The 113,414-nt window shown below is 73.0% G+C and carries 97 protein-coding genes, 1 tRNA gene and 3 pseudogenes (2 of these 101 only partly in view); 46 read left to right on the top strand and 55 right to left on the bottom strand.

All coding sequences use genetic code 11. From position 1 onward, the window contains the following. The 5 genes from ACIRNI_RS16000 to ACIRNI_RS15980 all read left to right on the top strand — a co-directional run. Positions 1 to 949 carry the final stretch of an SDR family NAD(P)-dependent oxidoreductase gene (locus ACIRNI_RS16000; protein WP_403552013.1) on the top strand. 5,492 nt of this gene lie to the left of the window's left edge, so only the last 949 of its 6,441 coding nucleotides appear in the window; its start codon lies off the left edge, out of view; the stop codon is at positions 947 to 949. Positions 950 to 980: 31 nt separating this feature from the next. Then, on the top strand, positions 981 to 2,819 hold the full coding sequence (locus tag ACIRNI_RS15995; RefSeq protein WP_403552011.1) for a beta-ketoacyl synthase N-terminal-like domain-containing protein: 1,839 nt from the start codon (positions 981 to 983) through the stop codon (positions 2,817 to 2,819). 49 nt (positions 2,820 to 2,868) lie between these two features. Further along, complete coding sequence (locus ACIRNI_RS15990) at positions 2,869 to 4,443, top strand: fatty acid--CoA ligase (protein ID WP_403552009.1); 1,575 nt, start codon at positions 2,869 to 2,871, stop codon at positions 4,441 to 4,443. A 90-nt stretch (positions 4,444 to 4,533) separates the two neighbouring features. Further along, positions 4,534 to 5,862: a 6-phospho-beta-glucosidase gene (locus ACIRNI_RS15985; protein WP_403552007.1), complete on the top strand. Its 1,329-nt coding sequence runs from the start codon at positions 4,534 to 4,536 to the stop codon at positions 5,860 to 5,862. A 60-nt stretch (positions 5,863 to 5,922) separates the two neighbouring features. Further along, positions 5,923 to 7,842 (top strand): M64 family metallopeptidase, encoded by a 1,920-nt coding sequence (locus ACIRNI_RS15980; protein ID WP_403552005.1) that lies wholly within the window; start codon positions 5,923 to 5,925, stop codon positions 7,840 to 7,842. 33 nt (positions 7,843 to 7,875) lie between these two features. Here the strand turns inward: ACIRNI_RS15980 and ACIRNI_RS15975 are convergent, their stop codons facing one another. From ACIRNI_RS15975 to ACIRNI_RS15965, 3 genes are read right to left on the bottom strand one after another with little or no spacing between them, the layout of a single operon-like run. Then, entirely contained in the window at positions 7,876 to 8,703 is an 828-nt protein-coding gene (locus tag ACIRNI_RS15975) for an SAM-dependent methyltransferase (RefSeq protein ID WP_403552003.1), read from the bottom strand. Between the two features lie 59 nt (positions 8,704 to 8,762). Continuing rightward, positions 8,763 to 9,005, bottom strand: coding sequence for a DUF397 domain-containing protein (locus ACIRNI_RS15970; RefSeq protein WP_355357486.1), 243 nt, complete (start codon positions 9,003 to 9,005; stop codon positions 8,763 to 8,765). Continuing rightward, positions 9,006 to 9,869 (bottom strand): helix-turn-helix domain-containing protein, encoded by an 864-nt coding sequence (locus ACIRNI_RS15965; protein WP_403552002.1) that lies wholly within the window; start codon positions 9,867 to 9,869, stop codon positions 9,006 to 9,008. Positions 9,870 to 10,104: 235 nt separating this feature from the next. Here ACIRNI_RS15965 and ACIRNI_RS15960 point away from each other — a divergent pair, with 235 nt between their 5' ends. The 3 genes from ACIRNI_RS15960 (at position 10,105) to ACIRNI_RS15950 (ending at position 14,572) form a co-directional block, all read left to right on the top strand. Continuing rightward, positions 10,105 to 10,632: an ATP-binding protein gene (locus ACIRNI_RS15960; protein WP_403552000.1), complete on the top strand. Its 528-nt coding sequence runs from the start codon at positions 10,105 to 10,107 to the stop codon at positions 10,630 to 10,632. After that, on the top strand, positions 10,626 to 11,051 hold the full coding sequence (locus ACIRNI_RS15955; RefSeq protein WP_403551998.1) for a hypothetical protein: 426 nt from the start codon (positions 10,626 to 10,628) through the stop codon (positions 11,049 to 11,051). The genes ACIRNI_RS15960 and ACIRNI_RS15955 overlap by 7 nt, the downstream gene beginning before the upstream one ends. A 95-nt stretch (positions 11,052 to 11,146) precedes the next feature. After that, the gene (locus ACIRNI_RS15950; RefSeq protein WP_403551996.1) at positions 11,147 to 14,572 is read left to right on the top strand and encodes a DUF4132 domain-containing protein; all 3,426 of its coding nucleotides are present in this window, start codon (positions 11,147 to 11,149) and stop codon (positions 14,570 to 14,572) included. 19 nt (positions 14,573 to 14,591) lie between these two features. Here ACIRNI_RS15950 and ACIRNI_RS15945 read toward each other — a convergent pair whose 3' ends face one another. Continuing rightward, positions 14,592 to 14,969 (bottom strand): hypothetical protein, encoded by a 378-nt coding sequence (locus ACIRNI_RS15945; RefSeq protein ID WP_403551994.1) that lies wholly within the window; start codon positions 14,967 to 14,969, stop codon positions 14,592 to 14,594. 516 nt (positions 14,970 to 15,485) lie between these two features. On the opposite strand from ACIRNI_RS15945, the gene ACIRNI_RS15940 reads away from it, so the two are divergent. Next, on the top strand, positions 15,486 to 17,291 hold the full coding sequence (locus tag ACIRNI_RS15940; RefSeq protein ID WP_403551992.1) for a S8 family serine peptidase: 1,806 nt from the start codon (positions 15,486 to 15,488) through the stop codon (positions 17,289 to 17,291). A gap of 281 nt (positions 17,292 to 17,572) precedes the next feature. Beyond that, positions 17,573 to 20,350, top strand: coding sequence for an AAA family ATPase (locus ACIRNI_RS15935; RefSeq protein ID WP_403552205.1), 2,778 nt, complete (start codon positions 17,573 to 17,575; stop codon positions 20,348 to 20,350). 117 nt (positions 20,351 to 20,467) lie between these two features. On the opposite strand, the gene ACIRNI_RS15930 is transcribed toward ACIRNI_RS15935, so the two are convergent. Further along, positions 20,468 to 20,671, bottom strand: a complete 204-nt coding sequence (locus tag ACIRNI_RS15930) for a cold-shock protein (RefSeq protein ID WP_190203608.1) — start codon at positions 20,669 to 20,671, stop codon at positions 20,468 to 20,470. Positions 20,672 to 20,921: 250 nt separating this feature from the next. Between ACIRNI_RS15930 and ACIRNI_RS15925 the strand changes: the two genes are divergently transcribed. Beyond that, a complete protein-coding gene (locus ACIRNI_RS15925) occupies positions 20,922 to 21,440 on the top strand; it encodes a hypothetical protein (protein ID WP_403551990.1) in 519 nt (172 codons plus the stop codon). 16 nt (positions 21,441 to 21,456) lie between these two features. Here ACIRNI_RS15925 and ACIRNI_RS15920 read toward each other — a convergent pair whose 3' ends face one another. After that, a complete protein-coding gene (locus tag ACIRNI_RS15920; protein ID WP_403551988.1) occupies positions 21,457 to 22,521 on the bottom strand; it encodes a rhamnogalacturonan acetylesterase in 1,065 nt (354 codons plus the stop codon). A 14-nt stretch (positions 22,522 to 22,535) separates the two neighbouring features. Continuing rightward, a complete protein-coding gene (locus ACIRNI_RS15915) occupies positions 22,536 to 23,636 on the bottom strand; it encodes a family 43 glycosylhydrolase (protein ID WP_403551986.1) in 1,101 nt (366 codons plus the stop codon). A gap of 183 nt (positions 23,637 to 23,819) precedes the next feature. Between ACIRNI_RS15915 and mmuM the strand changes: the two genes are divergently transcribed. Next, positions 23,820 to 24,746 carry a homocysteine S-methyltransferase gene (mmuM, locus tag ACIRNI_RS15910; protein WP_403551984.1) on the top strand — a complete coding sequence of 309 codons (927 nt, stop codon included), beginning with the start codon at positions 23,820 to 23,822 and terminating at the stop codon, positions 24,744 to 24,746. Between the two features lie 105 nt (positions 24,747 to 24,851). Next, positions 24,852 to 26,783 (top strand): DUF2264 domain-containing protein, encoded by a 1,932-nt coding sequence (locus ACIRNI_RS15905; RefSeq protein ID WP_403551982.1) that lies wholly within the window; start codon positions 24,852 to 24,854, stop codon positions 26,781 to 26,783. Positions 26,784 to 26,795: 12 nt separating this feature from the next. On the opposite strand, the gene ACIRNI_RS15900 is transcribed toward ACIRNI_RS15905, so the two are convergent. Beyond that, positions 26,796 to 27,437 carry an NAD(P)-dependent oxidoreductase gene (locus ACIRNI_RS15900; protein ID WP_403551980.1) on the bottom strand — a complete coding sequence of 214 codons (642 nt, stop codon included), beginning with the start codon at positions 27,435 to 27,437 and terminating at the stop codon, positions 26,796 to 26,798. After that, on the bottom strand, positions 27,434 to 28,342 hold the full coding sequence (locus ACIRNI_RS15895; RefSeq protein ID WP_403552204.1) for an EamA family transporter: 909 nt from the start codon (positions 28,340 to 28,342) through the stop codon (positions 27,434 to 27,436). Before ACIRNI_RS15895 ends, ACIRNI_RS15900 begins: the two co-directional genes overlap by 4 nt. Before the next feature lie 171 nt (positions 28,343 to 28,513). Between ACIRNI_RS15895 and ACIRNI_RS15890 the strand changes: the two genes are divergently transcribed. After that, positions 28,514 to 29,404, top strand: a complete 891-nt coding sequence (locus ACIRNI_RS15890; protein WP_403551978.1) for a LysR family transcriptional regulator — start codon at positions 28,514 to 28,516, stop codon at positions 29,402 to 29,404. Between the two features lie 70 nt (positions 29,405 to 29,474). Here ACIRNI_RS15890 and ACIRNI_RS15885 read toward each other — a convergent pair whose 3' ends face one another. From ACIRNI_RS15885 to ACIRNI_RS15855, 7 genes are all read right to left on the bottom strand, one after another. Then, a complete protein-coding gene (locus ACIRNI_RS15885; RefSeq protein ID WP_403551976.1) occupies positions 29,475 to 29,759 on the bottom strand; it encodes a hypothetical protein in 285 nt (94 codons plus the stop codon). Between the two features lie 84 nt (positions 29,760 to 29,843). Continuing rightward, positions 29,844 to 32,576, bottom strand: coding sequence for a Tat pathway signal sequence domain protein (locus ACIRNI_RS15880; protein ID WP_403551974.1), 2,733 nt, complete (start codon positions 32,574 to 32,576; stop codon positions 29,844 to 29,846). A gap of 20 nt (positions 32,577 to 32,596) precedes the next feature. Next, on the bottom strand, positions 32,597 to 33,178 hold the full coding sequence (locus ACIRNI_RS15875) for a hypothetical protein (protein WP_403551972.1): 582 nt from the start codon (positions 33,176 to 33,178) through the stop codon (positions 32,597 to 32,599). Positions 33,179 to 33,181: 3 nt separating this feature from the next. Continuing rightward, entirely contained in the window at positions 33,182 to 34,039 is an 858-nt protein-coding gene (locus ACIRNI_RS15870; protein ID WP_403551970.1) for a carbohydrate ABC transporter permease, read from the bottom strand. Next, positions 34,036 to 35,037, bottom strand: a complete 1,002-nt coding sequence (locus ACIRNI_RS15865) for a carbohydrate ABC transporter permease (RefSeq protein ID WP_403551968.1) — start codon at positions 35,035 to 35,037, stop codon at positions 34,036 to 34,038. Before ACIRNI_RS15865 ends, ACIRNI_RS15870 begins: the two co-directional genes overlap by 4 nt. Beyond that, complete coding sequence (locus tag ACIRNI_RS15860; protein ID WP_403551966.1) at positions 35,037 to 36,323, bottom strand: ABC transporter substrate-binding protein; 1,287 nt, start codon at positions 36,321 to 36,323, stop codon at positions 35,037 to 35,039. The genes ACIRNI_RS15865 and ACIRNI_RS15860 overlap by 1 nt, the downstream gene beginning before the upstream one ends. Positions 36,324 to 36,515: 192 nt before the next feature. Next, on the bottom strand, positions 36,516 to 37,532 hold the full coding sequence (locus ACIRNI_RS15855) for a LacI family DNA-binding transcriptional regulator (protein ID WP_403552203.1): 1,017 nt from the start codon (positions 37,530 to 37,532) through the stop codon (positions 36,516 to 36,518). A 156-nt stretch (positions 37,533 to 37,688) separates the two neighbouring features. On the opposite strand from ACIRNI_RS15855, the gene ACIRNI_RS15850 reads away from it, so the two are divergent. Next, a complete protein-coding gene (locus ACIRNI_RS15850) occupies positions 37,689 to 38,888 on the top strand; it encodes an ABC transporter substrate-binding protein (protein ID WP_403551964.1) in 1,200 nt (399 codons plus the stop codon). A gap of 238 nt (positions 38,889 to 39,126) precedes the next feature. Here the strand turns inward: ACIRNI_RS15850 and ACIRNI_RS15845 are convergent, their stop codons facing one another. Beyond that, the gene (locus tag ACIRNI_RS15845; RefSeq protein ID WP_403551962.1) at positions 39,127 to 40,065 is read right to left on the bottom strand and encodes a GlxA family transcriptional regulator; all 939 of its coding nucleotides are present in this window, start codon (positions 40,063 to 40,065) and stop codon (positions 39,127 to 39,129) included. 201 nt (positions 40,066 to 40,266) lie between these two features. Between ACIRNI_RS15845 and ACIRNI_RS15840 the strand changes: the two are divergent. Next, positions 40,267 to 40,545, top strand: a pseudogene (locus ACIRNI_RS15840) (DJ-1/PfpI family protein); the annotation flags it as partial. Between the two features lie 132 nt (positions 40,546 to 40,677). Continuing rightward, the gene (locus tag ACIRNI_RS15835; RefSeq protein WP_403551960.1) at positions 40,678 to 41,118 is read left to right on the top strand and encodes a DUF6010 family protein; all 441 of its coding nucleotides are present in this window, start codon (positions 40,678 to 40,680) and stop codon (positions 41,116 to 41,118) included. Between the two features lie 30 nt (positions 41,119 to 41,148). Here ACIRNI_RS15835 and ACIRNI_RS15830 read toward each other — a convergent pair. Further along, positions 41,149 to 41,291 (bottom strand): annotated as a pseudogene (locus tag ACIRNI_RS15830) (IS5/IS1182 family transposase); the annotation flags it as partial. A 160-nt stretch (positions 41,292 to 41,451) separates the two neighbouring features. On the opposite strand from ACIRNI_RS15830, the gene ACIRNI_RS15825 reads away from it, so the two are divergent. Then, positions 41,452 to 42,000, top strand: a complete 549-nt coding sequence (locus ACIRNI_RS15825; protein ID WP_403551958.1) for a hypothetical protein — start codon at positions 41,452 to 41,454, stop codon at positions 41,998 to 42,000. Between the two features lie 321 nt (positions 42,001 to 42,321). Here ACIRNI_RS15825 and ACIRNI_RS15820 read toward each other — a convergent pair whose 3' ends face one another. The 7 genes and pseudogenes from ACIRNI_RS15820 to ACIRNI_RS15790 form a co-directional block, all read right to left on the bottom strand. Next, complete coding sequence (locus ACIRNI_RS15820; RefSeq protein WP_403551956.1) at positions 42,322 to 42,783, bottom strand: SRPBCC family protein; 462 nt, start codon at positions 42,781 to 42,783, stop codon at positions 42,322 to 42,324. 102 nt (positions 42,784 to 42,885) lie between these two features. Further along, positions 42,886 to 43,650, bottom strand: a pseudogene (locus ACIRNI_RS15815) (alpha/beta fold hydrolase); the annotation flags it as partial. Positions 43,651 to 43,664: 14 nt separating this feature from the next. Continuing rightward, positions 43,665 to 44,939 carry a 3-carboxy-cis,cis-muconate cycloisomerase gene (gene pcaB, locus ACIRNI_RS15810; protein ID WP_403551954.1) on the bottom strand — a complete coding sequence of 425 codons (1,275 nt, stop codon included), beginning with the start codon at positions 44,937 to 44,939 and terminating at the stop codon, positions 43,665 to 43,667. Next, the gene (gene pcaG, locus ACIRNI_RS15805) at positions 44,936 to 45,547 is read right to left on the bottom strand and encodes a protocatechuate 3,4-dioxygenase subunit alpha (protein WP_403551952.1); all 612 of its coding nucleotides are present in this window, start codon (positions 45,545 to 45,547) and stop codon (positions 44,936 to 44,938) included. Before pcaG ends, pcaB begins: the two co-directional genes overlap by 4 nt. Further along, entirely contained in the window at positions 45,544 to 46,317 is a 774-nt protein-coding gene (pcaH, locus tag ACIRNI_RS15800; protein ID WP_403551950.1) for a protocatechuate 3,4-dioxygenase subunit beta, read from the bottom strand. Before pcaH ends, pcaG begins: the two co-directional genes overlap by 4 nt. A gap of 46 nt (positions 46,318 to 46,363) precedes the next feature. Further along, positions 46,364 to 46,999 (bottom strand): CoA transferase subunit B, encoded by a 636-nt coding sequence (locus ACIRNI_RS15795; protein WP_403551948.1) that lies wholly within the window; start codon positions 46,997 to 46,999, stop codon positions 46,364 to 46,366. Beyond that, positions 46,999 to 47,763: a CoA transferase subunit A gene (locus ACIRNI_RS15790; protein WP_355357412.1), complete on the bottom strand. Its 765-nt coding sequence runs from the start codon at positions 47,761 to 47,763 to the stop codon at positions 46,999 to 47,001. The genes ACIRNI_RS15795 and ACIRNI_RS15790 overlap by 1 nt, the downstream gene beginning before the upstream one ends. 212 nt (positions 47,764 to 47,975) lie before the next feature. Here ACIRNI_RS15790 and ACIRNI_RS15785 point away from each other — a divergent pair, with 212 nt between their 5' ends. The 3 genes from ACIRNI_RS15785 to ACIRNI_RS15775 all read left to right on the top strand — a co-directional run bounded on the left by ACIRNI_RS15785 (position 47,976) and on the right by ACIRNI_RS15775 (position 53,757). Beyond that, positions 47,976 to 48,455, top strand: a complete 480-nt coding sequence (locus tag ACIRNI_RS15785) for a MarR family winged helix-turn-helix transcriptional regulator (RefSeq protein WP_403551946.1) — start codon at positions 47,976 to 47,978, stop codon at positions 48,453 to 48,455. Between the two features lie 290 nt (positions 48,456 to 48,745). After that, the gene (locus tag ACIRNI_RS15780; protein WP_403551944.1) at positions 48,746 to 50,659 is read left to right on the top strand and encodes an HSP90 family protein; all 1,914 of its coding nucleotides are present in this window, start codon (positions 48,746 to 48,748) and stop codon (positions 50,657 to 50,659) included. Further along, positions 50,656 to 53,757, top strand: a complete 3,102-nt coding sequence (locus ACIRNI_RS15775; protein WP_403551942.1) for a tetratricopeptide repeat protein — start codon at positions 50,656 to 50,658, stop codon at positions 53,755 to 53,757. Before ACIRNI_RS15780 ends, ACIRNI_RS15775 begins: the two co-directional genes overlap by 4 nt. Positions 53,758 to 53,775: 18 nt before the next feature. Here ACIRNI_RS15775 and ACIRNI_RS15770 read toward each other — a convergent pair whose 3' ends face one another. Continuing rightward, on the bottom strand, positions 53,776 to 54,096 hold the full coding sequence (locus ACIRNI_RS15770; RefSeq protein ID WP_403551941.1) for an L-rhamnose mutarotase: 321 nt from the start codon (positions 54,094 to 54,096) through the stop codon (positions 53,776 to 53,778). Positions 54,097 to 54,466: 370 nt separating this feature from the next. On the opposite strand from ACIRNI_RS15770, the gene ACIRNI_RS15765 reads away from it, so the two are divergent. From ACIRNI_RS15765 to ACIRNI_RS15720, 10 genes are all read left to right on the top strand, one after another. After that, positions 54,467 to 55,177 carry a (Fe-S)-binding protein gene (locus ACIRNI_RS15765; RefSeq protein ID WP_403551939.1) on the top strand — a complete coding sequence of 237 codons (711 nt, stop codon included), beginning with the start codon at positions 54,467 to 54,469 and terminating at the stop codon, positions 55,175 to 55,177. Then, the gene (locus tag ACIRNI_RS15760; RefSeq protein ID WP_403551937.1) at positions 55,174 to 56,598 is read left to right on the top strand and encodes a LutB/LldF family L-lactate oxidation iron-sulfur protein; all 1,425 of its coding nucleotides are present in this window, start codon (positions 55,174 to 55,176) and stop codon (positions 56,596 to 56,598) included. The genes ACIRNI_RS15765 and ACIRNI_RS15760 overlap by 4 nt, the downstream gene beginning before the upstream one ends. Further along, positions 56,595 to 57,353, top strand: coding sequence for a lactate utilization protein C (locus ACIRNI_RS15755; protein WP_403551935.1), 759 nt, complete (start codon positions 56,595 to 56,597; stop codon positions 57,351 to 57,353). The genes ACIRNI_RS15760 and ACIRNI_RS15755 overlap by 4 nt, the downstream gene beginning before the upstream one ends. 240 nt (positions 57,354 to 57,593) lie before the next feature. Then, entirely contained in the window at positions 57,594 to 59,024 is a 1,431-nt protein-coding gene (locus tag ACIRNI_RS15750) for a family 2B encapsulin nanocompartment shell protein (protein ID WP_403551933.1), read from the top strand. Then, a complete protein-coding gene (locus ACIRNI_RS15745; protein ID WP_403551931.1) occupies positions 59,017 to 59,868 on the top strand; it encodes a geranyl diphosphate 2-C-methyltransferase in 852 nt (283 codons plus the stop codon). The genes ACIRNI_RS15750 and ACIRNI_RS15745 overlap by 8 nt, the downstream gene beginning before the upstream one ends. Positions 59,869 to 60,340: 472 nt before the next feature. Continuing rightward, entirely contained in the window at positions 60,341 to 60,562 is a 222-nt protein-coding gene (locus tag ACIRNI_RS15740) for a type A2 lantipeptide (RefSeq protein ID WP_355357386.1), read from the top strand. A 101-nt stretch (positions 60,563 to 60,663) separates the two neighbouring features. Then, positions 60,664 to 61,470, top strand: a complete 807-nt coding sequence (locus ACIRNI_RS15735) for an HlyD family efflux transporter periplasmic adaptor subunit (RefSeq protein ID WP_403551929.1) — start codon at positions 60,664 to 60,666, stop codon at positions 61,468 to 61,470. A gap of 101 nt (positions 61,471 to 61,571) precedes the next feature. Further along, entirely contained in the window at positions 61,572 to 63,701 is a 2,130-nt protein-coding gene (locus ACIRNI_RS15730; protein WP_403552202.1) for an NHLP family bacteriocin export ABC transporter peptidase/permease/ATPase subunit, read from the top strand. 1 nt (position 63,702) lies between these two features. Beyond that, on the top strand, positions 63,703 to 66,555 hold the full coding sequence (locus ACIRNI_RS15725; RefSeq protein WP_403551927.1) for an NHLP bacteriocin export ABC transporter permease/ATPase subunit: 2,853 nt from the start codon (positions 63,703 to 63,705) through the stop codon (positions 66,553 to 66,555). A gap of 127 nt (positions 66,556 to 66,682) precedes the next feature. Then, the gene (locus ACIRNI_RS15720; protein ID WP_403551926.1) at positions 66,683 to 66,919 is read left to right on the top strand and encodes a hypothetical protein; all 237 of its coding nucleotides are present in this window, start codon (positions 66,683 to 66,685) and stop codon (positions 66,917 to 66,919) included. A 124-nt stretch (positions 66,920 to 67,043) separates the two neighbouring features. On the opposite strand, the gene ACIRNI_RS15715 is transcribed toward ACIRNI_RS15720, so the two are convergent. Further along, positions 67,044 to 67,131, bottom strand: a tRNA-Leu gene (locus ACIRNI_RS15715). Positions 67,132 to 67,326: 195 nt separating this feature from the next. Here ACIRNI_RS15715 and ACIRNI_RS15710 point away from each other — a divergent pair. After that, positions 67,327 to 68,625, top strand: a complete 1,299-nt coding sequence (locus ACIRNI_RS15710) for a DUF2254 domain-containing protein (RefSeq protein WP_403552201.1) — start codon at positions 67,327 to 67,329, stop codon at positions 68,623 to 68,625. Between the two features lie 13 nt (positions 68,626 to 68,638). On the opposite strand, the gene ACIRNI_RS15705 is transcribed toward ACIRNI_RS15710, so the two are convergent. From ACIRNI_RS15705 to ACIRNI_RS15630, 16 genes are all read right to left on the bottom strand, one after another. Further along, positions 68,639 to 69,688, bottom strand: coding sequence for a sugar phosphate isomerase/epimerase family protein (locus ACIRNI_RS15705; protein ID WP_403551924.1), 1,050 nt, complete (start codon positions 69,686 to 69,688; stop codon positions 68,639 to 68,641). A gap of 47 nt (positions 69,689 to 69,735) precedes the next feature. After that, a complete protein-coding gene (locus ACIRNI_RS15700; protein ID WP_403551922.1) occupies positions 69,736 to 71,115 on the bottom strand; it encodes a nucleotide pyrophosphatase/phosphodiesterase family protein in 1,380 nt (459 codons plus the stop codon). Continuing rightward, positions 71,112 to 72,281 carry a metabolite traffic protein EboE gene (gene eboE, locus ACIRNI_RS15695; RefSeq protein WP_403551920.1) on the bottom strand — a complete coding sequence of 390 codons (1,170 nt, stop codon included), beginning with the start codon at positions 72,279 to 72,281 and terminating at the stop codon, positions 71,112 to 71,114. The genes ACIRNI_RS15700 and eboE overlap by 4 nt, the downstream gene beginning before the upstream one ends. Positions 72,282 to 72,293: 12 nt before the next feature. After that, positions 72,294 to 73,142 carry a TatD family hydrolase gene (locus ACIRNI_RS15690; RefSeq protein ID WP_403551918.1) on the bottom strand — a complete coding sequence of 283 codons (849 nt, stop codon included), beginning with the start codon at positions 73,140 to 73,142 and terminating at the stop codon, positions 72,294 to 72,296. Continuing rightward, complete coding sequence (locus ACIRNI_RS15685; RefSeq protein WP_403551916.1) at positions 73,142 to 73,765, bottom strand: EboA domain-containing protein; 624 nt, start codon at positions 73,763 to 73,765, stop codon at positions 73,142 to 73,144. The genes ACIRNI_RS15690 and ACIRNI_RS15685 overlap by 1 nt, the downstream gene beginning before the upstream one ends. Further along, positions 73,762 to 74,634 carry a sugar phosphate isomerase/epimerase family protein gene (locus ACIRNI_RS15680; protein WP_403551913.1) on the bottom strand — a complete coding sequence of 291 codons (873 nt, stop codon included), beginning with the start codon at positions 74,632 to 74,634 and terminating at the stop codon, positions 73,762 to 73,764. Before ACIRNI_RS15680 ends, ACIRNI_RS15685 begins: the two co-directional genes overlap by 4 nt. Continuing rightward, positions 74,631 to 75,557 carry an SCO3242 family prenyltransferase gene (locus tag ACIRNI_RS15675; protein ID WP_403552200.1) on the bottom strand — a complete coding sequence of 309 codons (927 nt, stop codon included), beginning with the start codon at positions 75,555 to 75,557 and terminating at the stop codon, positions 74,631 to 74,633. The genes ACIRNI_RS15680 and ACIRNI_RS15675 overlap by 4 nt, the downstream gene beginning before the upstream one ends. 38 nt (positions 75,558 to 75,595) lie before the next feature. Next, entirely contained in the window at positions 75,596 to 76,711 is a 1,116-nt protein-coding gene (locus ACIRNI_RS15670) for an inositol-3-phosphate synthase (RefSeq protein WP_403551911.1), read from the bottom strand. A 73-nt stretch (positions 76,712 to 76,784) separates the two neighbouring features. Beyond that, positions 76,785 to 80,489 carry a ThuA domain-containing protein gene (locus tag ACIRNI_RS15665; protein WP_403551909.1) on the bottom strand — a complete coding sequence of 1,235 codons (3,705 nt, stop codon included), beginning with the start codon at positions 80,487 to 80,489 and terminating at the stop codon, positions 76,785 to 76,787. Positions 80,490 to 80,768: 279 nt separating this feature from the next. Then, entirely contained in the window at positions 80,769 to 81,773 is a 1,005-nt protein-coding gene (locus tag ACIRNI_RS15660) for a sugar phosphate isomerase/epimerase family protein (protein WP_403551907.1), read from the bottom strand. A gap of 10 nt (positions 81,774 to 81,783) precedes the next feature. Next, positions 81,784 to 82,977, bottom strand: a complete 1,194-nt coding sequence (locus ACIRNI_RS15655; protein ID WP_403551905.1) for a Gfo/Idh/MocA family protein — start codon at positions 82,975 to 82,977, stop codon at positions 81,784 to 81,786. Positions 82,978 to 83,026: 49 nt separating this feature from the next. Further along, on the bottom strand, positions 83,027 to 84,064 hold the full coding sequence (locus ACIRNI_RS15650; protein ID WP_403551903.1) for a substrate-binding domain-containing protein: 1,038 nt from the start codon (positions 84,062 to 84,064) through the stop codon (positions 83,027 to 83,029). A 60-nt stretch (positions 84,065 to 84,124) separates the two neighbouring features. Further along, a complete protein-coding gene (locus ACIRNI_RS15645; RefSeq protein ID WP_403551901.1) occupies positions 84,125 to 85,138 on the bottom strand; it encodes an ABC transporter permease in 1,014 nt (337 codons plus the stop codon). A 19-nt stretch (positions 85,139 to 85,157) separates the two neighbouring features. Further along, positions 85,158 to 86,672 (bottom strand): sugar ABC transporter ATP-binding protein, encoded by a 1,515-nt coding sequence (locus tag ACIRNI_RS15640; RefSeq protein ID WP_403551899.1) that lies wholly within the window; start codon positions 86,670 to 86,672, stop codon positions 85,158 to 85,160. 135 nt (positions 86,673 to 86,807) lie between these two features. After that, positions 86,808 to 87,989: an ROK family transcriptional regulator gene (locus tag ACIRNI_RS15635; RefSeq protein WP_355357340.1), complete on the bottom strand. Its 1,182-nt coding sequence runs from the start codon at positions 87,987 to 87,989 to the stop codon at positions 86,808 to 86,810. Positions 87,990 to 88,131: 142 nt separating this feature from the next. After that, complete coding sequence (locus ACIRNI_RS15630; protein ID WP_403551896.1) at positions 88,132 to 89,070, bottom strand: beta-ketoacyl-ACP synthase III; 939 nt, start codon at positions 89,068 to 89,070, stop codon at positions 88,132 to 88,134. A 234-nt stretch (positions 89,071 to 89,304) separates the two neighbouring features. Between ACIRNI_RS15630 and fdhD the strand changes: the two genes are divergently transcribed. After that, on the top strand, positions 89,305 to 90,153 hold the full coding sequence (gene fdhD / locus ACIRNI_RS15625) for a formate dehydrogenase accessory sulfurtransferase FdhD (protein ID WP_403551893.1): 849 nt from the start codon (positions 89,305 to 89,307) through the stop codon (positions 90,151 to 90,153). Between the two features lie 20 nt (positions 90,154 to 90,173). Here fdhD and ACIRNI_RS15620 read toward each other — a convergent pair whose 3' ends face one another. Both ACIRNI_RS15620 and ACIRNI_RS15615 read right to left on the bottom strand, forming a co-directional pair. Beyond that, positions 90,174 to 90,575: a (2Fe-2S) ferredoxin domain-containing protein gene (locus ACIRNI_RS15620; protein ID WP_403551891.1), complete on the bottom strand. Its 402-nt coding sequence runs from the start codon at positions 90,573 to 90,575 to the stop codon at positions 90,174 to 90,176. Between the two features lie 28 nt (positions 90,576 to 90,603). Then, on the bottom strand, positions 90,604 to 91,050 hold the full coding sequence (locus ACIRNI_RS15615) for a MarR family winged helix-turn-helix transcriptional regulator (RefSeq protein ID WP_403551889.1): 447 nt from the start codon (positions 91,048 to 91,050) through the stop codon (positions 90,604 to 90,606). Between the two features lie 91 nt (positions 91,051 to 91,141). Here ACIRNI_RS15615 and ACIRNI_RS15610 point away from each other — a divergent pair, with 91 nt between their 5' ends. Next, on the top strand, positions 91,142 to 92,065 hold the full coding sequence (locus ACIRNI_RS15610) for a zinc-binding alcohol dehydrogenase family protein (protein ID WP_403551886.1): 924 nt from the start codon (positions 91,142 to 91,144) through the stop codon (positions 92,063 to 92,065). 10 nt (positions 92,066 to 92,075) lie between these two features. On the opposite strand, the gene ACIRNI_RS15605 is transcribed toward ACIRNI_RS15610, so the two are convergent. Continuing rightward, complete coding sequence (locus ACIRNI_RS15605; RefSeq protein ID WP_403551884.1) at positions 92,076 to 93,104, bottom strand: bile acid:sodium symporter family protein; 1,029 nt, start codon at positions 93,102 to 93,104, stop codon at positions 92,076 to 92,078. A 154-nt stretch (positions 93,105 to 93,258) separates the two neighbouring features. Between ACIRNI_RS15605 and ACIRNI_RS15600 the strand changes: the two genes are divergently transcribed. The 3 genes from ACIRNI_RS15600 (at position 93,259) to ACIRNI_RS15590 (ending at position 97,115) form a co-directional block, all read left to right on the top strand. Continuing rightward, the gene (locus ACIRNI_RS15600; protein ID WP_403551882.1) at positions 93,259 to 94,131 is read left to right on the top strand and encodes a LysR substrate-binding domain-containing protein; all 873 of its coding nucleotides are present in this window, start codon (positions 93,259 to 93,261) and stop codon (positions 94,129 to 94,131) included. A 262-nt stretch (positions 94,132 to 94,393) separates the two neighbouring features. After that, positions 94,394 to 96,193, top strand: a complete 1,800-nt coding sequence (locus tag ACIRNI_RS15595) for an AMP-dependent synthetase/ligase (protein ID WP_403551880.1) — start codon at positions 94,394 to 94,396, stop codon at positions 96,191 to 96,193. 88 nt (positions 96,194 to 96,281) lie between these two features. Beyond that, positions 96,282 to 97,115: an aldo/keto reductase gene (locus ACIRNI_RS15590; RefSeq protein ID WP_403551878.1), complete on the top strand. Its 834-nt coding sequence runs from the start codon at positions 96,282 to 96,284 to the stop codon at positions 97,113 to 97,115. Positions 97,116 to 97,168: 53 nt separating this feature from the next. Here the strand turns inward: ACIRNI_RS15590 and ACIRNI_RS15585 are convergent, their stop codons facing one another. Together ACIRNI_RS15585 and ACIRNI_RS15580 are read right to left on the bottom strand one after the other, a co-directional pair. Further along, complete coding sequence (locus ACIRNI_RS15585; RefSeq protein WP_403551875.1) at positions 97,169 to 97,654, bottom strand: hypothetical protein; 486 nt, start codon at positions 97,652 to 97,654, stop codon at positions 97,169 to 97,171. A gap of 11 nt (positions 97,655 to 97,665) precedes the next feature. Further along, positions 97,666 to 98,208 carry a hypothetical protein gene (locus ACIRNI_RS15580; RefSeq protein WP_403551873.1) on the bottom strand — a complete coding sequence of 181 codons (543 nt, stop codon included), beginning with the start codon at positions 98,206 to 98,208 and terminating at the stop codon, positions 97,666 to 97,668. A 114-nt stretch (positions 98,209 to 98,322) separates the two neighbouring features. On the opposite strand from ACIRNI_RS15580, the gene ACIRNI_RS15575 reads away from it, so the two are divergent. Next, entirely contained in the window at positions 98,323 to 99,357 is a 1,035-nt protein-coding gene (locus ACIRNI_RS15575) for a permease (protein WP_403551870.1), read from the top strand. Then, positions 99,354 to 100,121 carry a TIGR03943 family putative permease subunit gene (locus ACIRNI_RS15570; RefSeq protein ID WP_403551868.1) on the top strand — a complete coding sequence of 256 codons (768 nt, stop codon included), beginning with the start codon at positions 99,354 to 99,356 and terminating at the stop codon, positions 100,119 to 100,121. Before ACIRNI_RS15575 ends, ACIRNI_RS15570 begins: the two co-directional genes overlap by 4 nt. A 26-nt stretch (positions 100,122 to 100,147) precedes the next feature. Here ACIRNI_RS15570 and ACIRNI_RS15565 read toward each other — a convergent pair whose 3' ends face one another. Continuing rightward, positions 100,148 to 101,026, bottom strand: a complete 879-nt coding sequence (locus ACIRNI_RS15565; protein ID WP_403551866.1) for a class I SAM-dependent methyltransferase — start codon at positions 101,024 to 101,026, stop codon at positions 100,148 to 100,150. A 105-nt stretch (positions 101,027 to 101,131) separates the two neighbouring features. Then, positions 101,132 to 101,437 (bottom strand): 4a-hydroxytetrahydrobiopterin dehydratase, encoded by a 306-nt coding sequence (locus tag ACIRNI_RS15560; RefSeq protein WP_355357306.1) that lies wholly within the window; start codon positions 101,435 to 101,437, stop codon positions 101,132 to 101,134. A gap of 114 nt (positions 101,438 to 101,551) precedes the next feature. Here ACIRNI_RS15560 and ACIRNI_RS15555 point away from each other — a divergent pair, with 114 nt between their 5' ends. After that, positions 101,552 to 102,355: a helix-turn-helix domain-containing protein gene (locus tag ACIRNI_RS15555; RefSeq protein WP_403551864.1), complete on the top strand. Its 804-nt coding sequence runs from the start codon at positions 101,552 to 101,554 to the stop codon at positions 102,353 to 102,355. Here the strand turns inward: ACIRNI_RS15555 and ACIRNI_RS15550 are convergent. Next, complete coding sequence (locus ACIRNI_RS15550; RefSeq protein WP_403551862.1) at positions 102,352 to 102,768, bottom strand: hypothetical protein; 417 nt, start codon at positions 102,766 to 102,768, stop codon at positions 102,352 to 102,354. The two genes, ACIRNI_RS15555 and ACIRNI_RS15550, sit on opposite strands and share 4 nt — an antisense overlap. A gap of 369 nt (positions 102,769 to 103,137) precedes the next feature. Between ACIRNI_RS15550 and ACIRNI_RS15545 the strand changes: the two genes are divergently transcribed. Both ACIRNI_RS15545 and ACIRNI_RS15540 read left to right on the top strand, forming a co-directional pair. Continuing rightward, positions 103,138 to 104,916: an HNH endonuclease gene (locus ACIRNI_RS15545; RefSeq protein WP_403551859.1), complete on the top strand. Its 1,779-nt coding sequence runs from the start codon at positions 103,138 to 103,140 to the stop codon at positions 104,914 to 104,916. A gap of 123 nt (positions 104,917 to 105,039) precedes the next feature. After that, positions 105,040 to 105,648 carry a hypothetical protein gene (locus ACIRNI_RS15540; protein ID WP_403551857.1) on the top strand — a complete coding sequence of 203 codons (609 nt, stop codon included), beginning with the start codon at positions 105,040 to 105,042 and terminating at the stop codon, positions 105,646 to 105,648. A 44-nt stretch (positions 105,649 to 105,692) separates the two neighbouring features. On the opposite strand, the gene abc-f is transcribed toward ACIRNI_RS15540, so the two are convergent. Next, complete coding sequence (abc-f, locus tag ACIRNI_RS15535; protein WP_403551855.1) at positions 105,693 to 107,339, bottom strand: ribosomal protection-like ABC-F family protein; 1,647 nt, start codon at positions 107,337 to 107,339, stop codon at positions 105,693 to 105,695. Positions 107,340 to 107,538: 199 nt separating this feature from the next. Beyond that, positions 107,539 to 108,162 carry a histone deacetylase gene (locus ACIRNI_RS15530; protein WP_403551853.1) on the bottom strand — a complete coding sequence of 208 codons (624 nt, stop codon included), beginning with the start codon at positions 108,160 to 108,162 and terminating at the stop codon, positions 107,539 to 107,541. 151 nt (positions 108,163 to 108,313) lie between these two features. On the opposite strand from ACIRNI_RS15530, the gene tdh reads away from it, so the two are divergent. Genes tdh through ACIRNI_RS15510 form a run of 4 tightly spaced genes read left to right on the top strand, consistent with a single transcriptional unit; the run spans position 108,314 to position 111,620 of the window. Then, positions 108,314 to 109,342: an L-threonine 3-dehydrogenase gene (gene tdh, locus ACIRNI_RS15525; protein ID WP_403551851.1), complete on the top strand. Its 1,029-nt coding sequence runs from the start codon at positions 108,314 to 108,316 to the stop codon at positions 109,340 to 109,342. Positions 109,343 to 109,367: 25 nt separating this feature from the next. Continuing rightward, on the top strand, positions 109,368 to 110,549 hold the full coding sequence (locus ACIRNI_RS15520) for a glycine C-acetyltransferase (RefSeq protein ID WP_403551849.1): 1,182 nt from the start codon (positions 109,368 to 109,370) through the stop codon (positions 110,547 to 110,549). After that, positions 110,546 to 111,466 carry a LysR substrate-binding domain-containing protein gene (locus ACIRNI_RS15515; protein ID WP_403551846.1) on the top strand — a complete coding sequence of 307 codons (921 nt, stop codon included), beginning with the start codon at positions 110,546 to 110,548 and terminating at the stop codon, positions 111,464 to 111,466. Before ACIRNI_RS15520 ends, ACIRNI_RS15515 begins: the two co-directional genes overlap by 4 nt. 16 nt (positions 111,467 to 111,482) lie before the next feature. Next, a complete protein-coding gene (locus tag ACIRNI_RS15510; RefSeq protein ID WP_403551844.1) occupies positions 111,483 to 111,620 on the top strand; it encodes a hypothetical protein in 138 nt (45 codons plus the stop codon). Between the two features lie 18 nt (positions 111,621 to 111,638). Here ACIRNI_RS15510 and ACIRNI_RS15505 read toward each other — a convergent pair whose 3' ends face one another. Continuing rightward, positions 111,639 to 113,057 (bottom strand): amino acid permease, encoded by a 1,419-nt coding sequence (locus ACIRNI_RS15505; protein WP_403551842.1) that lies wholly within the window; start codon positions 113,055 to 113,057, stop codon positions 111,639 to 111,641. 69 nt (positions 113,058 to 113,126) lie between these two features. Then, positions 113,127 to 113,414, bottom strand: partial view of a phage holin family protein gene (locus ACIRNI_RS15500; RefSeq protein ID WP_403551840.1) — the 3' portion only. Its footprint extends 1,839 nt past the window's final position; only the last 288 of its 2,127 coding nucleotides appear in the window; its start codon lies off the right edge, out of view; the stop codon is at positions 113,127 to 113,129.

The following is a 113,414-nucleotide window of genomic DNA, read 5'->3' as shown; positions in this document are numbered from 1 at the left end:
CGCCGCGGGCGACGCCCCGCTGGGCGGCGTGCTGCACGCGGCGGGCGTCCTCGCCGACGCGCCGATCGCGGCCCAGACGTGGGAGAGCGTGGACGCCGTGCTGCGGGCGAAGGTCCACGGCACGTACCTGCTGCACCGGGCCCTCGCGGACCTCCCCGGCGTCCGCTTCTTCGTCGGCTACTCGTCGATCGCCTCCGTCCTCGGGGCCGCCGGACAGGCCAACTACGCCGCCGCGAACGCCTACATGGACGTCCTCATGCAGTGGCGGGCGGCGGCCGGGCTGCCCGGCCTCAGCGTCAACTGGGGTCCGTGGGCCGAGATCGGCATGGCCGCCTCCCTCACGGAGCGGCAGATCGACGGCATCGAGGCCAAGGGCCTGAAGTTCGTCAAGCCCGGCGCCGCGCTGCGCGCGCTGTTCGCCGCGCTCGCCCGGCCGTACGCCCAGACCGTCGTCGGCGCGTTCGACTGGGACGCCTACACCGCCGCCCAGCCCCTCGCCCACGCCCTCTTCAAGGAGGTGCGTTCGGGTGACGGTACGCAGCCCGCGCCGACCGCACTCGATCTGGACGCGCTCCTCGCCCTGCCGAAGGCCGACCGGGAAGCCGCGCTGCGCGAGCTGCTGCGCGCCCGGATCGCCGACGTGCTGCGGTACGACACCCCCGAGGACGTCGACCTCGACGCCCGGTTCGTGGACCTCGGGCTCGACTCCCTCGGCTCGGTGGAGCTCAAGAACGCCCTGGAGGCGGCGCTCGGCATCCCGCTGCCGGCCTCCACGCTCTTCGACCACCCCGAGGTCCGGTCCCTGGCCGCGTTCATCGACGAGCAGCTCGTCCCGGACCAGGGAGCGGCCACCGGACCGGCCGTGCGGGTCACCGGCGACGGCGTCGGCGAGCTCAGCGACGACGAGGCCGACGAGGAACTCGCGGCACTGCGCGAGCTGCTCGGATGAACGGGGGCGGACGACCGGACAGGGGCACAGGATGACGAGCTACGTCGACCAGCTGGAAGCGCTGTCGAAGAAGCAGCTCATGGTGATGCTGGCACGCCAACACCACGAGCAGACCCAGCCCATCGCCGTGGTCGGCATGGGCTGCCGGCTGCCCGGCGGGCTCGACGACCCGGGGATGCTGTGGACCGCGCTCCGCGAGGGGCGGGTCCTCGCCACCGAGGACGCCGGCGTACCCGTCGACAGCCTCGGGCGGCCCCGCTGGAACGTCGCCGCCCCGGACCTGGCGCCGCTGGCCGGCCGGTTGCGCCAGGGCGCGTACCTGGCGGACGTGGACCTGTTCGACGCCGAGTACTTCGGCATCCCCGAGCAGGAGGCCCGGCACATGGACCCGCAGCAGCGGCTCCTGCTGGAGGTCGCGGCGCAGGCCCTCGCCGACGCCAACCTGTCCCGGGAGCGGCTGCGCGGGCGCGACGTGGGCGTCTTCGCGGTCGGCGGTCCCGTCGAGTACCCGTACGCCTGGCTGCGCGGCGGGGTGCCGGAGACGGGCCTGTCGGCGCACATGAGCACCGGCAGTTCGCCGAGCGCGTTCTCCGGCCGGATCGCCCTGTCCCTCGGGCTGAACGGGCCCGCGATCACCGTCGACACCGCGTCCTCCTCGATGCTGACCGCGCTGCATCTGGCGGTGCGGGCGCTGCGGGCGCGCGAGTGCGACGTCGCGCTCGTCGGGACCTGCAACCTGCTGCTGTCGCCGTTCAGTACCGGCATCCTCGACCGGGCCGGGATGCTCTCCCCGACGGGCCGCAGCCGCCCCTTCACCGCGCGGGCCGACGGGCACGTGCGCGGCGAGGGCTGCGGGGTGGTGGTGCTGGAGCGGTACGCGGACGCGGTCGCCGCGGGCGACCTGCCGTACGCGCTGGTCCGCGGCAGCGCCGTCCACGCGCAGGGGGACCGGCCCGGCCTGTCGGTGGCCTCCGCGCGCGGCCAGAAGGCGGTCGTCGAACGGGCGCTGCGCGACGCGGACGTGGATCCGGCCGACGTCCAGTACGTGGAGGCCCAGGCCAACGGCTCCCGGTTGGGCGGCCAGATCGAGGCGGAGTCGCTGGCCGAGGCGTACCGGCGCGACTCCCCCGACGCGCCGCCGCTGCACATCGGTTCGTGCAAGGCCAACATCGGCTACCTGGAGACCGCGTCGGGCGCACCGGGCCTGATGAAGACGGTGCTCGCGCTCGCCCACGCGGAGATCCAACCGCAGCCGGGCGAGGACGAGGCCGACCCGGCGATCCCGTGGGGGCGCACCGCCCTGAGGCTCGCCGCCAAGCCGCTGCCCTGGCCCTCGGTGGGCCGGCGGCGGGCGGGCGTGAGCGGCTTCGGGTTCTCCGGGACGAACGCGCACGTGATCCTGGAGAGCGTCCCGGAGCGGCCCGCCGCCCACCCTGACCACGGCCGGGGCGACGGTCCGGCGGAGGGCCCCGGCCCCTGGCTGCTCCTGGTGTCCGCGCACAACCCGGCGGCGCTCGCCGGCACGGCCGCCCGCCTCCACCGGCGCCTGCGGGACACCGGGGAGTGGACCCCGGCCGCCGTCTGCCGCACCCTCGCCGAGGGGCGCGACCACCGCGCGGTCCGGTACGCCTCCGTGGTCCACGACCGCGCGAGACTGCTCGCCGCCCTGGCCCAGGCGGCCGACGGCGAAGCCGCCGCACCGGCCCGCGGCGCCGGCCTGCTCGCCGCCGCCGCACGGTACCTCGCCGGTGAGGCGCCCGACCTCGCCGCGCTGTGGCCGCCGGACGCGCCGCGCCCGCCCCTGCTCCGGCTGCCCGGCCCGTACCTGACCGGCCGTCGCCACTGGCCCGACCACCACGCCTGGGACTGACCCCCAAGGCCGCCCAAGACCCAAGGTCCCCCAAGGATTGGACACGCGCATGCACTATCCGCACCTCAGGACCGCCGCCGACACGGTGGCGTTCCACGCCGCCCGCCATCCGGAGCGCGTCGCCCTGATCTGCGAGGGGCGGGAGGTCACGTACGAACGGCTGCACCGCGAGAGCAACCGGTCGGCCCGCGCGCTGCTCGACGCCGGCGCCGGCCCGGGCTCGCGCGTCGCGTACCTCGGCAAGGAGTCCGAGGACTACTACGAGGTCTTCTTCGCCTGCGCCAAGACGGGCGCCGTGCTCGTCCCGATCAACTGGCGGCTCACCGCCCCCGAGGTCGAGCACATCCTGCGCGACTCGGGCGCCGGGCTGCTCTTCGTGGAGCGCGAGTACGCGGACGCGGCCGACCGGATCAGCGGCGACCTGCCCGCCCGACCCACCCTGGTGGCCCTCGACGGGCCCGAGGAGCGCGGCGCCGGCTTCCGCGCGTGGAAGGCCGGGCGGCCGGAGGACGACCTGGACGCCCACACCGCCACCCCGGACGACCCGATCGCGCAGATCTACACCAGCGGCACCACCGGGCTGCCGAAGGGCGTCGTCCTCGCCCACCGCAGTTTCTTCGCCATCCGCGACCTGCTCGCCGAGCACGGTCTCGACTGGATCGACTGGCGGCCCGACGACGTCAGCCTGATCAGCATCCCCGGCTTCCACGTCGCCGGCATCTGGTGGGCCATGCAGGCCTTCAACGCCGGCGTGACGAGCGTGGCCATGCGGATGTTCGCCGCGCACGACGCCGTACGCCTGATCCGCGAACACGGCGTCACCACCACGTGCGCCGTCCCCGCCATGCTCCAGATGATGCTGTCCGAAGCGGGCGTCGGACCCGCCGACTTCGCCTCGCTGCGCAAGGTCACCTACGGCGGCTCGCCGATCTCCGAGACGCTGATGCTCCAGTGCGTCGAAGTCTTCCGCTGCGAGGTCGGCCAGTTGTACGGGCTCACCGAGAGCGGCAACACCGCCCTGTGCCTGCCGCCCGCCGACCATGTGCCCGGCAGCACCCGGCTGCGTTCGGCCGGGCGCCCGTACCCGGGCGTCGAGGTGATGATCGCCGGCGAGGGCGGGGCCGCGCTGGGACCCGGCGAGATCGGCGAGATATGCCTGAGGACGCCCGCCGTGATGGTCGGGTACTGGGGCATGAAGGAGGCGACCGACGAGACCCTCGCCGGCGGCTGGTTGCACACCGGTGACGCCGGTTACGTCGACGACGACGGGTACGTCTACGTCTGCGACCGCATCAAGGACACCGTCATCGTCGCCGGGGAGAACGTCTACCCGGCGGAGGTGGAGAACGCGCTCTGCACGCACCCGGCGGTGGCCGAGGCGGCCGTCATCGGCGTCCCGGACGAGCGCTGGGGCGAGGCCGTCCGCGCCTTCGTCGTGCTGCGCCCGGGAAGGGCGGCGAAGCCCCGGGAGCTGAAACTCCACCTCCAGGGGCTGATCGCCGATTACAAGTCCCCGAGCGGATACGAGTTCATCGACCGTGTGCCGCGCAACCCCAGCGGCAAGATCCTCCGCCGGGAGCTCCGCGAGCGCTTCTGGGCCGGTCACGACCGGCAGGTGAACTGACCGGCTCCCGCCCGGACGCTCCGGCGCTCGGCCCGCCCGCTCATGCGCCGACCCGTGGGGCAAACCACCGCTCCGAGTAGCGTGACGGTCATGAAGCTGACGATTCTGGGCGGTGGCGGTTTCCGGGTGCCCCTGGTGTACCGGGCGCTTCTCGGCGACCACGGGCCGGGGCGGGTCACGCGCGTCACGCTGTACGACGTGGACGCGGGCCGGCTCGCGGCGATCGGCGGGGTGCTGGCCGAGCAGGCGGCGGGAGCCCCGGACGCGCCCGTGGTGAGCACCACCACGGATCTCGACGAGGCCCTGCGCGGCGCCGACTTCGTGTTCTCGGCGATCCGCGTGGGCGGCCTCGCGGGCCGGGCGGCCGACGAGCGGGTGGCCCTGGCCGAGGGCGTGCTGGGCCAGGAGACGGTGGGCGCGGGCGGCATCGCGTACGGGCTGCGCACGGTGCCGGTCGCGACGGCGATCGCGCGGCGTGTCGCGGCGGTCGCCCCGGACGCGTGGGTCATCAACTTCACCAACCCGGCGGGGCTCGTGACGGAGGCCATGGCGCGGGTGCTCGGCGACCGGGTGATCGGCATCTGCGACTCGCCCGTGGGCCTGGGGCGGCGCGTGGCGCGGCTGCTGGGCGCCGACCCGGCGGAGGCGTGGTTCGACTACGTGGGCCTCAACCACCTGGGGTGGCTGCGCGGCGTACGCGTCGGCGGCCGGGACGAGCTGCCGCGGCTGCTCGCGGACGCGGAGGCGCTGGGTTCCTTCGAGGAGGGCCGGCTCTTCGGTGCCGAGTGGCTGCGCTCGCTGGGCGCGATCCCGAACGAGTACCTGCACTACTACTACTTCAACCGGGAGGCGGTCGGGGCCTACCGGGACGCCGAGCGGACCCGGGGCGCGTACCTGCGCGAGCAGCAGGCGGGGTTCTACGCCTCCCCCTCCCTGGGCTCGTGGCACGCGACCCTCGCCGAGCGGGAGGCGACGTACATGGCGGCCAACCGGGCCGCCGCGGGCGCCGGGGAGCGGGCCGCGGAGGACCTGGAGCCGGGCGGCTACGAGCAGGTGGCGCTGGCGCTGATGCGGGCCATCGCGCGGGACGAACGCGCCACCCTCATCCTGAACGTCCGCAACCGTACGACGCTGTCGGTGCTCGACGCGGACGCCGTGGTGGAGGTGCCCTGTCTCGTCGACGCGAACGGCGCCCATCCGGTGGCGGTGTCGCCGCTTCCGTACCACGCCGTCGGCCTGGTGACCGCGGTGAAGGCGGTGGAGCGCGAGGTGATGGCGGCGGCGGAGAGCGGGTCGCGGGAGGCGGCGGTGAAGGCGTTCGCCCTGCACCCGCTGGTCGACTCGGTGGCGGTGGCGCGGCGGCTGCTCGACGCGTACGCGGCGGAGCACGCGGGCCTGGCGTATCTGGCCGGAACATAGGCCTCCGGCGCAACGGGGCTGTCTTTACGGAGGGTTGGGCACACCGTACGCTCCGTCCCCATGGTTTCCCCACGCCTCGGACGGGCCGCCGCGCTGACCGGCGCGGCCGCCCTTCTCGCCACCGCGCTGGTGGGCGCCGGACCGGCCACCGCCGGAGAGCGCCCGCCCGTCAGCCCGCCCGTCACCGAAGCCGCCACCGTCGTGCCCGTGCAGACCACGGGTCCGGCCGACAAGCGGTTCAACCTGGTCCTGCTCGGTGACGGCTACACCGCCGAGCAGCTTCCCGAGTTCCGGGCGGACGTCGACGAGCACCTGAGGGTGCTGTGGAGCTTCGAGCCGTTCGCGTCGTACCGCTCGTACGTCAATGTGTGGGCGGTGGAGGTCCCCTCGCGCGAGTCGGGCGTGGACTGCGATCCGGGGCTGGACGCGCCGCGCCGCGACACGCCGCTGGGGATGGGCTTCTGGGGCGGCTGTGACGCGAACAGCGTGCAGCGGCTGCTCACCGTGGACGGCGAAGCGGCGAACGCCCTCGCCGGCCTCGTCCCCGGGACGACCGCCGCCAACCGGCAGATCGTGGCGCTCGCCAACAGCGACACCTACGGCGGCGCGGGCGGCACGTACGCCACCGCGTCCGGCGGCAACGCCCTGTCCGCCCTGATCACCCCGCACGAGATCGGCCACTCGCTGGGCAGGCTCCAGGACGAGTACGACTACTACGCGCGGGGCGTCCCCGGCGGTGCGTACGGGGGCGGGGAGCCGGCGTCCGCGCACCACACGGTGCTGACCGAGGCGGAGATGAGGGACCGGCGGGCCAAGTGGTGGCGCTGGCTGGGCGAGGAGAGCGAGTCGGGCGGTGTCATCGGCCGCCATGAGGGCGGGCTGTACAGCACCAGGGGTGTGGGGCGGCCGAGCGCGCACTCGATGATGAAGACCCTGGGGTACGCCTTCGACCAGGTGGGTCGCGAGGTGATGGTCCAGGCCATCGCGTCCAAGGTGAACCTGGTGCAGGGGCACACCCCGAACACGGCGCCGCTCGGCGCGGACCGGACGGTCTGGGTCGAGACGCTGCATCCGGACGGCGGCGAGCTGGACGTGGCCTGGCGGCTGGACGGACGCCCGCTGCGGGGCCTGGAGGGTGTCCGTACCGTCGATCTGCGGCGCCTTGGCCTGGCCCGTGGCACGCACACGCTGACGGCGACGGTGACGGACCCGACGCCGTTCGTGCGGGATCCGGCAGTGCGGGGTTCGTCCGCCCTGACCCGTACGGTCGCGTGGACGGTGGACACGTCGGTGGTCACGCGGCCGGAGGCGGTGGCGCCGCGCTTCACCGGCCATACGGCGACCGACGCGCCCGTCGGCGCCTGGTCGGTGGTGTACGCCGACACCACCCGTCCCGACGACCGGACGCTCGCGGTCCGGTGGTCGCTGGACGGGCGGCCCGTGGCGAACCCGGGCAACGACCGGGACCTGGACCTGTCGGCGCTGCGGCTGCGGCCCGGTACGCACACGCTGACGGCCCGGATCGCGGGCACCTCGGGCCCGGAGGGCGAGCTGCGCTGGACGGTGGACGCGACACCGGCGACGGCGTCGTACGAGCTCTCGGAGCCGCTGCGTACGGTGCACCGGCCGGGGCGGCCCACCGAGTACGTTTACGACGGGCCGTTCACGATGCGGCTGTCCGCGCGCGACGACCAGGAGGGCTACGTCGTACGCCAGTTCCGGGTGGACGGCGACGGTTGGTACACCTACTACGGGTGGCCGTCGGACGCGGACGCGCCGTTCCGCTTCACTCCGGGCGGGACCGAGATCGACGGCCTGGTGTACGGGAAGCTGGGGCGCGCGCGGGTGGTGCCGTGGGACGACGCCACGCCGGAGTACGGCACGCACACCGTGGAGTACCGGACGGTGGACGCGGCCGGGAACACCGGCGCGGCGGAGAGGTTCCTCGTCACGCTGGTGCCCCCGGCGGCCTCCCGATAGGGCCTACGGCTACCGCGCCGCGTACGGCTACGGCTAGGGCTTGCGGGCGACGCCCGCGTAGCCCGGGATCGGCTCGTCGCCGGCGACCGGGATCGCTTCGCCGAGCTCCGGGTGCCACTCCGCCGTGAGCGAGACCCCGGGCTCGACGAGCTCCAGCCCGTCGAAGAACCGCGCGAACTCCTCGCGCGTGCGCGGCCGCAGGGTGAGGCCCCGCGCCTGGTACAGGGCGCGGGCCTTGGCGGCGCCCTCCGGGTCGAACTCGCTGGTGACGTGGGACAGAACCAGGTAGCTGCCGGACGGGAGCTGCTCGACGAGCCGGTGCACCAGTTCGTACGCACCGTCCTCGTCGTCCACGAAGTGCAGGAGGGCCAGCATCGACAGCGCGATGGGACGGCCGAAGTCGAGGACCTTGCCCGCCCGCTCCAGGATCACCTCGGGCTCGCGCGCGTCCGCCTGGATGTACTCGGTGGCGCCCTCGGGGGTGGAGCGCAGCAGCGCCTCGGCGTGCGCGAGGACGATGGGGTCGTTGTCGCAGTAGACGATCCGCGACTCGGGAGCGGCCTCCTGGGCGATCTGGTGGAGGTTGGGCTCGGTCGGGATGCCGGTGCCGATGTCCAGGTACTGGCGTACGCCCTGGGCGGCGAGCCACCGGGTGGCGCGGTGCATGTAGGCGCGGTTGACCCGGGCCATGTCCCTGCCACGCGCGTCGACGGTGAGGAGCTGCTTGGCCATCTCCTCGTCGACCGGGTAGTTGTCCTTGCCGCCCAGGAACCAGTCGTACATACGGGCCGGGTGGGGCTTGCTCGTGTCGATGCGCACGGCGGCGGCAGGCGGTACGGCGGCGGGTTCTTGCCCGGTCATCTGGCGCTCCAGTGGTCGGCTGGTTCTCGGCGGTCTGCGGGTGCTGAGGTGGATGCTGGTCAGGTGAGCAGGAAGTCGGCCTGCCCGGCCTTGGCTCCCTGGATGAACGCGGCGATCTCGCCGTGGGTGTAGATGAGTGCGGGGCCGTCCGGATCGGCGGACTGGCGTACGGCGACCCTGCCGTCGGCCAGCTTCATGGCCTCGACGCAGTTGCCGCCGTTGCCGCCGCTCCACGGCTTGTGCCACCCCTCGGCCCCGAGCTCGGCGGCGGGCATGCCGTTGTATATGCGGTCGCGGTCCATTCACAGCTCCTTGCGGAGGTCCCGGAGGATCTCCTTCGTACGTTGTGCGGTGGCGGCCTGCGCCGCCATGCGGTCCATGACCTCCAGGTGCGAGGCCACCTCGGTGCGCGCGTCGAGGTAGACCGCGCCGGTCAAGTACTCGCTGTAGACCATGTCGGGCAGTTCCGGCATGGCGAATCGGAAGAGGACGAACGGTCCGTACGTGCCCGGGTGGTGCCCGGTGGCGAACTCGGCGATCTGGAGGGTGACGTTGGGGAGCGCGGTGGCCTCCAGGAGGCGGTCGATCTGCGCGCGCATGAGGGCGGGGCTGCCGCCGACGGGCCGGCGCAGCACCGTCTCGTCCATGATCACCCAGAACTTCGGCGCGTCCTGCCGGGTGAGCAGCGACTGCCGTGCCATGCGCAGGGCCACATGGCGTTCGATGTCGTCCGGCCTGACCTGTCCGACGGCTCCGCCGCGCAGGATGGCCCGGGCGTAGTCCTCGGTCTGGAGAAGACCGGGGATGAACTGCGGCTCGTAGGCCCGGATGAGGCTGGCGGCGCCCTCCAGGCTGACGTACATGCTGAACCAGCTGGGCAGGACGTCGTGGAAACGCTGCCACCAGCCCGGCCTGTTGGCCTCCTCGGCCAGCCGGACGAAACCGTCGGCCTCGTCCTGGGGGACTCCGTACTCCCGCAGCAGGAGCTGGACGTACGGGATCTTCAGCGAGACCTCCGCCGTCTCCATGCGGCGGATCGTCGCCGGGGCCACGCGGAGCACCTTGGCGGCTTCCTCGCGCTTGAGCCCCGCGCGCTCCCGCAGTTCCTGCAGGCGCTTGCCGAGAACGACCTGTCCCACGGTGGGGGCGGACCGCGGCTCGCTCACTTCAGACCTCCCCACGCGCTGTTTCGACGAGTGTGCCATGTGACGGACAGACAGAACAGCTCACTCTGCAATTTTCAGAGTGCCACTTGCCAAGTGTCGGAGTCGGGAGGAAAGTATTCCGGTGAACCAGTTCACGCGGCAGCCCGCACTCCGCTCCGGGAGAGGCAACGTGCGCACTGCCGCCCCACGTGAGGAAGCGGTCGTGGTCCCTGGTAATGCGCCGATGCCCCCTGTCATGGCCGCTCCGCGACCGTGGACCGCGCCCGCCGGACCGCGACCCGTTGCCGATTCCCCTTCCTCCTCCCCTTCCGATACCGGTTCCGACGTCCGTCGCTTCAGCTTCGAACTGCCCGCGCGCGCCGAGTCGGTGGCCAGGGCGAGACGCCTCGCCGACGACCGGCTCGAGCGGTGGCTCGTCGGGCGGGAGGTGCGCGACACGGTCGCGCTCGTCGTCTCGGAGCTCTTCACCAACGCCGTGGTGCACACGGCGAGCGGCCGGGTCGTGTGCGAACTGCGCGACCGGCACGACCGGTTGCGCATAGCGGTCCAGGACGAGGGCTGTCCGGCCGCCGAACCGCGGCTGCGGCACGTCGACGCCGAGGAGCGGGGGCGGGGGCTGCTTCTCGTGGAGGCGGTGTGCGGCGCGTGGGGCGCGCACGACGCCCGGCACGGCGCCGGGCGCGTGGTGTGGGCGGAGCTGGCCCTCGACCGCCCCGAGGCTCTGGGTGCGGCCGGGGCGTTCGGCATGGCGGGGCCATGCTGAGGTCGATGGCCACGCTGCTCGCCGCGCGTGGCCGCCCCAGCCGGCCGGACGCGTCCCGTGACCAGGTGCGGCTGACCCTGCCGCCGTCGCTGCCGGCCACACTGGGCTGCGACGCGGTGGGCGTACCGGCGCGGCACGGCTTCCGGCTGCTGTCCCGGCTGCCCGGCAACGGCTGCGTGTTCGCGGACACCGACTGGTGGTGGTGGATCGTCCCGGCCGGCTCGGACGCGGAGCTGCGGTGGCCGCTGCCCGCCTGTTACGCCGCCGACGCCTGTGTCCCGGACCGCCGGCCCCGGCTGATCCACCGGCCGGACAGCACCTCGCCGTACACGCCGCCGATCCCGCTGTACCTGATGGTCTGCCAGCTCACCGGCATCGCGCCGTCGTGGGCGGGGCCGGGAGTCGGGTCCCGGCTCTGAAACGCCTGGTCGGGGGCGTTGTCAGTGGTGCGCGCTACGGTCGTTTCCAGTGATCGACGCGGTGGAAAGCCGCGGAGGGGAAACGGGGAGGGCCTGTGCGCCGTGACGCGTTGCCGGACCTGGCGGCCGGGGAGTCGGAGCAGTCGTTCGAGCTGCCGGCGGCGTGGCGGCGGAAGCTGCATCCGAGGCGCGGCGGCGTACGGAGAGCGCCGGGCCGGCCGGACAAGGACGCGGCGGCGCTGCTCGAGACGCGCCTCGCGCAGGACAAGGACTGGATCGAGGAGTTCCTGGCGGCCCCCGGCAGCGACGTGCGGCTGGTGGCGGCGGCGCGGGCGCAGCTGGACGGCAGCGGGCCCTCGCCGCTCGGCGCGGCCGCCGTGGCCGCGATGGTCGCGGTGCCGCCGCCGACGGCCGCCGCGTGGGCGGACGTCTGGGCCGCGGCGCACGGGCTGCCGTTCGCGGCCCGGGCCGCGGTGGAGCTGTTCGACATCGAGGCGGTGTGGTTGCAGTCGGGCGGCACGCGGTCGGATCCGGCCGTCACCGCGCTGGATCCCGCGACGCGCATCCCCTACCTCACCGAGCAGCGCCGGCCGCTCGCCGACCGCGTCAGGGCCCTGCTGGCGGCGGCCGACGAGGAGACCTACCGGGCGGCGGTGGCCGCCCTGGCGGACGCGCGGGACGGTGAGCGGCGGCGGATCGCGGTCTCGTACCTCGTGCCGTCCGAAACCGGCTGGGTCGCCGCATGCTGTGCCGAGCCCGGTGCGCTCGTCTTCCGCGACCAGTACCTGCGGTCGATGCTCTTCTGCTCGCTGCACGCGCCGGAGCAGGCCGACCGGCTGGGCGGGAAGGCGGACATCGACTGGCCTCTCTCCACGATCGCGACCGTGGCCGAGGGTCTGGGCCCGGCCGCGGCCCCGCTGATCGCGGAGGTCTTCGACCGTGTGTACACCTCCGCCGCGAGTGTGAGGGCGGCCGCGGCCGCGCTGGTCGAGCTGCCGGGTGACGCGGCGCTGCGGGCGCTGCTGTCCCGGGCCGGCGACAAGCGCGTACGGCCCTCGCTGCTGCGGGCGATGGAGCGCCGGCCGGTGACGGCGCTGCGCGTGCTGGCCGAGGCGTCGCGGGGCGCGGGTGGGGGCGCCGAGGAGGCGCGACGGCTGCTGGGCGATCACGTCGGTGCCCATCGGGAGCTCGCGACGGCTGCTCTGCCCACGTTCGACGAGGCGGACGCGGCGGCCGTCCGGCCGTTCCTGGAGCGGCCGGACCAGGTGCCCGAGGCACCGGCCGAGGAGTTGCCCAAGCTGCTGACGAGCCCGCCGTGGCTGACCCGGCCGGGGGCGGACGCGCAGGCCGACACGGCTGCGGCTTCGGCTGCTGTTGTGGCCAAGGTGGTCACCGGGCTGAGCGCTGACGCCGCACCGGTCGTGGAGTGGCTTCCGGGTGAGCGGGAGGCGTGGGCGGCCGCCCGGTCGCCGTACCTCCACCCCACGGACGCCGGCTCCGAAGGGATGGCTGTCGACGTGGAGGCGCTGCGCCGCTACGGGTTGGAGGACCTGTCCTCGGCGCAGCTCTTCCTCCGGGGTCCGGAGGAAGAGCTGCGTCCGCTGCTCGCCGCGTGGGCGCCGGACGACTACTGGGAGGGTGAGAACACCCTGCGCCCGGTCGCCGCGCGGTACGGGACGGACGCGCTGCCGGTGCTGACGCGGGCAGCCGTGCGCCACCCGGCCACGCTGGGGGCGCTGCTGCTGCCGTTCCGCGACGCCGGGACGGCCCGGCTGATGGCCGAGTGGACGGTGCGGCTCAAGAAGGCGGGCGAGGTGGCGCGTGCGTGGTTCGCGCGGCACGGCCTGGCGGCGGTCCCCCTGCTGGTGCCGGACGCGGTGGGAGCTCCGGGGCCCGTGCGGCGCCATGCCGCGTACGCCCTGCGGCTCATCGGGTCCGCGCACGGGGTCGAGCCGGTGTGCGGCGCGGCGGCCGAGCGGTACGGCGAGGAGGTCGCGGAGGTCGTCCGGGCCGACCTGGCGCCGGTCGCCGATCCGCTGCGGGCCGCCCTGCCCGCCACGCTGCCCGTGCTCCCCGAGTGGGCCGATCCCGTCGGGCTGCCGCAGGTCCTGCTGCGCGGCGGAGGCAGCGCGCTGCCCGCCGAGTCGGTGCGGCACGCGCTGACCATGCTGGCGATGTCCCGGCCGGGCGAGGCCTACCCGGGGGTGCCGGTGGTGCGGGAGGTGTGCGACCGCGGCTCGCTCGCCGCCTTCGGGTGGGAACTGTTCGAGCGGTGGCGGTCGGCGGGGATGCCCGCCAAGGACGGTTGGGCGCTGCACGCCCTGGGGCTGCTGGGGGACGACGAGACCGTGCGGCGGCTGGCTCCGGTGGTGCGGGCCTGGCCGGGTGAGGGAGCGCACCACCGTGCGGTGGAAGGGCTCGACGTGCTGGCCGCGATCGGTACCGACGAGGCGCTGACACAGCTTCACCGCATCGCGCAGCGCGTACGGTTCAAGGCGCTGAAAGAGCGGGCGCAGGAGAGGATCGCGGCGGTGGCACGGGGGCTCGGGCTCACCGCCGAGCAGCTGGGCGACCGGCTGGTGCCCGACGCGGGGCTGGACGCGACGGGCGGCACGGTCGTGGACTACGGCGCGCGGCGCTTCACGGTCGGCTTCGACGAGCGGTTGCGGCCGTACGTACTGGACGGGACCGGCAAGCGGCTGAAGGACCTGCCGAAGCCGGGCCAAGAGGACGACCCGGAACGGGCGTCGGTGGAGCGCGCGCGGTTCACGGCCCTGAGGAAGGAGGTGCGGACCGTCGCCGCGGACCAGGTGCGGCGGCTGGAGGCGGCCATGGTGGCGGGCCGGACCTGGTCGGCGGAGGAGTTCCGTGGCCTGATCCTCGGTCACCCGCTCCTCCGCCACCTGGCGCGGGGGCTGGTGTGGCTCGCCGAGCACGGGGACGCGGTGTGGTCGTTCCGGGTGTCCGCGGGCGGGGACCGGGCGTGCACGGACGTGACCGGCGTGCGGCGCGAGCTGCCCGCAGGCGCCTCCGTACGGCCGGCCCATCCACTGGAGGTGGAGGGTGAACTGGCGGCGTGGCGTGCGGTGTTCGCCGGGCACGGGACCCTTCAGCCGTTCCCGCAGCTGGAGCGGCCGGTGTACCGCCTCACCGAGGAGGAGGCGGCGGGGTGGCGGCTGCCCCGCTTCGAGGGCATCACCGTGCCCACCGGCGGCCTGCTGGGCCTGGAGCGGCGCGGCTGGCGGCGCGGGGAGCCCCGGGACGCCGGGGTGGAGTGCTGGCTCACCAAGGAAGTCGGCCCGGACCGGTATCTGGTCGTCAACCCCCGTGACGGGATAGCCGTCGGCGCCGTCGACGTCTTCCCCGAGCAGCCGCTCGACGCCGTCTGGCTTCACGACCGCCCCGGGGACTTCTCGCCCCCGCGGGACAGTCGGCTGCGCCTGGGCGAGCTCTCCCCCGTCCTCGCCTCCGAGGCGCTGGCCGACCTGACCGCGCTGACGGCAGGGGCGGCCACGCCCTGAGCGGACCGCCCGTCCCCCGCTACCGCCCGGGCGGTGTGGGGACCTTGGCGGCGTCGAAGGCGACGTACTCGATCACCGCGCCGCCGGGGTGCAGCACGGTCAGGTTCCGCCCGGTCGGCACCTCGTTGGGCCCGTCGAGTATCCGGCTGTCTTCGTCCGCGACCAGTGCCAGGATCTCGTCGAGGTCCTCGACGATGGTGGTGGCCTGCACATCGCGGAACGGAGCCAGCTCCTCCGCCGTGCCCGCCACGAGCAGGTAGCCGCCGACGGCCGCCAACTCGACGCCCCGGTACGCGAAGCGCAGCTCCGGCTCGGTGCCGGTCAGGGCTTGGAAGGTCGGCAGTGCCGTGTCGAGGTCGTCGACGTACACGCGGGCATAGGTGGCGATGACCGACATAGGACCACTCCTGAACTTCGTGAACGGCAACCGACCGCGCGGAGCGGTCACGGGCATGCGGCGAACCTTACCGGAGGCATTCTCCGCTTTCCGTGCGGCAGGGGCAGACGGGGCGGGCAAGCCGCTCGCGGCCACCCGAGCGCGGGCGGCGGGGGCGGCGTCCGGAGTCCCGGCGCGAGGGGCCCGGGGAGGGCTCCCCCTACCCCCGGCGGGGAGGACAAGGGTTTCCCCCATATCGGGTTCACCTCGGGTTTCCCTACTGTCTGCCTCACCGGCGGTTCTCATTCCCTGACCTCGTCTGTCAGGTGCATGTAACCCCTGAGCACCACCGGTCGCGCCGGCGGCGGCGCATGGGCCCACCCAGCCCGGGACCACGGAGCACTGCCCCCATGGTGCACCGCGGACCCACAGCGCCGCCCGCCCGCGCGCTCTGCACCGTCAGCTGCTCCGGGAGTCGCCGGAGCCGCCCTGAAAGGGAACACCTTGAACGGTTCCAGGCGGAGACTCATATCCGTCGTGGCCGCGAGCGCCACGATCATCGGCGTGGCCGCCACCTCGTCGGTGGCACTCGCCGCAGAGGCCACCCCCCAGCCCGCCCCCCGGCCCGCCGCCGGGGTCACGCTGCCCAGCGCGCCGGTCGAGAAGGTCATCGTGACCTACAAGTCCCGCACCGCCGAGGCCACGTCCAACAGCGCCGCCAAGGGCGACGCCGCCGAGAAGGCGGCCAAGACCGGCGAGGACCTCTCCTTCGAGCGCCGCCTCGCGAGCGGCGCCGCGCTCGTCGACCTCGGCAAGGAGGCGGCGTCCAAGCAAGACGTCTCCGAGGTCATGGCCGCCTTCCGCGCCGACCCGGCCGTCGCGTCCGTCGAGCCCGACATCCGCGCCTACGCGATGGCGGTCACCCCCAACGACACCGAGTACGCCAAGCAGTGGGACCTCTTCGAGCCCACCGGCGGCATGAACGTACCCGGCGCCTGGGACACCACCACCGGCAGCGGCGTCACCGTCGCCGTCATCGACACCGGCTACGCCGCGCACAGCGACCTCAGCGCGAACACCATCGCCGGCTACGACTTCATCTCCAGCTCCGCCGACGCCCGCGACGGCAACGGCCGCGACAGCGACGCCAAGGACGAGGGCGACTGGAACGCGACCGACGGCGAGTGCGGCACCGGTTCCCGCGCGAGCAGCTCCTCCTGGCACGGCACCCACGTGGCGGGCACCATCGCGGCGACCACCCACAACGCCAAGGGCGTCGCGGGCATCGCGTACGGGGCGAAGGTCCAGCACGTGCGCGTGCTCGGCAAGTGCGGCGGCTCCTCCTCGGACATCGCCGACGCGATCACCTGGGCCTCCGGCGGCACCGTCCCGGGCGTCCCGGTGAACCCGACCCCGGCCAAGGTCATCAACATGAGCCTCGGCGGCGCCAGCTCGACCTGCCCGACCGTGTACAAGAACGCCATCGACGGCGCGGTCGCGCGGGGGGCGACCGTCGTCGTCGCGGCGGGCAACAGCAACGCCAACACGTCCGGCTTCACGCCCGCCAACTGCGCGAACGTCATCACCGTGGCGTCCACCAGCCGCGAGGGCAACCGTTCGTACTACTCGAACTACGGCACCACCGTCGACGTGTCGGCCCCGGGCGGCGAGACCCGCCGCGCCACCGACACGCCGGGCACCATCACCACGCCCGAGAACGGCATCCTCTCCACGCTGAACTCCGGCACCACCACGCAGTCGCTGGAGAACTACAAGCCCTACCAGGGCACCTCGATGGCGGCCCCGCACATCGCCGGTCTCGCCGCGCTGCTCAAGTCGGCCAAGTCGTCCCTGACCCCGGCCGAGATCGAGACCGCGATCAAGAGCAACGCCCGCCCGCTGCCCGGCACCTGCTCCGGCGGTTGCGGCACCGGCATCGCCGACGCCGCGAAGACCGTCCAGGCCGTGACCGGCGGCACGGGCACCACCCCGGGCACCGGCAAGAACTTCACCAACGCCACCAACGTGACGATCTCGGACAACGCCACCGTGACGTCCTCGATCTCCGTCACCGGCCTGACCGGCAACGCCCCCGCCGCCCTCAAGGTGGACGTGGACGTCAAGCACACCTGGCGCGGTGACCTGGTCATCGACCTGGTCGCCCCGGACGGCAGCGCGTACCGCCTGAAGAGCTCCAGCAGCAACGACTCGGCCGACAACGTCCTCGCGTCGTACACCGTGGACGCCTCGTCCGAGGCCGCGAACGGTGTCTGGAAACTGCGTGTCCAGGACGTGGCCTCGGGTGACACCGGCTACATCGACTCCTGGGGTCTCACCTTCTGATTCACCGGCATGACCCGCTCCACCGCTGGTCAGGGGCGTGTTCGCGGCACTTCGCCGCGGGCACGCCCCGCCGCGCGTCCCCGTCCCGCCGTCCACATGCCGGACACGACACCTGGACGTGGGTGGCCGGGTTCGTATTCTCTGCTCCCAAGCGGGACGGAGGGGCGGTGAGGGTCGTGGCGCAGGCGAGGTCGACGCCGTACCGGACGACGTCGCGCGAGCGCACGGCACCGCGCGAGCCCGCCGTCCCCCTCGCACGGGGCGCGTCCGCCCCGGCCGCCGTGCCCGGGTCCGCCGCGCCCGTCGGCCGGGCGGACCTGCTGACCCGCCTGGACCAGGTCCTGCGCACCCGCGGCCGGGCGCTGCTCATCGGCCCCGCCGGCATCGGCAAGACCGAGGTCGCCCAGGCGGCCGCCGACCAGGCCGCCCGCTGCCGTGGTGAAACGGTCCTGTGGCTCGCCCCGCAGCCCGCCGACCGGGACATGGCCGGCGCGGCGGCCGCCGCCCTCATCGCCTCCGTGCCCCCCGCCGCACTCGACGGGCTGCCCGAGCCGCAGCGTGCCGCCGTCGCCGTCCTGTGCCGCGAGGCCACGGCGCCCGAGACCGGCTGGGACCCCGTCGCGCTGCGCCTGGGCGTCGCCCGGATCCTGCGCGCCCTGGCCGAGCGCGGACCGGTCCTCCTCGTCGTCGACGACGTCCAGCGCATCGACGCGGAGAGCGCCGACCTGCTGCGCTTCGCCCTCCACCTCGCCCCGGCCGCGCTGCGCGTCCTCGCGGTCGAGACGCCGGACCCGTACGCCGACGGCGCCTCCTGCACCCTGTGGGTGCCCTCGGAGGCCGACGTCCTGCTCGTACCGCCCCTCCAGGCCGACGAAATCGCCGAACTCCTCGTCCACCACCGGCTGCCGTCCCGGATGGCCGGGCGCATCCACCGCACCAGCGGCGGCAACCCGCGTCTCGCGCTCGCCGTCGGCCGGTCGCTGGCCGACGCGCGGACGCCCGTGCACCACGCCGAGGCGCTGCCGCTGTCCGGCCGGGCCCGCGACCTCGCACGCCGCATGCTCTCCCCCGCCACGCCCGACGTGCGCGCCACGCTGCTGCTCGCCGCGCTCGCGCTGCGCCCGACGGCGGCGCTGATCCGCCGCGCCGGCCGTCCCACTGCCGAGGCGGAGCTGGCCGCGGCCGAGCGCGCCGGGCTGATCTCGGTGACCGAGGACGGCACGGTCGCCTTCACGGCGGGCCTGCTGCCCTCCACCCTGGTCCACGACACCTGCTGGACCGAGCGCAGCAGCGGGCACGCGGCGCTCGCGCGCGTGGTGGACGACCCGGTCGAGGAGGTACGGCACCGGGCGCTCGCCACGGACGTGCCCGACGAGGACCTCGCCGCCGAGGTGACCGCCGCCGCGGAGACGGCCCGCCGCCGCGGCAACAGCGCGCTCGCCGCGGAACTGGCGCTGCTCGCCGCGGAGTCGACACCGGTACGCCTCGGGGAGCGCCGCATCGCCCGGCTGGTGGACGCCGCCGAGGAGGCCGCCCGCGCCGCCCGCGCCGACCTCGCGATGCGCGCCGCCGCCGACCTGCTGGCCCGCGACGCGGCGCCCGCGGACCGGGTGCGTGCCCGGCTCGCCGTACTCGACACGGCCGGGCAGGGGCTGACGGACCTCGACGAGCTGTACGTGCACGCGATGGAGGACTCCGACGGCGATCCGCGGCTCCGGGCGGGTGTGCTGCTGCGGCTGGCGGTCAAATACGTGCTGGCGGACGGCGATCCGGTGCGGTCGCGGGCGGCCGCCGTCGAGTCGGCCGCGCTCGCCGCGTCGGTGGACGACCGGCACACGGCCGCGAAGGCCCTGACCGTCCAGGCCCGGATGGACAGGGCGCTCGGCTCGCCGGACGCCGAGCGGACCCTGGCCGAGGCGCGGGCCCTGGAGATGACCGACCGGCCGCTGGGTGTGCGCAACGCCGCCCAGATCCTGACGATCCGGCACGCGCTCTTCGACGACCGGCTGACCGAGGCCCGCGACCAGCTCAACGCCCTGCTCCCGCTGGTCGAGCGGCGCGGCCCGGTCGAGGACGCCATCGAGCTGCTGAACACCCTCTCGCAGGTGGAGGCCCGGCGCGGGCAGTGCGCGGCGGCCCTCGCGCACGCCGGCCGGTCACTCGCGCTGACCCTGGAGGCGGGCCTGTCACCGGGCCCCGCCTGGTACCACCTGGCCCTCGCGGAGACGGCGGGCGGCAGCTTCGCACGGGCCGCCGGATACGCCCGGCGCAGCGTGCGGGCGTCGGAGGAGGAGGGCGACCACGTCTTCCTCTCGCGCAGCCTGTACGCCCTCGGCCGCGTGCAGCTGGTCACGGGGGACGTGGCGGGCGCCCTGGAGACGCTGCGCCGTGTGCAGGAGGCGGAGAACGCCCAGTGCGCCGTGGACCCGTCGATGCTGCGCTGGCACGAGGAGCTGGCGGAGGCGCTGCTCGCCAACGACGCCCGCGAGGAGGCGGAGGCGCTCCTCGCAGACGTGGGCCCGGTCGCCGAACGCCTGGGCCGTACGACGGTGTTGCTCGGCTTCGACCGGGCGTACGCGCTGTGCCTGGCGGCGGGCGGCAAGACCGACGAGGCGGTGGCGCTGCTGGCGGAGACGGCCGACCGCTTCGCCGCACACGGTCTGGTCCTGGAGCAGGGGCGCTGCCTGATCGCGCTGTCGCGGGTGGAGCGCCGGCGGCGCAGGCGGTCGGCCGCGCAGCAGGCGCTGCACGCGGCGGCGGCCGTCTTCGAGCGGGCGGGCGCGGTGCCGTGGCTGGGCCTGACCGCCGAGAACCCGTCGTACGCCGAGCCGGCGCCCGGCACGGCACCGGCGGGGAACGCGGCCCTGTCCCGGCTCACGGAGGCGGAGCAGAACCTGGCGCGGCTCGTGGGCGAGGGGGCGAGCAACCAGGAGGCGGCGGCCCGGCTGTATCTGAGCGTGAAGACCGTCGAGGCGCGGTTGACCCGCATCTACCAGAAGCTCGACGTCCGTTCGCGGGCGCAGCTGGCGACGGTGCTGAACCACGGCGCCGGATCCTGACGGGTCCTAAGTCCTGCGGAGCTCCTGCCCGACCGCCGCGGGTCCGGTCAGGGGATCGCGAAGGCCCCCGGAAGCACCGGCTTCCGGGGGCCCTGGACGCGCGTCGCGTCAGCGCGGTCAGGCGGGGGTGATGTTCTCCGCCTGCGGGCCCTTCTGGCCCTGCGTGATGTCGAAGGTCACGGCCTGGCCTTCCTGGAGCTCACGGTAGCCGTTGCCGTTGATGTTGGAGTAGTGCGCGAAGACGTCCGGACCGCCGCCGTCCTGCGCGATGAAGCCGAAGCCCTTTTCGGAGTTGAACCACTTCACGGTTCCGCTGGCCATGCTGGTGCCTCTCAGTCGATGACGGGCCCGCACCGCGCGGACCCGGAGGTGATCGCCCTGGTCCTGCACTGCACAGCAAGAAGCCCACGCCTCCGCGTGGGCAGGAACTGCGAACCACGACATCTGGTATCGACGCTACACCGTGAAGGGGCTCATCACCAGAGAGCAACTTCCCGCCATTCAGGGGGCGGCGGCCGAGAAGGCGGACCTCGGCCGCTCACCTTCGTCTTCCTCCCGGTAGCCTCTCTGGGTGATCGATGAAGTTACTCGCTGGTACCGGTTCGCCGGCCTGCTGCCCGAGCCCGCGGCCACCGAGGTCAGGGACTACTGGGCCATCGGGGAACAGGAGGCCGGTCTCGACCGGCTGGTGGCCGGCCTCCAGGCGCACGGGGTGGTGGTGAGCGAGGCCACCGTCGCCGAGATCGCGGTGGTGGCCCGGGAGTGGGGCATGGGCGAGGCGCTCACGCCCCGGCTCCTGCGCTGCGCCGCGGTCCGGCCGGGCGCGGAGGAGGCGTCGCTCCGGCTGATCGAGCACCCGGACGCCCGGCCGCTGCCGGCCCCGGCCGCGGGCCAGGCCGTCGTGCCGTGGATCGGCTGTGGTCGCTGCGGCGAGGTACTGGCCCGCGTGCACACCGTCGAACCGTGGGGCGACCTGTCGCTCACACCGCTGCACTACGCCCTGCTGACGCCCGGCGCGGCGGCGCGGCCCCGCCTCTTCGCCGCGGGCTCCGCGTGGTCGGCCCTGGCGGCGCTCGGCGCCTGCGCCTGAGCGGGCGTCACCGGCCTCACCGCCGCTGCCAGGAGCCGATCAGCCCCCGGGCCACCAGCTCGTCGGCGACGAGCCCGGCGTACTCGGTGGCGCCGCGCACCGAGGTGTGGGTGTTGTCGCGCTTCTCGTTGGTCAGATACAGGGCCTTCGACGCCTCCGTACCGAGCGCCTCCACCCGCGCCTTGGTGAGGGCCGTCAGGTCGATCAGCGGCGTGCCGAGGCGGGCCGCCAGGGCGCGGATCTCCGCCGGGTGGTCGACGCCGAGGCCGTTGACGAGCAGGGCCGTGTCGTTGTCGAGCGTGCCGTCGGGGTTGAACCAGCGGCGCACGATGGGCGTGACGAGCACCGGCAGCCCGCCCCGCGCGCGTACGCCGTCGACGAGCGCGGTGAGGTTCGCGCGGTAGGTCGGGGCGTCGGTCCGCTTGTCGTTGTGGGCGAGCTGGACGAGCGCCAGGTCTCCGGGGCGGATGCGCTGTTGCGCGGCCGGGAAGAGGGCGGGGTCGGCCAGGAAGGTGACGGTGCTCTCGCCGGAGTCGGCGTGGTTGGCGACGGAGAGCCCGCGCCCGAGGAGGCCGGGCAGCCGCTGCCCCCAGCCCGCGTACGGCTCACCGGGCTGGTCGCACACCGTAGAGTCGCCGATGAGCAGGATCCGGCGGGTCGCGTACGGCGCCGGGGTGACGCGGACGGCGGCCGGCGCGGGCGCCGGGCCCCCGAAGGCCAGCTGCAGCCCCGGCGTCCCGGCGGGCCCGGTGGGCTCGCCCTCGGGGGTGCGTACGTCGACGGTGAAGGTGCGGCGGACCCGCTCACCGGCCGCGGTGGCGGTCTCGGCGAGCATCGCGCGCCGCGTCTCGGCGGTGACGGAGGTGGCGCCCGCGGCCTCCCCGCCGAGCGTGACGGTGACGTCGTACGTGCCGGGCGGGACGTCGAAGTGGCAGACGACGGGCGCGGTGCCGGTGCAGTGGTCCAGGCCCTGCCCGTACGGCGCCGGCGAGGGGGCGGCGTGCGCGGGAAGGGCGGGCAGGACGGGCAGGATCATGGCCGCCGCCGCGACCACCAGGGCGGAACGTCTCTCGCGTTTCATGGCACCAAGAAACATCAGGTTCCCTCCCTCGGCAGCGCGGCCGGGCGGGCGGGCCCGTCCGCGACCGGGACGCCGAAGTCCGGGGTGCCGTCGGGCTTCCAGCCGAGCCGCTGGATACGCGTGTGGCGGTTGGGGTCGTGCAGCGGGTCGCCGCTGATCTCCTTGTACGGACGGGCGTGGTAGACGAGGACGTCGGTGCGGCCGTCCTCGGCGACGGTGAAGGAGTTGTGGCCGGGGCCGTACTGCCCGGTGGTGTCGTCGCTGGTGAAGACGGGCCGGGGCGACTTGGTCCAGGACGCGGGGTCCATCAGGTCGCTGCGGGAGTCGGCGGTGAGCAGGCCCAGGCAGTAGTTGCTGTCGGTGGCGCTGGCGGAGTACGTCAGGAAGACGCGGCCGTTGCGCTCGATGACGGAGGCGCCCTCGTTCACCTTGAAGCCCACGCACTCCCAGTCGTACTCGGGTGTGGTGAGCCGCACCTGAGGGCCGCTCAGGGTCACCGGGTCGGCCATCCGGGACAGGAAGATCGCGGTGTTGTTGTCCGTGCCGGGCTCGTGCTGCGCCCAGGCGAGGTAGCGGCTGCCCCGGTGGGCAAAGGTGGTGGCGTCGAGCGAGAAGGTGTCCCAGGCGGTGACGATCCGGCCCTTCTCGGTCCAGGTGCCCCGGAAGGGGTCCTTGCTCGGGTTCTCCAGCACCCACATGCGGATCTTCCACACGTCGTCGGCGGGCGCGGCGGCGAAGTAGACGTACCAGCGTCCGTCGATGTGGTGGATCTCCGGCGCCCAGATGTGCGCGGCCATGTCACCGCTGGTGTGCCGTCTCCAGATCACCGACTCCTCGGCCCCGGCCAGTCCGCGCAGGGTGCGGGCGCGGCGCAGGACGATCCGGTCGTACTCGGGGACGGTGGCGGTGAAGTAGTACCGGCCGTCGGTGTGGCGGTGGATGTGCGGGTCGGCGCGGTTGCGGACGAGGGGGTTGGCGTACGGGGCGGCCGCCGTCGGGCGGCCCGGCGCGGCGGCCAGGGCGGCGCCGGGGACGGCCGCGAGCGCACCGGTGGCGAGGGTGGCGCCCATGAGGACGGTTCTGCGGCTGGGGAGGGGTATGTCACTGCGGCTCATGCGGTACGGCGCCCTTCGGGATGCGGACTGATGACCGGCTCGATATCCGATATATCGAACATCATTTGTCATACCGAACGGCGAAACCGTAGAGGGAGCCGGGGACGAGGTCAACGGCCAGGCCCGGATCGACCTTTGGCCCGCGCTACGCCGCACGGCGCGCGGTCCGCTAGCTTCGGCCCCATGAGCAGCGCCGTCGCCCCTCCCCCGTTCACCGACGCCCTCGCCGGTGGCCCCGCCCTCGTCCTGGACGGCGGCCTCTCCAACCAGCTGGAGGCCGCCGGGTACGACCTCTCCGACGATCTGTGGTCGGCGCGGTTGCTCGCCGAGCGGCCCGAGGCGATCGTCGAGGCGCATCTGGCGTACTACGCGGCGGGCGCGAGCGTCGTGATCACCTCTAGCTACCAGGCGACCTTCGAGGGGTTCGCGCGGCACGGCACCGGCCACGACCGGGCGGCCGGACTGCTGGCGCTCAGCGTGGAGCTGGGGCGGGAGGCCGCGCGCCGCGCGGAAGCCAGGAGCCCCGGCCGGGCACTGTGGGTGGCCGCGTCCGCCGGGCCGTACGGGGCGATGCTGGCCGACGGCTCGGAGTACCGGGGGCGGTACGGGCTGGGCGTCGACGCGTTGGAGCGTTTCCACCGGCCGCGCCTGGAGGTGCTGGCCGCCGCCCGGCCGGACGTCCTGGCGCTGGAGACCGTGCCGGACACGGACGAGGCGCAAGCGCTGCTCCGCGCGGTGCGCGGGCTCGGCGTACCCGCCTGGCTGTCGTACACCATCGCCGGGGAGCAAACGCGCGCCGGGCAGCCGCTGGAGGAGGCGTTCGCCCTTGCGGCGGACGCGGAGGAGATCGTGGCCGTCGGCGTCAACTGCTGCGCCCCCGAGGACGCCGACCGGGCGGTCGCGCTCGCCGCCCGCGTGACCGGCAAGCCGGTCGTCGTGTACCCGAACAGCGGCGAGCGCTGGGACGCCCGGGCGCAGGCATGGGACGGGCGTCCGACCTTCTCCGCCGACCGGGCGGCGGGCTGGCGGCGGGCCGGGGCGCGGCTGATCGGCGGGTGCTGCCGGGTGGGGCCGGAAGCGATCGCGGACATCGCCGCCCACCTACGCTGATCGTTTGATCGATCGCCCGCGATCTTCCCACCCAACTGATCGATCTCTTGACCGACTTACCATCAAGCGATCACCATTCCCGTGTTCCGACCATGGGAGTGCCCGATGCCGCCCCACGTTCCCCCGCACCCGCGCCTGCAGCTGCCGCCCGACGACCGCGGGACCAGCCCGTACACCGGTTTCACCCGCGCCCACTGGGAGGCGGTGGCCGACGGCCTGGTCCGGGCGGCCTGGCGCTGGGCGACGCCCGGGGGCGCGCTGCTGGACCTGCCGGGGCGCCCGTCCGTGTCCGGGGTCCGTTCGGACGGCCTGGAGGGCTACGCCCGGACCTTCCTCGCGGCCGCCTTCCGGGTGGCGGGCGCCGGCGGCGAGGATCCGTACGGACTGCTCGGCCGGTACGCCGACGGGCTGGCGGCCGGGACACGCACGCCCGGCCGCGACGACGCCGAGTCGTGGCCGCTCATCCTCGACCACCACGTCCAGGGCCAGCCGATGGTGGAGTCGGCCTCCGTGGCGCTCGGACTGCGGCTGACCCGGCCCTGGCTGTGGGACCGCCTCGACGACGCCGTACGGGACCGGGCCGAGGCGTGGCTGCGCGGGGCGCTGCGGCACACACCCGCGCCGAACAACTGGTACCTCTTCCCGCTCACCGTCGCCGGGTTCCTGGAGTCGGTGGGCCGCGGCGACGCGGAGACCGCGCGGGCGGTCGAGCGGGGCCTGGGGCTGCTGGAGTCCTGGTACCGGGGCGACGGCTGGTACGCGGACGGCGACGGCCGCGCCTTCGACCACTACAACGGCTGGGCCCTGCACCTGTATCCGGTGCTGCACGCCCATCTCGCGGACGACCGGGGCCTCCTGGGCCTGTACGGGCCGCGGCTGCGCGCGCACCTCGAGGGCTTCTCGCTGCTGTTCGGCGGGGACGGCGCGCCGGTGCACTTCGGGCGGTCGCTGGCGTACCGCTTCGCTGCGGGCGCGGCGGTGGGTCTCGGCGCGCTGACCGGGTACACGCCGCTCGCGCCCGGGGTCTCGCGGCGGCTGCTGAGCGGCTGCCTGCGCCACTTCCTGGACCGGGGCGCGGTGGACGCGCGCGACGGGCTGCTGACGCCGGGCTGGCACGGCCCGCACGAGCCGACGCTCCAGTCGTACTCGGGCCCGGCGTCGCCGTACTGGGCCTCCAAGGCGTTCGTGGCGCTGCTCGTCCCGGCGGACGACCCGCTGTGGACCGTACGGGAGGAGGCCGCGCCCGCCGAGGGCGGCGCCGACCGGGTGCGGGCGCTGCCCGCGCCGGGGCTGCTGGTGCAGACGACGGCCGCCGACGGGATCGCGCGGCTGCACAACCACGGCAGTGACCCTCTGCGCCCCTTCGAGGGCGAGTCGGCGGACCGGCACGACGTGCTGTACGGGCGACTCGCCTACTCGACGCGCACGGGGCCGACGTCGGCCGCCAACACGCCCGACAACCACCTCTCCGTGGAGGTGGGCGGCGTCGCGTCCGTGCGGTGCCGGGTCAGGCCCCTGGGCGCCGGTCACGGCGACGGCTGGGGCTGGGCCGCCTCCTGGCACCGGCCCGCCTTCCCCTCCGGCGCGCCGATGGTGCCGGGGCTGCGGGTGGAGCACGTGACGGTGGTCCGCGGCCGGTACGAGCTGCGGGTGCACCGGGTGACGGGCCTGCCGCGCGGCGCGCACGTCCATCTGTCGGGGTGGGCGACGGGCCCGGACGAGGCGCTCGCCTCGCAGCTGTACGGCCTGCACGGCTGGGCGGACCCGGACCCCGCCGAGCTGCGCGCCCCGCAGGGGACGGCGTACACCCGCTGGGCCGCCCTGCCCCGCCTCGCCACCGGCCCGAGCGACGGCGGTACGGCGCTGCTGGTGGCCCTCGCCTCCCTGACCGCCGTCCCGGACCCCGCCCCGCTCGCGGAGGCGGCGGTTCTGGAAGGCGTGGACGGTGACACGACGGAGGTGCACTGGACCGAAGACGGGTCGCTCACGCGGATCGTGTTCACGCCGTCGGTGGCGGTGACGCACCGCCAGCCGTAGGCGGCATTCCGGTCAGTAGGCGACCGTCAGGTGCGCCGCGCCGGCGGGCCGTTCCAGTTCGTCGACGACGGCCACCGCGAGGTCCTCGGCGCTGATGCGCGAGGCCCCGGCGGCATCGGTCAGCAGCGTGTCCCGGCCCCACCGGTAGGTGCCGGTGCGCTCGCCCGGTTCGAGCAGCGCCGGCGGGCTCAGATACGTCCAGCCCCGGTACGCGTGGCTCTCGCAGGCGCGTAGTTGCGCGAGGCTCGCGCGGGCGAGGGAGCGCCACGCCGCGGGCACGAACGTCTCGTCGTCGACGGCGAGCCGGGCCGGGTCGCCGGGGATGCGCAGCGGTCCGGCGCCGCCGACCACCAGCACCCGCACGTCCGCGCTCGCCGCGGCGTCCAGGAGGCGGTGCATGGAGCCGGTCACGGCGGCCGCGTCGTCCAGGACCGGAGGAACGCTCAGCACGAGGGCGTCGGCCCCGGCGAGGGCGGCGTCCGGGGCGCCGGCGGCCGTGAAGTCCGCTGCCAGCGTCGCCGTCGTGCCCGCCGCCGTGTGCGGAGACTCGGAAGGCCGCCGGGACACGGCGGTCACCTGGTGACGGCGGCGTACGGCTTCGGCGGTGACGCGCGAGCCGACCATGCCGGTGGCGCCGATGACGGTGATCCTCATGACTGGTGGCCTTTCCGGGTGTGCGGCACGTCGGGCCGCGATACGGGGAGGGGTGTGCGTGACGGGGTGAACTGCCCGGCGACGAGCGCCGCGAGCGCGAGGGCGAAACCGCCGAGCTGCACCGGCGTGAAGACCTCGCCGAGGAGCAGCGCCCCGACCACCGCGGCGACGAGCGGGGAGAGCAGGACGAGGAGCGAGGTGGCGGTGACCGGCAGGCGGCCGATGCCGCGGAACCACAGCACGTAGGCGATCAGCCCGCCGGCGGTCGCGAGCCAGAGGTACCCGGTCAGAGCGTGCGCGTCGACGGACGGCGGCACGCCCTCGAAGAGCAGGACCAGCGGCAGCAGGAACAGTCCGCCGCCGGAGAGCAGCCAGCCGGCGAAGGGCAGCGGGCCCACACCGGCGGGGCGCCCCCAGCGCTTGGTGAGGGTGACGCCGGCGGCCATCGACCCGGCGGCTCCGACCCCGGCGATCACGCCGAGCGCGTCGAATCCGGCGCCGGGGCGCAGCACCACGAGCCCCACGCCGACGACTCCGGCCACTCCCCACGACAGCCGCCAGGCGGACGGCGATTCGCTGAGCACGACGATCGCCAGCCCCGCCACGATCAGCGGCTGGGCCGCACCGAGGGTGGCGGCCACGCCGCCCGGCAGGCGCTCCGCCGCGACGAACAGCAGGGGGAAGGGAGCGCCGATGTTGAGCACACCGAGCACGGCGGCCTTCCCCCACCAGTCGCCGCGCGGCAGTGTGCGGGTGACCGCGACGGCGAGCAGCCCCAGCGGCAGGGAGCGCGTCAGCGCCGCGAACAACGGGTGGCCGGGTGGCAGGAGTTCGGTCGTGACCCAGTAGGTGGTGCCCCAGGCCATCGGCGCGAGCGCGGTGGTGACGATGAGGAGGATGAGCATCCAGCGGGAGCGCGCCCGCCGGCCGGTCGACTGGTTCGGCTGCTGGTTGGTCTGCTGCGTCGTGGTGCGCCGTAGCGCCGTCCCCCTGGTCATGTACCGAGTCTCGGCGCTGATCGTCCATGAATCCAACGCATGGTTTTCATGCCAACGATCGTGCTGCACGATGGATCGGTGGATCTGCAGCAGATGCGTTACGTGATCGCCGTGGCCGAGACGCGGAACTTCACGCGCGCCGCCGAGCGGTGCTTCGTCGTCCAGTCCGCCCTGAGCCACCGCGTCGCCGCGCTGGAGCGGGAGCTCGGTGTGAAGCTGTTCGCCCGTACGAGCCGGCGGGTGGAGCTGACCGCCGCCGGCGAGGCGTTCCTGCCGGCGGCCCGTCAGTCACTGGAGGCGGCCGACCGGGCCGCCGCCGAGGCCGCCGCGGCGGTGGGTGTCGTACGGGGGCGTCTGGCGGTGGGCGTGATCCCCACGGTCGCCGCGATCGACGTCCCGGCGGCGCTGCGGGTGTTCCGGGAGCGCCACCCCGAGGTGCGGATCAGCCTCCGCGTGGCCGCCAGCGATGAACTGACGGCCCAAGTGGTGGCGGGTGAGCTCGATGTCGCGTCCCTGGGCCTGCCGGAGGGCGACCGGCCCCAGGGCGTACGCGCACGGCTGCTGGCGCGCGACCGGCTGGTCGCGGTCGTCCCCGAGGGTCACCCACTGGCCGGAAGGACCCGGGTGGGGCTGGACCGCCTCGCCGAGGAGACGTTCGTCGACTTTCCTTCCGGCACGCCCGGCCGGGCCCAGAGCGACCAGGCGTTCGGCGCCGCGCGGCTGACGCGTGAGGTCGCGTTCGAGGTGCTGGCGCCGGATCTGATGGTCCGCCTCGTCCGGCAGGGGCTCGCCATCGCCCTGCTGCCGTCCGCGGTGGCGGCGGACCTGCCCGGGCTGGTGACCGTGCCGATCACCCGGGGCCCGCGCCGGGTCGAGTACCTGGTCTGGAGCGCGTTCAACCCGACCCCGGCGACCACGGCGTTCCTGCGCACGCTGGAAGAGCAGGGGCGCGACGCAGAAACGCGGTGATGCGGAGGTGCGGTGATACGGCGGTGCAGTGGTACGGCGGTGCCGGGGCACCGGCGCGCCGTCCCGTCGGTCAGCCCCCGAGCGGCAGACCGGCGGGCACGCCGCCGAGGAGGCCGCCGACGGGGCCGCCGCCGACCGGCAGCGGCGAGGCCTGGCCCGGCTTGCCCTGCGCCTGGGGGTCCGAGGCCAGCAGGCCCGTGCTGTTGAGGTTGGAGGAGATAGGCGTACCGACCGAGGCCGGCGGCTGCTCGGCGATGGCGGTCGCGACGGCGGCCGCCGGAACGATCGCCGCCATGCTCGCGCCCGCCACGCCGGCGCACACGGTGATCAGTCGGATACCGGGACGAATGCTCATATCTGCTCTGCTCCTGTACGGATCGGAAGAGGAGAAAGGTTCCTACAGATACGTGCAACGAGCCCCGGTCTCCGACGACACTGCTCAGCCCGGCATCTTGTCCCCGACCAGGGCCAGGTTCTGGATCGCCGCGAGCCCGAACAGCGCCGTCGTGTTGGTGCTGATCCACAGGTGCTCGTAGCCCGGTTCGAGGACGTCCGGGCCTTCGAGCGGTGTCTTCTCCCAGGCCATCGCCGTGGTGTACCCGTCGCTGCGGTAGAACTTCTGCCAGGCGCGCGCCGCCAGCCGGTCGTCGTTCAGCCGCGCGGCCGCGTACGCGTCCTGGCGGGAGTGCCCCTGGAAGAGCAGCAGGTTGCCGAAGTGCGTGCCGTAGCGCGCCGCCTGCTCGGCCTTGGTGGCGTTGAAGTAGCGGCAGTAGTCGAGCCACGCCTCCGTGAACGCGGGCATGTCCATGAGGTCGATGAGCTCGGCGCACATCTCGACGAGCCCGAACATGGCGGAGAGGTGCGAGACGCCCACGACGGGCTTGTCCGCCACCGCGAACCGGCCGGTGTCGAGGTCGTACAGGCCCGTCCCCTGCACGAAGCCGTTGGGCTGGGCGGCGATGGTCTCCATGGTGGAGCGCAGCCGGGCCTCCGCCTTGGCCGCCTTTGGGCCCCGGCGCTCCCACTCGGTGAGCCAGGCCGCGGCGAGGCCGCTCCAGTCGGTGCCGAACCCGATGGACAGGGCGTGGCGGTCGGGGGTGTAGGGCTCGGTGCGGATCTTGCGGAGGGGGTCGAGGGCGAGGAAGGTCTCGTCGGAGTCGACGAGGTCGCGCATGAGGTCGCCGACGCGCTCGTCGGCGGTGAGGAAGTAGTAGGGGCGGCGGTAGACGGCGGTCGAGATGCGCTGCTGCTTGGCGCTGTCGGCGAAGTGCTGCACGCCGTGCCGGGTGCCGAGCCCGGCCCACTGTCCCAGGTGGTAGACGTCGACCTCGCCGGTGTGGCGGGTCATGGCCTCGGCGAAGCGGAAGACGTCGGCGCGGCCGGAGCGCAGGTAGGCGTACCAGAGCCACAGGTCGGGCGAGAGCTCGGAGTTGTCCCAGGCGTAGCCGCCGACGTCGTACCGCCACTGGTGCCGGTCCTCGTCGTAGGTGTGCATGATGTCGCCGTAGTCCCAGAAGCCGTACCAGCGGCGCTGCTCGACCTGGTCCTTGTAGTACGTGAAGAGGAAGTCGAGTTGGTCCTCGATCCTCGCCTTGGCGGGCGTGGAGCGGTCGACGGGTGAGAACAGGCCGCCGAAGACCCCTGCCCGGGCCAGGTCGTGCGGGCTCGCGGCGAGCTGCGGCGGGGTGCGGACGGCGGCGGCCTGGGCGACGAGCGCGTCCGCGCCGGGGGTGGCGGCGTTGGCCCAGAACATCAGCTCGCTGGTGCGGGCGATGCCGTACGGCGTGCCGAAGCCCGGTTCGTGGTCCTCGTACGTGATGTTGAGCCCTTCGAGCTGCTCGGGGTAGGTGTCCTGGCCCAGGCCGTCGTGGTAGAAGCGCAGGTCCATGGGTTGCGCCTCGGGCGACCAGAGCCACAGCGTGACCTCGGCGGCGTCGCCCGCGGCGCCGCGGACGTCGAGCTGGGCGGGGTGCTTCTGCCAGAAGTCCCGCAGCCCGAAGGAGAGTCCGCCGCTCACCCCGCCGACGTAGCCGAAGCCGCTCGCCCGGCCGCCGCCTCCGGCCGGGATCCAGGCGTGGCCGGGTTTGGTGCGCTTGCGCAGGGTGAAGCCGTCGGCGGAGAGCTGGGCGAGGGTGTAGTCGCCCCAGGTCGGGACGTACGCCAGACGGCTGGTCACACGCTGGTCCCAGGTCGCCGGGTCGGGCAGCTTCTCGCCCTTGACCTGGGCGGTACGCACGGCCGCGCCCGGGTCGCGGCGCAGGCCGGTGATGCCCTGGACGGCCTCGGTGAGGAAGCCCTTGCCCTCGCCCGCGATGCGGATGTGGCGGTCGTAGGCGGCGTCGCGCATCGGCACGGTGAAGCGGACGCCGAGGCCCCGGATGAAGTCCTTCCGCGCGTCGCCGTCGTAGGTGATCGTGTGGACCATGCGGAAGGACTCGGCACCCGCGTAGAAGTACAGCCGTACGCAGAACGGCAGCCAGCTGCGGCTGCCCTTGCGGTGCTTGCCGTCGATGCGGACCACCGCCCGTACCGGGCCGCGCTGTTCGACGGTGGCGCGGGAGATCGTGCCGTCGAACCGCTCCCATTTGGCGTTGCCCTGGTCGCCGTCGTCGAGGTCGTCCTGGCGCAGGAGGACGAGCCGGCCGTCGGTGGCGATCTTCGTCCCGGCGCGGATGACGGACGCGACGAGCTTCTCGCCGTCCTTGGGGACGACGGCCGTGATGGTGCCGGTGTCGACGGTGATCCTGCGGTCGGTCTCGGTGACGGTGACCCGGCGGGAGGCGGCGGCCGGGGTGCCGGCGGTGAGCGTGAACCGCTCGCCGCCCGCCGCTTCGGGGCCGACCGCGTGGGCGGTCCACTTCAGGGAGCCGTCGGGCCAGTACGCGGTGGGCCAGGTCTGTACGGGGACCTCCGTACCGTCGGCGGCGGCGAGGGCGAAGGAGGTGCCGTCCGCGTGGGCGCCCTTGGGCCACGGCACGCCGAAGGTCGATCCCGGCGCGGCGCCGAGCCCGCCGGACTCCAGCCACCGCACGGTCACGGGCGCGTCGCCCGCCCCGGCGGCGCCGGGCGCGGCGGCCTGCGCGGTGCCGTGCCCGGGCACCCAGCCCCACGGGGCGGCGGCGCCCGTGGCCGCGGCGGCCTTGAGCAGGGTTCTGCGAGGTATCGGAGACATGTGTGTCTTCCTTCCGGGGATCAGAGGCCGGGGCGGCCGGACATGTCCCGCTGTTCGACGGCGAGGGCCGCCGCCGCGAGCATCCCGAGGGCCGGGGCGGCCAGCGGGGCGGCGAACCACGCCGAGGCGGCGATCACGGCGAAGCCGCACACCAGGGTCAGGGAGCCCGCCGGGTCGCGGGCGGTGCGGCGGGCGGCCGGGGAGAGCAGGGCGCGCCAGGAGGCACCCGGGCGCCAGGCGGTGGCGGCCCGAAGGCCCGTGACGGCCAGGGCGAGCAGGGCCAGTACGCCGACGGCGCCGACGAGCGGGGCGCCCGGCAGGCCGCCGGCGCGTACGACCGCGAGGTCCGCCCCGACCAGGGCGAGCGCCGCCCAGCCGGCGAGGCCCGCCAGGAGGCCGCCGCGCCGGGTGGCGGCGCGGACGTCGGCGGCGTACTCCCGCCAGGTGGAGCGCTCGTGGGCGAGGTGGCGCCGCAGGTGCGCGGAGCCGGCGGCGAGTGCGGCGGGGAGGGTGACCAGCGGCAGGGACGCGAGGGTGATCCACACGCCGGTGAGCAGGCACTCGGCGAAGAGCCCGAAGCGGGCGGCGACGGCGGCGCGCACGGCTCAGCCCTTCAGGCCGGAGGTGGCCATGCCGTCGATGAGGTACCGCTGGAAGGCGAGGAAGAAGAGCAGGACGGGCAGGAGCGCGACCAGCGACATGGCGATCATGCTGCCGTAGTTGGCGATGCCGTCCTGGTCGACGAACATCTTCAGGGCGAGCGAGACGGTGTACTTGTCGGGTTCGTTGAGGTAGATCAGCGGGCCCATGAAGTCGTTCCAGGCGTTGATGAAGGTGAAGATCGCGCTGGTGATCAGGGCGGGCCGGCACAGCGGCAGGACGATCGACCAGTAGATCCGCAGGTGTCCGCAGCCGTCGAGCCGGGCGGCCTCGTCGAGCTCCTTCGGCAGCCCGCGCATGAACTGCATCATCAGGAAGACGAAGAAGGCGTCGGTGGCGAGGTACTTGCCGAGCAGCAGCGGTGTGTAGGTGTTGATCAGTTCCAACTTCTGGAACATGACGTACTGCGGGATGAGCAGCACGTGGTACGGCAGCAGCAGCGTGCCGATCATCAGCGTGAAGAGGAGGCCCCGGCCGGCGAACCGGACGCGGGCGAAGGCGTAGGCGGCCAGGGAACAGGAGAACAGCACGCCGATCACCGAACCGACGGCGAGGAAGAGGGAGTTGCCGAAGAAGGTGGTGATGGGGATGTCGGCGATGCCGTCGGCGAGGCGACGGTAGTTGTCGGTGATGGGGTCGGTGGGGAACAGCTCCAGGCTGCCGACGATCTCGTCGTTCGGCTTGAGGGAGCCGCCGATCACCCACACCACCGGGTAGAGCACCACGGCCAGCACGGCGAGGGAGCCGAGGTGCCAGGCGAGCGAGCCGGCGCCCCGCCGGCGGAAGGTGGTCAGCGCGCTCATCGGGCGGCCTCCTCGTAGTGCACCCAGCGCCGCTGGGACCAGAACAGCACCGCCGTGACCAGGCCGACGGCGAGGAGCAGCATCCACGCCATGGCGGAGGCGAAGCCCATGCGGCTGTTCTCGAAGCCCTGGACGTAGAGGTAGCAGGTGTAGACGAGCGTGGCGTCGGCCGGCCCGCAGGTGCCGCCCTGCCCGCCGAGGATGTACGCCGAGCCGAAGATCTGGAAGGAGTGGATCGTCTCCAGCAGGACGTTGAAGAAGAGGACGGGCGAGATCATGGGGAGGGTGATGTGCCAGAACCGCCGCCAGGTACCCGCGCCGTCCATCTCGGCCGCCTCGTACAGCTCGCGCGGCACCTGCTTCAGACCGGCCAGGAAGATCACCATGGGGGCGCCGAACTGCCAGACGGTCAGCGCCACCAGGCTGTAGAGGATCCAGTCGGGGTCGCCGGTCCAGCCGCCGACGTCCACGCCGAACAGGGCGCGTTGGGCGCGGTCGACGAGGGCGTCGTCGGAGAAGATCGCCTTCCAGACGATCGCGATGGAGACGCTGGCGCCGATCAGGGAGGGGGCGTAGAAGGCGGCCCGGTAGAAGGCCTGGCCGCGCCGGTTCTGGTGGAGCAGCAGCGCCACGCCGAGGGCGGCGGCGAGCTTCAGCGGCGTGCCGATGACGACGTACCAGAGCGTCACGTCGACGGAGTGGCGCCAGCGGGGGTCGGCGAACATGTCGGTGAAGTTCTTCAGGCCGACCCACCGGGGGGTGTCGAAGAGGTTGTAGTCGGTGAAGGCGAAGTAGAAGGAGGCGACCATCGGGCCGGCGGTGAGCAGCAGGAACCCGGCGATCCAGGGCGACATGAAGAGGTAGCCGGCGAGGTTCTCGCGGCGGCCGCGACGGCGGCCGGGGGCGGGGGCACTGGGCGCGGGGCGTTGAGCGGAGCCCTCGTACGGGACGGGAGGGGGCGCGGCGGCGGTCTCGGGGTGCGTCATGGCGGTGCCCATCAGGAGCGGAGAGCCGTCTTCGACTCGGTGAAGAACTGCTCGACCGCTTCGGCGACGGACCGCTTGCCGAGGGCCATGTCCTCGGCGATGCGCAGGAAGGCCGCCTCGGCGACGTCGGCCCCGGCGGGGTGGGGGGTGATGGTCTCCAGGACGCCGGAGTCGACGAGCTGCTTCTCGTACGCGGCGATCCGCTGGTTCACCGGGTCCGTCGGCCGGAACGCCTCGTACTGCGCGGTGGTGGCCGGGACGCCGCGGTCGTAGCCCATGACCCTGGCGACCTCGGGGTCGTGGACCATGAAGTGGATGAACTGGGCGACTTCCTTGGGGTGCTTGGTGCGCTTGGAGGCGCTGAGCATGAGGGAGCCGAGGTACTGGCCGGTCTTCCTGCCGTCGGTGGTGGGGATGGGAGCGAGGGCGTACTCGCTCTTGCCCTCGGAGGTGTAGCGGATGGTGAAGTTGTCCCAGGTGAACTCGGAGGCGGCGAGCTGGGCGGCCACGGCCGACTTCGGCTTGATCTGGGCGACCTTCTTGGGGTCGGAGTGGAGGCCCGCCTTCACGCCCGCCTGGCCCTTGGCCCACCAGTCGGTGAGGTCCGCCGCGGTGAAGCCGAGGCCGTCCTTGGTGAAGAACGCCTTGCCGTGCTGGCGCAGGTAGAGGTCGTACAGGTACATGACGCCGTACAGGCCGCTGTCGCCGGCGCGGCCCTGGGTGTCGCGGATCTTCGCGAGGGCGGCGTGGAACTCGTTCCAGGTCCAGCCGGGGCGGGGGGTGATGCCGGCCTTCCGGAAGACGGGCTCGTCGATGACGAGGGCCATGGAGTTGGAGCCCACGGGGACGCCGAGCAGCTTGCCGTCGACCTCGCCGAAAGTGTCGAGACCGGCGCGGAAGCCGTCCATGGAGAGGTTCCCGGCCTTGACCTGCTCACGCAGGTCAAGGAGCACGTTCTTCTCGTCGTACTTGCGCAGGAAGCCGATCGCGTTCTGGAACACGTCCGGCGGATTGCCCCCGGAGGCCTGGGTGTTGAACTTCTTCCAGAAGTCGAGGTACGGCTGGAAGTCGGTCTTGACCTTGATCTTCGGGAACTTCTTCTCGAAGAGCGCGACGCACTTGTTGATGCGCTTGGCCCGGTCGTCCGAGCCCCACCACGCGTACCGGATGGTGACGGTCCCGCCGCCGCCCGAGCCGCTTCCGGTGCCGCAGCCCGTCGCGGTCAGGCCGAGGGCGGCCAGGGAGCCGCCCGCGAACTTCAGCAGGCTGCGCCGGTCAACACTCCCAGGGGTACGCACAGTTCGTCCTCCAGCGCGGTTCGGTATGGCCGCTTGAATCGTTTTAAGAAAGCGCTTGCTGAGACAACGTAAGGAGCACCGCCGGGCGCGTCAACGGTTTGGACGGAATAGCTTGGCGGGCTCGGGAGCGATGGACTCCGGGGCGCCGGGGCCTCGGGCCCTTGGGGCTCGGGAGTGACGGGCCGCCCGGGCTCAGTGTCCGCGGGACGCCAGGCTGGAGGCGCGGACCACCAGTTCCGGCTGGAGCACGATGCGCCGGTGCTCGTGGCGGGCCGCCGCGTCGCCGGCCTCCTCGATCAGCAGCTCGGCGGCGAGCCCGCCCATCCGCTGGGCGGGCTGGCGTACGGAGGTGAGCGGCACGGCCGCGGCCGCCGCGAACTCGATGTCGTCGTACCCGACGAGCGCGATGTCCCCGGGGACGGACACCCCGGCGGCGAAGAGCGTCTGGAGCACACCGAGCGCCAGCAGGTCGTTGGCACAGAAGACCGCCGTGGGGCGCGGCGACATGCCCAGCAGCCTGGCCCCCGCGTCCCGTCCCGAGGCCACGTCCAGCCGCTCGGTCTCGACGTGTACGAGGGCCTCGGCGGGCAGCCCGGCCTCGGCGAGCGCGCCCAGCGCTCCGGTGAACCGGTCCCGCACCTGCGGAAGGTGCGCGGGTCCGCCGACGTACACGAGCGAACGGTGGCCGCCGTCCAGCAGGTGCCGCGCCGCCAGCGTCCCGCCCTCGACGTCGTCGACCGAGACGGAACAGGCGTCGGCGGCGGCGGCCGTGCGGTCGACCAGGACGTACGGGATGCCGTGCCGGGCGAACGCCGCGAGGGTGTGCCCCGCCGGATCGGCCGGCGTCACCAGCACGCCGCGCACGCGCTGCTCGGCGAAGAGCGCGAGGTATTCGGCCTCCTCCGCCGGGTCCTGGGCGCTGTTGCAGAGCATCACGCCGAGCCCGGCCGCGCGGGCGGCACGCTCGGCGCCGGTGGCGAGGTCCACGAAGAACGGGTTCGCCATGTCGAGGACCAGCAGCGCGAGGATGCGGCTGCGGCCCGCGCGCAGGTGGCGGGCGGACTCGCTGCGGACGTACCCGAGTTCCTCGATCGCCGCCTGGACGCGCTCGCGGGTCGCCTCGGCGACGGTGCCGGGGCGGTTGATGACGTTGGAGACGGTCCCGACGGAGACGCCCGCGTGCTGCGCCACGTCCTTGATGCCCACCATGCGCGCCACGCCGCGCACCCCCTGTCCTCTGCCTCGGAGGCTTCATCGTAGGAGCTCGGAGGCGCCCTGTCATGAATCGATTCATCGTACGGGCCCGGTGAGAGACGGATCGTTCCGCCACGTTACGCCACCCTCCGCGGGGGCGTTGTCCGGGGCATGGAACAGGACACCGGGGAAGAAGGACGGATCCCGACCGTGGGCGTGGTCGTCGCGCGCACCGGCCGACTGGCGCGGCTCGGGGATCCACTGGCGTACGTCATGGAGCTCGTGGGGCCGAAACTGCGCGGGCGGGTGCGCCTGGTGAGCCGCGACAGCCGCTCCACCGCCGAGGGGGCCCGGCGGGCGGTCCGGGAGCTGGTGCGGGACGAAGGGGCGCGGATGGTGGTGACGCTGGCGGGGACGGAGGTGCTTCCGGCGGTCGCCGACAGCTGCGAGGAGGCCGGTGTGCCGTGCCTGTCCAGCACGTTTCCCTGGCAGGTGTACTTCTACGGGCGCGGCGCGACGGAGGAGCGGCCGTTCCGGTGGACGTACCACTTCTGCTGGGGCCTGGACGACATCGCGGAGACCTTCGCGGACCTGTGGGAGGCGGCGGGCGCGGGGCCGGACCGCGCGGTGGGGTGCCTGTGGAACGACGGCCCGCAGGGCGCGTGGTCGCGCCACACCGCCCACGGCTTCCTCCCGGCGGCACGCGCGCGCGGGTACCGGTTGGTGGACCCGGCGGGGTACCGGGAGCCGTCCGCGGGCTTCGACGGCCCGGGCGGGACGCTGGCGGCGTTCCGGGAGGCGGGCGTGGACGTCGTCACGAGCGCGGCGACGGGGGCGGACCTCGCGCTGTTCCGCCGGCAGGCCGCGGCGTACGGCCTGCGGCCGCGGCTCATCACCTGTTCGCGGTGGCTGGCCTACCCGCCCGCCGCGACAGCCGCCGGGGAGCCCGCGCAGGCCGACGTGGGGACGCTCGTCTACTGGACCCCGGACCACCCCTACCGCTCGTCCCTGGACGGCATGACGGCCGCGGAGCTCGCCGAGGCGTACGAGCGCGCCACCGGCAACCGCTGGCTCCAGCCGCTGGGCCTCGCGTACGCCCTCTTCGAGGTGGCGTTCCACGCCCTGTCGGCCGCCACCGACCCCACGGATCCGCCCTCCGTGGCGGCGGCCCTCGGCGCGACCCGCCTGGACACCATGGCGGGCCCCCTGGACTGGACGTCGGGCCCCGTCCCGAACGTCGCCACGGTCCCCCTGTCGGGCGGCCAGTGGCAACGCGGCCGCACGCACCCGTACGAACTGGTGGTGGTGGACCCGCGGAACGTCCCGGGCCTCCGGGCGGGCGGGGAGCTGGTGCGGCCGGGCGGGGGGTGAGGCGGCGGCGGGCGCGGGTGCGGGTGCTTGCCGGGGGCGGGGCCGGAGCTGGAGGCCGGGCCCCATGGCCCTCGTCGGGCGGCTGGGCCTCGCGCGACCGCCGAGAAGCAGGGCACGGGCTGGAACGGCACGGCGGGCGTCAGAGGAGTCGCCACCTCCAACACCACGGCGACCAGCGGCCTGCGGGCCTCTCCTCATACCCGGCAGCACACGCGACGACCACCTGCCGACCGGCTGTTCAACTGAACGTGCGCCGGTAGGTCTGCGGGCTGACGCCGGTGGTGCGTTTGAAGCGGTCACGGAAGGTGGTGGGTGAGCCGAAGCCGACCTGGCTGCCGATGCGCTCCACGGAGTGCTCCGTGGTTTCCAGCAAGTGCTGTGCCTGGCGGATGCGGGCCCGGTGGAGCCACTGGAGCGGCGTGGTGCCGGTCTGGTCGCGGAAGCGCCGGATCAGGGTTCGGGTGCTGGTTCCGGCCCGCTCGGCGATGTCGGCAAGGGTGAGGTCGCGGGCCAGGTTTTCCTGTAGCCAGGTGAGCAGCGTCTCCAGCTCGGAGCCCTGCGGTGTGGGTGCGTGGTCGTGGACGATGAACTGCGCCTGGCCGCCCTCTCGTTCGAGGGGCATCACTGACAGGCGGGCGGCGTCGGCGGCGACGGCCGAGCCGTAGTCACGGCGGATCATGTGCAGACACAGGTCCATGCCCGCCGCGGCGCCGGCCGAGGTGAGCAACTGGCCGTTGTCGACGTAGAGGACGTCCGGGTCGACGTCGAGGGCCGGGTGGGCGGCAGCCAGCAGACCGGCCGCGCGCCAGTGGGTCGTGACGCGCAGTCCGTCGAGGAGCCCGGTGTCAGCCAGGGGGAAGGTGCCCACGCAGATGGAGGCGATCCGGGTGCCGTCGGCAGCAGCCGACCGCAGCGCGTCGCGCACGGCGGGAGGGAGTGAGGCAGCGAGATCGGCGACGCCCGGCACGATGATCGTGTCCGCGCCCTGAAGGCCCTCCAGGCCCCAGGGGGCACGCAGGGTGAAGGCTCCGGCGTCGACCTCGTCGCGCTCGGCGCACACCCGTACCTGGTAGCCGGGCCGCCCGTCGGGCAGGCGGGTCCGGGAGAAGACCTCGATCGGGGTGGACAGGTCGAACGGGATCACCTGATCCAGCGCGAGCACGGCAACCGTATGCATGGCCAGAACCTACCTCCCCACCGGCTTGACGGACCTGTGCCGCCGTTCCGAAAGGCCCACGTCATGCCGTCGACACGCGTTGAGAAAGTGTTGGCACTATCCCGTTGCAACCTGTCACTAGTGCCACTGGGCGAGCATCCAGGAAGCCGGTTGACTTCGGAGCGTCCCGATGGAAATCGACGCCGAAGGAACCCCACACCCATGCACACCCAGGTCGTCCTGTTCGATGGCTTCGACCCGCTCGATGCCATTGCCCCCTACGAGGTCCCGTACGCCGGCGACTCGGCGACGGACGGCGCGGTGACCGTCGAGCTGGTCACCGCAGAGGGCCCTCGTGAGGTCGTCAGCGGCATCGGAGGACTGACGCTGCGCGCCGTCGGCGCCCTCGACCTGGAGCGCGCCGACATGCTTCTGGTTCCCGGCGCCTCCAACCGCGTGGGCGAACCCGGCGAGGCCCAGGAAGAGGAGGTGGGCGTCGGGACCTCCGGTCTCGACTGACACCCCTGATCCTGCCCACCCGGGACCGCGCTCTGGCCGAGACGTCGGTGCTCGCGCTGCGACAGCTCGACCGCGGTGATTCGGCCCGCCCCAGGAGGAAGAAGTCATCCCCTCATGAACCTTGTGTCACCAGTGATCGTCGGCATCGTCTACTGCCTGCTGATGTCCCTGATCAAAGAACCGCACCGACGCCACTTCAACGCGATCATGGTGGGCGGTGCCGGCGCCGCCTATCTGAGCGGGGGCGGCTTCGGCCCGTGGGAGCTCCCATTCGTCGCACTCACGGCCTACGTCGCCTACCGCGGCCTGGACTCCTGGACCTTCATCGGCGTCGGCTGGCTGCTCCACACGGCCTGGGACATGGCCCACCACCTCAAGGGCAATCCGATCCTGCCCTTCTACCACGACGCATCTCTGGCATGTGCCATCTGTGATCCGGTCATCGCCCTGTGGTGCTTCCGCGGAGGACCTTCCCTGATCGCGCTCGTCCGCCGCCGGTTCCGGCCCGGCCGGACAGCAGACCACGCGCACGATCACGTCTCCGCCCCCTCCTGACCGGACCGCACCGGCACCCGACGGTCAGCCCGGGAGCCGGGTTCCATTCACGATGAGCACCGTGTCCCTGCGGAACCGCTTGCGCGGCCGGAGCGCGAGCAACGGGCCGAGATGGTTGACGATGCGGTCGGCCGTGGACTTCAGATGCCGAAGACCGGGGCGAGCTGGCGCAGCGGCGATGAACGGCACTATCCAGGACGACTGCGACACCGTGATCACACCAGCCACGGCCAAGATCGTCCCATGGCACGTTGACCTGCCCGATCCGGAGGTGTGGTCACGACTTTGCCACCGCCAGATCACCAGAACTGCCGCACGGGGTACGGTCTGTACGTGATCTACCTGATAGGCGGCCCGCCACGGGTGGGCAAGAGCACCCTCGCGTGGATGCTGCTGGAACGGGACGGCATCCCCGGATGCCCGACCGACGCTCTGGTTTCGATGCTGCAGCGCGCCGCGCCCCAGCACGGCGTGCGCCACGGCACGCACCCGGACAAGGCCGTACCGGCGCAACCCTTCCTCGTTGAGTTCATCCGTGCCACCGCGGAGAGCCTCGACGACTCCGATCCCCTGGACGGCTATGTGGTCGAGGGCGACATCGTCACGCCGGCGGCAGCCACCGCCGCCGCTGGTCTCGGGATGCCACTGAGCTGCGTCTTCCTTGGGAACACGGAGCTGACCCCCGAACACTTGAGGGTCGCCCCGGACTGGCTCGCCGGAGCCGATGACATCACCTATCGGGAGATCGCCGCGTGGGTCAGGGAACAAAGCACTGCCCTGCGTGAAGCCTGTGCGGCCAGCGGGCACGTCTACGTCGAGTTGGGCGCTGGCTACGCCCAGGGCCTTGAGAGGGCCTACTCGACACTGAAGGAGAGACGCTGACCGCCCACCGTCAGCACCCGCGAAGGCCGACAAAGAATTGCGGGACAAGCCTTTGTGCGGGAGCGCGCCGACGCGTTCGCGCCGGACGGCGCGACCCGGCAGCGCGAGGCGGCCGCAGCCCCTGCGGGCTGCGGCCGCCCGGGACCGCTCATACGGCTCCCGATGTCGGCTTCGCGGGGGCGGTGACCGTCCTTCGAAAGGGTCGTGGTCAGAGCCCCGCCGTAGGCAGGACGACGGCCGCAGGCCGGGGCCTTGAGCCAGGCCTCGCGGTGCCGGCTCAAGGCCCAGGCGTCGACAGGTCCCCGCCCAGGGCTAGCCGGGTCAGTCGCCCGGGCGGATGCGGCCGCGCCAGCCGCCGTCTTCGGTGCCCTGCTTTTCGATGTACTCCTTGAACCGCTTCATGTCGCCCTTGACGCGGCGGTCGATCATGCCGGTCATGTCGGCGGCCTTGTCCGCCATACCGCTCGGCTCGACGTCCATGACCAGTTCCACGCGCGTGTGGGTCTCGTCGAGGCGCTGGAAGCTGACCATGCCCTTCTGCTTGGTGTCGCCGCTGATGGTCCGCCACGCGATCCGCTCGTCGGGGAGCTGGTCGATGATCTCGGTGTCGAACTCGCGCTTCACCCCGCCGATCTTGGTGACCCAGTGGTTGTGGCGGTCGTCGACCTGCCGGACCTGCTCGACGCCCTCCATGAACTCCGGGTACGACTCGAACAGGGTCCACTGGTTGTAGGCGGTGTGGACAGGAACCTCGACCTCTACGGCTTCCTTCACCGTGCTCATCAGTGACTCCTCGCTTCCGTGCTGTCGGCGACGCGCGGCGGGCTCCCGCCGCGCTCGGCACGTCATCCGGGTTACCCGCTTGCGCTCGGCTATGCGTCCTCACCCCGTGAAGTGGAGGAGCAGGGCGGCCAGGACCCCGTCCGGGCGCTCGGCGGGGGCCAGGTGGGAGGCGTCGGGGAGCTCGGTGAGGGTGGCGCCGGGGAGGGCTGCGGCGAGCTCGTGGGCGTGGGCCGGCGGGGTGGCCGGGTCCTCGGTGCCGGCGAGCACGAGGGTGGGGGTGACGATGTCCGGCAGGGCGGCGCGCAGGTCGTAGGCGGCCAGGGCGTCGCAGCAGGCGGCGTACGCGGACGGGTCGGCCCGGCGCAGGTCGTCGACGAGGTGCCGGGCCAGGGGGTCGTGGGTGAAGCCGGGCGTGAACCAGCGCGAGGCCGCCGTCGCCGCGACCGGCGCCGTGCCCTCGCGGCGTACGAGCTCTGCGCGCTCCCGCCACGGGCCGGGCTCGCCGAAGCGGGCCGAGGAGCAGACGACGGCGAGCCGGTCCAGCCGGTCGGGGTGGTGCGCGGCGAGCCAGAGGCCGACGGCGCCGCCGAGGGAGACGCCCGCGTAGTGGAACCGCTCCAGGCCGAGGGCGTCGGCGAGGCGCAGGACGAGCGCGGCGAGGTCGGCGACGGTGGCTCCGGGCCGCAGGAGGCCGGCGGGGCTGTGCCCGTGTCCGGGGAGGTCCCAGCGGACGCGGCGGTAGGCGGCGAGTCCGGGTGCGACGCGGTCCCACAGGGTGGTGGAGGTGCCCAGGGACGGCCCCAGGAGCAGAGCGGGGGCGCGGTCGTCACCCTCGATGACGTGGTGGAGAAGGCCGGGGCGGTTCATCGGCTTCAACGGCTTCATCGGCGTTCCAGGGCGCGGTCGGTGAGTGCTCCGGCCGCGCCGGTGTAGTGGGTGGGGTCGGTGAGCTCGGGGGGCACGCCGAGGACGTCGGCGAGCGGCTTCCCCGTCGTACGGACCTCCTCGGCCGCGCGCGCGAGCGCGTCCTTCGGGAAGTGGGTCCGCAACCGCTCGGAGACGATCAGGCCACTGGTGAGGTCCAGGTGGGCACGCATCCGCTCCGGGTGGACGCGCAGCCCCTCGGCGAGGTGCACGGCGTGGTGCGCGGCGCCGCCGACGAGGCGCAGCAGGTCGCGCAGCGGCTCCCACTCGGCGTGCCAGGCGCCGGGGGGCCGCTCGTCCTCGGCGGTGACGGAGCCGTACAGGACGGCGGCGAGGGCGGGGGCGCGGCGGGCGGCCGCGGCGATCAGCGTGGAGCGTACGGGGTTGGCCTTGTGGGGCATGGCGGACGACCCGCCGCCGCTGCCCTCGGTCACTTCGCCCGTCTCCGTGCGGGAGAGGACCAGGACGTCGGCCGCGGCCTTCCCGAGCGCCCCGGCCGTGAAGGCGAGGGCGCCGGCGAGGTCGGCCACGGGGGTACGGAGGGTGTGCCAGGGCAGCGCCGGTTCGGCGAGGCCCACTTCGCGGGCGTACGCGCCGACGAGGGCGAGCGGATCGGAGCCGTACGCCTCGAAGGCCGCCAGGGTGCCCGCCGCGCCGCCGAGTTGGGCCGGCAGCCGGTCGCGTACGGCGGCCAGCCGGTCGCGGGCGTCCAGGACCAGGGCGCGCCAGCCCGCCGCCTTCAGGCCGAAGGTGGTGGGGACGGCGTGCTGGGTGAGGGTGCGGCCGGGCATCGGCGTGTCGCGGTGCGCGGCCGCGAGGGCGGCCAGGACGGCGGCGGTGCGCTCCAGGTCCGCCAGGACCAGCGCGAGGGTGCGGGAGGCGACGAGCATGGCCGCGGTGTCGAGGACGTCCTGGCTGGTGGCGCCCCGGTGGACGTACGCCCGCGCGTGTTCCGGTACGGCGGCGGTCAGGTCCGCGACGAGCGGGATGACGGGGTTGCCGCCGGTACGGGCGCGCAGGGCCAGGTCCCTTACGTCCGAGGCGTCGAAGGGGCGGGCGCAGGCGGCCGCGATGGCGTCGGCGGCCTCCGGGGGCGCCTGGACGCGGGCCAGGGCGGTCTCCGCGTCGAGCATCGCCCGCAGGAAGGCCGCGTCGGAGGTGGCGGCCTCGGCCGGGGTGCCCGCGCTGCCGGGGGCGAGCAGGCCCGCGTCCTCGGGGTCGTACGCCGTCATGTGAACTCCAGGAAGACGGTCTCGTCCTCACCCTGCGACCCGTCGCCCTGCAACCGGATGTCGAACCGGTACGTCCGGTTCGGTTCAGGATGGTTCGGTTCAGGGTGGGCGACCAGTGTCGCGGCGCGTGCGGCCGGCAGCGAGGCGAGCAGGGGGTCGGCGGCCCGGGCTTCGGCGGGCTCGGGGAAGTAGGCGCGGGTGAAGAGGTGGTGGGTGAGTCCGCGGGCGAAGACGCACAGGCTCAGGTAGGGGGCGCCGGCGCCGCGCCGGCCGGGCCGCAGGGTGCGTACCGTCCAGTGGCCGTCGGCGTCGGTCGGTACGCGGCCGAAGCCGGTGAAGTCGACGCCGTTGCGGCCGAGGAAGCCGCCGGTGACGGGGTCGCGGCGCATCGAGCCGCCTCTGCGCGGCAGTTCGCCGTCGGGGCCGGGCCCCCAGATCTCGACGAGCGCGTCCGGGACGGGGGCGCCCTCGCCGTCGAGGACGTACCCGTGGAGGGTGATCGTGTCGGGGTGCCCGACGGGCGCTATCTCGCCGCCGCCCGGGAACGGGAGGGCGTACCCGTAGAAGGGGCCGACCGTGTGCGAGGGGGTGGGGTCGAGGGCGCTCATCGGCCTTCCTCCATCCAGGTGGCGGCGGGGCCGTCCAGGACGATGTCCCAGCGGTAGCCGAGGGACCATTCGGGGGTGGACAGGGTGTGGTCGTAGGTGGCGACCAGCCGCTGCCGCGCGCGTTCGTCCGTGACGGACTGGAGGATGGGGTCGTACGGGAAGAGCGGGTCGTTCGGGAAGTACATCTGGGTGACGAGCCGCTGGGTGAACGCGGAGCCGAAGAGCGAGAAGTGGATGTGGGCGGGCCGCCACGCGTTGGTGTGGTTGCGCCAGGGGTAGGCGCCCGGCTTGATCGTGGTGAAGCGGTAGCCGCCCTCGTCGTCGGTGAGGGTCCGTCCGACGCCGGTGAAGTGGGGGTCGAGGGGGGCCGGGTGCTGGTCGCGCTGGTGGGCGTAGCGGCCGGCGGCGTTGGCCTGCCAGAGCTCGACGAGCTGTCCCCGTACGGGACGTCCGGCGCGGTCGAGTACGCGCCCGGTGACGGTGATGCGCTCGCCGATCGGCTCGCCGTGGTGCTGGCGGGTGAGGTCGTTGTCGAGCTCGGTGACGTCGGTTTCGCCGAAGGCGGGTGCGGCCAGTTCGACGGCTTCCGGGTCGCGCTGTGCGGCGACGGCGACGAGCGGCCGGCGCGGGTGGCGCAGCACGCTGGAGCGGTAGGGCGGGTAGTCGCGCGGCGGGTGGTCGGAGCGTGGGGCGCCCTCGGCGACGGACTGCTCGTACGCGGTGCGCTGCCGGACGATCTCGACGTCGATGTCCTGCTGGGTGAGTGCCATGGCGGTGAACTCCTGTGAAGTCCTGTGGACTCGTGGGCCTGTGGGCTCAGTGGGCCGTGCGGACCGGGGCTGCGGTGCGGTCGGCGATGTCCCGGGCGGTGACCCCGGGGGCGGTCTCCACGAGCACCAGGCCGGCGTCGGTGACGTCGAGGACGCCGAGGTCGGTGATGATCCGGTGGACGCAGGCCCGTCCGGTCAGCGGAAGGGTGCACTCCTCGACGATCTTCGGGCTGCCGTCCTTGGCGGTGTGGGTCATGGTGACGAGCACCCGCCGGGCGCCGTGGACGAGGTCCATGGCGCCGCCGATGCCGGTGACGAGCTTGCCGGGGACGGCCCAGTTGGCGAGGTCGCCCCGGGCGGAGACCTGCATGGCGCCGAGGACGGCGACGTCGATGTGGCCGCCGCGGATCATCGCGAAGGAGAGCGCCGAGTCGAAGTAGGAGGCGCCGGGCAGGACCGTGACGGTCTCCTTGCCCGCGTTGATGAGGTCGGGGTCGACCTCGTGCTCGTACGGGTAGGGGCCGGTGCCCAGGATGCCGTTCTCCGATTCGAGGACCACGTGGACGTCGTCGGGGAGGTGGTCGGGGATGAGGGTGGGCAGCCCGATGCCGAGGTTGACGTACTCGCCGTCGCGCAGTTCGGCGGCGGCGCGGGCGGCCATCTGGTCGCGGGTCCAGGGCATCAGCCGCGTGCCTTTCGGGTCGTGCGGTTCTCGATCTTCTTGTCGGCGGCCTGCTCCGGGGTGAGGGCCACGACGCGCTGGACGAAGACGCCGGGCAGGTGCACGTGGTCCGGGTCGATCGCGCCGGGCTCGACCAGCTCCTCGACCTCGGCGACGGTGACGCGCCCGGCCATCGCCGCGAGCGGGTTGAAGTTGCGGGCCGACTTGGCGAACACGAGGTTGCCGTGGCGGTCGCCCCTGGCGGCGCGGACGAGCGCGAAGTCGGTGCGGATGCCGTGTTCGAGGACGTGCGGTACGCCGTCGAACTCCCGTACCTCCTTGGGCGGGGACGCCACGGCGACGCCGCCGTCGCCGTCGTACCGCCAGGGCAGGCCGCCGTCCGCGACCTGGGTGCCGACGCCGGCCGGTGTGTAGAAGGCGGGGATGCCCGCGCCGCCGGCGCGCAGCCGCTCGGCGAGGGTGCCCTGGGGGATCAGTTCCAGCTCCAGCTCGCCGCCGAGGTACTGGCGGGCGAACTCCTTGTTGCCACCGATGTACGAGCCGGTCACGCGGGCGATGCGCCCGGCGGCGAGGAGGACGGCAAGGCCGGACTCCATGGCTCCGCAGTTGTTGGAGACGACGGCGAGGCGCCTGACGCCGGTCTCGTACACCGCCTGGATGAGCGTGTTCGGTACGCCGCTGAGGCCGAAGCCGCCGACCGCGAGGGACGCCCCGTCGTGTATGTCGGCCACCGCTTGCGCGGCTGTGGCCACCACCTTGTCCATCCGGCTGGTTCCTCCCCGAGCAGAAAGAAATGCTCAGTACACTGAGCATCTGTCGTCGGGAAGCAGACTGACACCGCGACCGGCGCTGGTCAAGACCCTCAGTGCACGGTGCATGCGTGAGACACTGTCCCGGCTCAGGGACCCCTGGGGAGCACATGGGCCACATGGGACGCATGGGCTACATGGGACGCATCGGGAGAGAGGAGTGCACCGTGCCCGCACTCGACCTCGGCAGCCATCCGGGCCATCTCGCCCGGCGGTTGCAGCAGGCGCACACGCTGCTGTGGACCACGATGGTCTCGGAGGAGGTCACCTCACCGCAGTTCGCCGTGCTCAACGCCCTGGTGGGCGAGGACGCCCTGGACCAGCGCACGGTCGGCGAGCGGGTCGGCCTCGACCGCTCCACCATCGCCGAGGTCGTCCGCCGCCTGGCCGACCGCGGCCTCGTGGACAAGGTGCGCGACCCGCGCGACGGCCGCCGCTCCGTGCTGCACGCCACGGAGGAGGGCGTACGCGTGCACAAGCGCCTCGCGGTCCGCACGGCCCGGATGAACCAGGTCTTCCTCGCCCCCCTGGACCCCGCCGAGCAGACGGTCTTCCTGGAGTTGCTCCGCCGCGTCTCGGACGCGGCGGAGGGGCTCCGCAACCCGGCGCCGCCGGACTACGCGGTGGCGGGGGGCGAGGGAGCGTAGAAGGTGTCTCGTCGATCAGGCCGCGGGCCCGGCAAGATCGGCAAGACACCCCCCAGGGCGGCTGGGCGGGCTGCGTCGGCTCCCTCGCGGGGAAAGTACCTGGGCATTGTCAGTGGCCCTCCCTACGATGGTCATCAATTCCGAGTCCGCCTCGGTGGCGTGCGCGTATGCCCGCGTACGGCGCCGGGGTCAGGCCGGGCCCGTCGCGATTCGTGAGGGGGGGACCCCGCGATCGCCCGACCCGCACCCGCGGCTGCCGTCCGGGGCCGTGAGGGTGCTCCCTTGTGCCCATGAACCTTCGCCCGTCCGATCCGTCCGAGCCGTCCGAGCCCTCCTCCCGGCACCAGCCCCGGCCCCGGCCCACCGCCGAACCGGCCGTGAACACCTTCCAGGTGGACCTGCGCGGCCTCGTCGACCTGCTGTCGCACCACCTCTACTCCAGCCCGCGCGTGTACGTCCGCGAGCTGCTGCAGAACGCCGTGGACGCCGTCACCGCCCGCCTCGCCCACGACCCCGCCGCGCCCACCGGCATCCGGCTGACGGCCACCGGCGACGCCGTCGTCATGGAGGACACCGGAATCGGTCTGACCTCCGAGGAGGTGCACACCCTCCTCGCCACCATCGGCCGCAGCTCCAAGCGCGACGAGCTGGACGGCGCCCGGCAGGAGTTCCTCGGGCAGTTCGGCATCGGGCTGCTCGCCTGCTTCGTCGTCGCCCGGCGGATACGCGTGGTGTCGCGCTCCGCCCGCAAGCCCGACGAGCCGCCGGTGGAGTGGCTGGCGAGCGACGACGGGTCGTACACGGTACGGACGCTGCCCCACGAGGCGCGTCCGGAGCCGGGCACCACCGTGCGGCTGGAGCCGCGCCCCGGGGCGGAGGAGTGGACGGAGCCGGGGCGCGTGGCCGAGCTGGCCCGGGACTTCGGGTCCCTGCTGCCCCACGAGGTCACGTTCACCGGGCCGGACGCCACCGGCCGCCCGCTGACGGAGCGGCCCGCCGTGTGGGACCGGCCCTACCCGACGCCCACCGCGCGGCGCGTCGCGCTGGCCGGGCACTGTGCGCGGGTCTTCGGGTTCACGCCGCTGGACTCCATCGACCTGGACCTGCCGGTCGCGGGCGTACGCGGTGTGGCGTACGTCCTGCCCTCGGCCACCAGCCCCGCGCACCGGGCGGCGCACCGGGTCTACCTGAAGGGCATGCTGCTCACCGACCGGGCGGACAACCTCCTGCCCGACTGGGCGTTCTTCGTCCGCGTCGTCCTGGACACCGACACCCTGCGCCCAACGGCGTCCCGGGAGAACCTGTACGACGACGAGACCCTCGCCGCCGTGCGCGAGGCGCTCGGTGTCCGCATCCGCGAGTGGCTCGCCGAGCTCGCGGCCGGGGACCCCGACCGGCTGGCGGCGTTCCTCACCGTGCACCACCTGGGCGTGAAGTCGATGGCGCGGCACGACGCGGACCTGTTCGCGCTGATGCTGCCGTGGCTGCCGTTCGAGACCAGCGACGGCCGGGTCACGCTCGACGAGTTCGTACGGGCCCATCCGCAGGTCCACTTCACGCGCACGGTGGAGGAGTTCCGGCAGGTCTCCCCCATCGCCGCCGCGCACGGCCTGGGTGTCGTCAACGGCGGGTACACCTACGACGCGGACCTCATCGCCCTGCTGCCGCAGGTCCGGGACGGGGTCACCGTCGGCGAGCTCGACGCGGGCGCCGTCACCGCGCACCTCGACCCGGTCGAGCCGCAGCAGGAGCTGGCCCTGGCCGCGTTCCTCGCCACGGCCCGGACACGGCTCGACGCCCTGGGCTGCGACGTGGCGCTGCGCGCCTTCCAGCCCGTCACCGTGCCGGCGCTCTACCTGGACGACCGGGAGGCCCGCCACGAGCGGGACCGTGCGGCGGCCGAGGAGGGCGCCGACACCCTGTGGAGCGACATCCTCGGCGCCCTGCGCGGCTCGGCGCCCCGCGCCCGGCTGGTGCTGAACCACAACAACCCTCTGGTGCGCCGCGTCGCGGCGATCACCGACCCGGAGCTGGCCGGTACGGCGGTCGAGTCGCTCTACGGGCAGGCCCTGCTGATGGCGCAGCGCCCGCTGCGCCCCGCCGACACCTCACTGCTCAACCGGGCCTTCCTCGGGCTCCTGGAATGGGCGACGCACCCCACCACCACGCCCGCCGAGGGCCCCACCCGGGAGGACGACAAGTGACCAGCGCCGAGCACGCGGGCCGGCCCGACCCCGAAGACATCCGCCGGGCCCTGTGGGAGAACGAGTCCGCGCCCAACGGGCTGCTGCGCAACGCGCGGGCGGAGGAGCTGGTCGCGGCCGCCGAGGCCACCGGGGACCGCGACCTGCTGCGGCACGCGCTCTTCGGGCTCGTCAGGGCGTACGAGTACAGCACCGAGCGCGGCAAGATGCTGGTGCCGTTCGCACGGCTCATGCGGGAGTGGGACCGTGACCCGTCGGCGTTCGACCGCGGCGACACCCACACCTTCCACTGGATGTTCAAGTGGGTCAGCTCCGGGATGCTGACGCTTCCGGAGATCCCGCTCGCCACCATGGAGCGGTGGCTCGGCGAGATGGAGCACCGCTACAGGGTCGCCGGATACACCGAGCGCGCCGTACGGCAGGCCGAGTTCGAGCTGGCCGAGGACACCGGCGACACCGAGCGGGCGGCGCGCGCGTTCGCCGCGTGGACGGCGGCGGAGCGCGACCGGATGGCCAACTGCCACGCCTGCGAACTCAACGACCAGGGCCACTACTGGCTGAGCCGAGGGCAGGACGACAAAGCCCTGCGCACGTGGGCGCCCGTCCTCGACGGCAGCTCCAGCTGCATGGAGGAGCCCCACCGGGTCCTGGCCAAGTCGCTGCTCCCGCTGGTGCGGACGGGCCGGCCGGACGAGGCACGCGCCCACCACCTGCGCGGCTACCGCATGGCCCGGGGCAACGAGAGCCTGCTGCCCTCGATCGGCCTGCACATCGAGTTCTGCGCGCTGACCGGCAACGAAGGCCGGGGCCTGGAGATCCTCTCCGAGCACGCGTCGCACCTCGGGTCCGAAGGGAACCCGTGGGCCCGGCTGGAGTTGCTCACCGGGGCCCTGGTCCTGCTGCGCCGGCTGCTGGCGCTCGGCGTCGGCGAGCAGCCCGCGGTCGCGTACGCGGGGCGGCAGCGCACGGTGCGGGAGCTGCACGACCTGCTGGACGCCGAGGCCGCCGGGATCGCGGCCCGCTTCGACGAGCGCAACGGCAGCGACGTCGTGTCCGGGCGGCTGAAGCACCGCCTGGAGCGGGAGCCGCTGCTGGCGAGCCTGCCCCTGGGAGTACGGGCCGCCCGGCTCGCGGGCCCGCCCGCCGCGGCACCGGCGGTGCCGGTCCCCCATGGTGGGGAGCCGACGGCGGCCCCGGCCGCCGCCCTGCCGGAACTGGTCGCCGAGGCACGGGAGCTGCGCGCCCAGGGCCATCCGCGGGCGACGGCCGCGTGGGACCGGGTCGAGGCGTTCGTCGGCGCGGCGGGCGCGGGCGACCCGGACGGCACGGGTCACCCCAACGGCTCCGACGGCGGCGAGGGCGCGGCCGCCCGCGAGACCGTCGATCCGCTGCTCGCGGCCGATCTGCTGGACCACCGGGCCATCCGCGCCGGGCGCGCGGGCGACGAGCGCGCGCGGGAGCTCTTCGAGCGGACCGCCGCCGCCTACCGCGCCGCCGGTGAGCCGAGCCGGGCCGCGCTCGCCGACCTGCGCGTGGCCACCGCGGCGGGACAGGCGGGCGCGGAACCGGAGGAGATCCGCGACCTGGTGGCGGCGGCCACCGCCGCGGCGCAGGACCTGGACCCGGCCGACCCCACCAGGACACGGCGGATCGCGACGGCCGCCCTGCTGAAGATAAAGATCGACGCGGCGCTGCGGCACGACCACGAGGACCAGGACCAGGAGAACCACGGCGAGGAGGACCACGGCGACGCACGTCTCGAAGCCGATCTGGCCGCGTTCACCCAGCAGTTCGGGCGGGACCACGGGGACGGCAGCGGCGTGGACGACCTGCTCGCCGAGGCGGACGGGATACGCGCCGACCTGGCCTGGCGGGCGGGTGACCCGGACACGGCGGACGAGTTGCTCGCCCTGGCCGCGCGGCGCGTCCTCGCCTCGGGCCACCCCTGGGACGCGGCCGAGCCGCTGGCACGGCGGGCGCGGCTGCTGATGCGGCTCCGCCGCCTCGACGACGCCGAGGAGGCGGCACGCGCCGCGGTGACGCACAGCGCGGAGCTCGTGGACGCGCACGAGCTCGGCCGGATACGGCTGACGCTGGCCGAGGTGCTGTACCAGCAGGACGGCAAGGAGGCCGAGGCCGCGCAGTACGCCCTCGAGGCGGCGCACTGGTTCGACGCGGCGGGCGACTCCGCGGGAGCGGGCGCGTACGCCCGGCTGGTCCTCGCCCAGGCCTTCGGCGAGACGGGGCGCTCCGCCGAGGCGGCCGAGGTGCTGGAGTCCGCGCTGCCGGACCTGCTGGAGCACGGCGACGAGCAGGCCGTACGCGCCCGGGACACGCTCGCGCGGAACCTGCGCGCGCTGGGCGACCGGCGGGCCGCGGCGGAGCAGTACCTCCTCGCGGCCGAGGTGGCCAAGGGATGGGAGCACCCCGGGGCGCACGCCCAGCTCGCGACGCTCGCCGCGGAGTGCCTCTCGGGCGCGGGCCTGCGCGACGAGGCGGTCGCCGCGTACCGCCGGGCCGTCGAGTTGTGGGAGAGCGTGGGCGATCCCGTCTCCCTCGCCCGCGCGCTGCGTTCGCTCGCCTGGCTGGAGATGCGCGGCAGCGACCCTGCGGCCGCCAAGGAGCTGATGGCGAGGGCACTCGCGGCGGTCGAGGGCGAGGGGGCCGAGCTGCTGGTGGAGCGTGCGCGCACCTGGGCGCAGACGGCCGAGCTGCTCCTGGACGAGCTGTACGCAGAGGAGGAGGACGACGAGGAAGACGAAGGCGAGGAGGGCGCGGCCCCGGACACGGCTCAGGCCGCGACCGCGGGCTCGGAACAGCGGGCCGCGACCGCGGCCGACGGCGTCCGGCGGGAGGCGGTGCTCCTGCTGGAGCAGGCCGGGGCGGCTTTCGCCTCGCTGGGCCCCGGCGCGCTGGACGAGCGGGCGCGGTGCGCCGTCCAGGCGGCGTGGGCCGAACACGGGTCGGGCCGTACGGACGCGGCCGCCGCACGGCTGCGGTCGCTGATCGCCGAGGTGCGCGCCCTGGACACGGAGGAGTCCCGCGCCTGCCTGCCGCAGCTGGAGCACACCCTCGACCAGCTCGGCTCCGGGGCCTGATCCCGGATACGACGGGGGTCAGGCGAGGTGGAACACCTCGGTGAGAGGTGTCATCGCCTCGTCCGGCCCCCGTCCGTCCAACTCCTCGAAGAAGCCCGCCATCTCGGCCTGCCAGCGGGCGTTGACCTCGGTCCGGGCCATCGCGGCCCGGGCCGCTTCGAAGTCGGGCGTCTCCACGTACCCGACGAGCAGGCCGTCGTCGCGCAGGAAGAGCGAGTAGTTGTGCCATCCGGCGGCGGTGAGCGCGTCGCGCATCTCGGGCCAGACGGCCGCGTGCCGTTCCCGGTACTCGGCGAGCCGGTCCTGACGGACCTTCAGTAGAAAGCAGACGCGTTGCACGGCGCGACACCCACCTGTGGCGATTGCGGTTGCGGTTGCGGTCGAGGTCGCGATCGCGATCGCGATCGCGATCGCGATCGACCGCTTAGATGAAAGCTTTCAACAGGAGGGGGCGTCAACCCGTGTGTTGCAGCAGCTTGACTGGCTACCCGTCCAGCGGTCATCGTGTGCGCACGAAGTGAATCGTTTCAAGACTGCCGAGACGGCGCGCGAGGCACCTGGTCGCCACGACGGAGCCGCTGCGCCACTACACTCCGCGCGGCGCGGCGGCACGGGCTTGGGTATGGGCACGGGCACGGGACGAGGCCGACGCCCGGATTTCCGCGTGGTCGAGAGGGTCGAGAGAGTCGAGAGGGAGGGATGAGCCAGGATGCGCGTCGCGCTGTTCGTAACCTGTGTCAATGACGCGGTGTACCCCGCCACCGGCATCGCCGTGGTGCGACTGCTGCGGCGCCTGGGGGTCGAGGTGGACTTCCCGGCGGAGCAGACGTGCTGCGGCCAGCCGCAGTTCAACACCGGCTACCGACACGAGACGCTGCCCCTGGTGCGCCGGACGGTGCGGGCGTTCGAGGGGTACGAGTACGTCGTCACGCCCTCGGGTTCGTGCGCGGCGATGGTGCGGGACAACTACCCGAAGCTGGGTGCGCCGGAGCTGGGGCCCCGGATGTACGAGCTGACCGAGTTCCTGGTCGACGTGCTGGGCGTGACGGACGTGGGCGCGTACTTCCCGCACACCGTCACGTACCACCCCTCCTGTCACGGTCTGAGGATGCTGAGGCTCGGGGACCGGCCCCGCCGCCTGCTGGAGGCGGTCAAGGGCCTGGAGCTGGTGGAGCTGCCGGGCGCGGAGGAGTGCTGCGGTTTCGGCGGGACGTTCGCGGTGAAGAACGCCGCGGTGTCGGTGGCGATGGGCCGCGACAAGGTGCGCAACGCGGCCGGGACGGGCGCCGCGGTGCTGTGCGGCGCGGACAACTCGTGTCTGATGCACATCGGCGGGATTCTTCGGCGGGAGGGCGAGCGGATGCGGGCGGTGCACATCGCCGAGATCCTGGCGAGCACGGAAGAGGAGCCACTGCGATGAGCGGGACGACGACGTTCGTCGGGATGCCGGCGTTTCCCCGGGCGGCGGCCACGGCCGTACGCGACGAGCGGCTGCGGGCCAACCTGCGGCACGCGACGCACACGATCCGCGACAAGCGGGCCCGGGCGGTCGCGGAGCTGGCGGACTGGGAGCAGCTGCGGGAGGCGGGCAAGCGGATCAAGGACCGTACGCTGCGCCATCTGGACGCGTACCTGCTCCAGTTGGAGGAGGCGGTCACGGCGGCGGGCGGCACGGTCCACTGGGCGGCGGACGCCGACGAGGCGAACCGGATCGTCACCGGCCTGGTGAAGGCGACCGGCGAGCGCGAGGTCGTCAAGGTCAAGTCCATGGCCACGCAGGAGATCGGCCTCAACGAAGCCCTGGAGGCGGAGGGCATCGCGGCGTACGAGACGGATCTCGCCGAGCTCATCGTGCAGTTGGGCGAGGACCGGCCGTCGCACATCCTGGTCCCGGCGATCCACCGCAACCGCGGCGAGATCCGCGACATCTTCCGCGACCGGATGGGCGCGTGGGGCCGGCCCGCGCCCGAGGGCCTGACCGACACGCCCGCCGAGCTGGCCGAGGCGGCGCGCCTGCACCTGCGGGAGAAGTTCCTGCGCGCGAAGGTCGGGATCTCCGGCGCGAACTTCATGGTCGCCGAGACCGGCACCCTGGTGGTGGTCGAGTCGGAGGGCAACGGGCGGATGTGCCTGACCCTGCCCGAGACGCTGATCTCGGTCGTCGGGATCGAGAAGGTGGTGCCGACCTGGCGCGATCTGGAGGTGTTCCTCCAGACCCTGCCGCGTTCGTCGACGGCCGAGCGGATGAACCCGTACACCAGCATGTGGACCGGCACGAGTGACGGGGACGGCCCGCGGACCTTCCACCTCGTCCTGCTCGACAACGGCCGCACCGACGCGCTCGCCGACGAGGTCGGCCGCCAGGCGCTGCGCTGCATCCGCTGCTCGGCCTGTCTGAACGTCTGCCCGGTGTACGAGCGGGCCGGCGGGCACGCGTACGGCTCCGTCTACCCGGGCCCGATCGGCGCCATCCTCACGCCCCAGCTGCGCGGCACGACGAGCGGGATCGACGCCTCGCTGCCGTACGCGTCGTCGCTGTGCGGGGCGTGTTACGAGGTGTGCCCGGTGGCCATCGACATCCCCGAGGTGCTGGTGCACCTGCGCGAGCGCGTCGCAGCACAGGGCGGCAAGGGGCACCGCCTGGAGAAGGCTGCCGTCCGGGCGGCGACCTGGCTGCTCGACCACCCGACCGTCCTCGCCGCCGGTGAGCGCCTCGCCTCCGCGACCCGCCACGCGCATCCGTCACGGCTGCCGGGCGCGGGCGCCTGGACCGAGGGCCGGGAACTGCCGGAGATGCCGGAGCAGTCCTTCCGGGACTGGTGGAGGAAGAACCACGGATGAACACCGAACCACGCGCCGGCGCCACATCGCGGACGAACCCCGCCTCACGGAAGAGCGACCCATCGCAGACGGGCGACGCCGGACCCGGCACGAGCTCTCGCGACCGGATCCTGGCCCGTATCCGCGCGGCCGTCGCCGACGCGCCCGAAGCGCCGGAGCCCGCTCGCGACTACCTCACCGCGCACGCCCCCTCCGACGACCCGGCCGCGCTGCTGGACCTCCTCCACCACAACCTCGCCGACTACCGCGCCCATGTGCACCGTACGACCGAGGCGGACCTCCCCGAGGTCGTCGCCGCCGTGCTCGCCGAGCACGGCGTACGCTCGCTCGCCGTGCCACCCGGGCTGCCGGACGCCTGGCTCCCCGCAACCGGTGCCGAGCAGCGCCACGACACCCGCGCCGAGCCGCTGACGCCCCGGCAGCTCGACGCGACGGACGCCGTCGTCACCGGCTGCGCCCTGGCGATCGCCGAGACCGGCACCCTCGTCCTGGACGGCACCGAGGGCCAGGGCCGCCGCGCTCTCACGCTGGTGCCGGACCTCCACGTGTGCGTCGTACGCGCGCCGGGGCAGGTCGTCGCGTCGCTCCCGGAGGCGCTGCCGCGCCTGGTGCCGGGCCGTCCGCTGACCTGGGTCTCCGGGCCGTCCGCGACGAGCGACATCGAGCTCGACCGGGTCGAGGGCGTGCACGGGCCGCGCACCCTCCATGTGGTCCTGGTCCTCGGCGACGAGGAGGACGACGAGGAGGACGAGTAGAACGCCCGCCTCCACCGGGTGAGGCCGGCGCTCCCCCGGGGCCGCAGCCCGGGGGCGCGCGGGCGCGCGATGGGGGCGTATGCGCAGGCAGCGCGCTGCGGCGCGACACGCGCACGCGCACGGCAATCCGGTCTCACCATGTGTCACGCATATTCACTACGCGTGATGACGCCTGGTGGAGTCGGGTCGGTGCCCGCCATGAGGAGCCAGGTGGATCACCGTATGAAAGGGAAGGCTTCCATGGCCGTCGAGACACGTCCCGCTCCCGAGCCGCCGCAGATCCAGACCCAGGAGAGCATCCAGCTCAGCCTGAGCACCCGGGCAGCGCGGAATCTCGCCACGACCACCAAGTCCGAACCGCAGATGCAGGAGATCAGCTCGCGCTGGCTGCTGCGCAAGCTGCCGTGGGTGCACGTGCCCGGTGGCGCCTACCGGGTCAACCGCCGCCTGTCGTACTCCGTCGGTGACGGCCGCGTCACCTTCGTACAGACCGGCTCCAAGGTGCAGGTCATCCCCGCGGAGCTGTGCGAACTGCCGCTGCTGCGCGGCTTCAACGACCCCACCGCCCTCGCGGCGCTGGCGGACAAGTTCGTCCAGAAGACGTACGAGCCGGGCCAGCTCCTCGTCGAGATGGGCCGCAAGCTGGACACGGTCTTCCTGATCGCGCACGGCAAGGTGGAGAAGGTCGGCAAGGGCAAGTACGACGACTCCGAGACGCGCCTCGGCATGCTCGCCGACGGCGACTCGTTCGGCGGCCGGTTGCTGGCGGGCGACGCCGACGCCAAGTGGGAGTTCTCGGTCCGCGCGCTGACCGCGACCACCGTGCTGACGCTCCCCCAGTCGGCGTACAAGACGGTGGCGTCGCAGTACGAGACGCTGCGCGACCACGTCCAGGGGCTCACCTCCAACGGGCACCGGCCGACGAACAAGTACGGCGAGGTGGAGATCAGCTTCCTCTCGGGCCACGAGGGCGAGCCGCCGCTGCCGACCACGTTCGTGGACTACGAACTCGAGCCGCGCGAGTACGAGCTGAGCGTCGCGCAGACGATCCTGAAGGTGCACAGCCGGGTCGCCGACCTCTACAACAAGCCGATGAACCAGACCGAGCAGCAGCTCAAGCTGACGGTCCAGGCGCTCCGCGAGCGCCAGGAGTACGAGCTGGTCAACAACCCGGACTTCGGCCTGCTGCACAACACGGACTACAACCAGCGCATCCAGAGCCCCGCCGGTCCGCCGACCCCGGACGACCTCGACGACCTGATCAGCATGCGGCGCGGCACGCAGTACATCTTCGCCCACCCGCGCGCGATCGCCGCCTTCGGCAAGGAGTGCACCAAGCGGGGCGTGAACCCCGGCAGCGTGGACATCGGCGGCCACCACATCCCCGCGTGGCGCGGCATCCCGATCCTGCCCTGCGGCAAGATCCCGATCACCGAGCACCAGACGTCCTCGATGATCGCGATGCGTACGGGCGAGGACAACGAGGGCGTCATCGGCCTCTACCAGACGGGCCTGCCCGACGAGTACGAGCCCGGACTCAACGTCCGGTTCATGGGGATCGACGAGAAGGCGATCATCTCGTACCTCGTCAGCACCTACTACTCGGCCGCGATCCTCGTGCCGGACGCCATCGGCATCCTCGAGAACATCGAGGTCCGTCCGCGTGCGTGACACCGGGCAGGTGCTGCACACCGAGTACCAGAGGTCCGTCGCCGCGTACTGGAACACCCACCAGCAGGACCCGGTCAACCTGCGGCTCGGCGAGGTCGACGGCCTCTACCACCACCACTACGGGCTGGGCGAGTACGACCCCTCCGTGCTGGAGGGGCCGAAGGAGACGCGCCAGGACCGCATCACCCGCGAACTCCACCGCCTGGAGACCGCCCAGGCCGTCGTCCTGCTGGACCACCTGGGCCCCGTCACGGCCGACGACATGCTGCTCGACTGCGGCTCGGGGCGCGGCGGCACCAGCTTCATGGCCCACCAGCGCTTCGGCTGCCAGGTCGACGGGGTGTCGATCTCCGAGTACCAGGTCGGCTTCGCCAACACGCAGGCCGAGGAGCGCGGCATCTCCGACCGGGTGAAGTTCCACTTCCGCAACATGCTCGACACCCGTTTCGAGACGGCCTCGCGCCGGGGCGCGTGGACCAACGAAACCACCATGTACGTCGACCTGTTCGAGCTGTACGCCGAGGTGTCCCGGGTCCTGGAGTTCGGCGGCCGCTACGTCTGCGTCACCGGCTGCTCCAACGACGTGACCGGCGGCCGCTCCAAGGCCGTCAGCCGCATCGACGAGCACTACACCTGCAACATCCACCCGCGCAGCGCGTACTTCAAGGCCATGGCGGCCCACAACCTGGTGCCGATCAACGTGGTCGACCTGACGGCGCAGACCATTCCGTACTGGGAGCTGCGCGCCAAGTCGTCGCTGGCCACCGGCATCGAGGAGCCGTTCCTCACGGCGTACGAGGAGGGCAGCTTCCACTACCTGCTCATCGCCGCCGACCGCGTCTGACGCGTCGCACCCCGCCCCCTGGGGGCCCGGGCCGGCAGCCGGGGCCGCAGGGGGCTTCTTCGCGCCCGTGACGCGACCACGTCGCACCCATGTCGCGTCCGTGTCGCGTCCGTTATGGCGCGATGCCAGCGAATCTGCACACCGAATGTACAGGCGTCACACCTTCTCCCATCACCGCTCACCCGACGCGGCGTCACCTCTGCGCGTTGGTGCCGGAATGTCCAATTCCGCATCACTCGGCCCGAGCGCGCCGGACACCGGGAACCGAGGGGCCTGTGAAGAACCCGGCACCAATTCATGAACGCCCCTGCACACGCTGGTAATTCACCGGCGGGATATCGCTCGGAACGCCGTCCGGTCGATTGGCTGAGCGGCGCGCCCCCGTGCTTTGATCCATCGCACTGCGGGCTGCCGCACAAAGTGCCGGTCACCCGCCGTGCTTTCGAGTTATCCGTGTGAAGGGAACCTCCGCATGAACCCCGAGATCCAGACCCTGGAAATCTCCGACGCCGACCTCGACAACGTGTCGGGCGGTCTGCACTCCGCCGTGGCGAGCTCCGCCGTGGCCAACGTGACCGCCACGGTGGACTCCATCGCCCCGGTCTCCGGTGTCGCCACCTCCGCCGTCGGCGCCGTCGAGTCGTTCGCCGGCCTCAACTCGTCGGCCCTCACCGGCTTCGCCGCCGGCCTCTGAGACGGCTTGGGTGAGCCCCGGAACTCAACCGTTCCGGGGCTCACCCCGCTTTTCCCTGTTTCGCTCCCCGAACGGACATATGCAGTCGAGGGAAGAGTTACGTGCAGTTCCGCCAAAAGGCCCTTTCCAAGCTGCAATCTCCGGAGGAAATAGACCTGCCGGTGCGTTTCGCGCGTCCGCAGGGCCTGCTCGTCCTCACCGTCACGGTGCTCGCCATGATCGCCGCCTCCGTCTGGGCCGTGACCGGTTCCGTCTCCTCCACACTCTCCGCGCCTGGCATCCTCACGCACGCGCAGGGCAGCTACATCCTCCAGAGCCCCGTCTCGGGCCAGGTCGTGGACGTACGCGCCAAGGAGGGCGAGTACGTCGCCGACGACGCCCCGCTGGTCGAGGTGCGCACCCCCGAGGGCACCGCCGTCGTCCGCGCCATCGCCGCCGGCCGGCTGACGGCTCTCGTCGCCACGATCGGCTCGGTGGTCACCACGGGCGCCGACGTGGCCGCCGTGGAGCGGGCCGGCCGGGAGGACGACCCGCTGATGGCCGTGTTGTACGTCCCCGCCGACCGCGGCGCCGCCGTACCCGTGGGCGCCTCCGTGGACCTCACCGTCCAGTCCGTGCCGGCGCAGCAGTACGGCGTGCTGCGCGGACGGGTGGAGGCGGTCGGACGGACCGCGCAGACGCGCCAGCGGATCGCCGCCTTCCTCGGCAGCGGCCAGCTCGGCGAGGAGTTCTCCCGGCAGGGCCCCCCGGTGTCCGTTCTGGTCCGCCTGGAGCGGTCCTCCTCGACGAAGACCGGGTACGCGTGGTCGACGTCGGACGGCCCTTCGTACCCCCTCGACTCCATGACCCTGACCACCGGCTCGGTCCATCTCGCCGAGCAGCACCCGATCGATTGGCTCCTGCCGTGAGCACCGCGACCGGCGGACGGCGCCGCGCCCGGCCGACGCCCAAGGGGCGCAGGCCCACGGTCCAGAGGCCCAAGGCCGTCCGCACGCCGACCGTCCTCCAGATGGAGGCCGTGGAGTGCGGCGCCGCCTGCCTCGCCATGGTGCTCGCGCACCACGGGCGGCACGTGCCGCTGGAGGAACTGCGCATCGCGTGCGGTGTCTCCCGCGACGGCTCGCGGGCCAGCAACGTCCTGAAGGCGGCGCGCGGCTACGGACTCCAGGCCAAGGGCATGCAGATGGAGCCGGCCGCCCTCGCCGAGGTGCGGGCGCCCGCCATCCTCTTCTGGGAGTTCAACCACTACGTCGTGTACGACGGCATGGGACGCCGGTTCGGCCTGTTCGGGCGCCGGGGCGTGCACATCAACGACCCCGACAAAGGCCGCCGTTTCGTCTCGATGGAGGAGTTCGACACCAGCTTCACCGGGGTGGCCCTGGTCATGGAGCCGGGCGAGTCCTTCCGGCGGGGCGGGCGCAGGCCGGGCGTGCTGCGCGCCGTGCCCGCGCGGCTGCGCGGTACGACCGGCACCCTGTTGGCCGCGCTCCTCGCCAGCCTGCTGCTGGTGGCGGTCGGGGCGGCGGTGCCGGCGCTGAGCCGTACGTACATCGACATGTTCCTGATCGGGGGGCAGAGCTCGGTACTCACGCCGCTGTTCGCGTCGATGGCCGCGATGGTCGCGCTCACCGCCGTGCTGACCGGGCTGCAACAGGCGAACCTGCTGCGCGGGCGGATCATCTCCTCCACGCTCGGCAGCGCCCGCTTCTTCCGGCACCTGATGCGGCTGCCGGTGACCTTCTTCGCCCAGCGCAGCCCCGCCGACCTGGTCCAACGGCTCCAGTCCAACGACGCGGTGGCCGAGACCCTGGCGCGGGACCTCGCCGCCGCCGGCGTGGACGGCATCGTGGTCGTCCTGTACGCGCTGCTGCTGTGGACGTACGACCCTCAGCTGACGGTGGTGGGCGTGGGGATCGCGCTCCTCAACGTGGTGGCGATGCGGATAGTGATCCGGTTGCGTGCGACGCACACCCAGAAGCTGCGCGCCGACAGCGCACGGCTGACGAACACCTCGTACACCGGCCTCCAGTTGATCGAGACCATGAAGGCCACCGGCGGCGAGAACGGCTTCTTCCGCCGCTGGGCCGGGCAGCACGCCACCACCCTGGAGGTGCAGCAGAGGCTCGGCGTGCCGAGCGCGGTCCTCGCGGTGGTCGCGCCCACCCTCGCGACGCTCAACAGCGCGCTGATCCTCTGGATCGGCGGGCTGCGCGCGGTCGAGGGCCATATCTCCATCGGCCTGCTGGTCGCCTTCCAGGCGCTGGTGACGCGCTTCACCGCTCCCCTCACCCGGCTCAACGGAGTGGCGGGCCGCATCCAGGACTTCGCGGCCGACGTGACGCGGCTCAAGGACGTCGAGAACTTCCCCGCCGACACCCTCTACACGCGCGTGGAGGCGGATACGAGCACCCGCCGCCTCAAGGGGCACGTGGAGCTGGAGGACATCACCTTCGGCTACAGCCCGCTCGACAAGCCGCTGCTGACCGGCTTCTCGCTGACCGTCGGCCCCGGGCAGCAGGTGGCGCTCGTCGGCGGCTCCGGCAGCGGCAAGTCCACCGTCTCCCGGCTGATCTCCGGTCTGTATGCCCCGTGGGAGGGCACGATCCGCATCGACGGGCAGCGTCTGGAGGACATTCCCCGCAGTGCGCTGGCCGCCTCCGTCTCCTTCGTCGACCAGGACGTCTTCCTCTTCGAGGGCACCGTCCGCGACAACGTCGCCCTGTGGGACCCCTCCATACCGGACGAGGCGGTCATCGCCGCGCTGCGCGACGCCGCCCTGTACGACGACGTGATCGCGCGGCGGCCGGAGGGCATCCACAGCCGCGTCGAACAGGACGGGCGCAACTTCTCGGGCGGGCAGCGGCAGCGGCTGGAGATCGCCCGGGCGCTGGTGCGGCGGCCGTCGATCCTCGTCCTCGACGAGGTGACGAGCGCCCTGGACGCCCGGACCGAAGAGGTCATCATCGACAACCTGCGGCGGCGCGGCTGCGCGTGCGTCGTCATCGCCCACCGGCTGTCCACGGTGCGCGACAGCGACGAGATCGTGGTGCTGGACCACGGCACGGTCGTCGAACGCGGCCGCCACGAGGAACTGATCGCCGCCGGCGGCGCGTACGCCGAGCTGGTACGGGAGCGCTGACGTGTCCCTTCCCCCCGTGGTCGGTCACGACCCCGTCACCCACGCCCTCGGCGGGCTCGGCACGCCTGTCGACTGCACCGGTCTGCGCAGTGTGCACTTGGAGGGCCCGCACGTGCTGTGGCTGGTCGTCGGCGGCGGCCTGGACCTCTTCGCGGTCGACGCGGCGCAGCAGGGCAACTGGCACTTCCTGGGCCGGCTGGAGGCGGGCAGCCTGCTGCTCGGCCCCGTCGAGGGCCCGCAGCACACGCTGGTCGGCCGCCCGACCCAGGACTGCGCGCTGCGCCGCGTCGCGCTGCGGGAGCTGCACGGAAGCGACGGGTACAGCTCGTACGACCCGTATGCGCCGCACGGTTCGTACGGTTCCTACGGTGAACAGAGCCCCTTGGAGCAGGCCTTCGCGCTCGGTACGGCCCGCAGTCTGGGCGTGCTGTTCGAGGCTCCGCTGGACGGGCGCCCGGCCGCCGAGGAGGGGGAGGCGGTCGCCGACGACGACATGCTGTGGATGCCGGTGCCCCCGGGGAGCGTCCAGTACGGCGCCGCGTACGGCGCGGACGCGGCAGGCGATCTGCTGGTGGACGGCGGCCTGTGGCAGCAGATGGTCAACCAGCAGTACCGGCTGCTGTCCGCCGTGGACCGCTGGATCGAGCAGTCGGAGCGGGCGCACGAGGACCGGGCCGCGGCCGGCATCCGGGCGGGCGAGGCCGTCCGGGCGCGGGCGGACCAGGCACTGCTGGCGTCCATCGGCGGCCCGGACCGCGGCGGGCGGAAGTCCGGTGCGGGGGGCGGCGCGAGCGACGACGCCACGTACGCCGTGTGCCGACGGGTCGCGCGGGCGGCGGGGATCACGCTGGCCGACGCGGTGCGGAGCGACGGTACGGCCGACGAGCGGATGGGTCCCGTCGAGCGCATCGCGGTCGCCTCCCGCGTCCGCACCCGCGCGGTCCGGCTCGACGGGGAGTGGTGGCGCACGGACGCCGGGCCGCTCGTCGGCCACTGGGCCAGGTCGGGGGCGCCGGTGGCGCTGCTGTGGCGGCGCGGCCGGTACGAGGCGGTGAACCCGGCGTCGGGCCTGCGGATCCGGCTCGGCGCTCAGAAGGCGGCCGAACTGGAGCCGCGTGCGGTGATGTTCTACCGCCCGCTGCCCGACCGGCCGCTGACGCCCTGGGGGCTGCTGCGGTTCAGCATGCGCGGCACCGTCGGCGACGTACGCAACCTGGCCCTCGCCGGTCTGGTGACCGTGTGCCTGGGGGCGCTGGTGCCGATCGCGACGGGCAAGGTGCTCGGCTCGTACGTCCCGGCGGCCGAGAAGAGCCTGATCACGCAGGTGTCGCTGGCCGTCATGGTCACCAGTGTGGTGTCCGCGGCGTTCATGCTGCTGCAGAACCTCACGCTGCTGCGGATGGAGGGCCGCGTCGAGAGCGTGCTGCAACCGGCCGTGTGGGACAGGCTGCTGCGGCTTCCGACGCGCTTCTTCACCGAGCGCTCCACGGGTGAGCTGGCGAGCGCTGCCATGGGCATCAGCGCGGTCCGCCGCGTGATGACCGGCGTCGGGCCGGTGGCCCTCCAGGCGTCCACGATCGGCGCCATGAACCTCGTGCTGCTGTTCTGCTACAGCGTGCCGCTGGCGCTGGCGGCGATCGCCATGCTGCTGGTCATCGGGGTGGTCTTCCTGGGGCTGGGGCTGTGGCAGGTGCGCTGGCAGCGGCGGCTGGTGGAGTTGGGCAACAAGCTGAACAACCAGGCCTTCCAGACGCTGCGCGGGCTGCCGAAGCTGCGTGTGGCGGCGGCGGAGAGCTTCGCGTACGCGGCGTGGGCGCGGGAGTTCGCCCGCTCGCGCGAGTTGCAGCAGCGGGCGGGCCGGATCAGGAACATCACCACCGTCCTGGACGCGGTGTACCTGCCGCTCTGCTCGCTCATCATGTTCATGCTGCTGGCGGGCCCGGCGCGGGGCTCCATGTCGGCGGGCGCGTTCCTGACGTTCAGTACGTCCGTGACGATGCTGCTGACGTCGGTGACGCAACTGACCGGGGCGCTGGTGTCGGCGGCGGCCGCGCTGCCGCTGTTCGAACAGATCAAGCCGGTGCTGGACGCGGCCCCGGAGGTGCGCGGCTCCACGGCCCAGCCGGGCGTGCTGTCGGGCGCCATCGAGGCCCGTAACGTCTCCTTCCGGTACGCCGACGACGCGCCGCTCGTCCTCGACGACGTGTCGCTCGCCATCCGCCCGGGCGAGTTCGTGGCCGTCGTCGGCCCGAGCGGCTGCGGCAAGTCGACCCTGCTGCGCCTGCTCATCGGCTTCGACAGGCCGTCCTCCGGCAGCGTGCTGTACGACGGCCAGGACCTGGCCGCGCTGGACCAGGCGGCGGTGCGCCGCCAGTGCGGGGTCGTCCTGCAGAACGCGCAGCCGCTCACCGGCTCGATCCTGGACTGCATCTGCGGCGCGGAGACCTTCTCGCAGGAGGAGGTCTGGGCGGCCGCCGAGATGGCGGGCCTCGCGGAGGACATCAAACGCATGCCGATGGGGCTGCACACGATGATCGCCGGCGGCGGCGCCATCTCGGGCGGCCAGCGCCAGCGGCTGATGATCGCCCAGGCGCTGATCCGCCGCCCGAGGATCCTCTTCTTCGACGAGGCGACCAGCGCCCTCGACAACGAGACGCAGCGCATCGTCATCGACTCCACGCGGCGCCTGAACGCCACGCGCCTGGTGATCGCCCACCGGCTGTCCACGGTCATGGACGCCGACCGGGTGATCGTCATGTCGGCGGGCCGCATCGTGGAACAGGGCCCGCCGGCCTCCCTGCTGGCGACACCGGGGGGCCATTTGCGTGAATTGGTATACCGTCAGATGAGCTGACTGGACCGCCCTCGAAAGGGTGGGCTTCGGCCCGCCTAGCGCACGGAAGCAAAGGCCTAGGGGAACCCCTGTCTTCGAATCCCGCCCGGGCCCACCGGGCGGAGCTCCCTGCGATCCGGAGGAACAGATGCTCAAGAAGGCCCTCGCCTGCGCGGCCCTCGTGGCCGCCGCCACGGCACTCGGCACCGTCCCCGCCGCCGCGTACGGCGACAAGGACGACCATGCCTGCGACACCACCTGCCAGGCCGGCTTCTGGTCGGGTGAGTGGAAGAAGGGCAAGTTCCACCACCTGGAGCACGACAGCGGTGACACCATCACCAGCGGCGGCTTCCACAAGGGCGAGTTCCTCGGCGCCCGCTGGTAGCCCACCCCCGCTGCAGGAAGCCGCCAGGGGCGAGGGGTGACCTCGCGTCTGGCGGCTCCGGAAAACGTCCGGGAAAAGCGTCCGGGAAAAGCGGAAGACCCCTGATCGCATCAGGGGTCCCAGCTGGTGTCCGAGGGGGGACTTGAACCCCCACGCCCGATAAAGGGCACTAGCACCTCAAGCTAGCGCGTCTGCCATTCCGCCACCCGGACAAGGTGTCTGCCGTTTCGCGGGGTGTTCCCCGCGGCGACATGGATAACTCTACCAGGGGTTTGAGGTGCCCTTCACCCGCATATCCCGTGGTCAGGCGGGTGGGGCGGCTCGTCGGCGGGGTCGTCGCGGCGACACACACACCGCGTCGCCACGGGTGTACGGAGCGTGCGGATAGCGTGCGGGGCGTGAGCTTTGTGTCGGAACACCGCAGGCCCCGCGTGCTGTCACCGCTGAGGGAGCATCTGCGGGACACCTTCTGGTTCGCGCCGACCGCCGGGCTGGTGTGCGCGTTCGTGCTCTGGGCGGCGGCCGCGACGGCCGACGCCGCGATCGTCGACCTGCTGCGTGAGCGGCGGGCGTACGACGACATCGGTGACCTCACGGCGATCGCCGAGGACGCGAAGACGATCGTCACGACGGTCAGCCAGGCGATGCTGACCTTCATCGGCGTCGTCTTCAGCATTTCCCTGGTGGCGGTGCAAATGGCCGCCGGGCAGCTCACGCCCCGGGTGGTGCGGATCTTCGTACGGAGCCGGATCAGCAAGCTGACGCTGACGGTGTTCCTGTCGACGTTCCTGTTCTCGCTGCTGGTGATGACCTCGTACGAGAGCGAGGCGGAGCCGGAGCGGGTCACGGCGGTGCCGCTGGTGCAGTCGGTGGTCACGCTGATGCTGGTGGGGCTCAGTCTGCTGCTGTTCATCGCGTACGTCACGACCACCTTGCGGATGATGCAGGTCGGGCCGGTGGTGGACCGGATCACCCGGGAGGCGCTGCGGGTGCTGGCGCGGCAGCCGGCCGGGGGGACGGAAGGGGTGGCGCTGCCGCCCGAGACCGGCCGGGTGGCGCACCGGGGGCGGGCCGGGGTGCTGCGGGATGTGCACGTGGCACGGCTGGTGCGGGCCGCGCGGCGGCGGGGCGCGGTGCTGCGGCTGATCCCGCGCATCGGGGACTACGTGGTGCCGGGTACGCCGGTGCTGGCGGTGCACGGCGGTCGGCCGCCGGACGCGGGGATCTTGCGGTCGGCCGTGTCGGTGGGGGTGGACCGGATCTTCCACCAGGACGTGGCGTTCGGGCTGCGGCAGCTGGTGGACATCGCGCTGCGGGCGATGTCGGCGGCGGTGAACGATCCGACGACCGCGGTGCAGTGCCTCGACCGGATCGTGCAGTTCCTGGCGGTCGTCGCGGCGCGGCCGCTGGGGGCCGTGGTGCACCGCGACCGGCGGGGAGCGGTGCGGCTGGTCCAGGCCTTGCCGGACTGGGAGGACATGGTCGATCTCGGGTTCGCGGAGCTGAGGGCCTGCGCGGCGGGCAGCCCCCAGGTCACGCGGCGGATGCTGGCCGGGCTCGACGATCTGCTGCTGCTCGTGCCGGAGGGGCGGCGGGAGCCGCTGCTGCGCCACCGCGCGCTAGTGGAAGAGGCGGTGGCGCGTACGGTGGCGCAGCCCGCCGACCGGGCGTTCGCGCTGGAGCCCGACCGGCAGGGCATCGGGTAGGCGCCCTGACCTGCTAGCAGTCCTTCTCGCGCAACGAGTGGAGGTGGGCGCTCGACTTGCGGGCGAAGGTGAAGGACTCGACGGGGTTGTCGTGTTCGGCCTGCCAGTGGTGGTCGCGGCGGCCGCCGGGGGTGCGGGTGACCGCCGAGATGAAGCGCTGGTAGTCGATGTCCCCGTCCCCGACGTCCACCATCCGGTAGCCGTCGCGGGCGGAGTCGTCGCGCTCGCCGTCCTTGACGTGGAAGAGCGGATAGCGGTCGGGCTGCCGCAGCACGTAGTCGAGCGGGTCGAAGGGGGCGGGGGTGCCGTCGGCGCGCTTGCCGAACCGGAACCGGCCCGCGTAGGCCCAGTAGATGTCCATCTCCAGGTAGACGAGCTCGGGGTCGGTTTCGGCGAGCAGGACGTCGTAGAGGCGTACGTCGGGGCGGTCGGTGGCGAAAGAGAACTCCTCGGCGTGGTTGTGCTGGTAGAACTTCATGCCGCGCTTCCTCGCCTCGGCGCCGTAGTGGTTGAACTCCTCGGCGCAGCGCTTCCAGCCGTCGACGGTGGCGCCGTAGCGCCAGGGACCGGAGGCGGTGCCGATGTGCTTCAGGCCCAGGGCCTGGGCGTCGTCGAGGACCTTGGTGAGGTTCTGCGCGAAGGTGTACGCCTTCGGGTCGGAGGAGTAGTAGCCGACGTGGCTGCCGATGGCGCGCAGGCCGTGGTCGCGGGTGAGGCGTTTGAGTTCCGAGAGGGTGATGGGGCCGGCGGAGCCCTGGGTGTAGCCGGCGTACTCGACCTCGTCGTAGCCGTGGCGCCGGAGCTCTTGGAAGACGGGGCCGAAGCCGAGGGTGGAGACCTTGTCGCGCAGGGAGTAGAGCTGGATGCCGAGCCGGCCGGGGGGCAGCACGGGTCGGCCGCGACCACTGCCGGTGGCGGTGGCGGTGGCTTCGGCGGCCGAGGCGGCGGTCGTGGTGGTGCCGAGGAGCGCGGCGGCGGCGGCGCCGGCGGCGACACCCAGCATGGTGCGTCTGCTGAGGCGGTGGGCGAGCTCGGGGTCGGTGGTCCGGGTCGTGCGCGGCATGTGGATAACTCCTCGTTGTCAGTGGCGTCTGCTTCACTGAGGTCAGGTCAGTGGAGACCGGCGAGTCGAAGCAGCAGGGACTTCACATCGGTGGCCGCGACGCGGCCCGATACGGCGCGGGGGGTGGAGCACACGATGAGCGGACCTTCGTCATCGCTCGTGGGGAGGCGGCCGTGGCTGCCGCGAATAGGTGAGGGGTCGAGGGGCACCACCGCCAGGCGGTAGCGCATGCCCAGTTTCTTGCGGGCGATCGCCGTGGCCGCCTTGAGCCGTACGTACGGGTCGAGGGGGTCCATGAACAGCTCGACGGGGTCGTAGCCGGGCTTGCGGTGGATCTCGACGAGCCGGGCGAAGTCGGGGGCCTGGGCGTCGTCGAGCCAGTAGTAGTACGTGAACCAGGCGTCGGGCTCGGCGATGGCGACGAGTTCGCCGGAGCGCGGGTGGTCGAGGCCGTGGGCCTTCTTGCCCTCGTCGTCGAGGAGCCGGTCGAGGCCGGGCAGGCCGGCGAGGGCCTCGCGGGTGGCGGCGAGGTCCTCCGCACGGCGTACGTAGACGTGGGCGAGCTGGTGGTCGGCGACGGCGAAGGCCCGGGAGGCCGCGGGGTCGAGGTACTCCATGCCGTCCTGGGTGTGGACTTCCAGCAGGCCGGCGCGGCGCAGGGCGCGGTTGATGTCGACGGGCCGGGTCACGCGGGTGATGCCGTACTCGGACAGGGCTACGACGGTGCGGCCTTCGGTCAGGGCGTCGTCCAGGAGGGGGGCCATGACGGTGTCGAGGTCGGTGGCGGCCTGGTGGGAGCGCGGGTCGTCGGGACCGTAGCGCTGGAGGTCGTAGTCGAGGTGCGGGAGGTAGCACAGGGCGAGGTCGGGGGTGCGGGTGCGGAGGATGTGGCGGGTGGCGTCGGTGATCCACCGGCTGGAGACGATGTCGGCGCCGGGCCCCCAGAAGTGGAAGAGGGGGAAGGTGCCGAGTTTCTCGGTCAGTTCGTCGTGGAGGGCGGGCGGGCGGGTGTAGCAGTCGGGTTCCTTGCGGCCGTCGGCGTAGTAGATGGGGCGGGGGGTGACGGTGATGTCGGTGTCCGCGCCCATGGCGTACCACCAGCAGATGTTGGCGACGGTGTAGCCGGGGTGGGCGCGGCGGGCGGCGTCCCAGAGCTTGTCGCCGGAGACGAGCCGGTTGTGCTGGCGCCACAGCAGGACGTCGCCCAGTTCGCGGAAGTACCAGCCGTTGCCGACGATGCCGTGTTCGGAAGGGAGGGTTCCGGTGAGGAAGGTGGACTGGGCGGTGCAGGTGACGGCGGGCAGGACGGTGTCGAGGGGGGCGTGGGAGCCGGTGCCGGCGAGCCGCTTGAGGTGCGGCATGTGGTCGAGGAGCTGGGGGGTGAGGCCGACGACGTCCAGGACCAGGAGGGGGGTGGGGCGCGTCATGGGAGTTCCTTGAGGCCGAGGTCGGTGAGGAGGTCGCGGGCCAGGGTGAGTTCGGCGGCGATGCCGTCCGTGAGTCGGCCGCGGGTGCGGGGGCGCAGCTCGGGCGGCAGGGCCTGCCAGGTGTAGGTCTCGACCTCCAGGTGACGGGTGTGCGGGGCCGGGCCGCCGACGAGCCGTGCCAGGGCGTCGCGGAGTACGGGGAGGGTGGAGGTGAGCGGCGGGGCGGGCGGGCTGTGCAAGGGGACGTGGAAGTGGGCGCGCCAGGGGGCGCCGTCGGGGAGGGTCTCGCCGTCGAGCGCCTGGGGAAGGTCGTCGGTGCCGCGCAGGCCGGCGGCGGTCCGGGTGCGGGTCTGGTGGAGGAAGCGGGGCTCGGCGAAGGCGGCGAGTGCCGCGCGCACCTCGGGAAGGTGGGGGTGTTCGGCGTGCAGGGCGGCGGACAGCTGGGCCTTGGGAATCGGGATGCCGGCGGCGACGAGGGCGTCGAGGGCGGTGTGCGGGTCTTCGAAGGAGGTGGCGAGATGGCAGGTGTCGACGCAGACGCCGACGCGGGCGCTGGATACGCCGGTGAGCGGGCCGATCGCGTCGGCGGTGGTCTCGATGGTGCAGCCGGGCTCCGGTTCGAGGCCGATGCGTACCGACTTCCCGGTGAGTTCCTCGAGGGCGTCCAGGCGCTCGGCGAGGGTGGTGAGGGCGGCGCGGGCGGTGTCGGCGGCCGCGGTGTCGAAGGGGGTGCGCCAGGCGATCGGCAGCGTGGAGACGGACCCTTCGGTTACGTCGTCGGGGAGGAGCGCGGCGAGGAGACGGGCCAGGTCGGTGGTGTGGGCGAGGCGCTCGGGCCGGGTCCAGTCGGGCTGGTAGACGCGGTACTTGACCTCCTGGGCGCCGAAGCCCTCGTACGGGAAGCCGTTGAGGGTGACGACCTCCAGGCCGCGCCGGTCGAGTTCGGCGCGCAGGCCGCGGAGGGCGGCGGGGTCGGTGGTCAGCGCGTGGGCGGCGTTCTTGGCCAGCCAGAGGCCGATGCCGAGGCGGTCGCGGCCGAGGCGCCTGCGGACGGGTTCGCAGTGGTCCCGCAGCTGGGCGAGGACGCCGTCGAGGGTCTCGGCGGGGTGGACGTTGGTGCAGTAGGCGAGGTGGATGGTGGAGCCGTCCGGGTGGCGGAAGCGCATGACCGGCTCCTCTCATTCCCCGCCGCGGAGGATGGAGTTGCCCTCGTGGAGGGGGCCCGGATCGGGGAGGTCGAGTTGGAGGCGTCCGCTGAGGCCGTAGAAGGCGACGGGATTGCGCCACAGGACCTGGTCGACGTCGTCGGGGGTGAATCCGGCGGCGAGCATGGCGTCGCCGACCTGGCGGGTCTTCAGCGGATCGCTCCTGCCCCAGTCGGCGGCCGAGTTCACCAGGACCCGCTCTGTCCCGTACGCCTTGAGGATCGCGACCATGCGCTCCTCGTCCATCTTGGTGTCGGGGTAGATGGAGAAGCCGAGCCAGGCGCCGCTGTCAGTGGCCTCCTTAACGGTGGTCTCGTTGAGGTGGTCGAGCAGGACCCGCTGCGGGGGGAGGTGGGATTCACGGACGACGTCGAGGGTGCGGCGCAGTCCGGCGAGCTTGTCGCGGTGCGGGGTGTGGACCAGGGCGGGCAGGCCGTGGTCGGCGGCGAGCTGGAGCTGGGCGGCGAGGGCGGTGTCCTCGGCGGGGGTCATGGAGTCGTAGCCGATCTCGCCGACGGCGACGACGGAGTCCTTGACGAGGTAGCGGGGCAGCTCGTCGAGGACGGGGGTGCAGCGGGGGTCGTTGGCCTCCTTGGGGTTGAGGGCGAGGGTGCAGTGGTGCGCGATGCCGTACTGGGCGGCGCGGAAGGGCTCCCAGCCGAGCAGCGCGTCGAAGTAGTCGAAGAAGCTGGCGGGCGAGGTGCGGGGCTGGCCGAGCCAGAAGGAGGGTTCGACGAGGGCGCGGACCCCGGCGTCGTACATCGCCTGATAGTCGTCCGTGGTGCGGGAGGTCATGTGGATGTGCGGGTCGAAGATGCGCATCAGGACTCCTCCGGGGGGACGGTCAGGGCGAGGGCGCGGTGGAGGTCGGCGGGGACGGGGCGGCCCGCGGCGGTGCGTTCGGCGGCGTAGTCGGCGAGCATCCGGGCCAGTTCGGCGTCGCCGCGGGCGCGCTCGGGCAGGGCGGCGACGGCGTCGAGCGGGACGCCGGTGAAGAGGCACTTGAGGACGGCGTGGCGCCACGGGTGCGGGGGGAGGTGGGCGGCGGCGTACGGGCCGACGGCGGCGGCGACCAGCCGGGTGTCGTGGGTGCGCAGGGCGTCCTCGACCAGGGGCAGTGCCTCCGGTCCGGAGACGAGCGAGGGGAGCGCGAGCAGGACGGCACGTCGCTCGGCGGCGGTGCCGTGGTGGTAGAGGCGGGTGAGGGTGTCCGTGTCGGCGCGGGCCTCGTGGAGGAGGAGGGTGCGTACGGAGTCGGCGTGTTCCTGTCCGCAGTGGCGGCCGGCGGAGGCGAACCGCAGTTCCCAGGAGGGCGGGCCGCCGGCGGGGCCGGGGCGCGGCGCGGGGGCGGCAGCAGCGTGGGCGGCTTCGGCGAGGGCCTCGTCCAGCCAGGCGCGGGCGGCGCCGCCGAGCAGGTCGTCCAGTTCCTTGCGGATCGGCGTCACGGTGCCGGCGCTCCCTTCGTGAGGAACTCGATGGACGCGCGGGCGAGTTCGGGTCCCGCGTGGGAGTGGCGGGGCAGTTCGACGACGGTCAGGCCCTGGTAGCCGGTGGCGGTGAGGGCTGCCAGGACGGGCGGGAAGTCGATCTCGCCCTCGCCGAACGGCAGGTGCTCGTGGACGCCGCGGCGCATGTCCTCGATCTGGACGTGGCGCAGCCAGGGCGCGGCGGCGCGGACGCAGTCGGCGGGTGGCGCCGGCTCCAGGCACTGGCAGTGGCCGATGTCGAGGGTGAGACCGAGGAGGTGGGGAGCGGGGTCGCCGAGGGTGCGGCGCAGGTGGTGGAAGTCGTCGAGGGTGGCGAGGAGGTGACCGGGCTCGGGTTCGACGGCGAGGGGGACGCCGACAGCGGCCGCGGCGTCCAGGACGGGGGTCAGCGACTCTTCGAGCCGCTTCCACGCGGTGGTGGTGGACGTGCCGTCGGGGGTGGTGCCGCTGAAGCAGTGCACGGCGTGGGCGCCTAGGTCCGCGGCGACCCGCACGGCACGCAGCAGCAGCCGGGTGCGGGCGGCGCGCCCGTCCGGGTCGGGGTCCAGCAGGGACGGGCCGTGCTTGCGGCGCGGGTCCAGGACGTAGCGGGCGCCGGTCTCGACGGTGACGCCCAGGCCGAGTGCGTCCAGGCGGCGGGCGACGCGGTCGGTGCGGGCGGCGAGGTCGGGGGCGAGGGGGTCGAGGTGCATGTGGTCGAGCGTCAGTCCGACGCCGTCGTACCCGAGGTCGGCGAGCAGGGCGAGGGCGTCGTCGAGACGGAGGTCGGTGAGGCCGTTGGTGCCGTAGCCGAAGCGGAGGCCCGTGGGGGTGGGGGCGGCGGTCATGTGGGGCTCACCTTCCGTGCGAGCGCCCGGGCGAGCGGGGCGAGCCCCAGGACGGCGAGCCCGGCGCCGGGGGCGCCGCCGCGGGCGGTGAGCGCGGCCTGGAGCGGGATCATGGCGCGGATGCCGCCGCCGACGGCGCGTTGGGTGAGGGGTGGTGAGGGGTTGAGCGCGGCGTGGAGGAAGGGGGCGGCAGCGGTGCGGAGGTAGGTGGCGGCGGTGAGAGCGGTGACGAGTGCGGCGCCGCGCCCCGCCGCGCCTGGGGCGGTGGGCCCCGGGCGGGGGCTGCGGGCCGCGAGGGCCGCCAGGGCCGTGGTCGCCGCGAGGGCGGCGAGCGGGGTCGCCGTCGAGCCGCCGTGCGTCTCGTGGCGGGAGACCGCCGTCACCGCGTAGGTGTGCGCCCCCAGCGCGGCGGCGGACGGCAGCGCGGCCCGCGCCGCCCGACCCGCCGCCCAACCGGCGGGGCATGCCGTCGCCGTCGCGCCGAGGAGGAGGTCCAGGGCGCGGGCCGTCGCCATGGTGGCAGGGGCCCCGGGGGTGTGCTTGAGGTGGAGGTCGTAGGACCAGACCGCCGCCGCCAGGGCCGATGCCACCGCGAGGGGGGCGCGGCCCGCGCGGGCGGCGAGGGCCAGGCCCGTGGCGGTCAGCGCCGCCGAGGCGGCCAGGGCGGCGCGCGGGGTGACGCGCCCCGACGGGAGGGGGCGGTGCGGGCGGTCGCGGGCGTCCTCGTCGCGGTCGGCCCAGTCGTTGAGGGCCATGCCCGCCTCGTACAGGCACAGCGAGGCGCCGGCGGCGAGCACGGTGCGCCGGTTCGGGCGCAGGCCCGCCGCCGCGGCGCCCGCGAGCGCGTCGCCGGGCACGCTGAACAGCGCGGAGACGCGCAGGAGTTCCGCCCACGCCCGCGCGCCCGAGCCGCCACCGCCCAGGAGCGCCGCCCGCACGCGTGCCACCGGCCCCTCGGCCCTCACCGGGCGTTCCGCAGGCGGGTCGCGAAGGCGAGGAGCGCCGCGTACTGGTCCGCGAGGGCCGCGGGGCCCGCGCCGGGGTCCTTGAAGTAGAAGCCCAGTTCGGGCAGGGGCCCCGACAGGCCGGCCTCGTGGGCGCGGGCCAGCAGGCGGGCCAGGTCCAGGATCAGCGGGGCGGCGAGGGCGGAGTCGCAGCCCTGCCAGATGGTCTGGAGGATCATCCGGGAGCCGAGGAAGCCGTCGAAGGCGATGTGGTCCCAGGCGGTCTTCCACTCCCCCAGCGCCGGGACGTCGTCGATGTGGACCTCGCCCTCCGGGGCGCGGCCCAGGGTCTCGGCGAGGACCCTTTCCTTGCCGGCGTTCTTCGCGGCGGCGGCCGCCGGGTCGGCCAGCGCCGCGCCGTCGCCGCCGCCCAGCAGGTTGGTGCCGGACCAGGCCCGTACGGACAGGGCACGCTGCACGAACATCGGGGCAAGGACGGAGCGGAGCAGCGTCTGGCCCGTCTTGCCGTCCCGGCCCGCGTGCGGCAGGCCGCTCGCGGCCGCGGCGTCGGCGAGCGCCGGGGCGCGCAGCCCGGTGGAGGGGGTGAAGTTCACGTAGGCGCAACCGGCCCGCAGGGCGGCGGCCGCGTACAGGGAGCTGGGCGGCAGCCGTACGTCGTCGGGGCCGGGTACCGGCTCGGTGGAGGCGACGTTGACGACGACCGTGCGGGCCAGGCCCCGACGGGCGGTGAAGTCCACGAGGTCGGCCGCGAACGTGGCGATGAGCTCCTCGTCGGTGCGCGTGTCGCCGGCCGCCGGGCCGCCGGGGCGGATCTCCGCGTCGGCGGCGGAGAGTTCCGTCCGCACGGCGGCCGCCAGGCCGTGCGGCAGGACGCCGGCCGCCGTCAGCTCCTCCGCCCGTTTCGGCAGCGGGCACGCCGCCGTGTCGTGGCCGCCGAAGACGAGCGAGGTGAGGGCGGGCAGCCCACAGTCCAGGAAGGGTGGCGTTTCGGTGACCATGCCCGTCGGTGGGTGCAGTCCCGCGGCGACCGCCGCGCATCCGGCCACCGCGGTCGTGGCGACGGAACCTCGCGCTCCGACGAGCCAGACCCCGACTCGTTGTTCAGCGGACATGGCCGGCCTCCTCCATGGGGTGTGTGGAAGGCGGCGGGCGGGGGGTACGGCGCCTCCCCGCCCGCCGCCGGCTTCAGGTCAGCTCCTTGAGCTGGATGTTGCGGAAGGACACCTGGTCCTCGGCTCCGTGGTTCTGCAGGCCGATGTGACCGTCCTTCAGACTCCGCTCCGGGTCCGTGTTGGTGAAGTCGTTGATCTTCACGCCGTTGAGGAAGACCTGGAGACGCTCGCCCCGGACGCGGATCTCATAGCTGTTCCACTGGCCGGGGGGACGGAGGACCTGGTCGCGGGCCTTGATGTTCGCCGACTTGAAGCCGTAGACGGCCCCGGTCGTACGGTCCGCGGCGTCCGTCGCGTCGATCTGGATCTCGTAGCCCTTGGTCACGGCCGACCAGGGGTCGTCGGAGGCCGGGAAGCCGACGAAGACACCCGAGTTGTCGTCGCCCTCCGCCTTCCAGTCCAGCTTCAGCGAGTACGACGCGAGCGACCTCGCCTGGTACCACAGCAGCCCCATGCCGCCCTCGGTGCGCAGCTCTCCGTCCACGACCGTGAAGCTGCCCGGTCCGGCCTGCTTCCAGCCCTCCAGGGTGTGCCCGTTGAAGAGGTCCCGGTAGCCGGTCCGGGGCGCGCAGTCCGCGCGGACCTGGCCGGTGGCGTAGCGCAGGCCGCCCAGCAGGTGCTGCCGGAAGGCGGGCTCGGCGTAGGACTCGGCGGTGTGGCCGCCTCCGGTGTAGAAGGCGCGGCCGCCTTCGTAGCTCTGGCACCAGGCGATCGGGTGGTCGCCCTTCATGGTGCCGCCCTGATAGGTGGTTTCGTCGAGGGTGGCGAGGACGCGGGCCTGGCCGCGCGGGTTGGTGCGGTAGTTGTACCACTCGTCGTTCCGCTCCCAGCCGGCCGCCGGAAGGTGGGCGGTGGCCGGGTGGTCGTGGTCCTCCACCCGCACCGTGGCGGGCTGGATCCGCGGGTGCGAGGCGAAGTACGCGCCGACGAGCCCGCCGTAGAACTCCCAGTCGTACTCGGTGTCGGCGGCCGCGTGGACGCCGACGTACCCGCCGCCCGAGGCGATGTAGTGCTCGAACGCCTTCTGCTGCTCGGCGTTCAGCACGTCGCCCGTCGTCGAGAGGAAGACGACCGCGTCGTACCGCGCGAGGTTGCTGGTGGTGAACTGCCGCGCCTCCTCAGTCGCGTCGACCGTGAGGTTGCTGGTCGCGCCCAGCTCCTTCAGGGCGGCGACCCCGGCCGGGATGGAGTCGTGGCGGAATCCCGCCGTCTTGGAGAAGACCAGGACCCGCTTGGCGGTCCGGTCCACCGGAGTGTTCGACAGCTCGAAGTCGTCCACGTCGTACAGGGCTCCCGTCCCGCCCTTGAACACCAGGAACAGCTCGGTGGTCCGCTTCGGCACGGACCGCAGGGGTACGTCGACGTCCTGGAAGGTCTCCCAGCCGCCCGTCACCGGCACCGGCGCGGAGCCGAGCAGCGTGCCGGTGGCCGACCCGGCGCGTACCTCCAGGAAGCCGCCCGCGCCGCCGGAGGAGATCCGGGCGGTGAGCTTGGTGGTACCGGCGAGCAGATAGGGCTTGAAGGAGATCCAGTCACCGTCGTCGATGTCACCGACCGTCCGGCCGCCGTGCGCGGTGGCCTTGTCGTACGTCCGGATCCCCGACTGCGCCGAGAAGTGCTCGGCCTGCCGGTGGCGCGGCTGCAGCTGCGCCTGGTCGTGGCTGGTCAGAGCGGCCTGGCCGCCGCCTCCGCCGTCGGTGTACTCGGCGTCGAGGACGCCGAAGATGTTGGCGTTCGGGTCGTGCCCGCCGTCCGCCGACGTCTTGATGGTGCCCGAGCAGCCGTGCGCCGACGTCACCGGGTGGCCGTGGCTGTCGTGGCCGAGAATGTACGTCACCTTGACCTTGGCGCAGTCGATCGTGCCGTCCTCCGGGTCGGTGACGGTCACCTTGAAGGGGATCTCGTCCCCGAAGGCGAACAGCGCTCCGTCCTGCGGGAGGTCGAGCGTCACCTTGGGGGCCGTGTTGCCGACGACCACGCGGACTCCGGCGGATCCGGTCCGTCCGGTCGGGTCGGTGGCGGTCACGGTCGCGGTGTAGGTGCCGTTCTTCCGGTACGTGTACGTCGGATTCGCGGCGGTCGACGTACCGGTGCCGTCGCCGAAGTCCCAGCGGTAGGTGAGCGCGTCGCCGTCGGCGTCCGCCGTGCCCGCCGACGAGAAGGCGACCCGCAGCGGCGCCTTGCCGGAGGTCTTGTTGGCGGATGCCTCGGCGACCGGCGAGCGGCCGCCGGTGGCGTTCTCGATGCGGTACAGACCCGCGTTCTCGTCGCCGCCGAACCAGGCGGTGCCGTAGTCGAGGACGTACAGGGCCCCGTCCGGGCCGAAGGCCATGTCCATCACCTGGGTGCCGGTCCACGGGACCGGGTTGATGGACTGCACCGCTCCGTCGGCGCCGTGCTCGATGCGCTTGATCCAGCGCCGCCCGAACTCGCCGGCGAAGAAGTCCCCGTCGAAGCTTTCCGGGAACTTCACCGGTGACGTGTTCGCGGGGTCGTGGCGGTAGACCGGTCCGCCCATCGGGGACTCCGAGCCGGAGCCGAACTCGGGGAGCGAGCCGCCGTCGTACGGGATCCACGCGGGCTCGGCCGGCGGCAGGTCGACGAGGCCGGTGTTGAGCGGCGAGTCGTTCCTGGGCGCGGCGCAGTCGAAGGCGGCGCCCGAGACCTTGGTGGCGAAGTCGTAGTCGACGTACGGGTCGTTGTCGCCGGTGCAGAAGGGCCAGCCGAAGTTGCCGGGCTTGGTGACGCGGGCGAACTCGACCTGGCCGGCGGGGCCGCGCGCGGGGTCGGCGGCGCCCGCGTCGGGGCCGTAGTCGCCGACGTAGAGCACGCCCGTCTTCTGGTCGACGCTGAAGCGGAAGGGGTTGCGGAAGCCCATGGCGTAGATCTCGGGCCGGGTCTTCGCCGTGCCGGGGGCGAAGAGGTTGCCGGCCGGGACGGTGTACGAGCCGTCGTCGGCGACCTTGATGCGCAGGATCTTGCCGCGCAGGTCGTTGGTGTTGCCGGAGGTGCGGCGGGCGTCGTACGCGGGGTTGCGGCCGGGGCGGTCGTCGATCGGGGTGTAGCCGTCGGAGGCGAAGGGGTTGGAGTCGTCGCCGGTCGACAGGTACAGGTTGCCCTGCGCGTCGAAGTCGATGTCGCCGCCGACGTGGCAGCAGATACCCCGGGTGGCCGGGATGTCGATGACCTTCTTCTCGCTGGCGTTGTCGAGCGTGCCATCCGCCTTGAGGGTGAAGCGGGAGAGACGGTTGACGCCCTCGTACGTCGCGAAGTCGGCTGCCGTGCCGTCGTTGGGGGCGTCCCCCGGCGGGGTGTCGAGCGGGGGCGCGTAGTACAGGAAGATCGCGCGGTTCCGCGCGAAGCCGGGGTCGAGGGCGATGCCCTGGAGGCCCTCCTCGTCGTGGGAGTAGACCGGTACGGTGCCGATGACCGTGGTGTTGCCGGCGGCGTCGGTGCGCCTCAGCTCGCCGCTGCGCGAGGTGTGCAGCACACTGCGGTCCGGCAGTACGGCGAGCGACATCGGTTCGCCGACCTCTTCGCCGCCCTTGGCGAGGGTGACCTGCTGGAACTGCTCCTCGGCGGACGCGGTGCCGGTGACCGCGCCGGAAGACGGTGACGCACCGGGGGGCGACGCGCCGAGGGTGAACGACGTCAGGGCGAGCAGGCCGCCGGTGAGGAGTGCGAGGGCCTTGCGCCCTCCGAGCCGTTTTCTGTGCACGAATGTCCTCCGGAAAGGGCCGGTCGTACGGGGCTCACGGGTCGTACGTATCGAGGGGCCGGGGTCGTCCGGGGACCGGCGTGCGCCGTCACGCTGGTCACGTCGTGTGGTGTCGTGTCCTGTACACCTCAGGGACCGTAGCGGGGTTGGTCCTGCGCCGAAAGCCCTTACGCGGCACTTCGGTTGGACTTTCCCCCGGGGCAGGACAAAGCCCGGCGCGGGCAGGCCTAACCGGCCCGACGGCCTCCCGGCGATCGGGCCTTGGCCTGCTGTTATGCCCTACTCACCACCCCCGAAGGCGGCGTCGAAGGAAGCGGCCGGCGGGTCGAAGTCGTAGCGCTTCAGCGTGGCAAGCGCTTCCGGCGCGCCGGCCAGCCGGTCCATGCCGGCGTCCTCCCACTCCACCGACACCGGCCCGTCGTACCCGATGGAGCGCAGCATCCGGAACACGTCCTCCCACGGCACGTCCCCATGCCCGGCCGACACGAAGTCCCAGCCGCGCCGCGGGTCACCCCACGGCAGGTGCGAGCCGAGGCGGCCGTTGCGGCCGTCCAGCCGGCGCCGCGCCTCCTTGCAGTCCACGTGGTAGATCCGGTCCCGGAAGTCGTACAGGAAGCCGACGGGGTCGATGTCCTGCCAGACGAAATGGCTGGGGTCGAAGTTGAGCCCGAAGGCCGGGCGCCGGTCCACGGCCTCCAGCGCGCGGTGCGTGGTCCAGTAGTCGTACGCGATCTCGCTCGGGTGGACCTCGTGGGCGAAGCGCACGCCCTCCGCGTCGAAGACGTCCAGAATCGGGTTCCAGCGCTCGGCGAAGTCCTCGTACCCGCGCTCGATCATCCGCTCCGGCACCGGCGGGAACATCGCGACCAGGTGCCAGATGGACGAGCCGGTGAAGCCGATGACGGTCCGGACGCCGAAGGCCGCGGCCGCCCGCGCCGTGTCCGCGAGCTCGCGCGCCGCCCGCTGCCGTACGCCCTCGGGGTCGCCGTCGCCCCAGATCCGCCCCGGCACGATGGCCTGGTGGCGCTCGTCGATGGGGTGGTCGCAGACCGCCTGGCCCACCAGGTGGTTGGAGATCGCCCAGCACCGCAGGCCGTACTTGTCGAGCAGGGTGCGCCGCCCGTCCAGGTAGGAGGGGTCGGCGAGCGCCTTGTCGACTTCGAAGTGGTCGCCCCAGCAGGCGAGTTCCAGGCCGTCGTAGCCGAAGTCACGGGCGAGCCGGCACACCTCCTCCAGGGGCAGGTCGGCCCACTGGCCGGTGAAGAGGGTGAAGGGACGGGGCACAGCGGACCTCCTACAGCGGTACGGGGGTGTAGACGGCGTTCTTCTCCGCGCTCTCCTCCACGGCCGCGAGCACGCGCTGCACCTGGAGCCCGTCGGCGAAGGACGGGACCGGGTCGGTGCCCGAGGCGATGGCGTGCACCAGGTCGCGCGCCTGGTGCGTGAAGGTGTGTTCGTAGCCGAGGGCGTGGCCCGGCGGCCACCACGCCTCCAGGTAGGGGTGCTCCTGTTCGGTGACGAGGATCCGGCGGAAGCCGGCCGACTCGGCGGGGTCGGACCCGTCGTAGAAGGACAGTTCGTTGAGCCGCTCCAGGTCGAAGGCGAGCGAGCCGCGCTCCCCGTTGAGTTCCAGGCGCAGGGCGTTCTTGCGGCCCGCCGCCATCCGGGTCGCCTCGAACGACACGAGGGCGCCCGACGCGAGCCGCCCCGTGAACACGGCCGCGTCGTCCACGGTCACGGCGCCGCGGCCGGCCCCTCCCACGGCCGCGAGCCCGGCCGACGCCCCGGCGAGCAGGGGCCGCTCCCGTACGAAGGTCTCCGTGAGCGCCGAGACCCCCACCAGCGGCTCCCCCGCCAGGTACTGCGCGAGGTCCACGACGTGGGCGCCGAGGTCGCCGAGCGCGCCCGACCCGGCGTGCTCGCGGCGCAGCCGCCAGGTGAGCGGGAAGTCCGGGTCGACCAGCCAGTCCTGGAGGTACGTCACTCGCACGTGGCGCAGGGCGCCGAGGCGGCCCTCGGCGATGAGCCGGCGCGCGTACGCCATGGCGGGCACGCGCCGGTAGTTGAAGCCGACCATCGCCACCTGGCCACGGGCCCGCGCCCGCTCGGCGGCCGCGACCATGGCCTCCGCCTCGGCGACCGAGTTGGCGAGGGGTTTCTCGCACAGCACGTGCTTGCCCGCCTCCAGGGCGGCGATGGCGATCTCGGCGTGGCTGTCGCCGGGGGTGCAGACGTCCACCACCTGGACGTCGTCGCGTGCGACGAGGTCCCGCCAGTCGGTCTCGGCGGCGGCCCAGCCGTGTCGGTCCGCGGCCGCCCGCACGGCCGCGGCGTCGCGCCCGCAGACCGCGGCGAGCACCGGCCGCAGCGGCAGGTCGAAGACCCGGCCCACGGTGCGCCACCCCTGGGAGTGGGCGGCGCCCATGAACGCGTACCCGACCATGCCGATGCCGATGGTCCTTTGTCGCTGTGCCTCCTGCTGGGCCATACGGGTTCCTCCTCGTCGTGTGCGCGGTGGGGGCGGGCGGGACCGGGGGTCAGCTGAAGCCCGTGGGCAGGTACTCGTCGACGTTCTCCTTGGTCACCACCGCCGAGTACAGGGTGATCGAGGCGGGGATCTCCAGCTCCGACATGCCGCCGATGCCCTTCTTCTGGCCGAGCGCGCGGGCCAGGTCGATGGCGGACGCGGCCATGGTGGGCGGGTAGAGGACGGTCGCCTTGAGCACGCTGTTCCCGGCCTTGATGGCGTCCATCGCCGACTTGGCCCCGGCGCCGCCGACCATCAGGAAGTCGTCGCGGCCCGCCTGCTGGATGGCGCGCAGCGCGCCCACGCCCTGGTCGTCGTCGTGGTTCCACAGGGCGTCGAACTGCTGCTGTGCCTGGAGGAGCTGGGCCATCTTGGCCTGGCCGGACTCGACGGTGAAGTCGGCGGCCTGCCGCGCCACCTTCCTGATGTTGGGGTAGTTCTTCAGCGCGTCGTCGAAGCCCTGGGTGCGCTGCTTGGTCAGCTCCAGGTTGTCGAGCCCGGCCAGCTCGACGACCTTGGCGTTCGGCTTGTCCTTGAGCTGTTCGCCGATGTACCGGCCGGCGTTGAGGCCCATGCCGTAGTTGTCGCCGCCGATCCAGCAGCGGTACGCCTGCGGGGACGCGAAGATCCGGTCGAGGTTGACCACCGGGATGCCGGCCTTCATGGCCTGGAGGCCCACCTGGGTGAGGGCCTTGCCGTCGGCCGGCAGGATCACCAGCACGTCGACCTTCTTGTTGATCAGGGTCTGGATCTGGCCGATCTGGGTGGCGGTGTCGTTCGACCCCTCGGTGATCTCCAGGGTCACCTCGGAGTACTTCTTCGCCCGCTCCTTGGCGTTGACGTTGATGGCGTTGAGCCAGCCGTGGTCGGCCTGCGGCCCGGCGAAGCCGATGGTGACGGGCTCGCCCGGCTTGTCGTCGGCGGCCGGGACGTTGTTGGTGGCGGGGGTGGAGTTCTTGGGTTCGTTGCTGGTGCAGGCGGACAGCAGGGCGCCGGCGGAGACGGCGGCCGTGCCGAACAGCAGTCCTCTGCGGCTGGTTTCTGGCATGGCGGTGGAACCCTTCCGGTAGGGCGGTACAGGGCGGTGTCGCGAGGGAGTGGCGGGGCGTCAGACCTCGCCGGTGCCGCGGGCGGTGCGGCGCTGGACCAGGACGGCGGCGACGATGATCGCGCCCTTGGCGATCTGCTGGACGTCGCTCTGGAGGTTGTTCAGGGCGAAGATGTTGGTGATCGTGGTGAAGACGAGGACGCCGAGCACCGAGCCGGCGATCGTGCCGCGCCCGCCGCTCAGCAGCGTGCCGCCGATGATCGCGGCGGCGATGGCGTCGAGTTCGTACAGGTTGCCGTTGGTGTTCTGGCCGGAGCCGGAGAGGATGATCAGCAGGAAGGCCGCGATGCCGCAGCACAGCCCGGACAGCAGGTAGAGGTAGAGGCGCTGGCGGCGTACGTCGATGCCGGCGAGCCGGGCCGCTTCGGCGTTGCCGCCGACGGCGACCGTGCGCCGCCCGAAGGTGGTCCGGTTGAGCACCAGCCAGCCGACGACGGTGACGGCGGCGAAGACCAGCACCAGCGGCGGTACGCCGAGGAGGTACGCGTCCGGGACGCCGAGGTCGAGCACCGACTGGACGGTGACGATCTGGGTCCTGCCGTCGGTGATCTGGAGGGCCAGACCGCGGGCCGAGGCGAGCATGGCGAGGGTGGCGATGAACGGCACCAACCCGCCGTACGCGATGAGCAGCCCGTTCACCAGTCCGCAGCCCAGGCCCACGACCACGGCCGTGAAGAGGATGCCGGCGAATCCGTACTCCTGGGTGGCGACGGTGGTGGCCCACACGGACGCGAGGGCGACGATCGCGCCGACCGACAGGTCGATGCCGCCGCTGGTGATGACGAAGGTCATGCCGACGGTGACGACACCGATGACGGACGCCTGGGTCAGGACCAGCTGGAGGTTGGAGCCGGCGAGGAACTGGTCCGGCTTGGTGATGCCGCCGACCGCGACGAGGACGGCGAGGACGCCGAGCAGGGAGAGGTTGCGGACGTCGGCCCGCAGCCCCAGGGGGCGCGGCGCCCCCTTCTCGACGGGTGGTTCGGCGGTCGTGACCGGCGCGTGCTGCGTCATGGCGTCGGGCTCCCTTCCCTCACGAGGTCATCACGAGATCGAGTACGCGGTGCTCGTCGAGCTCCCGGGCGGGCGCCGTGTGCACGACATGGCCCTCCCGGAGCACCAGCACCCGGTCGGCGAGGCCCAGCACTTCGGGGACCTCGCTGGAGACGAGCAGGACGGCGAGCCCGTCGTCGGCGAGGCGCCGGATGACGGCGTACAGCTCGGCGCGGGCGCCGACGTCGACGCCGCGCGTCGGCTCGTCGAGGAGCAGGACGCGGCAGCCGCGCAGCAGCCAGCGGGCGAGTACGGCCTTCTGCTGGTTGCCGCCGGAGAGGGTGCGGATCCGGACGTCGGGGTTGTCGGGGCGCAGGGACAGCTCGCGGGTGGCGCGGCGGGCGGCCTCGCGTTCGGCGGTGCGGTCGAGCCAGCCGGCGCGGGCGAAGCGGGGCAGGGACGAGACGGACACGTTCCGGGTGACCGACTCCAGCATGAGCAGGCCCTGGGCCTTGCGCTCCTCGGGCGCGAGGCCGATCCCGGCGCGGACGGCGGCGCGCACGCTGCCGGGGCGCAGGGGCCTGCCGTCGACGAGGACCCGGCCGGCGGTCGGGCGGCGGGCGCCGTAGACGGTCTCCAGGATCTCGGAGCGTCCGGAGCCGACGAGCCCGGCGAGGCCGACGATCTCGCCGGGGCGCAGTTCGAGGTCGACCGGCGCGAACTCGCCGGTGCGGGTCAGCCCTTCGACCTTCAGGACGGGCGCCCCGGTGAGGGCGCGCCCGGCGGGCGGCCGCTCGGGGAAGACGTACTCCACATTCCGACCGGTCATCATGGCAACGATGTCCCTGGTCGGCGTGGACTTGGCGGGCAGCCCCCCGGCGACGGCCCGCCCGTCCTTGAGGACGGTCACCCGGTCGCCGATGCGCCGGATCTCCTCCAGGCGGTGGGAGATGTAGACGACGGCGACGCCGTCGGCGGTGAGGTCGGTGACGATCCGGAAGAGGTTGGCGGTCTCGTCGGGGTCGAGGGCGGCCGACGGCTCGTCCATCACGATGAGCCGTACGTCGTGCGAGAGCGCGCGGGCCATGGAGACGATCTGCCGCTGGGCGGCGGAGAGTTCGCCGACCGGACGGGCCGGGTCGATCTCGGGGTGGCCGAGGCGGCGCAGCAGGGCGGCGGTGTCGGTGCGGGCGCTCTTGCCGCGTACGACGAAACCGGCGGTGGTCGGCTCGTGGCCGAGGAAGACGTTCTCGGCGACCGACAGGCCCTCGACCAGGTCGAGTTCCTGGTAGATGGTGGCGATGCCGAGGCGCATGGCGGCGATGGGCGACTTGAGGGTGACGGGCGCGCCGCGCCAGGTGATCTCGCCGCCGTCGGGCTGGTGGGCCCCGGCGAGCACCTTGATGAGGGTGGACTTGCCGGCGCCGTTCTGGCCGAGCAGGCAGTGGACCTCGCCGGCCCTGACCTCCAGGTCGACGCCGTCGAGGGCCCGGACGCCGGGGAACGACTTGGTGATGCGGGACATGGTGAGCAGCGGTGGTTCCGGTGGTGCCATGACGAATCCCCTCGGCGGGCGGGTGCGGTGCCGGTGAGCGGAGCGGGCAGGGCGAGGTACCAGGTGCGTGCTGTACGTGGGTGCTGTACGTGCGAGGTGGGGCGTACGGGGTGAGGTGGGTCCCGGCCGGGGGGGTCAGGCCGGGGAGAACAGGTGGTCGCTGATGAGCCGTGCGGCGCCGATGACTCCGGCGGCCGCGCCCAGCTCGCCCAGCACGATGGGCAGGTTGCCGGTGGCCAGGGGCAGGGAGGTGCGGTAGACCTGGGTGCGGACGCTGGCGAGGAGGTTGTGGCCGAGGCCGGTCACCCCGCCGCCGATCACCACCAGGCCCGGGTTGAAGAAGGAGACGAGCCCGGCGATGACCTGGCCCACGCGGTTGCCGCCCTCCCGGATGAGGGCGAGTGAGGTGGCGTCACCGGCCGCCGCGCCCGCGGCGACGTCCACGGCGGTGAGCCGCCCCGCCGCCTCCAGGCGGCGGGCGAGTTCCTCGGACTGGCCGGCGCGCGCCGCGTCCTCGGCGTCGCGGGCCAGCGCCGCGCCGCTGAAGTGGGCCTCCAGGCAGCCCCGGTTGCCGCAGGCGCAGGCGCGGCCTTCGGGGACGACCTGGATGTGGCCGATGTCGCCGGCGCTGCCGGTCGTACCGCGGTAGACCTCGCCGCCGACGACGATGCCGCAGCCGATGCCCGTACCGATCTTGACGCAGAGGAAGTCGCCCACGGAGCGCGCGACGCCCGCGTGCTGCTCCCCCATCGCCATCAGGTTCACGTCGTTGTCGACCATGACGGGGCAGCCGAGCTCCTGGCTGAGCGCCTCGCGGACCGGGAAGCCGTCCCAGCCGGGCATGATCGGCGGCGCGACCGGTACGCCCTCGGGGAAGCGGACCGGTCCGGGTACGCCGATCCCGGCGCCGTCGAAGCCCTCGGCGAGGCCCGACGCCCTGAGCTTGGCCGCCATGGCGAGCACCTGCTCGAAGACGGCGACGGGGCCCTCGCGTACGTCCATGGGCTGGTTCAGGTGGCCGAGGACCTCCAACTCGGCGTTGGTGACGGCCACGTCGACCGAGGTGGCGCCGATGTCGACGCCGAGGAAGCGCAGTTGGGGCGCGAGGCGGATGTTGTGGGAGCGCCGCCCGCCGCGCGAGGCGGCGAGGCCGTCGGCCACCACGAGGCCGGTCTCCAGGAGCCGGTCCACCTCGACGGCGAGCTTCGAGCGGGACAGGTCCACCTGGTCGCCCAGCTGCGCGCGGGAGTTGGGGCCGCCGTCGCGCAACAGCCGCAGCAGCCGCGCCTGGTGCGCGTTGGCGGGTCGAGCCGTCATCCGTCTCACGCGCCCCTCCCCGCCGTGTGGCTGTCCTCCGTCGGCTTTCGGTGGGGAACGTAGCAGCGCTTTGCCGCAGGGGGAAGAAGTTGCGCGGCAATCCGCGCCAACTTTCTCCACAGCGAGGACAAAGCCGGGAGCGTCAGGGGATCCGGACGACCTGGCCCGCGTACGAGAGGTTGCCGCCGAAGCCGAAGAGCAGCGCGGGCGCCCCGGAGGGCAGGTCGCCGCGCTCGACGAGCTTGGAGAAGGCCATCGGGATGGACGCGGCCGAGGTGTTGCCGGACTCGGTCACATCGCGGGCGATCACGGCGTTGACCGCACCGATCTTCCGGGCGACCGGCTCGATGATGCGCAGGTTGGCCTGGTGGAGCACGACCGCGGCGAGCTCCTCGGGCGCGACGCCCGCCCGCTCGCACACCCGGCGGGCGATGGGCGGCAGCTGGGTGGTGGCCCACCGGTAGACCGTCTGGCCCTCCTGGGCGAAGCGCGGCGGGGTGCCCTCGATGCGGACGGCGTGGCCCATGTCGGGGACCGAGCCCCACAGGACGGGGCCGATTCCGGCGTCCGGGGCCGCCTCGACGACGGCGGCGCCCGCGCCGTCGCCCACCAGGACGCAGGTGGTGCGGTCGGTCCAGTCGGTGACCTCGGTCATCTTGTCGGCGCCGATGACGAGCGCACGGGTCGCCGAGCCCGCCCGTATGGCGTGGTCGGCGGTGGCGAGGGCGTGGGTGAAGCCCGCGCACACGACGTTGAGGTCCATGGTGGCGGGTGAGCCCATGCCGAGCCGGGCGGCGACGCGGGCCGCGGTGTTCGGGGAGCGGTCGATCGCCGTGGAAGTGGCGACGAGGACCAGGTCGACGTCGGCGGGGGTGAGCCCGGCGGAGGCGAGTGCCTTGGCGCCGGCGTGCGCGGCCATCTCGTCGACCGGCTCGTCGGGGCCGGCGACGTGCCGGGTGCGGATGCCGACCCGGCTGGTGATCCACTCGTCACTGGTGTCGACCAGCGCGGTCAGGTCGTGGTTCGTCAGCACCTTGGCGGGCTGGTAGTGCCCGAGCGCGGCGATACGAGTGCCCGTCATGCCCGGGACCCCCCTTGGTTGTGCGATGCGTGCCCACAGTCTTGCCAGCGACTGGTGAGTAACCGGGCAGGCGTTCCGACAGGAATTACGGCCACACCTTGGAGATTCCGCAACATCGTTCGATCGAGGCGGCCGGGGCGGCCGGACCGGGTGCACCGCGGGTGCAGGACAATGAGTCGGACGATGAGATCGTCGAGCCACCAGAACCACGGACAGAACCGGGGCTGATCAGCAATGGGACGGGTCACCGAGCGCCGCCGCGTCATCCGCATCCGGGACGGGGCCGTCTCGGCGCGCCCGGACACCCTGGTCGCCGAGGAGCCGCTGGAGATCCGGCTGGACGGCAAGCCCCTCGCCATCACCATGCGCACGCCGGGCGACGACTTCGCCCTCGCGGCCGGTTCCCTCGTCAGCGAGGGCGTGCTCGGCTCTGCCGCGGACGTCCGCACCATCGTGTACTGCGCCGGCGCCCGGGACGACGGGTCGAACACGTACAACGTGGTGGACGTGCGGCTCGCGCCGGGCGTCCCGGTTCCGGACATCACGCTGGAGCGGAACGTCTACACGACGTCGTCGTGCGGGCTGTGCGGCAAGGCGAGCCTCGACGCCGTCCGCACCACGGCGCGCTTCCCGATCTCCGACACTCCCCCGCTGCGGATCGAGCCCGCGCTGCTGGCGGAGCTCCCCGACCGGCTGCGGGCGGCGCAGCAGGTCTTCGACCGGACGGGCGGCCTGCACGCGGCCGCCCTCTTCTCCGAGACCGGTGAGCTGCTCGACGTACGGGAGGACGTGGGGCGCCACAACGCCGTGGACAAGCTCGTCGGCCGCGCCCTGCGGGAGGACCGGCTGCCGCTGGACCGGGCGATCCTGCTGGTGTCGGGGCGGGCGTCCTTCGAGCTGGCGCAGAAGGCGGTGATGGCGGGGATCCCGGTGCTGGCGGCGGTGTCGGCGCCGTCGTCGCTCGCCGTGGACCTGGCCGCCGAGGCGGGCCTGACGCTGGTCGGGTTCCTGCGCGGCAGCAACATGAACGTGTACGCGGGTGAGGAGCGCATCGCCCTGACGGCGACGGCCTCGCAGGGCTGAGGCCCCGGTTCCGCCCCGGTCTACCTCTTGGGCGCGTCGATCATCTGGAGCGCGAGCGTGTCCGGGGGCGGCGCGATGCCGGGGCCGCCCGCCTCGACCCACGCCAGGATGTCGTCCAGGCAGTCGTCGTCCAGCGCCCAGCCCACCCACGCGGCGCGGGCTCCACGCCGCCGGCCCTCCGTGGAGGGCTGCACGACCACGACGTTGGCCTGGCCGCAGGGACCGAGGCAGTCGCTGGTACGGACGGCGAGGCGCCCGCCGGACGCGGCCGCGGCCTCGCGCAGCCGCCGCAGCTGGCCGGCGTGGTCGGTGCCGGGGTTCTTTCGGGCGTCACCGCAGCAGCAGCCCCGGCAGACGACGAGGGAGCAGGGGCGGGAGGCGCCGGGGCGTATCCAGGTGCGGCCGGAGTGGGGTGCGGGCATGGCCTCACGGTAGCGGCCTTCGTGATCATCACTCGGGGGCGGGGTGCGCGATCCGCCGCAGCAGGGCAACGAACCGGTCGCGTTCGGCGGGTTCGAGACCGGCCATGAGTTCGTCGTTGGCGCGGTCGGCGGCGAGCTCGCAGCGGCGCAGGCGGCGGACGCCGTCGCGGGTGACGGTGATGGCGTTCTTGCGGCGGTCGGCGGGGTCGGGGGCGCGGGTGACCAGGCCGTCGGCCTGGAGGTCGTTGAGGATCCCGACCATGTCCTTGGGGTCGATGGCCAGGCTGCGGCCGAGCTCCGCCTGGGCGACCGGCCCGACTTCGGCCACGGCGGACAGGACGGCGTGGTGCCACATCTTCATGCCCTGTTCGGCGAGGGCCGTGGCGACGAGCGTGCGGCCGCGGGCGGCGGCGCGGCCGAGGAGCCAGCTGGGCAGGGCGGCGATGCGGGAGGGGACGGGCGGGGTGTCTGCCATGCCCTCAGCCTACGCCGAAACCGTTGGGCTTCCCCACGACCTTCCCCTTACCGTTGGGTGCTCCAACGATGCCGGAAGGATGGTGGGCGCCATGCGGCGTGTGCGGTACGAGGTCAACGGCGGCCCCGAAGTGCTGTTCCTGGAGGACGTCGCGGCCCCGGTGGCCGGACCCGGCGAGCTGCTGGTGCGGGTGGAGGCGATCGGGGTCAGCCTCCCGGCCGTCAAGCGGGTGCGGGAGGCCGCCGAGCCCCTGCCGCTGGGCGGCGAGGTGGCCGGCACGGTCGAGGCGGTCGGCGAGGGCGTGACCGGCTTCACGGCCGGTGACCGGGTGACGGGCATCTGCTTCACCCACGGCTACGCCGAACTCGCCGTCCTGCATACCTCGATGGCTTCCGTCGTGCCGGACGGCGCGACGGCGGTCGACGCGGTCGCGCTGGTACGCGGCGGCCTGGTGGCGCGAGGCACGTGGGAGGCGGCGCGGCCGGTGGCGGGCGAGTCGGTGCTGGTGACGGGAGCGGCGAGCGGGGTCGGACAGCTGGCGGTGCAGCTGGCCCGGCTGAACGGCGCCTCCCGGGTCGTCGCGACGGCGGGCTCGGCGGCCAAGGCGGAGTTCCTGTTCGGGCTCGGCGCCGACGAGGTGGTGACGTACGAGGACTCCCCCTGGGGCGAGCCGGTCGACATCGTGCTCGACGCCGTGGGCGGGGCCCTGCTCACACCCGCGGTCGCCGCACTCGCCCCGGGCGGCCGGCTCGTCGCGTACAGCTCCGGCGGCGGCACCGTGGCGGCGTACGACCTGCTCGTCGGCGCCAAGTCGGTGATCGGCTTTCAGATGGCCCACCTCGTGCGCACCCGTCCCGACGCGTACGCGGCGTGGCGCGACGAGCTGTGGCGCCTGCACGCGGAGGGCCGCCTGCGCGCGGCCGTCCATGCCGCACTGCCGCTGGAGTCGGCCGCCGAGGCGCACGCGCTGATCGAGGCTCGCGCCAACCAGGGCAAGGTGGTCCTGATCCCGTGACCGTACGCGGTCAGCGGCAGGCGGCCTCCGGGGCGGACGGGTGGGGCGCCGGGCCGGGTTCCGGTGCCGGGTCGCCGTCCGCGTACCGCCGCGCGATCGCGGCGCAGACCATGAGCTGCATCTGGTGGAAGAGCATCAGCGGCAGCACCGCGAGCGAGGCGTGCGCGCCGAAGAGGACGCTCGCCATCGGGAGGCCGGCGGCCAGGCTCTTCTTCGAGCCCGCGAACTGGATCGCGATCCGGTCCGCCCTGCCGAAGCCGAGCCGCTTCGCCCCGTACCAGGTGAGCGTCAGCATCACGGCGAGGAGCACCGCCTCCACGGCCAGCAGCGCCGCCAGGCGCGGCGGGGTGACCTGGTGCCAGACGCCCTGGACCATGCCCTGGCTGAACGCCGTGTAGACGACCAGCAGGATCGAGCCCCGGTCGACGTACCCCAGCACCTTCTTGTGGCGGGCCAGGAATCCGGCCACCCAGCGCCGCAGCACCTGCCCCGCCAGGAACGGCACCAGCAGCTGCGCGACGATCCGCAGCAGCGAGTCCACCGAGAAACCGCCGCCCCGGGCCCCCAGGAGCAGGCCCACCAGCAGCGGCGTGAGCACGATCCCGGCGAGCGACGAGAAGGACCCGGCGCAGATCGCGGCGGGCACGTTGCCCCGGGCGATCGAGGTGAACGCGATCGACGACTGGATCGTCGACGGCACCAGGCACAGGAAGAGCAGGCCCCCGTACAGCTCGGGCGTCAGCACGGAGGGCACCAGGCCCTGCGCGGCCAGCCCCAGCAGCGGGAAGACCGCGAACGTCGCCGCCAGCACGGTCGCGTGCAGCCGCCAGTGCCGCAGTCCGTCCAGCGCCTCGCCGGTCGTCAGCCGCGCCCCGTAGAGGAAGAACAGCAGGGCCACCGCCCCGGTCGACGCCCCGCCGACGACGTCGGCGGACCGGCCCGAGGCGGGCAGCAGGACCGCCAGGACCACGGTGCCGAGGAGCGCCAGGACGTACGGGTCGATCAGCGGTCTGAGGACGGCGATGGCGCGGTGGGTCATGTGCTCCTGTGCTCTCCGGTCAGGTCTCCGGTCGGGCCGTGTCTCCGGTCGGGGCGTGCCCGCTCCATCGTCCCCTCGGCGACGGCGATCGGGAATCCCGCACACCGCGCTGACTGCCATCACGTTCCACGATGAGCGGCGTTAGGCTGGCGGCGTGTACGACCCCGCCCAGCTGCGTACCTTCCTCGCCGTCACGCAGACGCTCAGCTTCACGCAGGCCGCCCGCCGCCTGGGCCTGCGGCAGTCGACGGTCAGCCAGCACGTGCGCCGGCTGGAGGAGGCGACCGGGCGCCGGCTCTTCACCCGGGACACGCACAGCGTGGAGCTCACCGAGGACGGCGAGGCGATGCTCGGCTTCGCGCGGACGATCCTGGCCGCGCACGAGCGGGCCGCGGCCTTCTTCACCGGCACGCGGCTGCGCGGGCGCCTGCGCTTCGGCGTCTCGGAGGACTTCGTGCTGACACGGCTGCCGGAGGTCCTGGAGGCGTTCCGCCGCGACCACCCCGAGGTGGATTTGGAGCTGACGGTCGAGCTCTCCGGCACGCTGCACGAGAAGCTGGCGGCGGGCCGCCTCGACCTGGTCCTGGCCAAGCGGCGCGGCGGCGACACCCACGGCCGCCTGGTCTGGCACTCCACCCTGGTGTGGATCGGCGCGCCCCGGTTCCGACTGGACCCCGGCCGCCCGGTTCCGCTGATCGTCTTCCCGCCGCCGGGCATCACGCGCGCCCGCGCCCTGGAGGTCCTGGAGGCGCACGGCCGCCCCTGGCGGGTCGTCTGTACGAGTACGAGCCTGAGCGGCCTGATCGCCGCGGCCCGCGCGGGCCTGGGCGTGATGGCCCACACCCGCGGGCTGATCCCGCCGGGCCTGGTCCCGCTTCCGGCCCGGGCGGGGCTGCCGGACCTCGGGGACGTGGACTTCGTCCTGCTCCACGGCCATCCGCGGGGGCCGGCGAAGGAGGCGGCGGACGCCCTCGCCTCGGCGATCCTGGCAGGCGGGGACCGCCTGCACGGACAGGGCGCGGCGTAAACGACCGTGATGCGCACGCCGTGGCCAGAACGCCCCGGCGTACGCACCCCCGCGTGAGCGGCTCGTACAGATTCCGTGGAGATTCGCGGAGGGCGTGCTGACCGTGGAGTCAGGTACCGGGTGGGACGCGTCTGACCTGTAGCGATGCCGGGGTCCCGGCACGCCGAAGCCCTCCCGTCGCACCGGTCCGTGGGGTACCGTCACCCACCGCTGTGCGGAGCGCCACAAGGAGCAGCCATTGCGCGAGTTCTCTGTCCCCCCCATGGTGACGGCTCCCCTGGTCGGCGGGCTGGCCGACGCCGTGTACGACCACGCCGTGGACGATCCGCACCGCGTGGCGCTCGGCCGCAAGGGCGCCGACGGGCAGTGGGGCGAGGTCACCTCCCTGGAGTTCCGCAACGAGGTGCTGGCGCTGGCCAAGGGGCTGATCGCGCACGGCGTACGGTTCGGGGACCGGGTCGCGATCATGTCCCGTACGCGCTACGAGTGGACGCTCTTCGACTTCGCGCTGTGGACGGTGGGCGCCCAGTCCGTGCCGGTCTACCCGACCGCCTCCGCCGATCAGGTGCACTGGATGCTGCACGACGCCGGGGTGACCGCGTGCGTGGTCGAGCACGAGGACCACGCCATGACCGTGGGCTCGGTGGTCGACCGGCTGCCGCGGCTCCAGCGGTTGTGGCAGCTGGACGCGGGCGCGATGGCCGAGCTGGTGGCGGCGGGCGCCGGCATCGACGAGGAGGTGGTGCAGCGCCACCGGCGGGCGGTGACGCCCGAGTCGATCGCGACCGTCATCTACACCTCCGGGACGACGGGCCGCCCGAAGGGTTGCGTGCTCACCCACGCCAACTTCATGTTCGAGGCGGACACGCTGGTGGACCGGTGGGAGAAGGTGTTCCACTCCCGGCCGGGCGACGAGGCGTCGACGCTGCTGTTCCTGCCGCTGGCGCACGTCTTCGGGCGGATGGTGGAGGTGGCGGCGGTCCGCAGACGGGTGAAGCTCGGCCATCAGCCGGTGCTGACGGCGAGCGCGCTGCTGCCGGACCTGGCGGCGTTCCGTCCGACGTTCATCCTGGCCGTGCCGTACATCTTCGAGAAGGTGTTCCACGCGGCGCGCCGGTCGGCGGAGGCCGCCGGGAAGGTGGCGCCGTTCGACAAGGCCGTCGAGGTGGCGGTGCGCTACGCCGAAGCGCTGGAGCACAAGGCGTTCGGCCTGGGCCCGGGCCCGTCGGCGGCCCTGCGCGTGCAGCACCAGTTCTTCGAGAAGCTCGTGTACGGCAAGGTCCGCGACGCCCTCGGCGGCCGGGTGCGGCACGCGATGTCCGGCGGCTCGGCCATGTCCCGGGACCTCGGCCTGTTCTTCGCGGGCGCCGGCGTGACCGTGTACGAGGGATACGGGCTGACCGAGTCCTCGTCGGCGGCGACCGCGAACCCGCCCGAGCGCACCAGGTACGGCACCGTCGGGCAGCCCGTCCCCGGGACGACGGTGCACATCGCGGACGACGGCGAGATCTGGCTGCGCGGCCCGCACGTCTTCTCCGGGTACCTCAACGACCCCGCCGCCACCGACGCCGTGCTGAGGGACGGCTGGCTGGCCACCGGCGACCTCGGCGCGCTCGACGAGGACGGCTATCTGACCATCACCGGGCGGAAGAAGGAGATCCTGGTGACCTCGGGCGGCAAGAGCGTCTCGCCGACCGCCCTGGAGCAGCGGGTCGGCGCCCATCCGCTGGTGGCGCAGTGCGCCGTGGTCGGCAACGACCGCCCCTACGTCGCGGCGCTGGTCACCCTCGACCGGGAGGCGGTGGACCACTGGCTCGCCATGCAGAACCGGCCGCCCCTGCCACCGGCCGAGCTGGTGCGGGACCCGTCGCTGGAGGCGGAGATCCGGCGGGCGGTGGTGGCCGCCAACACGGCGGTGTCGCAGGCCGAGTCCATCCGTACGTTCCGGATACTGGCGCATCCGTTCACCGAGGAGCACGGCCTGCTGACGCCGTCGCTGAAGCTGAAGCGCAGGGCGATCGAGACGGCGTACGCGGGTGAGATCGACGCCCTCTACCCATGACATGGGGACCACGGGGGAATACGTGCAGGTGAATGATCGTTGCACCCGCACGTACCTGGAAAGAACACGACGTGAGGAACAACCGCTCGTGAGCAAGGCCCCCTCCATCACGCTCAACAACGGCGTCTCCATGCCGCAGCTCGGCTTCGGCGTCTGGCAGGTCCCGGACGACGAGGCGGCGCAGGCGGTGGGCACGGCCCTCGACGCCGGTTACCGCTCGATCGACACGGCCGCGATCTACGAGAACGAGAAAGGCACCGGCCAGGCCATCGCCGCCTCGGACCTGCCTCGCGAGGAGCTCTTCGTCACGACGAAGCTCTGGAACAGCGAGCAGGGCTACGACGCGACGCTGCGCGCCTTCGACGCCTCGCTGGGCCGCCTGGGCCTGGAGTACGTCGACCTGTACCTGATCCACTGGCCGCTGCCGTCGAAAAACCTGTACGTCGACACGTACAAGGCGTTCGAGAAGATCCACGCGGACGGCCGCGCCCGGGCCATCGGTGTCTCGAACTTCCTGCCGGAGCACCTGGAGCGCCTGATCGGCGAGACGTCGATCGTGCCGGCGGTCAACCAGATCGAGCTGCACCCGCACCTGCAGCAGGCCGAGAGCCGCGCGTACCACGCCCGCCACGGCATCGCGACCGAGGCGTGGTCGCCGCTGGGCCAGGGCAAGGGCCTGCTGGAGGCCCCGGCGCTGGTGGCGATCGCCCGCAAGCACGGCCGGACCCCGGCGCAGGTGGTCCTGCGCTGGCATCTCCAGCTCGGCAACGTGGTGATCCCCAAGTCCGTGACGCCGTCGCGGATCCGGGAGAACATCGACGTCTTCGACTTCACGCTCGACGCCGACGACCTGGCGGCCGTAGCGGCCCTCGACGAGGCGCGCCGCCTGGGCCCGGACCCGGCGACGTACGACGTCTGCTGAGCGCTGCGGAGCGATGACGGCGCGGCCGCGGGTGCGGCCGCGCCGTCGGCTTCTCACGTGGTGAGCAGGCGGTTGAAGAACGACCGGTACTTGCGCAGCGCCCTGCGCAGGTCCTCGGTGTCGGCCTCCTCGCCCCGGTTCCACTGGGCTTCCAGGTCCTTCTTGTGGTCGGCGAAGGTCGAGGCCAGCTGCTGCATGACGTCCGCGACGAGCGCGTCGGCCTTGTGGACGGCCTCGCGCGGGTCGTCGACGAACTGCGTCTGGACGCCCTGCCAACGCTCGCGGAAGCTCTCCTCGTTCTCCGGGGTCAGCAGCCGCGGTGCCTCTTCCTCCTCCGCGCCCCCCGAGGCGGGTGCGGTTTCCGCTGCCGCGGATCCTTCAGCGGCTCCTTCGGTTCGCTCCGCCGACGTGGGCGCGGTGCTCTCGCCGGGGAAGGCGGGAATCCCGGTCGACTCCTCCCGCGGCGGCGGCTGCGGCTGCGCCAGGTCCTCGGTGGACAGGCCGCTCTCGGTGGGTTCCGGCAGGTCCTCGCGTCGCATCTCTCCTCCCTTCACCTCTGCCCGTGGTCGGACAGCAACTCGTCGAAGAGGGCGCGGTAGTGCACCATGGCCCCGCGCAGCTGCTCGGTCGTCGCCTGGTGCTTCATGCTGAGCTGGTTGACCTCGTGGGCGGCACGGTAGTGCTCGATGGTGCGGCCGTGCTCGACGGAGAGGTCCCTGATCCGCTGGGTGAGGTCCTCGGTCGGGTAGCCGCGCTCGCGCATCAGGGACGCGACCAGGAGATCCGCGTCCTGCACGGCGTCCTCCGGACGGTCCACGAACTCGCCCTGCACGCGCTGCCAGTCCCGGGAGTAGCGCTCCCGGGCATCGCCCGTCAGTGGCCTGATGTCCAGCTCGTCATGGCGTTTCTCGCGCTCGCTCAGATCCCGCTCGGCGGCGCGCCTACTGCCGGTGTCCTCCACCGTGCGTTCGTACTCCGGGCCGAAGCGCTGGCGCAGGCGTCGGCGGCGGGACATGAGGAAGGCTGCTGCGGCAACGACGGCGAGCACCACCACGACGGGAATGATGATCGCCAGGAGGGTCCCTGTTGACATCGGACCGACCCCCTTATTGCTGGCCGGTATGCCTCCTCCAGCGTAGCCCCACCCGCACCGGAGCAGTGGGACGAAATGATGGTCATGGGGCGTCGGTCGTTAAGGTAAGGCCCCATGACCGAAGCCGCCCCCGAGCGCGGGCACCCGCGCGAGCGTTCGCGTGAGGGTTCGCGTGAGGGTTCGCGTGACGCCGCGCCGTCCGCGATACCGACGTCCGTCCTCGTCGCGGGTGGCGTTTCGCTGCTGCTGATCGCGGTGCTCGCCTTCCCGGTGCTCTCCCATCCCGGGTTCCGGGCGTGGCAGACCATCTGCGTGGCGCTCACCGTGCAGGCGCTGCCCTTCCTGCTGTTCGGCACCGTGATCTCGGGCGCCGTCAACGCCTTCGTGCCCGCACGGGTCTTCAGCCGGGCCCTGCCGCGCAACCCCGCGCTCGCCGTGCCGGTCGCGGGAGCGGCCGGCGTGGTGCTGCCCGGCTGCGAGTGCGCGTCCGTACCGGTAGCCGGGAGCCTGATCCGGCGGGGGGTGACCCCGGCCGCGGCGTTCGCGTTCCTGCTGTCCGCGCCCGCCGTCAATCCGATCGTGCTGGTATCGACCGCCGTCGCCTTCCCCGGGCAGCCGCAGATGGTCGCCGCCCGGCTGGTCGCGTCGCTGGTGACGGCGGCCGTCATGGGGTGGCTGTGGCTGAAGTGGGGCAGGGCGGAGTGGCTGAAGATGCCCGCCCGCCACACCGGGCACCGGCCCGGGCACAGCCGCTGGGAGGAGTTCCGCCTCGGCTTCCAGCACGACTTCCTGCACGCCGGAGGCTTCCTGGTGGTCGGCGCGATGGCCGCAGCCACCTTCAACGTCCTGGTCCCGCGCTCCGTGCTGGCGCTGTTCGCCGACTCGCCGTGGCTGTCGGTCCTCTTCCTCGCGGCGCTCGCCATCGTGCTCGCCGTCTGCTCGGAGGCCGACGCCTTCGTCGCCGCCTCCCTCACCGGCTTCTCCCCCACCGCGCGGCTCACCTTCATGGTGGTGGGGCCCATGGTCGACGTGAAGCTCATCGCCCTCCAGGCCGGCACCTTCGGCCGCGCCTTCGCCGTGCGCTTCTCGGCGGCGACCGCCGTGGTCGCCGTGGTGTGCGCCTGCCTGACGGGGTGGTGGCTGCTGTGAGACGCCACGTCCAGGCCGCCCTGCTGCTCCTCGCCGGGTCGGCCGTGCTGCACATCGCGCTGTTCAGCCAGCTCTACCTGCGGTACGTGAAGGAGGGCCTGCGGCCGTACCTGATCGCCTCCGGCGTCCTGCTGCTGGTCCTGGGCGTGATCGGCGCCGTACGGGACGGACTGCCGTTCGCGGCCCGGCGCCCGGACGACGAGCCGGAGGAGGAGCAGCAGGAGGCCGCGTCTGCCCACGGGCACGACCACCAGGGCGGGCCGCGTGTCGCCTGGCTGCTGTTCCTGCCGGTGCTCGCGCTGCTGCTGTACGCCCCTCCCGCCCTCGGCTCGTACACCGCCTCACGCGAGACCGGCAACGTGATCGCCCCCGTGTCGGAGTTCCAGCCGCTGCCGGACGCGGACCCGGCGCCGCTCGCTCTCTCCGGGTTCATCGCGCGCGTGCAGCAGGACCGTGAGCGGAGCATCGCCGGCCGTACGGTGCTGATGACCGGGTTCGTCACCCCGATCCCCGGCGCCAAGGACGGCTCCTGGTACCTCACCCGGCTCGTCGTGAGCTGCTGCGCCGCCGACTCGCAGTCCCTGCGCATCCGCGTCCACGGCGCCCCGGCCCCGCCCGCCGACACCTGGGTGGCGGTCACCGGGACCTGGCACCCGGGCGGCGAGCTGGGGACGGCCACGGCGGCGGTGGCGCTGGACGCGCGGAGCGTGCGGCGGACACCGGAGCCGATCAGCCCGTACAAGGACACGCCACCCGTGCCGTGACGGCGCCGTGACGGTGCTGGGAGCGGTCAGCCCCGGCGGGCGGTGTGCACCGTACGGGCGGTGAGCAGGAACAGGTCCGGCCGGTGGTGCAGGCCCTGCGGGTCCGCCGGGTCCAGCAGGCGGTCGAGGGCCGCGCGGTCCTCGGAGCTCAGGCGTTCGCCGAGGGTGTGGCGGTGCCGGGAGAAGTGGGCGAGGACGTACTCGCGTACGAGGTCGGTGACGGGCGCCGGGACGTCGTGGAGGAAGGAGCGCGTACCGCTCGGCGTGAGGCCCGCCCCGGCGAGCAGTGCCCGCCAGTCGTCGACCTCCTCCTTGGCCCCGGGCAGCGCCGCCCGCATCTCGGCGAACCAGTCGGCGTGCGCGGCCTCCATCCGGGCCTCCAGGCCGGGGCGCCCGATCCCCGTGTGCTGCGGCAGGTGCCGGCCGGCCAGGCCGCTCTCGGCGACCGCGAGGACACCGCCGGGGCGCAGCAGGCCCGCCAGGTCCGCGACGGCGGCGCGCTGGTCGCCCAGGTGGTGCAGGGAGCCGGCCGCCCAGATGAGGTCGGCCGGGCCGAGCGCGGCGATGTCGTCGGGCAGCTGGGCGTGGAGCGTGGTGACGCGGGTCAGGCCGAGGCCGGCCGCCCGGTCGCGGGCGCGCTCCAGCAGCTCGGGCGTGGCGTCCACGGCGACGACCTCGGCGTACGGGAACGCCTCGGCGAGCAGGCAGGACAGCACGCCGGGACCGCTGCCGACGTCGAGGACGCGGCGTACGCCGGTCGGCGGGGCGAGCTCGCCGAGCCAGGCCGCGGCCTGCCGGTACAGCGGGGTCTGGAGCTCCGCGCCGCGCTCCAGGAGCGGCAGCATCTCGTTCCAGTCGATGTCGATGTCGGTGTCGGTGTCGGTGTCATGGTGGTGAGGGCTCATGGGGACAGCGTGCGGTGGGGACGGCGCCGGGGCGAGCTCTGTTGCCGTTCCGGCAACTCGGCCCGCCCTGCCCGGCTCGTCGTGCGCGGCTCGCGGTCGCCCGGTTCAGTTCGCGGCGTGGGAGGGCGCGATGGCCTCGACCCGGGACGCCAGTTCGAAGTCGCGTTCGGTGATGGCGCCGCCCGCCGAGTGGGTGTTCATGGTGAGGCCGACGGTGTTGTAGCCGAGGGTGAGGTCGGAGTGGTGGTCCAGCTCGTCCTGGATCTGCGCGATGTGGACGACCATCGCGGTGGCGGCGAAGTGGGTGGAGAGGCGGTAGGTGCGGGCGATCCGGTCGCCCTCCTGCGACCAGCCGGGAAGCTCGCGCAGCCGGTCCTCGATCTCCTTCTGCGACAGCGGCTCAGTGGGCATGTCGGGCCCTCCGTTTCGTTGCGGTACGGACGTTGACGACGTGGACGACGTGACCGTGACGATACGGTCCGACGCCACCGGCCCGTGGTCAACACGTGGGTTACCGTCTGCGGTATGACAACTCTGGCGTCCGGTACCGGAATAGGCCCGCTGCTGCGCGGCTGGCGTGAGCGGCGGCGGCTGAGCCAGCTGGAGCTGGCCCTGCGCGCGGACTCGTCGGCCCGTCACATCTCGTTCATCGAGACGGGCCGCGCGCGGCCCAGCGAGGAGATGGTCCTGCGGCTCGCCGACCATCTGGACGTACCGGTCCGCGAGCGCAACGCGCTGCTCCTGGCGGCCGGTTACGCCCCCCGGTACGCCGAGACGCCTCTGGACGACCCGTCCCTCGCCACCCTGCGCGAGGGCATCGAGCAGCTGCTCGCCGGGTACGACCCGTACCCGGCGCTCGTCGTGGACGGCTCGTACACGGTGGTGGCCGCCAACCGGGGCATCGCGATGCTGCTGGACGGGATCCCGGAGCACCTGCTGACCCCGCCGATGAACGCCATGCGCATCACCCTGCACCCCGGGGGCCTCGCGCCCCGGATCCGCAACCTGCGCGAGTGGCGCGGGCACCTGCTGGCCCAGATGGAGCGTCAGATCGCCCTGGCCCGCTCGGAGCCGCTGCGGCGGTTGTACGACGAGGTCTCGGCGTATCCCCTGCCGGAAACGGCCACCGACCCGGGCGACCGCGAGGACCCGAGTCCGTACCCGTACTTCGCGCTGCCGCTGCGGATCGAGCACGACGGGCACGTGCTGTCCTTCGTGTCGTCGATCTCGACGTTCAACACGCCGATGGACGTGACGGTCGCCGAGCTGGCCATCGAGACGTTCCTCCCGGCCGACCCGGCGACGGTCGCGTACCTCCAGTCGCTCTAGCCCCTCACCGCCCGCAGGGCGGACCACTGGAGGGCGGCGAACCCGGCCACGGTGGCCGCCTGCATCGGGATCCAGAGGGCTCCCGCGGTGCTGGGTGACAGCCAGGCGACGAGTGCGACGGCGCTCAGCACCGCCCAGAGCACATTGGCGTCGACGACCAGCTTGACGGCCGTGGCGGACGGCCGCGGCCGGGAGGCCAGGTAGCCCACTCCAGCGGCGAACGCGGTGAGGAACAGGCCGAGTTCGAGCAGCAGCGCCGCGTCGACGCCGAGGAGCCGGGCGAGGGGCCGGGAGGCGAGGGCGTACGCCAGCCCGTTGGCCCCGGTGACGACGGCGTCGAGCGCGAGGAAGCGGCGCAGCATGGTCTGCGGCTCGGTGGTACGGGAGATGCCGGCGAGCAGGGCCTGGGACATGGCGGAGCCTCCATCGAGGTCGGGGTCGGGGTCGAGGGCGGGGGCGTACGGAAGGGTCCGGAGCCCGAGGCCCGGGGTCCGGCCGCAGTGCGGCGGCCGGACCCCGGTGACCGCAACGATGCCGCGCGGGGCGGGTGGGGGTCGATTACCGCGGAGGTAATGCGGGAGGGGGTTGGCTCCCCGCCCTGGGCATGCGGGCTCTCTACACGGTTCCGGACACGTATGCGGCTCGCCCGTCTCCGCCGATCACACGCCGGCCGGGCCCCACCCGGCAACTGCCGTCCACGCATCGTCCGCACCTGGCAGGAGCAACGGCCCTCCCGCCTGGCAAGATCAAGGAAGCAGGATGGTGCATCACGGGGAGGCCCGATGGGAAGCTTGCGTGTCGGTGACGTGTTTCGGTCCGCCCAGAACAGAGACCCATCGGTAGCGCGCATTGATGGTTACCCGAATATCCATCACGTCACGGCTTCCACGGTCCTCGCCCAAATTCAGCTCAGCAAGGGAATCAACCCGATCTCCAAGGCCAAGGCTGCCGGCGGGCGGCGCCGCCCGGCCATCTTGATCCGTTCCAGTCCGTGGAAGGCCGGAACCGCTGAGACACCCTGGCACGACGTGTTCGACCTGGACAACGGCCACGTGCGCTATTTCGGCGACCACAGGGTCGATCACACAGTGCCGGTGGGAACGACCCAAGGTAACGCGGTGTTGCTGGAGGCACTGAGGGAGCATCAAGCAACCACCCCGGAAGAGCGGGCACTGGCCGCGCCTCTGCTGATCTTCGCGGCGGTATCGCGCAACGGGACGTGGAAAGGATACGTCGAGTTCTGCGGCGCGGCGGTCATCGAAGATGCCAAGCAGATCGAGCAGGAAGCGAAGGGAAGACCCTTCCCCAACTATCGCTATGACCTGTTCGTCTTGGACCTGACCCCAGAAGACGATCAGGTCGACTGGGCTTGGATCGAGGACCGCGGAAACCCCGAACTGTCGGCTACAGACGCACTCCTACGCGCTCCCCGCTCCTGGCGCCAGTGGGTCGAGCAGGGACATGCCGTCTTGCCGGAGTTGCGACGGCGGACCACGCGCGGGGGCAATGGCTCAGGCCGGCGCTCGGAGGACGACGCCCGCGGTTCCATGGCGCATTTTCCCGTTCCCCGCCGACCGGATGCCTCGGATTCAGCTTCTTCGGCACCAATCGGGTCGCTGGAGAATATGACGGTCGGCGTGCTCATGGACAAGCTGAGAAGCCTCAAAGTCCACCAGAGGAACGGTCGGCAGAGCAGGCACAAGCCACTTGCCTTGCTGTGGGGCATCTCCCGCGTGGCTACGGGAAAGCCTTCCATTGCGCCTTGGCGCCAGTTCCGCGACGAGGTGGGAGGGCTCTTGGCCGAGTTCGGCCATCCCAACTCTTCTGTGACCCCTGAGTATCCGTTCTGGCATCTGCAGACGAGCCAACTCTGGGATGTGCATGGTGTGCCTGCCCAGCAGGCCGCCAAGGTGCATGCGGCAACGTTCGACAGGTTGAACCCCGAGGGAGGGATAGGCCGGCAGGCCGAGCGGCTGCTGAGCGATCCCTGCGTGCGGTCGGAAGCGATCGCTGTGCTGCGGGAGACCTATCTTGCCGACATCGACCAGCACGCCCTAATGGAGCGGCTGGGGTTGGCCGGCTATGAGAGCGCCAGCGGCATCGCAGACTTCGCAGAGGACCAGGTGACGGGAGCCGGCCCCGCCGCACGGCGTACGGTCGCCTCATCTCGCATCGTCCGCGATACAGAGTTGTCGGCCAAGGTGAAGAAGCTGCACGGCGACCGCTGTCAGATATGCGGCCTACAGTTGTCCACGCGGTTCGGCACCTACAGCGAGGCCGCCCACATCCGCGGCCTGGGCCGTCCCCATAACGGTCCCGACGAGCTGCCGAATCTCCTGGTTCTGTGCCCGAACCATCACGTCCAGTTCGACGCATTGGCGATCTACGTCGACCCGGACGGCGTCGTTCGCATGACAGCCGACGGCAGCCGCTTGGGGGAGCTCCGACCACACCCCGCTCACCAGATCAACGCGGCACACCTTCGCTACCATCGTGCGCTGTGCGGCAGGGACACGACGGGCCGACGCCCCGCTCCGCTCGATCGGAAACCTTCGCCATAGGCGCGACTCTGTTGCGCTCCCCGGCGTGCGCCGGATGCCATCTTGCGTGCATGGTGCACACCCGCCACCGTTCAAGTGACGCTGCTTGGCGCTCCGGCGCCACCAGGGGAGGGGGCGGTACTTGTGGGTTCGGCGACTCCGTGGGCGCGACAGATCTTCGGCGATGCAGCCGACCAATTGGTGGACGTTGTTCCGGCTTGTCTCCTACGCGCCCATGAGAGGGCTCGCAATGGGCACGAAGGGGTCCATACCCAGACGCTGGAGGCGTACGGGCACGGGCTTTATGCCGTTCAGTACGAGGAGCTGGCCGCCGGCCTCAGTCCCCTGGCGGGCGCCACTCCGGTTCGGCTGCATGGGCGGACCCTGATGATCGTTGCCGACCATGTGATCTATCCGCTCCGCTACGCGAAGAAGGATGTCCCGGTTACAGCCGCCCGTTTGCGGCGGGCGACAGGGCTCCGCGCAGAACTGATTCGACGCCACGGCCCGGAGCCCATGCAGCAAGTACTGGACCTCGGCTTGGACGAGCTTCAGGAATCCGAGGTGCACCCCGACCTTGGATTTCTCCCCGAGGACATCCGCCTCGTCCTGGTGGCCTACGCCTGTGCCATGGATCGCGGCATGATGCGCATCGAATGGGGCTCCGCGGAGCTACGCAGGGAAGACCGGTTCCTCGTGTGGCACCACCATGAGCCTCTGCCCCTCGACGGGCGGTCGGCCACAGCCTTGTAAGCCGGGCACCCCTTTTGACACGCGTCGATCGCAGCAGCAGAACGTCAGCGGCGGCGGCCGCCGCGGAGCTCCAGTCGCTCACCCGGGAACCGCGTGCGGAAGCCGCGGTCGTGGGAGACCGCGACCACCGCTCCCGGGTACGTCGCGAGCGCCGACTCCAGGTCCTCGATCAGGTCGAGCGCGATGTGGTTGGTCAGCTCGTCGAGGACGAGGAGGTCCGCGGGCCGGGTCACCAGCCGGGCGATCTGGAGCCGTCGCTGCTGGCCCGCGGACAGGGCCGCGACCGGTACGTGGAGGTCCTCTTCGCGGAACAGGCCCAGCGCCAGCAGCTCGTCGGCGAACTCCTCCGGCAGGCCGGGCAGCCCCGCCGCGAAGGCGGCGAGCAGCGGGAGGCGCGTGGAGCGCGCGGGCAGTTCCTGCGCCAGGTATCCGATGCGCGCGGGGCGGCGTACCGCGCCCTCGTCCGGTTCCAGGTCGCCCGCGAGGAGGCGCAGGAGCGTCGTCTTGCCGGCCCCGTTCTCGCCGGTGACCAGCAGGCGCTGCCCGGGGGCGATCGCCAGCCGGTCCTCCAGGCGCAGCCGCTCGCCGACCGTGACGCCGTCGAGCTCGGCGAGCGGACCGTCGGCCGGTGGCTCGCCCGCCGGGAGGGCCGTGGTGAACCGCAGCGGTTCGGGTGGCGCCGGCACCGGGTTGCGCCGCAGGTGGGCGAGGCGCTCCCGGACCGCCCGCACCTGCCCGCCGAGCTTCGCCTCGTGCGAGCGGCGGTGCTTGCCGAAGCCCTGCCGCGGGTCCCTGCCGGTGGTGGCGAGGCGTTTCCCGGCGGCCTCCAGCAGCTCCTCGGTACGGGCCACGTCCTGGAGCCACCGCGCGTACTCCTGCTCCGCGCGGCGCCGGGCGGCGGCCTTCGCGGCGCGGTAGCCGGCCCAGCCGTCGCCGTACCGGTGCACCGTGCGCGCGTCCCGGTCCACCTCGAGGATCGCGGTGGCGACGCGCTCCAGGAAGCCGCGGTCGTGGGTGACCGCGACGACGGTGCCGCGGTGCGCGCGCAGGTGCTCCTCGAGCCAGCGCACGGCCGCCGCGTCGAGGTGGTTCGTCGGCTCGTCCAGGAGCAGCAGCTCGGCCCCGGCGGCCAGGACGCAGGCGAGCGCGAGCCGTGACTGCTCGCCGCCGGACAGCGAGCCGAGCACCCGGTCGCGGGTGATCCCGGCCAGCCCGAGTCCGTGCAGGGCGGCGTCGACGCGGACATCCGCCTCGTACCCGCCGCGTTCCTCGTAGGCCGTCAGCAGCTCGCCGTACGCGGCCAGTTCGTCGTCGGATGCCTCGCCGAGGCGCTCCTCCGCCGCGCGCAGCTCGCGCTCCATGGCCCGCAGGTCGGCGAGGGCGAGGTCGACGGCGTCCTGGACGGTGCGGTCCGGGTCGAGGTCGATGGTCTGGGCGAGGTGGGCGGCGCCGCCGGGGAAGCCGACGGTGATCTCCCCGGTGTCCGGCGCCTCGGCCGCGGCCAGCAGCCGCAGCAGGGTGGACTTCCCGGAGCCGTTCTCGCCGATGACGGCGGCCTTCTCGCCCGGACGGACGGTGAAGGAGACCTGGTCGAGGACGGTGCGGGTGCCGTAGGACTTGGTGACGTCCTTGACGGTCAGCTGCGCGACGGCAGCGGGTGCGGGCGTGGCGGTATGGGCGCGTGCGCGCATGGTGGTCTTCCCGTGGGGGTGCGGAGGGTCTACGGGCGGCGGAAGCGGCGCGACGGTGGCGTCGGCCGTGCCCGGACTCACAGGAAGAAGAAAGCCATACCCTCACCATAACAAGACGAGTCGTCTCGTCTCAAGTCCTTTTCCCTGACGCATGGACGAGGGGCGCCACCTCGCGACCGCCTGGCCTGCGCGCACCGGCTCAGCCCGCGATCAGCTCGCCGATCCGCCGCTCCGTCCAGTGCCCCGCCGCGCCCGGGCAGGAGGCGAGGTAGGCGGTGACGGCGTCCGCATCCCAGGCGCCCGTCGCGAGGAGGCCGGCGGCGATGTGGCGGAGGTAGTCGGCGGCGGGCGCGTTCCAGGGGACGTCGCCCATGCGCCACGGGGCCGTGAAGGTGAGCAGCGGGTGGCCGTCGAGCGACCCCGCGCACACCAGCGTCTCGTAGCGGCCGTCGCCGAGGACCGCCCTGCCGTCCCGCAGGACCCGCGTGAGGTCGAGGTCGGTGTCCGGGCCCGGCTCGCGGTACATCTCCTGGGCGGCGATGTCCGAGAACTGCTGGGCCGTCACCAGGTGCGCGCGGGCCAGGACGCGGCCCTCGGCCCCGGGGTCGTAGAAGGCCCGGCCGCCGGTCCACACGGGTGACTCGGTGGCGAAGTACAGCGTGCCCGTCAGCTCCACGGGGACGGAGGCGGCCGGGAGGCGGCGGTCGCGGCAGCCGGGGTAGAGCCGGTTCGCGGCCGGCGGGGCGCCGCCCAGGATGTAGTGGGCCAGCCGGTCGACGTGCGTGTTGGAGCCGTAGGACGTGTACCAGACCTGCGTCGTCATCCGGTGACGGTAGCGGCGTGGCGCGTGAAGTTCTGCTGTTGGCCCGCTTAAGAAAAGCTCGATGGACGCGCGGGCCCGGTGTGGGCAGATTGGTGCGCGTTCACGATCTCCACCCGTACCCCGCCCGTACCCCCACCCGGGAGCTGCGCCGATGAAGGCACTTGTCAAGCAGAAGGCCGAGCCGGGCCTCTGGCTCATGGACGTGCCGGAGCCCGAGGCCGGGCCCGGCGACGTACTGATCCGGGTGCTGCGCACCGGCATCTGCGGTACGGACCTGCACATCCGGGCCTGGGACGGCTGGGCGCGGCAGGCGGTGAACACGCCGCTGGTGCTGGGGCACGAGTTCGTCGGCGAGGTCGCGGCCGTCGGCGCCGACGTGGCGGACATCGCGGTCGGCGACCTGGTGAGCGGCGAGGGGCACCTGGTGTGCGGCAAGTGCCGCAACTGCCTGGCCGGGCGCCGGCACCTGTGCCGGGCCACCATCGGGCTGGGCGTCGGACGGGACGGGGCGTTCGCCGAGTACGTCGCGCTGCCGGCGTCCAACGTGTGGGTGCACCGCACGAAGGTGGACCTGGACGTGGCCGCGATCTTCGACCCGTTCGGGAACGCCGTGCACACGGCGCTGTCGTTCCCGCTCGTCGGGGAGGACGTGCTGATCACGGGCGCCGGCCCGATCGGCGTGATGGCGGCGGCCGTCGCCCGGCACGCGGGGGCGCGCAACGTGGTGATCACCGATGTGAGCGAGCCCCGGCTGGAGCTCGCCCGCAAGGTCGGGGCCACGCTCGCCGTCAACGTCGGCGAGACGACCATCGGCGAGGCGCAGCGGCAGCTCGGGCTGCGCGAGGGCTTCGACATCGGCCTGGAGATGTCCGGGCGGCCCGAGGCCATGCGGGACATGGTCGCCAACATGACGCACGGCGGCCGGATCGCGATGCTCGGCCTGCCCGCCGAGGAGTTCGCCGTCGACTGGTCGAAGATCGTCACCTCGATGATCACGGTCAAGGGCATCTACGGCCGGGAGATGTTCGAGACCTGGTACGCCATGACCGTCCTGCTCGAGGGCGGGCTCGACCTCAGCCCCGTGATCACCGGCAGCTACTCCTACCAGGACTTCGACGCCGCCTTCGACGAGGCCGCGACCGCCCGCAGCGGCAAGATCATCCTCGACTGGACCGTCTGACCCTTCCCCCTAGGAGACCCCCTTCATGTACGCGTCCGTCCGCGACGAGCTGCGCGCCACCCTCGACGAGATCCGCGACGCCGGTCTCTTCAAGCCGGAGCGCGTCATCGCCACCCCGCAGAGCGCCACCGTCTCCGTGGCCTCCGGTGAGGTCCTGAACTTCTGCGCCAACAACTACCTGGGCCTCGCCGACCACCCCGAGGTCGTCGCCGCCGCCAAGGAGGCGCTGGACCGCTGGGGCTACGGCATGGCGTCCGTGCGCTTCATCTGCGGGACGCAGGACGTCCACAAGGAACTGGAGCGGCGGCTGTCGGCGTTCCTGGGGCAGGAGGACACGATCCTGTACTCCTCCTGCTTCGACGCCAACGGCGGCGTCTTCGAGACGCTCCTCGGCCCGGAGGACGCGGTGATCTCCGACGCCCTCAACCACGCCTCGATCATCGACGGCATCCGGCTGTCCAAGGCCCGCCGCCACCGGTACGCCAACCGCGACATGGCCGACCTGGAGCAGCAGCTCAAGGACACCCAGGACGCGAGGCGCCGGCTCATCGTCACCGACGGCGTCTTCTCGATGGACGGTTACGTCGCGCCGCTGCGGGAGATCTGCGACCTCGCCGACCGGTACGACGCCATGGTCATGGTCGACGACTCGCACGCCGTCGGGTTCGTCGGCCCCGAGGGGCGCGGCACGCCCGAGCTGCACGGCGTGATGGACCGCGTCGACATCGTCACCGGCACGCTCGGCAAGGCGCTGGGCGGCGCGTCCGGCGGTTACGTCGCGGCGCGCGCGGAGATCGTCGCGCTGCTGCGCCAGCGCTCGCGCCCGTACCTCTTCTCCAACTCCCTCGCGCCGGTCATCGCCGCCGCGTCGCTGAAGGTCCTGGACCTGCTGGAGTCCGCCGGGGACCTGCGGGAGCGGCTGGACGCCAACACGAAGCTGTTCCGTACGCGCATGGCGGAGGAGGGCTTCGAGATCCTGCCCGGCGACCACCCGATCGCCCCGGTGATGATCGGGGACGCTGCCGAGGCCGCGCGCATGGCGGAGCTGCTGCTGGAGCGGGGCGTGTACGTGATCGGCTTCTCGTACCCCGTGGTGCCGATGGGGCAGGCGCGCATCCGGGTGCAGCTGTCGGCGGCGCACTCCACGCAGGACGTGGAGCGGGCGGTGGCCGCGTTCACCGACGCACGCGCGACAATGGCGGGGTGATCGACCCCCGGCGGCTGCGCATCCTGCGGGCCGCGGCGGACCACCGTACGGTGACCGCCGCGGCCGCGGCGCTGTATCTGACCCCGTCCGCCGTCTCGCAGCAGCTCGCCGCACTGGAGCAGGAGACCGGGCACACGCTGCTCACCCGGAGCGGCAAGGGCGTACGGCTCACGGCGGCCGGCGAGATCCTGCTGGAGCACGCCAACGAGGTGCTGGCGCAGCTGGAGCGGGCGGAGGCGGAGCTCGCGGCGTACGCGGGCGGCACGGCCGGCGAGGTGACGGTGGCCGCGTTCGCGACCGGGATCGCCGAGGTGCTGGCCCCCGCGATCGCGCGGCTGGCCGAGACGCACCCCGGTATCCGGGTGCGGGTGCGGGACGCGGAGGGCGACGAGTCGCTGCCGCTGGTCCTGGACGGCGAGGCGGACGTCGCGCTCGCGGTGGAGTACCGGGGCGCGCCGCGCGAGGGCGACCGGCGCCTCGCGCGGGTGGCGCTGTACGCGGAGCCGTTCGACGCGGTGCTGCACGCCGGTCATCCGCTGGCGCAGGGGCCCCAGGTGGCGCTCGCCGCGCTGGCGGACGCCGACTGGATCGGCCCGTACCCGGGCAACCCGTGCCACGACATGGTGCTCCTCGCCTGCGAGCTTGCGGGCTTCGACCCGCGGCTGGTGCACTCCTCGGACGACTTCCGCGCGGTGGTGGCCCTCGCGGGCGCGGGCGCGGGCGTGGCCCTGGTGCCGCGTTCGGCGCTGCGGGGCATGGAGCTCAAGGACGTGGTGGTGCGTCCGGTGGCGGGCCCGGCGGCGTTCCGGCGGGTCTTCGCGGCGGTGCGGCGGGGGGCGGAGGGCCATCCGCTGATCCGCCCGGTGCTGGGGGCGCTGGCGGACGCGGCGGAGGGGCTGTCGGCGGCGGACGTCTGACCGGGTGGTGACACGCGTGGCCCGTTCCCGGCCGTACGCGCTGTACGCGCTGTACGCCGGGAACGGGCCACCCCCCGCCCCGGGGACGGCCGGCGCGCGGGTCTGCCTGCTGCCCGCGCGCGGTGACCGGGAGTGCTTCGGCCAGCTCCCTTGAGGCGTGCGCCGGGCGCGGTCAGCGGCGAGCGGCGCGCTCCTTGCGGGCGGACATCCACGCGTACACCAGCACGCCCGCGAAGAGGAACAGCACGCCCTGGTAGACGGCCGCGTAACCCGAGCCGGCGACCAGCCACATGGAGAAGCCGAAGGCGAGGGCGGCGAGGAGCGCGTCGCGGACGAGGCGGCCGCGGTGGACGCGGTCGGTCTGTCCGGAGGCGAGGAAGTAGATCTGCGCGGCCGTGGACAGCAGGTACGGGACGGTCGCGGTGAAGGTGGTGACGAGGACGAGGATCTCGAAGACGCCGCCCGAGCCGGCCGTGTAGTTGTACACGGTCAGCAGCGAGGCGAGGACGACGGTGACGAGGACGCCGACGGTCGGCACGCCGCGCTTCTTGCGGGCGAAGGCCTTCGGGAAGAGCCCGTCCCGGGCGGCGGCGTACGGCGTCTGGGCGCTGAGCAGCGTCCAGCCGTTGAGGGCGCCGACCATCGAGACCAGCGCCATGCACGCCACCGCCGTGCCGCCCCAGGAGCCGCCGAACATGGCGTTGACGGCGTCGGAGAAGGGGGCGCTGGAGGTGACGAGCTTGTCGTGGGCGACGGTGCCGAAGACGGAGAGGGTGCCGAGGAGGTAGATCGCGGCGGCGCCGAGCGTGCCGAGGATGGTGGCGCGGCCGACGTTGCGCTCGGGGTCGCGGACCTCGCCGGCGCTGACGGCCGCCGACTCGACGCCGAGGTAGCTGAAGAGCAGGATCGCTGCGGAGGCGGAGACCGCGCCGAGGGCGCCGGAGTCGCTGCCCTGGAAGGGGCCGAGGTTTCCGGAGTCGAAGAAGAAGAGCCCGCCGACGGCGACGAGCAGCAGCGGTACGAACTTCAGCACGGTGGCGACGAGCTGGACGGCGCCGACGTACCGCGTGCCGGCCAGGTTGGCGAGGGCGGGCAGCCACTGGAGGCAGAGGGCCGCCGTGATCGTCGCGGCGGTGGAGTGGTGCACGGGTATGAGCACGTCGAGGTAGCCGACGGCGGCGACGGCGAGCGCCGCGTTGGAGACCCAGGTGGTGATCCAGTACGACCAGGCGGCGAGGAAGCCGGCGAAGTCGCCGAAGGCCTCGCGGGCGTAGACGTAGGGGCCGCCGGTGCGGGGGTGGCGCTGGGCGAGGCGGCCGAAGACGAGCGCGAGGGCGATCGCGCCGACGGTGAGGACGGCGAAGGCGACCAGGCTGATGGTGCCGTAGGGGGCGACGGACGCGGGGAGGAGGAAGATCCCGCCGCCGATGATGTTGCCCATGACCAGCGCGGTCGCGATCGGGAGGCCGAACCGCCGGGCGTGCCTGTGTTCGCGCGTGCTCTCAGGCGTGTTCTCACGCGTGTTCTCGTGCGTGCCCGGCTGGTGGTCGTGATGCCGCTGGGGCGGGGTGGGGGTGAGGGCCGTGGTCATGGGGGGTGCGGTGCGCCTTTCTCCGTATAAACCTCGGATATGTTCGAGGACGGAGGACGTCGCTCCAAATCACCCGTTTTTGTCCGGCGCGAGACCCTCAGAAACCGGAAAAGCTTCTTCCGCTTGTGGCCTCGGCGGCGATTCCTGCACGACCCGCACGGTCTCCCCGAGCCCCTGGCACTCGCGCAGCCAGCGCCGCAGCACCCGGTGCACCTGCTCCGCGCCCACCGGTTCGCCGCCGTCCTCCACCGGCGCGGACAGGGTCAGCGGGGACAGCAGGAAGGGACGCGCCTGCTCGCCGCCGAGCCCGCCGTGGGAGCCGATCTGCTCCTCGAAGGCGTGCACCTCCCCCGTCGA

Source organism: Streptomyces sp. NPDC093546 (assembly GCF_044765045.1).
Classification (GTDB): domain Bacteria; phylum Actinomycetota; class Actinomycetes; order Streptomycetales; family Streptomycetaceae; genus Streptomyces.
Note: the sequence above shows the minus strand (reverse complement) of the source record. Positions and strands in the feature narration are given on the sequence as shown.

Coding starts and splice junctions, on each gene's coding strand:
- ACIRNI_RS15995 (WP_403552011.1), top strand. CDS start 981: ATGACGAGCTACGTCGACCAGCTGGAAGCGCTGTCGAAGAAGCAGCTC.
- ACIRNI_RS15990 (WP_403552009.1), top strand. CDS start 2,869: ATGCACTATCCGCACCTCAGGACCGCCGCCGACACGGTGGCGTTCCAC.
- ACIRNI_RS15985 (WP_403552007.1), top strand. CDS start 4,534: ATGAAGCTGACGATTCTGGGCGGTGGCGGTTTCCGGGTGCCCCTGGTG.
- ACIRNI_RS15980 (WP_403552005.1), top strand. CDS start 5,923: ATGGTTTCCCCACGCCTCGGACGGGCCGCCGCGCTGACCGGCGCGGCC.
- ACIRNI_RS15975 (WP_403552003.1), bottom strand. CDS start 8,703: ATGACCGGGCAAGAACCCGCCGCCGTACCGCCTGCCGCCGCCGTGCGC.
- ACIRNI_RS15970 (WP_355357486.1), bottom strand. CDS start 9,005: ATGGACCGCGACCGCATATACAACGGCATGCCCGCCGCCGAGCTCGGG.
- ACIRNI_RS15960 (WP_403552000.1), top strand. CDS start 10,105: ATGGCCGCTCCGCGACCGTGGACCGCGCCCGCCGGACCGCGACCCGTT.
- ACIRNI_RS15955 (WP_403551998.1), top strand. CDS start 10,626: ATGCTGAGGTCGATGGCCACGCTGCTCGCCGCGCGTGGCCGCCCCAGC.
- ACIRNI_RS15945 (WP_403551994.1), bottom strand. CDS start 14,969: ATGTCGGTCATCGCCACCTATGCCCGCGTGTACGTCGACGACCTCGAC.
- ACIRNI_RS15930 (WP_190203608.1), bottom strand. CDS start 20,671: ATGGCCAGCGGAACCGTGAAGTGGTTCAACTCCGAAAAGGGCTTCGGC.
- ACIRNI_RS15920 (WP_403551988.1), bottom strand. CDS start 22,521: ATGAAACGCGAGAGACGTTCCGCCCTGGTGGTCGCGGCGGCGGCCATG.
- ACIRNI_RS15915 (WP_403551986.1), bottom strand. CDS start 23,636: ATGAGCCGCAGTGACATACCCCTCCCCAGCCGCAGAACCGTCCTCATG.
- mmuM (WP_403551984.1), top strand. CDS start 23,820: ATGAGCAGCGCCGTCGCCCCTCCCCCGTTCACCGACGCCCTCGCCGGT.
- ACIRNI_RS15905 (WP_403551982.1), top strand. CDS start 24,852: ATGCCGCCCCACGTTCCCCCGCACCCGCGCCTGCAGCTGCCGCCCGAC.
- ACIRNI_RS15900 (WP_403551980.1), bottom strand. CDS start 27,437: ATGAGGATCACCGTCATCGGCGCCACCGGCATGGTCGGCTCGCGCGTC.
- ACIRNI_RS15895 (WP_403552204.1), bottom strand. CDS start 28,342: ATGCTCATCCTCCTCATCGTCACCACCGCGCTCGCGCCGATGGCCTGG.
- ACIRNI_RS15885 (WP_403551976.1), bottom strand. CDS start 29,759: ATGAGCATTCGTCCCGGTATCCGACTGATCACCGTGTGCGCCGGCGTG.
- ACIRNI_RS15880 (WP_403551974.1), bottom strand. CDS start 32,576: ATGTCTCCGATACCTCGCAGAACCCTGCTCAAGGCCGCCGCGGCCACG.
- ACIRNI_RS15870 (WP_403551970.1), bottom strand. CDS start 34,039: ATGAGCGCGCTGACCACCTTCCGCCGGCGGGGCGCCGGCTCGCTCGCC.
- ACIRNI_RS15865 (WP_403551968.1), bottom strand. CDS start 35,037: ATGGGCACCGCCATGACGCACCCCGAGACCGCCGCCGCGCCCCCTCCC.
- ACIRNI_RS15855 (WP_403552203.1), bottom strand. CDS start 37,532: ATGGTGGGCATCAAGGACGTGGCGCAGCACGCGGGCGTCTCCGTCGGG.
- ACIRNI_RS15850 (WP_403551964.1), top strand. CDS start 37,689: ATGGAACAGGACACCGGGGAAGAAGGACGGATCCCGACCGTGGGCGTG.
- ACIRNI_RS15845 (WP_403551962.1), bottom strand. CDS start 40,065: ATGCATACGGTTGCCGTGCTCGCGCTGGATCAGGTGATCCCGTTCGAC.
- ACIRNI_RS15835 (WP_403551960.1), top strand. CDS start 40,678: ATGAACCTTGTGTCACCAGTGATCGTCGGCATCGTCTACTGCCTGCTG.
- ACIRNI_RS15820 (WP_403551956.1), bottom strand. CDS start 42,783: ATGAGCACGGTGAAGGAAGCCGTAGAGGTCGAGGTTCCTGTCCACACC.
- pcaB (WP_403551954.1), bottom strand. CDS start 44,939: ATGACGGCGTACGACCCCGAGGACGCGGGCCTGCTCGCCCCCGGCAGC.
- pcaG (WP_403551952.1), bottom strand. CDS start 45,547: ATGAGCGCCCTCGACCCCACCCCCTCGCACACGGTCGGCCCCTTCTAC.
- pcaH (WP_403551950.1), bottom strand. CDS start 46,317: ATGGCACTCACCCAGCAGGACATCGACGTCGAGATCGTCCGGCAGCGC.
- ACIRNI_RS15795 (WP_403551948.1), bottom strand. CDS start 46,999: ATGCCCTGGACCCGCGACCAGATGGCCGCCCGCGCCGCCGCCGAACTG.
- ACIRNI_RS15790 (WP_355357412.1), bottom strand. CDS start 47,763: ATGGACAAGGTGGTGGCCACAGCCGCGCAAGCGGTGGCCGACATACAC.
- ACIRNI_RS15780 (WP_403551944.1), top strand. CDS start 48,746: ATGAACCTTCGCCCGTCCGATCCGTCCGAGCCGTCCGAGCCCTCCTCC.
- ACIRNI_RS15765 (WP_403551939.1), top strand. CDS start 54,467: ATGCGCGTCGCGCTGTTCGTAACCTGTGTCAATGACGCGGTGTACCCC.
- ACIRNI_RS15760 (WP_403551937.1), top strand. CDS start 55,174: ATGAGCGGGACGACGACGTTCGTCGGGATGCCGGCGTTTCCCCGGGCG.
- ACIRNI_RS15755 (WP_403551935.1), top strand. CDS start 56,595: ATGAACACCGAACCACGCGCCGGCGCCACATCGCGGACGAACCCCGCC.
- ACIRNI_RS15750 (WP_403551933.1), top strand. CDS start 57,594: ATGGCCGTCGAGACACGTCCCGCTCCCGAGCCGCCGCAGATCCAGACC.
- ACIRNI_RS15740 (WP_355357386.1), top strand. CDS start 60,341: ATGAACCCCGAGATCCAGACCCTGGAAATCTCCGACGCCGACCTCGAC.
- ACIRNI_RS15730 (WP_403552202.1), top strand. CDS start 61,572: ATGGAGGCCGTGGAGTGCGGCGCCGCCTGCCTCGCCATGGTGCTCGCG.
- ACIRNI_RS15720 (WP_403551926.1), top strand. CDS start 66,683: ATGCTCAAGAAGGCCCTCGCCTGCGCGGCCCTCGTGGCCGCCGCCACG.
- ACIRNI_RS15705 (WP_403551924.1), bottom strand. CDS start 69,688: ATGCCGCGCACGACCCGGACCACCGACCCCGAGCTCGCCCACCGCCTC.
- ACIRNI_RS15700 (WP_403551922.1), bottom strand. CDS start 71,115: ATGACGCGCCCCACCCCCCTCCTGGTCCTGGACGTCGTCGGCCTCACC.
- eboE (WP_403551920.1), bottom strand. CDS start 72,281: ATGCGCTTCCGCCACCCGGACGGCTCCACCATCCACCTCGCCTACTGC.
- ACIRNI_RS15690 (WP_403551918.1), bottom strand. CDS start 73,142: ATGCGCATCTTCGACCCGCACATCCACATGACCTCCCGCACCACGGAC.
- ACIRNI_RS15680 (WP_403551913.1), bottom strand. CDS start 74,634: ATGACCGCCGCCCCCACCCCCACGGGCCTCCGCTTCGGCTACGGCACC.
- ACIRNI_RS15670 (WP_403551911.1), bottom strand. CDS start 76,711: ATGTCCGCTGAACAACGAGTCGGGGTCTGGCTCGTCGGAGCGCGAGGT.
- ACIRNI_RS15655 (WP_403551905.1), bottom strand. CDS start 82,977: ATGGCCCAGCAGGAGGCACAGCGACAAAGGACCATCGGCATCGGCATG.
- ACIRNI_RS15650 (WP_403551903.1), bottom strand. CDS start 84,064: ATGCCAGAAACCAGCCGCAGAGGACTGCTGTTCGGCACGGCCGCCGTC.
- ACIRNI_RS15645 (WP_403551901.1), bottom strand. CDS start 85,138: ATGACGCAGCACGCGCCGGTCACGACCGCCGAACCACCCGTCGAGAAG.
- ACIRNI_RS15640 (WP_403551899.1), bottom strand. CDS start 86,672: ATGGCACCACCGGAACCACCGCTGCTCACCATGTCCCGCATCACCAAG.
- ACIRNI_RS15635 (WP_355357340.1), bottom strand. CDS start 87,989: ATGACGGCTCGACCCGCCAACGCGCACCAGGCGCGGCTGCTGCGGCTG.
- ACIRNI_RS15630 (WP_403551896.1), bottom strand. CDS start 89,070: ATGACGGGCACTCGTATCGCCGCGCTCGGGCACTACCAGCCCGCCAAG.
- fdhD (WP_403551893.1), top strand. CDS start 89,305: ATGGGACGGGTCACCGAGCGCCGCCGCGTCATCCGCATCCGGGACGGG.
- ACIRNI_RS15620 (WP_403551891.1), bottom strand. CDS start 90,575: ATGCCCGCACCCCACTCCGGCCGCACCTGGATACGCCCCGGCGCCTCC.
- ACIRNI_RS15615 (WP_403551889.1), bottom strand. CDS start 91,050: ATGGCAGACACCCCGCCCGTCCCCTCCCGCATCGCCGCCCTGCCCAGC.
- ACIRNI_RS15610 (WP_403551886.1), top strand. CDS start 91,142: ATGCGGCGTGTGCGGTACGAGGTCAACGGCGGCCCCGAAGTGCTGTTC.
- ACIRNI_RS15605 (WP_403551884.1), bottom strand. CDS start 93,104: ATGACCCACCGCGCCATCGCCGTCCTCAGACCGCTGATCGACCCGTAC.
- ACIRNI_RS15595 (WP_403551880.1), top strand. CDS start 94,394: ATGGTGACGGCTCCCCTGGTCGGCGGGCTGGCCGACGCCGTGTACGAC.
- ACIRNI_RS15585 (WP_403551875.1), bottom strand. CDS start 97,654: ATGCGACGCGAGGACCTGCCGGAACCCACCGAGAGCGGCCTGTCCACC.
- ACIRNI_RS15580 (WP_403551873.1), bottom strand. CDS start 98,208: ATGTCAACAGGGACCCTCCTGGCGATCATCATTCCCGTCGTGGTGGTG.
- ACIRNI_RS15575 (WP_403551870.1), top strand. CDS start 98,323: ATGACCGAAGCCGCCCCCGAGCGCGGGCACCCGCGCGAGCGTTCGCGT.
- ACIRNI_RS15565 (WP_403551866.1), bottom strand. CDS start 101,026: ATGAGCCCTCACCACCATGACACCGACACCGACACCGACATCGACATC.
- ACIRNI_RS15560 (WP_355357306.1), bottom strand. CDS start 101,437: ATGCCCACTGAGCCGCTGTCGCAGAAGGAGATCGAGGACCGGCTGCGC.
- ACIRNI_RS15555 (WP_403551864.1), top strand. CDS start 101,552: ATGACAACTCTGGCGTCCGGTACCGGAATAGGCCCGCTGCTGCGCGGC.
- ACIRNI_RS15550 (WP_403551862.1), bottom strand. CDS start 102,768: ATGTCCCAGGCCCTGCTCGCCGGCATCTCCCGTACCACCGAGCCGCAG.
- ACIRNI_RS15545 (WP_403551859.1), top strand. CDS start 103,138: ATGGGAAGCTTGCGTGTCGGTGACGTGTTTCGGTCCGCCCAGAACAGA.
- abc-f (WP_403551855.1), bottom strand. CDS start 107,339: ATGCGCGCACGCGCCCATACCGCCACGCCCGCACCCGCTGCCGTCGCG.
- ACIRNI_RS15530 (WP_403551853.1), bottom strand. CDS start 108,162: ATGACGACGCAGGTCTGGTACACGTCCTACGGCTCCAACACGCACGTC.
- tdh (WP_403551851.1), top strand. CDS start 108,314: ATGAAGGCACTTGTCAAGCAGAAGGCCGAGCCGGGCCTCTGGCTCATG.
- ACIRNI_RS15520 (WP_403551849.1), top strand. CDS start 109,368: ATGTACGCGTCCGTCCGCGACGAGCTGCGCGCCACCCTCGACGAGATC.
- ACIRNI_RS15505 (WP_403551842.1), bottom strand. CDS start 113,057: ATGACCACGGCCCTCACCCCCACCCCGCCCCAGCGGCATCACGACCAC.